107 protein-coding genes, 3 pseudogenes and 1 riboswitch (1 of these 111 only partly in view) are annotated in these 111897 nt (G+C 65.6%); of the genes and pseudogenes, 56 read left to right on the plus strand and 54 right to left on the minus strand.

Going from position 1 to position 111897, the window contains the following annotated elements:
• The 3 genes from thrS to ACIQF4_RS05250 all read right to left on the minus strand — a co-directional run.
• Positions 1 to 738 carry the start of a threonine--tRNA ligase gene (gene thrS, locus ACIQF4_RS05240; protein ID WP_400516107.1) on the minus strand. It extends 1272 nt beyond the left edge of the window, so the window shows 738 of its 2010 coding nt (coding positions 1-738); the start codon lies at positions 736 to 738; its stop codon lies beyond the left edge, outside the window.
• 116 nt (positions 739 to 854) lie between these two features.
• The gene (locus ACIQF4_RS05245; protein WP_400516106.1) at positions 855 to 4343 is read right to left on the minus strand and encodes a DNA polymerase III subunit alpha; all 3489 of its coding nucleotides are present in this window, start codon (positions 4341 to 4343) and stop codon (positions 855 to 857) included.
• A complete protein-coding gene (locus ACIQF4_RS05250; RefSeq protein ID WP_400516105.1) occupies positions 4340 to 4675 on the minus strand; it encodes a DUF6504 family protein in 336 nt (111 codons plus the stop codon). The genes ACIQF4_RS05245 and ACIQF4_RS05250 overlap by 4 nt, the downstream gene beginning before the upstream one ends.
• 161 nt (positions 4676 to 4836) lie before the next feature.
• On the opposite strand from ACIQF4_RS05250, the gene ACIQF4_RS05255 reads away from it, so the two are divergent.
• Positions 4837 to 5226, plus strand: a complete 390-nt coding sequence (locus ACIQF4_RS05255; protein WP_400516104.1) for a hypothetical protein — start codon at positions 4837 to 4839, stop codon at positions 5224 to 5226.
• Positions 5227 to 5248: 22 nt separating this feature from the next.
• Here ACIQF4_RS05255 and ACIQF4_RS05260 read toward each other — a convergent pair whose 3' ends face one another.
• Positions 5249 to 5569: a chorismate mutase gene (locus ACIQF4_RS05260; RefSeq protein ID WP_066276294.1), complete on the minus strand. Its 321-nt coding sequence runs from the start codon at positions 5567 to 5569 to the stop codon at positions 5249 to 5251.
• A 19-nt stretch (positions 5570 to 5588) separates the two neighbouring features.
• Between ACIQF4_RS05260 and ACIQF4_RS05265 the strand changes: the two genes are divergently transcribed.
• A complete protein-coding gene (locus ACIQF4_RS05265) occupies positions 5589 to 6011 on the plus strand; it encodes a VOC family protein (RefSeq protein ID WP_350003096.1) in 423 nt (140 codons plus the stop codon).
• 42 nt (positions 6012 to 6053) lie between these two features.
• On the opposite strand, the gene ACIQF4_RS05270 is transcribed toward ACIQF4_RS05265, so the two are convergent.
• Entirely contained in the window at positions 6054 to 6815 is a 762-nt protein-coding gene (locus tag ACIQF4_RS05270; RefSeq protein WP_400516103.1) for an SOS response-associated peptidase, read from the minus strand.
• A gap of 129 nt (positions 6816 to 6944) precedes the next feature.
• Between ACIQF4_RS05270 and ACIQF4_RS05275 the strand changes: the two genes are divergently transcribed.
• Entirely contained in the window at positions 6945 to 7202 is a 258-nt protein-coding gene (locus ACIQF4_RS05275; protein WP_066276302.1) for a mycoredoxin, read from the plus strand.
• A gap of 126 nt (positions 7203 to 7328) precedes the next feature.
• Here the strand turns inward: ACIQF4_RS05275 and ACIQF4_RS05280 are convergent, their stop codons facing one another.
• The gene (locus ACIQF4_RS05280; RefSeq protein WP_400516102.1) at positions 7329 to 8102 is read right to left on the minus strand and encodes a biotin/lipoate A/B protein ligase family protein; all 774 of its coding nucleotides are present in this window, start codon (positions 8100 to 8102) and stop codon (positions 7329 to 7331) included.
• Between ACIQF4_RS05280 and ACIQF4_RS05285 the strand changes: the two genes are divergently transcribed.
• Entirely contained in the window at positions 8095 to 8487 is a 393-nt protein-coding gene (locus tag ACIQF4_RS05285) for a DUF2177 family protein (protein ID WP_231456878.1), read from the plus strand. The genes ACIQF4_RS05280 and ACIQF4_RS05285 overlap by 8 nt on opposite strands.
• A gap of 62 nt (positions 8488 to 8549) precedes the next feature.
• Here the strand turns inward: ACIQF4_RS05285 and ACIQF4_RS05290 are convergent, their stop codons facing one another.
• Positions 8550 to 10262 (minus strand): ABC1 kinase family protein, encoded by a 1713-nt coding sequence (locus ACIQF4_RS05290; RefSeq protein WP_400516101.1) that lies wholly within the window; start codon positions 10260 to 10262, stop codon positions 8550 to 8552.
• A gap of 5 nt (positions 10263 to 10267) precedes the next feature.
• Positions 10268 to 10807, minus strand: coding sequence for a PadR family transcriptional regulator (locus tag ACIQF4_RS05295; protein WP_400516100.1), 540 nt, complete (start codon positions 10805 to 10807; stop codon positions 10268 to 10270).
• A gap of 368 nt (positions 10808 to 11175) precedes the next feature.
• Between ACIQF4_RS05295 and ACIQF4_RS05300 the strand changes: the two genes are divergently transcribed.
• The 4 genes from ACIQF4_RS05300 (at position 11176) to ACIQF4_RS05315 (ending at position 14607) form a co-directional block, all read left to right on the plus strand.
• A complete protein-coding gene (locus tag ACIQF4_RS05300; protein WP_400579852.1) occupies positions 11176 to 11835 on the plus strand; it encodes a hypothetical protein in 660 nt (219 codons plus the stop codon).
• 2 nt (positions 11836 to 11837) lie between these two features.
• Positions 11838 to 12875: a hypothetical protein gene (locus ACIQF4_RS05305; RefSeq protein WP_400516098.1), complete on the plus strand. Its 1038-nt coding sequence runs from the start codon at positions 11838 to 11840 to the stop codon at positions 12873 to 12875.
• A 65-nt stretch (positions 12876 to 12940) separates the two neighbouring features.
• Positions 12941 to 13537, plus strand: a complete 597-nt coding sequence (locus tag ACIQF4_RS05310; RefSeq protein WP_400516097.1) for an ATP-binding cassette domain-containing protein — start codon at positions 12941 to 12943, stop codon at positions 13535 to 13537.
• Positions 13534 to 14607 (plus strand): hypothetical protein, encoded by a 1074-nt coding sequence (locus ACIQF4_RS05315; RefSeq protein ID WP_400516096.1) that lies wholly within the window; start codon positions 13534 to 13536, stop codon positions 14605 to 14607. Before ACIQF4_RS05310 ends, ACIQF4_RS05315 begins: the two co-directional genes overlap by 4 nt.
• Positions 14608 to 14653: 46 nt before the next feature.
• On the opposite strand, the gene ACIQF4_RS05320 is transcribed toward ACIQF4_RS05315, so the two are convergent.
• Positions 14654 to 15151 (minus strand): DUF5956 family protein, encoded by a 498-nt coding sequence (locus ACIQF4_RS05320; RefSeq protein WP_400579854.1) that lies wholly within the window; start codon positions 15149 to 15151, stop codon positions 14654 to 14656.
• A gap of 528 nt (positions 15152 to 15679) precedes the next feature.
• On the opposite strand from ACIQF4_RS05320, the gene ACIQF4_RS05325 reads away from it, so the two are divergent.
• The gene (locus ACIQF4_RS05325; protein ID WP_400516094.1) at positions 15680 to 15940 is read left to right on the plus strand and encodes a hypothetical protein; all 261 of its coding nucleotides are present in this window, start codon (positions 15680 to 15682) and stop codon (positions 15938 to 15940) included.
• Positions 15941 to 17496: 1556 nt separating this feature from the next.
• Here the strand turns inward: ACIQF4_RS05325 and ACIQF4_RS05330 are convergent.
• Positions 17497 to 18300 (minus strand): thioesterase family protein, encoded by an 804-nt coding sequence (locus ACIQF4_RS05330; protein ID WP_400516093.1) that lies wholly within the window; start codon positions 18298 to 18300, stop codon positions 17497 to 17499.
• Between the two features lie 185 nt (positions 18301 to 18485).
• Here ACIQF4_RS05330 and ACIQF4_RS05335 point away from each other — a divergent pair, with 185 nt between their 5' ends.
• On the plus strand, positions 18486 to 19163 hold the full coding sequence (locus ACIQF4_RS05335) for an endonuclease/exonuclease/phosphatase family protein (RefSeq protein WP_066276355.1): 678 nt from the start codon (positions 18486 to 18488) through the stop codon (positions 19161 to 19163).
• Here ACIQF4_RS05335 and ACIQF4_RS05340 read toward each other — a convergent pair.
• Both ACIQF4_RS05340 and ACIQF4_RS05345 read right to left on the minus strand, forming a co-directional pair.
• A complete protein-coding gene (locus ACIQF4_RS05340; protein WP_400516092.1) occupies positions 19160 to 19663 on the minus strand; it encodes an NUDIX domain-containing protein in 504 nt (167 codons plus the stop codon). The two genes, ACIQF4_RS05335 and ACIQF4_RS05340, sit on opposite strands and share 4 nt — an antisense overlap.
• Before the next feature lie 56 nt (positions 19664 to 19719).
• Positions 19720 to 19917, minus strand: a complete 198-nt coding sequence (locus tag ACIQF4_RS05345; protein WP_066276358.1) for a DUF1918 domain-containing protein — start codon at positions 19915 to 19917, stop codon at positions 19720 to 19722.
• A 135-nt stretch (positions 19918 to 20052) separates the two neighbouring features.
• Between ACIQF4_RS05345 and ACIQF4_RS05350 the strand changes: the two genes are divergently transcribed.
• Together ACIQF4_RS05350 and ACIQF4_RS05355 are read left to right on the plus strand one after the other, a co-directional pair.
• Positions 20053 to 20559, plus strand: a complete 507-nt coding sequence (locus ACIQF4_RS05350) for a metallophosphoesterase family protein (protein WP_400516091.1) — start codon at positions 20053 to 20055, stop codon at positions 20557 to 20559.
• Between the two features lie 89 nt (positions 20560 to 20648).
• On the plus strand, positions 20649 to 21542 hold the full coding sequence (locus tag ACIQF4_RS05355) for a glucose 1-dehydrogenase (RefSeq protein WP_400516090.1): 894 nt from the start codon (positions 20649 to 20651) through the stop codon (positions 21540 to 21542).
• An 83-nt stretch (positions 21543 to 21625) separates the two neighbouring features.
• Here the strand turns inward: ACIQF4_RS05355 and ACIQF4_RS05360 are convergent, their stop codons facing one another.
• The 5 genes from ACIQF4_RS05360 to ACIQF4_RS05380 all read right to left on the minus strand — a co-directional run bounded on the left by ACIQF4_RS05360 (position 21626) and on the right by ACIQF4_RS05380 (position 25418).
• Positions 21626 to 22069, minus strand: a complete 444-nt coding sequence (locus ACIQF4_RS05360) for a DUF1810 domain-containing protein (RefSeq protein ID WP_400516089.1) — start codon at positions 22067 to 22069, stop codon at positions 21626 to 21628.
• The gene (locus ACIQF4_RS05365; RefSeq protein ID WP_400516199.1) at positions 22053 to 22598 is read right to left on the minus strand and encodes a DNA alkylation repair protein; all 546 of its coding nucleotides are present in this window, start codon (positions 22596 to 22598) and stop codon (positions 22053 to 22055) included. Before ACIQF4_RS05365 ends, ACIQF4_RS05360 begins: the two co-directional genes overlap by 17 nt.
• A gap of 20 nt (positions 22599 to 22618) precedes the next feature.
• Entirely contained in the window at positions 22619 to 22978 is a 360-nt protein-coding gene (locus ACIQF4_RS05370; protein WP_400516088.1) for a TraR/DksA family transcriptional regulator, read from the minus strand.
• Positions 22979 to 22997: 19 nt separating this feature from the next.
• Positions 22998 to 24338 (minus strand): lytic transglycosylase domain-containing protein, encoded by a 1341-nt coding sequence (locus tag ACIQF4_RS05375; protein WP_400516087.1) that lies wholly within the window; start codon positions 24336 to 24338, stop codon positions 22998 to 23000.
• A gap of 108 nt (positions 24339 to 24446) precedes the next feature.
• Positions 24447 to 25418, minus strand: a complete 972-nt coding sequence (locus tag ACIQF4_RS05380) for a dienelactone hydrolase family protein (protein ID WP_400516086.1) — start codon at positions 25416 to 25418, stop codon at positions 24447 to 24449.
• A gap of 270 nt (positions 25419 to 25688) precedes the next feature.
• Positions 25689 to 25892, plus strand: a riboswitch (cyclic di-AMP (ydaO/yuaA leader).
• A 3-nt stretch (positions 25893 to 25895) separates the two neighbouring features.
• Here ACIQF4_RS05380 and ACIQF4_RS05385 point away from each other — a divergent pair.
• Positions 25896 to 26747, plus strand: coding sequence for a LysM peptidoglycan-binding domain-containing protein (locus ACIQF4_RS05385; RefSeq protein ID WP_400516085.1), 852 nt, complete (start codon positions 25896 to 25898; stop codon positions 26745 to 26747).
• Between the two features lie 134 nt (positions 26748 to 26881).
• On the opposite strand, the gene ACIQF4_RS05390 is transcribed toward ACIQF4_RS05385, so the two are convergent.
• The 4 genes from ACIQF4_RS05390 to ACIQF4_RS05405 all read right to left on the minus strand — a co-directional run bounded on the left by ACIQF4_RS05390 (position 26882) and on the right by ACIQF4_RS05405 (position 31019).
• Complete coding sequence (locus ACIQF4_RS05390; protein WP_400516084.1) at positions 26882 to 28357, minus strand: YdiU family protein; 1476 nt, start codon at positions 28355 to 28357, stop codon at positions 26882 to 26884.
• Positions 28354 to 29796 (minus strand): APC family permease, encoded by a 1443-nt coding sequence (locus ACIQF4_RS05395; RefSeq protein WP_400516083.1) that lies wholly within the window; start codon positions 29794 to 29796, stop codon positions 28354 to 28356. The genes ACIQF4_RS05390 and ACIQF4_RS05395 overlap by 4 nt, the downstream gene beginning before the upstream one ends.
• Positions 29793 to 30770 (minus strand): ribonuclease Z, encoded by a 978-nt coding sequence (locus tag ACIQF4_RS05400; RefSeq protein WP_400516082.1) that lies wholly within the window; start codon positions 30768 to 30770, stop codon positions 29793 to 29795. The genes ACIQF4_RS05395 and ACIQF4_RS05400 overlap by 4 nt, the downstream gene beginning before the upstream one ends.
• A gap of 66 nt (positions 30771 to 30836) precedes the next feature.
• Positions 30837 to 31019 carry a hypothetical protein gene (locus ACIQF4_RS05405; protein WP_400516081.1) on the minus strand — a complete coding sequence of 61 codons (183 nt, stop codon included), beginning with the start codon at positions 31017 to 31019 and terminating at the stop codon, positions 30837 to 30839.
• Between the two features lie 248 nt (positions 31020 to 31267).
• On the opposite strand from ACIQF4_RS05405, the gene ACIQF4_RS05410 reads away from it, so the two are divergent.
• Complete coding sequence (locus ACIQF4_RS05410; RefSeq protein WP_400516080.1) at positions 31268 to 32464, plus strand: globin domain-containing protein; 1197 nt, start codon at positions 31268 to 31270, stop codon at positions 32462 to 32464.
• A 29-nt stretch (positions 32465 to 32493) separates the two neighbouring features.
• Here the strand turns inward: ACIQF4_RS05410 and ACIQF4_RS05415 are convergent, their stop codons facing one another.
• Both ACIQF4_RS05415 and ACIQF4_RS05420 read right to left on the minus strand, forming a co-directional pair.
• Positions 32494 to 32754 (minus strand): SHOCT domain-containing protein, encoded by a 261-nt coding sequence (locus ACIQF4_RS05415; RefSeq protein WP_400516079.1) that lies wholly within the window; start codon positions 32752 to 32754, stop codon positions 32494 to 32496.
• A gap of 234 nt (positions 32755 to 32988) precedes the next feature.
• Entirely contained in the window at positions 32989 to 33465 is a 477-nt protein-coding gene (locus tag ACIQF4_RS05420) for a hypothetical protein (protein ID WP_350002420.1), read from the minus strand.
• A gap of 189 nt (positions 33466 to 33654) precedes the next feature.
• Between ACIQF4_RS05420 and ACIQF4_RS05425 the strand changes: the two genes are divergently transcribed.
• From ACIQF4_RS05425 to ACIQF4_RS05445, 5 genes and pseudogenes are all read left to right on the plus strand, one after another.
• Positions 33655 to 34521 (plus strand): universal stress protein, encoded by an 867-nt coding sequence (locus ACIQF4_RS05425; RefSeq protein WP_400579861.1) that lies wholly within the window; start codon positions 33655 to 33657, stop codon positions 34519 to 34521.
• Between the two features lie 63 nt (positions 34522 to 34584).
• Positions 34585 to 36281, plus strand: a pseudogene (locus ACIQF4_RS05430) (DUF4389 domain-containing protein).
• 118 nt (positions 36282 to 36399) lie between these two features.
• Positions 36400 to 36858, plus strand: coding sequence for a universal stress protein (locus ACIQF4_RS05435; protein WP_400514368.1), 459 nt, complete (start codon positions 36400 to 36402; stop codon positions 36856 to 36858).
• A 40-nt stretch (positions 36859 to 36898) separates the two neighbouring features.
• The gene (locus tag ACIQF4_RS05440; RefSeq protein ID WP_400514370.1) at positions 36899 to 37918 is read left to right on the plus strand and encodes a polysaccharide deacetylase family protein; all 1020 of its coding nucleotides are present in this window, start codon (positions 36899 to 36901) and stop codon (positions 37916 to 37918) included.
• An 18-nt stretch (positions 37919 to 37936) separates the two neighbouring features.
• Positions 37937 to 40732 carry a cation-translocating P-type ATPase gene (locus ACIQF4_RS05445; protein ID WP_400514373.1) on the plus strand — a complete coding sequence of 932 codons (2796 nt, stop codon included), beginning with the start codon at positions 37937 to 37939 and terminating at the stop codon, positions 40730 to 40732.
• A gap of 157 nt (positions 40733 to 40889) precedes the next feature.
• Here ACIQF4_RS05445 and ACIQF4_RS05450 read toward each other — a convergent pair whose 3' ends face one another.
• Positions 40890 to 41339: a hypothetical protein gene (locus ACIQF4_RS05450; protein ID WP_400514375.1), complete on the minus strand. Its 450-nt coding sequence runs from the start codon at positions 41337 to 41339 to the stop codon at positions 40890 to 40892.
• Positions 41340 to 41596: 257 nt separating this feature from the next.
• On the opposite strand from ACIQF4_RS05450, the gene ACIQF4_RS05455 reads away from it, so the two are divergent.
• Entirely contained in the window at positions 41597 to 42124 is a 528-nt protein-coding gene (locus ACIQF4_RS05455) for a hemerythrin domain-containing protein (protein ID WP_400514376.1), read from the plus strand.
• 11 nt (positions 42125 to 42135) lie between these two features.
• Here the strand turns inward: ACIQF4_RS05455 and ACIQF4_RS05460 are convergent, their stop codons facing one another.
• Positions 42136 to 42597, minus strand: a complete 462-nt coding sequence (locus tag ACIQF4_RS05460) for a universal stress protein (RefSeq protein ID WP_400514379.1) — start codon at positions 42595 to 42597, stop codon at positions 42136 to 42138.
• Positions 42598 to 42912: 315 nt separating this feature from the next.
• Here ACIQF4_RS05460 and ACIQF4_RS05465 point away from each other — a divergent pair, with 315 nt between their 5' ends.
• Positions 42913 to 43536 (plus strand): response regulator, encoded by a 624-nt coding sequence (locus tag ACIQF4_RS05465; RefSeq protein WP_400514381.1) that lies wholly within the window; start codon positions 42913 to 42915, stop codon positions 43534 to 43536.
• Between the two features lie 59 nt (positions 43537 to 43595).
• Here the strand turns inward: ACIQF4_RS05465 and ACIQF4_RS05470 are convergent, their stop codons facing one another.
• On the minus strand, positions 43596 to 45275 hold the full coding sequence (locus tag ACIQF4_RS05470) for a GAF domain-containing protein (RefSeq protein WP_400514383.1): 1680 nt from the start codon (positions 45273 to 45275) through the stop codon (positions 43596 to 43598).
• A gap of 252 nt (positions 45276 to 45527) precedes the next feature.
• On the opposite strand from ACIQF4_RS05470, the gene ACIQF4_RS05475 reads away from it, so the two are divergent.
• The 5 genes from ACIQF4_RS05475 to ACIQF4_RS05495 all read left to right on the plus strand — a co-directional run bounded on the left by ACIQF4_RS05475 (position 45528) and on the right by ACIQF4_RS05495 (position 51008).
• A complete protein-coding gene (locus ACIQF4_RS05475; protein ID WP_400514385.1) occupies positions 45528 to 45989 on the plus strand; it encodes a pyridoxamine 5'-phosphate oxidase family protein in 462 nt (153 codons plus the stop codon).
• Between the two features lie 55 nt (positions 45990 to 46044).
• Positions 46045 to 46920 carry a universal stress protein gene (locus ACIQF4_RS05480; protein WP_400514387.1) on the plus strand — a complete coding sequence of 292 codons (876 nt, stop codon included), beginning with the start codon at positions 46045 to 46047 and terminating at the stop codon, positions 46918 to 46920.
• A 24-nt stretch (positions 46921 to 46944) separates the two neighbouring features.
• Positions 46945 to 49389: an HAD-IC family P-type ATPase gene (locus ACIQF4_RS05485; RefSeq protein ID WP_400514788.1), complete on the plus strand. Its 2445-nt coding sequence runs from the start codon at positions 46945 to 46947 to the stop codon at positions 49387 to 49389.
• A gap of 79 nt (positions 49390 to 49468) precedes the next feature.
• Entirely contained in the window at positions 49469 to 50473 is a 1005-nt protein-coding gene (locus ACIQF4_RS05490; RefSeq protein WP_400514389.1) for a zinc-dependent alcohol dehydrogenase family protein, read from the plus strand.
• A gap of 112 nt (positions 50474 to 50585) precedes the next feature.
• Positions 50586 to 51008, plus strand: coding sequence for an Hsp20/alpha crystallin family protein (locus ACIQF4_RS05495; RefSeq protein ID WP_400514390.1), 423 nt, complete (start codon positions 50586 to 50588; stop codon positions 51006 to 51008).
• A gap of 56 nt (positions 51009 to 51064) precedes the next feature.
• On the opposite strand, the gene ACIQF4_RS05500 is transcribed toward ACIQF4_RS05495, so the two are convergent.
• From ACIQF4_RS05500 to ACIQF4_RS05530, 7 genes are all read right to left on the minus strand, one after another.
• Positions 51065 to 52090: an ATP-dependent 6-phosphofructokinase gene (locus tag ACIQF4_RS05500; RefSeq protein WP_400514391.1), complete on the minus strand. Its 1026-nt coding sequence runs from the start codon at positions 52088 to 52090 to the stop codon at positions 51065 to 51067.
• A complete protein-coding gene (locus tag ACIQF4_RS05505) occupies positions 52087 to 55293 on the minus strand; it encodes an HAD-IA family hydrolase (RefSeq protein WP_400514392.1) in 3207 nt (1068 codons plus the stop codon). Before ACIQF4_RS05505 ends, ACIQF4_RS05500 begins: the two co-directional genes overlap by 4 nt.
• Positions 55294 to 55335: 42 nt before the next feature.
• Positions 55336 to 57750 (minus strand): phosphoenolpyruvate synthase, encoded by a 2415-nt coding sequence (ppsA, locus tag ACIQF4_RS05510; protein ID WP_400514394.1) that lies wholly within the window; start codon positions 57748 to 57750, stop codon positions 55336 to 55338.
• An 81-nt stretch (positions 57751 to 57831) separates the two neighbouring features.
• Positions 57832 to 60384 (minus strand): cation-translocating P-type ATPase, encoded by a 2553-nt coding sequence (locus ACIQF4_RS05515; protein ID WP_400514397.1) that lies wholly within the window; start codon positions 60382 to 60384, stop codon positions 57832 to 57834.
• Positions 60381 to 60845, minus strand: a complete 465-nt coding sequence (locus tag ACIQF4_RS05520) for a universal stress protein (RefSeq protein WP_400514398.1) — start codon at positions 60843 to 60845, stop codon at positions 60381 to 60383. Before ACIQF4_RS05520 ends, ACIQF4_RS05515 begins: the two co-directional genes overlap by 4 nt.
• 66 nt (positions 60846 to 60911) lie before the next feature.
• Positions 60912 to 62897, minus strand: a complete 1986-nt coding sequence (locus ACIQF4_RS05525; RefSeq protein WP_400514400.1) for a heavy metal translocating P-type ATPase — start codon at positions 62895 to 62897, stop codon at positions 60912 to 60914.
• Positions 62869 to 63351, minus strand: a complete 483-nt coding sequence (locus tag ACIQF4_RS05530; RefSeq protein WP_400514403.1) for a pyridoxamine 5'-phosphate oxidase family protein — start codon at positions 63349 to 63351, stop codon at positions 62869 to 62871. Before ACIQF4_RS05530 ends, ACIQF4_RS05525 begins: the two co-directional genes overlap by 29 nt.
• Positions 63352 to 63493: 142 nt before the next feature.
• Here ACIQF4_RS05530 and ACIQF4_RS05535 point away from each other — a divergent pair, with 142 nt between their 5' ends.
• From ACIQF4_RS05535 to ACIQF4_RS05570, 8 genes are all read left to right on the plus strand, one after another.
• The gene (locus ACIQF4_RS05535) at positions 63494 to 63964 is read left to right on the plus strand and encodes a pyridoxamine 5'-phosphate oxidase family protein (RefSeq protein ID WP_400514405.1); all 471 of its coding nucleotides are present in this window, start codon (positions 63494 to 63496) and stop codon (positions 63962 to 63964) included.
• Between the two features lie 14 nt (positions 63965 to 63978).
• Positions 63979 to 64350 carry a DUF5655 domain-containing protein gene (locus ACIQF4_RS05540; RefSeq protein ID WP_400514408.1) on the plus strand — a complete coding sequence of 124 codons (372 nt, stop codon included), beginning with the start codon at positions 63979 to 63981 and terminating at the stop codon, positions 64348 to 64350.
• Between the two features lie 101 nt (positions 64351 to 64451).
• Complete coding sequence (locus tag ACIQF4_RS05545; RefSeq protein ID WP_350002443.1) at positions 64452 to 64922, plus strand: GyrI-like domain-containing protein; 471 nt, start codon at positions 64452 to 64454, stop codon at positions 64920 to 64922.
• Positions 64923 to 64944: 22 nt separating this feature from the next.
• Positions 64945 to 65505 carry a flavodoxin domain-containing protein gene (locus ACIQF4_RS05550; RefSeq protein ID WP_400514411.1) on the plus strand — a complete coding sequence of 187 codons (561 nt, stop codon included), beginning with the start codon at positions 64945 to 64947 and terminating at the stop codon, positions 65503 to 65505.
• Positions 65506 to 65661: 156 nt separating this feature from the next.
• Complete coding sequence (locus ACIQF4_RS05555) at positions 65662 to 65934, plus strand: DUF1508 domain-containing protein (RefSeq protein WP_350002445.1); 273 nt, start codon at positions 65662 to 65664, stop codon at positions 65932 to 65934.
• 15 nt (positions 65935 to 65949) lie between these two features.
• Positions 65950 to 66912, plus strand: a complete 963-nt coding sequence (locus tag ACIQF4_RS05560; RefSeq protein ID WP_400514414.1) for an ABC transporter ATP-binding protein — start codon at positions 65950 to 65952, stop codon at positions 66910 to 66912.
• A gap of 19 nt (positions 66913 to 66931) precedes the next feature.
• On the plus strand, positions 66932 to 68086 hold the full coding sequence (locus ACIQF4_RS05565) for an ABC transporter permease (RefSeq protein WP_350002447.1): 1155 nt from the start codon (positions 66932 to 66934) through the stop codon (positions 68084 to 68086).
• On the plus strand, positions 68083 to 69249 hold the full coding sequence (locus ACIQF4_RS05570) for an ABC transporter permease (protein ID WP_350002448.1): 1167 nt from the start codon (positions 68083 to 68085) through the stop codon (positions 69247 to 69249). Before ACIQF4_RS05565 ends, ACIQF4_RS05570 begins: the two co-directional genes overlap by 4 nt.
• Positions 69250 to 69297: 48 nt before the next feature.
• Here ACIQF4_RS05570 and ACIQF4_RS05575 read toward each other — a convergent pair whose 3' ends face one another.
• Positions 69298 to 70767: a DUF5129 domain-containing protein gene (locus ACIQF4_RS05575; RefSeq protein WP_400514417.1), complete on the minus strand. Its 1470-nt coding sequence runs from the start codon at positions 70765 to 70767 to the stop codon at positions 69298 to 69300.
• A gap of 224 nt (positions 70768 to 70991) precedes the next feature.
• On the opposite strand from ACIQF4_RS05575, the gene ACIQF4_RS05580 reads away from it, so the two are divergent.
• The 6 genes from ACIQF4_RS05580 (at position 70992) to ACIQF4_RS05605 (ending at position 75280) form a co-directional block, all read left to right on the plus strand.
• Positions 70992 to 71864: a universal stress protein gene (locus tag ACIQF4_RS05580; RefSeq protein ID WP_400514419.1), complete on the plus strand. Its 873-nt coding sequence runs from the start codon at positions 70992 to 70994 to the stop codon at positions 71862 to 71864.
• Between the two features lie 41 nt (positions 71865 to 71905).
• The gene (locus ACIQF4_RS05585; RefSeq protein WP_400514422.1) at positions 71906 to 72343 is read left to right on the plus strand and encodes a VOC family protein; all 438 of its coding nucleotides are present in this window, start codon (positions 71906 to 71908) and stop codon (positions 72341 to 72343) included.
• 127 nt (positions 72344 to 72470) lie between these two features.
• Positions 72471 to 73526, plus strand: coding sequence for a zinc-dependent alcohol dehydrogenase family protein (locus ACIQF4_RS05590; RefSeq protein ID WP_400514424.1), 1056 nt, complete (start codon positions 72471 to 72473; stop codon positions 73524 to 73526).
• An 88-nt stretch (positions 73527 to 73614) separates the two neighbouring features.
• Complete coding sequence (locus tag ACIQF4_RS05595) at positions 73615 to 74145, plus strand: hypothetical protein (protein ID WP_400514427.1); 531 nt, start codon at positions 73615 to 73617, stop codon at positions 74143 to 74145.
• Entirely contained in the window at positions 74142 to 74336 is a 195-nt protein-coding gene (locus ACIQF4_RS05600) for a hypothetical protein (RefSeq protein ID WP_188729425.1), read from the plus strand. The genes ACIQF4_RS05595 and ACIQF4_RS05600 overlap by 4 nt, the downstream gene beginning before the upstream one ends.
• 56 nt (positions 74337 to 74392) lie before the next feature.
• Entirely contained in the window at positions 74393 to 75280 is an 888-nt protein-coding gene (locus tag ACIQF4_RS05605) for a restriction endonuclease (RefSeq protein WP_400514429.1), read from the plus strand.
• Here ACIQF4_RS05605 and ACIQF4_RS05610 read toward each other — a convergent pair.
• Entirely contained in the window at positions 75277 to 75996 is a 720-nt protein-coding gene (locus tag ACIQF4_RS05610) for a Pr6Pr family membrane protein (protein WP_400514432.1), read from the minus strand. The two genes, ACIQF4_RS05605 and ACIQF4_RS05610, sit on opposite strands and share 4 nt — an antisense overlap.
• A gap of 54 nt (positions 75997 to 76050) precedes the next feature.
• The gene (locus tag ACIQF4_RS05615; protein WP_400514433.1) at positions 76051 to 76554 is read right to left on the minus strand and encodes a hypothetical protein; all 504 of its coding nucleotides are present in this window, start codon (positions 76552 to 76554) and stop codon (positions 76051 to 76053) included.
• A gap of 238 nt (positions 76555 to 76792) precedes the next feature.
• On the opposite strand from ACIQF4_RS05615, the gene ACIQF4_RS05620 reads away from it, so the two are divergent.
• The 5 genes from ACIQF4_RS05620 (at position 76793) to ACIQF4_RS05640 (ending at position 82737) form a co-directional block, all read left to right on the plus strand.
• Positions 76793 to 77815, plus strand: coding sequence for a LacI family DNA-binding transcriptional regulator (locus ACIQF4_RS05620; RefSeq protein ID WP_400514436.1), 1023 nt, complete (start codon positions 76793 to 76795; stop codon positions 77813 to 77815).
• A 137-nt stretch (positions 77816 to 77952) separates the two neighbouring features.
• Positions 77953 to 79245: an ABC transporter substrate-binding protein gene (locus tag ACIQF4_RS05625; RefSeq protein ID WP_400514438.1), complete on the plus strand. Its 1293-nt coding sequence runs from the start codon at positions 77953 to 77955 to the stop codon at positions 79243 to 79245.
• A 72-nt stretch (positions 79246 to 79317) separates the two neighbouring features.
• Positions 79318 to 80295, plus strand: coding sequence for a carbohydrate ABC transporter permease (locus ACIQF4_RS05630; protein ID WP_400514440.1), 978 nt, complete (start codon positions 79318 to 79320; stop codon positions 80293 to 80295).
• 1 nt (position 80296) lies between these two features.
• Positions 80297 to 81175 (plus strand): carbohydrate ABC transporter permease, encoded by an 879-nt coding sequence (locus ACIQF4_RS05635; RefSeq protein ID WP_400514442.1) that lies wholly within the window; start codon positions 80297 to 80299, stop codon positions 81173 to 81175.
• Positions 81176 to 81177: 2 nt separating this feature from the next.
• The gene (locus ACIQF4_RS05640; protein ID WP_400514444.1) at positions 81178 to 82737 is read left to right on the plus strand and encodes a glycoside hydrolase family 32 protein; all 1560 of its coding nucleotides are present in this window, start codon (positions 81178 to 81180) and stop codon (positions 82735 to 82737) included.
• Between the two features lie 38 nt (positions 82738 to 82775).
• Here ACIQF4_RS05640 and ACIQF4_RS05645 read toward each other — a convergent pair whose 3' ends face one another.
• From ACIQF4_RS05645 to ACIQF4_RS05665, 5 genes are all read right to left on the minus strand, one after another.
• Positions 82776 to 83936 (minus strand): alpha/beta fold hydrolase, encoded by a 1161-nt coding sequence (locus ACIQF4_RS05645; protein WP_400514446.1) that lies wholly within the window; start codon positions 83934 to 83936, stop codon positions 82776 to 82778.
• Positions 83936 to 84208: a hypothetical protein gene (locus ACIQF4_RS05650; RefSeq protein WP_066276524.1), complete on the minus strand. Its 273-nt coding sequence runs from the start codon at positions 84206 to 84208 to the stop codon at positions 83936 to 83938. Before ACIQF4_RS05650 ends, ACIQF4_RS05645 begins: the two co-directional genes overlap by 1 nt.
• Before the next feature lie 72 nt (positions 84209 to 84280).
• Positions 84281 to 84769, minus strand: a complete 489-nt coding sequence (locus ACIQF4_RS05655) for a hypothetical protein (RefSeq protein ID WP_400579856.1) — start codon at positions 84767 to 84769, stop codon at positions 84281 to 84283.
• 180 nt (positions 84770 to 84949) lie between these two features.
• Positions 84950 to 85771, minus strand: coding sequence for a nuclease-related domain-containing protein (locus tag ACIQF4_RS05660; RefSeq protein ID WP_400514450.1), 822 nt, complete (start codon positions 85769 to 85771; stop codon positions 84950 to 84952).
• A gap of 168 nt (positions 85772 to 85939) precedes the next feature.
• The gene (locus tag ACIQF4_RS05665; protein ID WP_400514452.1) at positions 85940 to 86761 is read right to left on the minus strand and encodes a hypothetical protein; all 822 of its coding nucleotides are present in this window, start codon (positions 86759 to 86761) and stop codon (positions 85940 to 85942) included.
• Positions 86762 to 87334: 573 nt separating this feature from the next.
• Here ACIQF4_RS05665 and ACIQF4_RS05670 point away from each other — a divergent pair.
• Positions 87335 to 87907, plus strand: a complete 573-nt coding sequence (locus ACIQF4_RS05670; RefSeq protein ID WP_400514453.1) for a hypothetical protein — start codon at positions 87335 to 87337, stop codon at positions 87905 to 87907.
• Here the strand turns inward: ACIQF4_RS05670 and ACIQF4_RS05675 are convergent.
• Entirely contained in the window at positions 87900 to 88766 is an 867-nt protein-coding gene (locus tag ACIQF4_RS05675; RefSeq protein WP_400514455.1) for a hypothetical protein, read from the minus strand. The two genes, ACIQF4_RS05670 and ACIQF4_RS05675, sit on opposite strands and share 8 nt — an antisense overlap.
• A complete protein-coding gene (locus ACIQF4_RS05680; RefSeq protein ID WP_400514457.1) occupies positions 88750 to 90516 on the minus strand; it encodes an FAD-dependent oxidoreductase in 1767 nt (588 codons plus the stop codon). The genes ACIQF4_RS05675 and ACIQF4_RS05680 overlap by 17 nt, the downstream gene beginning before the upstream one ends.
• A 244-nt stretch (positions 90517 to 90760) precedes the next feature.
• Here ACIQF4_RS05680 and ACIQF4_RS05685 point away from each other — a divergent pair.
• The 3 genes and pseudogenes from ACIQF4_RS05685 (at position 90761) to ACIQF4_RS05695 (ending at position 93044) form a co-directional block, all read left to right on the plus strand.
• Positions 90761 to 91122 (plus strand): annotated as a pseudogene (locus tag ACIQF4_RS05685) (UBP-type zinc finger domain-containing protein).
• A 143-nt stretch (positions 91123 to 91265) separates the two neighbouring features.
• Complete coding sequence (locus ACIQF4_RS05690; protein WP_400514459.1) at positions 91266 to 92432, plus strand: cytochrome P450; 1167 nt, start codon at positions 91266 to 91268, stop codon at positions 92430 to 92432.
• Between the two features lie 141 nt (positions 92433 to 92573).
• Entirely contained in the window at positions 92574 to 93044 is a 471-nt protein-coding gene (locus ACIQF4_RS05695) for a hypothetical protein (protein ID WP_400514461.1), read from the plus strand.
• Positions 93045 to 93055: 11 nt separating this feature from the next.
• Here ACIQF4_RS05695 and ACIQF4_RS05700 read toward each other — a convergent pair whose 3' ends face one another.
• Positions 93056 to 93217, minus strand: a complete 162-nt coding sequence (locus ACIQF4_RS05700) for a hypothetical protein (protein WP_400514463.1) — start codon at positions 93215 to 93217, stop codon at positions 93056 to 93058.
• Between the two features lie 286 nt (positions 93218 to 93503).
• On the opposite strand from ACIQF4_RS05700, the gene ACIQF4_RS05705 reads away from it, so the two are divergent.
• From ACIQF4_RS05705 to ACIQF4_RS05720, 4 genes are all read left to right on the plus strand, one after another.
• The gene (locus tag ACIQF4_RS05705) at positions 93504 to 94025 is read left to right on the plus strand and encodes a hypothetical protein (protein WP_400514465.1); all 522 of its coding nucleotides are present in this window, start codon (positions 93504 to 93506) and stop codon (positions 94023 to 94025) included.
• A 72-nt stretch (positions 94026 to 94097) separates the two neighbouring features.
• Complete coding sequence (locus tag ACIQF4_RS05710; protein ID WP_400514467.1) at positions 94098 to 94790, plus strand: histidine phosphatase family protein; 693 nt, start codon at positions 94098 to 94100, stop codon at positions 94788 to 94790.
• Positions 94791 to 94814: 24 nt separating this feature from the next.
• Positions 94815 to 95369: a DUF3090 domain-containing protein gene (locus tag ACIQF4_RS05715; protein ID WP_400514468.1), complete on the plus strand. Its 555-nt coding sequence runs from the start codon at positions 94815 to 94817 to the stop codon at positions 95367 to 95369.
• The gene (locus ACIQF4_RS05720) at positions 95369 to 96136 is read left to right on the plus strand and encodes an SCO1664 family protein (RefSeq protein WP_400514471.1); all 768 of its coding nucleotides are present in this window, start codon (positions 95369 to 95371) and stop codon (positions 96134 to 96136) included. Before ACIQF4_RS05715 ends, ACIQF4_RS05720 begins: the two co-directional genes overlap by 1 nt.
• Positions 96137 to 96244: 108 nt before the next feature.
• Here ACIQF4_RS05720 and nrdF read toward each other — a convergent pair whose 3' ends face one another.
• The 4 genes from nrdF to nrdH form a co-directional block, all read right to left on the minus strand.
• Positions 96245 to 97219 (minus strand): class 1b ribonucleoside-diphosphate reductase subunit beta, encoded by a 975-nt coding sequence (gene nrdF / locus ACIQF4_RS05725; protein ID WP_066276547.1) that lies wholly within the window; start codon positions 97217 to 97219, stop codon positions 96245 to 96247.
• A gap of 92 nt (positions 97220 to 97311) precedes the next feature.
• Positions 97312 to 99432, minus strand: coding sequence for a class 1b ribonucleoside-diphosphate reductase subunit alpha (nrdE, locus tag ACIQF4_RS05730; RefSeq protein ID WP_188808735.1), 2121 nt, complete (start codon positions 99430 to 99432; stop codon positions 97312 to 97314).
• Positions 99433 to 99452: 20 nt separating this feature from the next.
• Complete coding sequence (gene nrdI / locus ACIQF4_RS05735) at positions 99453 to 99923, minus strand: class Ib ribonucleoside-diphosphate reductase assembly flavoprotein NrdI (protein ID WP_400514790.1); 471 nt, start codon at positions 99921 to 99923, stop codon at positions 99453 to 99455.
• Between the two features lie 76 nt (positions 99924 to 99999).
• Positions 100000 to 100245 carry a glutaredoxin-like protein NrdH gene (gene nrdH / locus ACIQF4_RS05740; protein WP_066276552.1) on the minus strand — a complete coding sequence of 82 codons (246 nt, stop codon included), beginning with the start codon at positions 100243 to 100245 and terminating at the stop codon, positions 100000 to 100002.
• A gap of 462 nt (positions 100246 to 100707) precedes the next feature.
• On the opposite strand from nrdH, the gene ACIQF4_RS05745 reads away from it, so the two are divergent.
• Positions 100708 to 101256, plus strand: coding sequence for a TspO/MBR family protein (locus tag ACIQF4_RS05745; protein ID WP_400514474.1), 549 nt, complete (start codon positions 100708 to 100710; stop codon positions 101254 to 101256).
• 15 nt (positions 101257 to 101271) lie between these two features.
• Here the strand turns inward: ACIQF4_RS05745 and ACIQF4_RS05750 are convergent.
• The 4 genes and pseudogenes from ACIQF4_RS05750 to ACIQF4_RS05765 all read right to left on the minus strand — a co-directional run bounded on the left by ACIQF4_RS05750 (position 101272) and on the right by ACIQF4_RS05765 (position 106662).
• A pseudogene (locus tag ACIQF4_RS05750) lies at positions 101272 to 102989 on the minus strand (long-chain-fatty-acid--CoA ligase).
• Positions 102990 to 103151: 162 nt separating this feature from the next.
• Positions 103152 to 104537 carry a class I SAM-dependent methyltransferase gene (locus tag ACIQF4_RS05755; protein ID WP_400514477.1) on the minus strand — a complete coding sequence of 462 codons (1386 nt, stop codon included), beginning with the start codon at positions 104535 to 104537 and terminating at the stop codon, positions 103152 to 103154.
• A complete protein-coding gene (locus ACIQF4_RS05760) occupies positions 104534 to 105265 on the minus strand; it encodes a DUF1365 domain-containing protein (RefSeq protein ID WP_400514479.1) in 732 nt (243 codons plus the stop codon). The genes ACIQF4_RS05755 and ACIQF4_RS05760 overlap by 4 nt, the downstream gene beginning before the upstream one ends.
• On the minus strand, positions 105262 to 106662 hold the full coding sequence (locus ACIQF4_RS05765; protein ID WP_400514480.1) for an NAD(P)/FAD-dependent oxidoreductase: 1401 nt from the start codon (positions 106660 to 106662) through the stop codon (positions 105262 to 105264). Before ACIQF4_RS05765 ends, ACIQF4_RS05760 begins: the two co-directional genes overlap by 4 nt.
• Positions 106663 to 106782: 120 nt before the next feature.
• Between ACIQF4_RS05765 and ACIQF4_RS05770 the strand changes: the two genes are divergently transcribed.
• Positions 106783 to 107700 carry a LysR family transcriptional regulator gene (locus ACIQF4_RS05770; protein ID WP_400514482.1) on the plus strand — a complete coding sequence of 306 codons (918 nt, stop codon included), beginning with the start codon at positions 106783 to 106785 and terminating at the stop codon, positions 107698 to 107700.
• Positions 107701 to 107745: 45 nt separating this feature from the next.
• Positions 107746 to 108252: a DUF2004 domain-containing protein gene (locus ACIQF4_RS05775; protein WP_350002480.1), complete on the plus strand. Its 507-nt coding sequence runs from the start codon at positions 107746 to 107748 to the stop codon at positions 108250 to 108252.
• Between the two features lie 80 nt (positions 108253 to 108332).
• On the opposite strand, the gene metE is transcribed toward ACIQF4_RS05775, so the two are convergent.
• Positions 108333 to 110678: a 5-methyltetrahydropteroyltriglutamate--homocysteine S-methyltransferase gene (metE, locus tag ACIQF4_RS05780; protein ID WP_400514484.1), complete on the minus strand. Its 2346-nt coding sequence runs from the start codon at positions 110676 to 110678 to the stop codon at positions 108333 to 108335.
• Positions 110679 to 110756: 78 nt separating this feature from the next.
• A complete protein-coding gene (locus ACIQF4_RS05785) occupies positions 110757 to 111719 on the minus strand; it encodes a methylenetetrahydrofolate reductase (RefSeq protein WP_400514487.1) in 963 nt (320 codons plus the stop codon).
• Between the last annotated feature and the right edge of the window lie 178 nt (positions 111720 to 111897).

Below are 111897 nucleotides of genomic sequence, written 5' to 3' on the forward strand. Positions count from 1 at the left end.
GAGGGCGTCCTTGGTGGGCCAGGCCGTGCCGTAGATGCGCTGCAGCTGCTGGTTCTTCTGGTTGCCCAGCCAGTAAGCGGAGGACGAGCGGGTGAGGGCAAAGGCGTTGGAGATGAGCTTGGTGTTGGGCAGGTGCGGGCCGCGGCAGAGATCGCACCAAACGGTGGTCCCTTCCTTGCGCTCAACGTTGTCGTAAATAGTGATATCGCCTGCGCCGACCTCGACGTTCACGCCCTCGCCTGCCTCGGCGGCCTCGTTTTTCTTGCCCAGCAGTTCGAGCTTGTAGGGCTCGTTCTTCATGGCTTCACGGGCTTCGTCCTCGCTCACGACGCGGCGGACGAACTTCTGGTTCTGGTTGATGATCTTCTGCATCATCTTTTCGAGGGTCTTGAGGTCCTCGGGAGTGAACGGTTCTGCCACATCGAAGTCGAAGTAGAACCCGTCAGTAATGTACGGGCCGATGCCCAGCTTGGCGTCGGGGCGCAACTGCTGGACAGCCTGGGCCATGACGTGGGCGGTGGAGTGGCGGAGGACGTTAAGGCCGTCGGGAGAGTCAATGGTGACGCCTTGGACGTCGGCGCCTTCCGGCAGCTCCTGGTCAAGGTCCTTCAGCTCGCCGTTGACGCGGGCTACAACAACATCACGGCGCTCAAAGAAGAGTTCCGCACCGGTTGTCCCGGTAGTCACCTTGGTCTCTTCGCCATCGACGAGAAGGGTGATCTGCTGGGCATCTGACACGGGTGTCTCCTATTCAAAGTTAAGGCTTCATAGCTTGTGGCATACGGGGACCACAGCCAGCCATCGTCAATGCTATCGGTTCCGCTGAGGCCCGACCAACGCGGCGCACGGAAGGGTCAGCCGCTGAATCCCGTTATGGCGAGGCTCCTGCTGATTCCATCCAGCGGATGCGGGGCTTCCGGTTCCTGCGGACTGGAATCCGGGAAGGGCAGGGTCTCTGTCCTGCCAAGGTCCCAGGCCATGCTTGCACTTAGGCTGATCCCACGAGGCCCGGTCCGCCGGGTTGTCCCGCGGATCAGCAGCAGTCTGGTCCCAAAGAGGAGCATTCCGGCTTTTTCCTGGGCTTCGTGGAAAAAGACCGAATCGATGCAGCCGGTGCCGTCGTCGATACTGATGAAGACCACGCGCCTCCCGCCCCTCATGGGCGGCGTCTGTGTTGCCACCCGCACTCCGGCCACCAATACCTCCGTTCCGTTGCGCAGGCCCAGGAGTTTGTCCGCCGTGGTGACACCAAGCCTGTCCAGCATGGGCCGGTGGCTGTCCATCAGGTGGCTGCTGACGTCCACGGCCATCAGGTCCAGTTCAGCCCGCACGTTTTCCACAATTGTTGGCGACGGGAGCCCCGGCTTAACATTGCGCAGTTCAACATCCCCCAAGGGCAGGGACAGCTGGCCCTCAAGGACTTCCACGCCTTTCCGCCCACTGCTGGACCCCTGGATCTGCTGCAGGTGGTGGACGAGGTCGGCCCGGTTTGCCGTGCCGCCCGCCTCACGGTGAAGCGAATCAAAAGCCCCCAACTGGGCCAACCGCTTGATGTTGGGTTTGCTGACCCGTGACCGCGCCCTCAAGTCCGCTAGGGAGTCATAGGGCTGGCCCGCGACGATGCGTTTGAGTTCTGTTATAGAAAGCCCGTAGATGCCGTTCAGGCTGAGCCTGATACCCAGTTTTCCTGCGTCCTTGCCTTCTTCGATCCGTTCCACCCGGTACTCGGCCTTGCTGCGGTTAATGTCCAGGGGAAGGATGGGAATCCCGAGCCGCCGGGCTTCCGCCACCAGGAGCCTCTTGGGGTACATGCCGGGATCGTGCTCCCACAGGCCGGCAAGGAACGCTTCTGGATGATGGGCCTTCAGCCAGGCCGACTGGTAGGTGGGAACGGCAAAGGCGGCGCCGTGTGCTTTGCAGAATCCAAAACTTCCAAAGGCCTTCAGCGTCCCCCAGACGTTGTCCACCACCTCAGGCTGGTAACCCTTGATCCTGGCAGCTTTGCGGAAGAATTCCTCCACCCCCAGTTCGAGTGCCTCATTTCCCAGGGCCCGGCGGAACTCGTCAGCGCGGGCCAGGCCGCATCCGGTCATGACATCAAAGGTCCGCAGTATCTGTTCATGGAAGACGGTAACGCCATGGGTTTCCGCCAGCACTGGTTTAAGGTCCGGATGCGGATAGACCTCGGGGGCGAAGCCGTGCCGGTGTTCCAGGAAGGGCCGGACCATGTCCGACTTCATGGGGCCGGGACGGAACAGCGAAATATCGATGATGAGATCGTTGAACTCCCGGGGCGCCATCTTGCCGATCAGTTCCCGCTGGCCGGGCGATTCAATCTGGAAACAGCCCAGGGTGTGGGTGCTTCTGATGAGATCAAAGGTGGCTTCGTCATCAAGGGGAACTGCGTTGAGGTTGATGTGGCCATTGTCAGCAATGTAGTCGGGCCCTGTGCCGTCAGGTCCGGACGGATGCCTTCCGGCGGCCACCACTTCCTGTTTGGACGGGTGGATGCGGATGACTTCACGGACGGCAAACGCCATGGCGCTCTGCATCCGGACTCCCAGGACGTCAAGCTTGAGCATGCCCATGGGATCCATGTCGTGCTTATCGAACTGGCTCATGGGCAGGCCCAGCCCGCTGGGCTGCACAGGGGTGCGGTCCAGGAGGGTAGCGTCGCCAAGGATGACGCCACAGGGGTGCATGGAAATGTGGCGGGGCAGCCGGTCCAGGCGTTCCGTCAGGTCAACCAGCAGGTCAAGCTGCTGGTTCCCGTCCTGGTCGCGCTGCTCCACCCGGCCGGCGAATTCCCGGAGTTCAGGTTTTTCCTGCAGTGCCTCACGGAATTTCCGCGCAGAAAAACGCCACAGCTGCTTGGCGATCTCCCCCACCTCGTCGTCGTCCATACCCAGCGCCATTCCCGCGTCCCGCACCGCACCCCTGGCCCGGTATCCGTTCTGCATGCTCATCAGGGTGACCCGCTCGGAACCGAATCTCTTGAAAATGCGGTGGTAGACGTTGTGCCGCTCCGCGCTTTCAACGTCAATATCGATGTCCGGAAGGGTGGCACGGTCCTGTGAAAGGAACCGTTCAAAGATTAGGTCGTGCTGCAAGGGGTTCACCTGGCTGACGTCAATCAGGTAGTTGACCAGGCTTGAGGCGCCTGATCCCCGGGCAGCCGCCCGCACTCCCATCTCCTGGATCATGCGTGATACCTCAGCGACGGTCAGGAAGTAAGAGGAAAACCCGAGGTTGCGGATGATGCCCAGCTCATGGTCGAGCCGGGAGAGCATCCTGTCTCCGGCAGCGCCAGCAATTCCCGGAAAGCGCCGGCTGATACCGGCCTGGCACCGCTGGACCAGTTCAACGTGGGGATCCTGGCTGATGCCTATGACTGAGGCTTCGGGCACAACCGGCTGCTTCCAGCCCATGTCAGTGACCGGATCCATCCGGCAGCGGTCGGCGAGCGCCTCTGTTTGCGCCATCAGCTGTTTCAGGTCCGCGGCACCGTATCCTGCCGCTGAAATTATCTCTTTGCCCAGCCGGAGCATTTCCGGTGAAGACTTCAGCCATCCCTGGCCGGTTGGCTGAAGCAGCGGTTCATCCGCGAGTTCAGGCAGGGATTTCAGGGTGCGGGCTGAGTCGAGAACATCGGCGGTGGGGGCACCGTCGGCTGCGCAGTACCTGACGGCGTTGGTCAGGACAGCAGGAACATGATGCTCTTCGGCAAGCCTGAGCATCCGGACGGCGTGGGCTGTGCTCAACGGCTTTCCCGGTGCGCTGAGCTGGGACACGATCTCGGCCACCAGCGAGCCTGCGGGCATGGCCTCCAGCCACTGTTTGAAAAGGGTGCGCGGGCGAAGGTAGCGGCGCCCTCCCATGGCCCGTCCGACGTCGGAATCAGGCCCGATCAGGACCGTCAACACCGGTTTGAGGGTTTGGGGATCAAGGGTGCGGGAAGCCAGCTCAGCCCGGGTGACGGCCACGGGGACTGCTCCCCCGGCTTTCCCCGTGGTGCGGGCGTGGGCGTCGGAAATCAGTCTGCAGAGGGCACGGTAGCCTGCCCCGTTGTTGTGTCCCCTGGCCAGCACCACAACCCTTCCAGCCAGCTGCGTGCGGTGGTCGCCGTCGTCGTCGAAAACGGCAAGGTCAACCCCAACGATGGGGTCGATGCCTGCTGCCATGCATGCCTTGAGGTGTTTGATGGTTCCGTACAGACCGTCCCTGTCCGTGCAGGCGAGCGCGGTTGCGCCGTCAGCGGCCGCGGCCTGCGCCAGTTCCTCGGGCCACGAGACGCCGTAATGGGCACTGAAAGCGGTGGAGACGTGAAGATGGGTGAAACTCATGCTGTCCTGGGCCGGAGTGCGTCATGGATGCGCAGGAGCCGCCAGCGGCCGCTGCGGATATGCCTGGTGAGGTCAAGGGTCAGGGGTTCTTCCGGCGCTTCAGAACCTCGCCCCGGATTGGATGGAAGGACTTGGACGCGCCAGATCTCATGGTCCACCACTCCGGGTCCGCTGCCCAGCGGCGCGCGGCTTTCTTCGGCCCACCATTGCCTGCGTTCGTACCAGCGCACGGGTTCAGTGCAGACGGTATAGGACCGGCCTGCCCACAGCAGGCTGCTTGGTTCGCCGTCCGCAGCGCACTGGACATCCACGGATTCGCTGAACATACCCATGGCGCCTCCCCGGCTGGATAGAACTGGAAATTTTCGAACACATATTCGAATAACATCAGTCTACCCCTGCCCGGAACGGGAGCATAGATGGGCCACGGGAGTGACAAGAAGATTGGCCGGCAAGGGTGGACGGACCGATCGCCAGGGAGCAGGATTGTGCCATGAAAACCCAAGACGCACTTCTGAAGCAGGCAAGCATCACAACCCAGGACTCCACGGTGGTGGCCACGTTCGATATAGACGGCTCCATCCCGGATTCCGGTGCTTACGTGGTGGGGCTGGTGGGGGCTACGCCCGACTATTCCTCGGAGCGGAGGCTGTGTATTGAGTTCATGAACGGGAAGGCCATTGCCTTCTATTCCTTCAACCGGGAACAGGGGGTCGAGGAAGACTACGACCTCTCGGGTGTGAGCCATTCAGGGAACAGCATCACCGGGAGCTTTCCCCTTGCTGCCCTGAACGGGCTGGGCAAGGGACACCTCATGTCAGCCTTCAGCGAGGCGGAGGGCAGGGAGTACCAGCACGGGGTCCCCGTGGAGGAAAACCTGTAAGCAGGGCCTGAACCGCGGCAGATCAGCTGTTCTCTTTGTGGACCTTCAGTTCCAGTTCAATAAAGCCGGAGATCATGGCCCGGTACGTGGACTCAACGATGTCCGGGTCAATGTCCTTCTTTTCCGCGGCTGAGCGGACATGCTCAATGATCCGCTCCACCCGGCCGGGCGCACGGACCTCGGCGTCGTCGCCCTTGAGCGTCCCGGCAATACGGATCAGCCGTTCGCGGCGGGCGATGAGGGTGACGATCTGTTCATCCACTTCGTCAACAGCAACCCGGACGGCAGCGAGCTGTTCCTTGTCGGCCAAAGCATCTCTATCGTTTCCTTGAATTGTCGCCATCGTCTGACAGTATCGAAGCATGCAGCCAAGAGTCGACTTCATTTCGCTGGGCGTCCGCAGTGTTGCCGCGTCCCGGGCCTTCTACGTTGACGGGCTTGGCTGGCCCGTCCACCGCGAGGTTCCCGGTGACGTGGTGTTCATCCAGGTGAATCACGGGCTGGTGCTGTCGCTGTGGGACGTGCGCCAGATGCAGGCAGATGCCGGCGTCACGGCATCCGGAGCTGTCCCCTGCATCACGTTGAGCCACAATCTTCCCGGTACTGAGGACGTGGACCGCGTTATGGAGGAGGCCGCCGCCGCTGGGGCGGAGATCATCTCCGAGCCCATCACCCAGCCCTGGGGCGGTTACAGCGGCTACTTCGCGGACCCGGACGGATTCCGCTGGGAGGTGGCCTACAACCCCACCTGGGCAGTGGACGACGACGGTGCGGTCACCGTTTAGTCGCTTCGCCCGGCTTGGTCCGGGCTGCTTGAGGGCCTGCTGCTAGAAAAGGGCTTCCACGGGTTGAATCAGTTCGGGCCCGTTGTTCCTGACGTTGCCGATTTCTTTCCCTACGGATTCCACGTGCCAGTCAGCGGCCACGTCCTTGACCCCCGCCCGTACCAGGTCCACAAGTCCTGCCGGATCATCGGCCTGGGGGTCAAGCCAGGCCTGCATGGTGGCTTTGTCCATGGGCAGGGGGACCCGGTCATGGAGTGCCGTTAGTTTTCCAAACACGGTGGACTCACTGCCAGGCGGGGGCGTGTCAGTGGTCAGGATGGACGTTGAGAGCAGCCACCCGCCAGGCTCCCCTGCCGGCCAGGAGGGATCCTTCCACCACTCATAGAGCCCCGCGAACGCCAGGCCGTGGCCAGCGGCCGGGTGCACGTAGTAGGGCTGCTTGGACTTACCCGGGCCCTGCTTCCACTCGTAGTAGCCGTCTGCCGGGACAGCGCAGCGGCGGGACTGGATGGCTTTCCGGAACGCCGGCTTTTCAAGGACGGACTCGCTGCGGGCATTGATCATCCGGGAGCCGATGCCGGGGTCCTTGGCCCATGACGGGACCAGCCCCCAGCGGGCCACATGGAGCTGGCGGACGTGCCTGTTTCCGGATTCGCCGTCCACCAGGCGTTCAAGGACGATCGGGACGTCGTCTGTCGGTGCCACATTCCACGACGGCGGGATGCTGACTTCGTCCTCAAGCTCGGCGTCGAACTCGGCAAGGAGGTCCCCCACGGCGCGTGCCATTACGTAACGTCCACACATGGATCCAGCATGCCATCGCAGGCAGGAGCTGTCATCCGAGGGAGCCGGCAGGGCTCGGAAGTGGGGAATAGCGGACTGCACGCTACCGTTACAGGAACGAAACCGTTATCAAGCACAGAGGAGAGCTCCGTGGACTTCACTCCCGAATCCGGCACCATCACCATGTTTTCGACCACCTGGTGCGGCTACTGCAACCGCCTGAAGAAGCAGCTTGACGCCCAGGGCATTGGCTACACCGAGATCAACATCGAGGAAGTGGAAGGCACCGCCGAACTCGTGGAGCAGCTGAACGGCGGAAACCAGACCGTCCCCACCGTCCTCTTCCCGGACGGCACCGCCGCAACGAACCCTTCCGCTGCCGAGGTCAAGCAGCGCCTCGCAGCCTAGCCGGTACCCCACCCCGGCCGGCACACCCGGCACACGAACCGGGGCTCCGGGCCTGGGACGAACGGAGCGGGACCAACATTTCCCAATGTTGGTCCCGTTTGCTGTGCCCGGCAGCAACCAGCCGGGTCATGCCCCCAGGCTGCTGAACGAAGCGGTTCTCAGTGGCGCATGGCCGGCATAAACGGAAAGCAGGGCTTCCTCCACCGCTGCGACGTCCACGCCAGGCACCAAATCGTCCACCGCCCCTGCCGTGGCAGGATCCCAGTCAAGCCCCAGGGCAGCGTAGCTGTCGGTCAACACTTTGCGGATCGGCGCCGAGTTTTCCACCACGATCACCGAACTGAACAGCCACCCGCCGGCCACCACCCGCTGCGCGGTGCCCACGAGTTTGATCCGATGGGCGCCGTCAGAGGGATCCGTACCGTGCACACTGAACTCGCCGGGGCAGTATTCCCCGGGAATCTCGCCCACAGCCGCCCGCACGCCCACCCGGCGCAGGGCGTCCGCAAACAGTTCCCCGAAATATCCGAACCTGGTCTTGGAGCCGGCGATGGCGTCCGCGTCCGGTTCAATATGGTCCACCACCAGGGTTCCCTCGTGATACGCGGCCGCCCGCCCTCCTGCCCGGCGGACCAAGGGTTCGAAGCCATGGGCACGGCAGGCCCGGGCGGCGGCCTCGAATCCCGGCAGGCGGGTGTCACGCTGGCCGAACGCCACCGTGGGGGCGGGCCGGTACAGCCGCAGCGTGGGGCCAATGTCTCCGCTTTTGGCCCTGGCCAGCAGTTCCAGGCCGAACTCCAGGTCCCGGCCGGCGCCCAGCGTCTGTTCCTGCCGCACCACCGTCAGCGCGCGGGGCCGCGGACCGCCGTCGTTCATATTGCTAAGCTCCCTTATGGTCATACTGCAATTCCTCGTTGTCGCCGCCGCCTTCGCCGCGATCGACGCCGTCTGGCTCAAACTGATGAACCCCTTTTACCGCAGCCATATTGGCGAGCTGCTGGCGGACAAACCACACTTAGGTTACGCCGTGGCGTTCTACGTCATTTACATCGCCGGGATTGTGTTCTTTGCACTGCGGCCCGCGCTCGACGGCGGCAGCTGGCTCACGGCCCTGGGCTATGGTGCGGCCCTGGGCGCCTTCGCCTACGCCACCTACGACCTCACCAACGCGGCCACCCTGAAGGTATGGCCGCTGCAGCTGATCGTCGTGGACATGCTGTGGGGCGCTGTGCTGACCGGCCTGTCAACACTTGCAGGCTGGCTGGTTTTCCACACCCGGACCTAACGCTGGCGCCAAGGCCGCCCCGGCAGTGCCCAGGCAGCGGCTGCACCCGGGGCACTGCCGCTTCAGAGCCCGCGGCGGCCTGCCCACATCCCGTGCAGCAGCGGGACCGCAGAACCTGCCATGAGGATGCCGCCGAGGACGGCGTCGTCAGCCCGCACGATGGCGCCGGCGATGAGCAGGGCGGCAAACACCAGGGCAGAAGCAGAGCGCCGGTTGGTGCGGTCCAGCCGGGCGATCTGCCGTTCAAGACGGGGGTTGGCAACAGCGAGGGAGCCTTCCTCAAGCCGTCCGGCCAGTGCGTCCAGCCGCTTAGGCAGGCGCAGCGCGGTCGCTGCGGCGTCGAGGGCCTGCTGGGCCACGTCCTCCACAATGTTGCCGCGCTCGTCGCGCAGAAGCCTGGCCGCGTACGGTTCCACGGAATCCCACAGGTTGAAGCGCTCATCGAGCGAGCTGCACACCCCGGAGGTCAGCGACATCGCCCGGATGATGAGCAGGAAATTCTCCGGAAGCTGGAACGGCAGCGAGCGGACCACGTCGCCGAACTCCACCGCGAAGTCGCGGAACTCCCTCGGATCCACTTCCCGGAGCTCGGCGAACCCCATGCCGCCGAAGCGGGCGAAAAGGTGCGTCATGGCTCGCTCCATCTCCACGGTGTCGGCTGACGGCGCCAGCACGCCGACGTCGTCGATCGCCGCCACCAGGCCCCTGCCGTCGCGCGCGGCGGCCGCTATCAGCAGCTTCCTGAGTCCAGCTCGGGTGGAGGAGGTAATTTCGCCCATCATGCCGAAATCGATGAATGTCAGCTTCCAGGGGCGGTCCCCCGCCGCTGCGGCCACGGGTGTGACGAAGATGTTTCCCGGGTGCGGGTCGGCGTGGAAGAAGCCGTTGGTGAACATCTGGTCGAACATGACCGAGGCGAACACCGGGGCCACCTCGGCCGGATCAATGCCGGCTGCCCGGAGCGCCCCGGCCTCCGTGATCTTGATGGCCGTAACGTCTTCGAGGGTGAGCACGCGGCGGGTGCTCCGCTCCCAGGCAACGCCCGGCACGCTGACCCTTCCGTCGCCGGAAAAGTCGACGGCGAAGCGTTCCGAATTTGCGGCCTCGTGCAGGTAGTCGATCTCCTCGAAGCTTGTCTGCGCAAATTCCTCCACCAGGGCCGGCATATTGGCGCGGCTGGACACCAGCCGGATCCGGCTGAGCCAGCTGCCCACCTTCCGCAGGGCGGCAAGGTCGACGTCGACAATCGCGTCGATGCCCGGACGCTGCACCTTGAGCACCACGTCGGAGAACCCGGTGTCGCCCGCATCAGTGGAACGAAGGCGTGCCCGGTGCGCCTGGCCCAGTGACGCGGCGGCGATCGGCGCCTCCTCCACGAACGCGAACACCTGTTCAAGCGGAGCGCCCAGCTCCTCCTCTGCCAAGGCGCGGATCGAAGGAAACGGAACCGGCGGCACCTCGTCCTGGAGCCCCTCGAGCTCTTTGGTGATCTCGGGCGGCAAAATATCGAGCCGCGAGGAAAGGAACTGGCCTACCTTGATCATCAGTCCGCCGAGTTCCACGGCCAGTCCATGGAAGCGCCGGGTGAAGCGCTGCATCCGCCGCGACCGCGTCCGTTCCGCGATCCGGGCAAGACCGATCCGCGGGAGGACCAGTTCAAACCACCACGTCACCGCCAGGTTCCAGGCGGCAAAACGCAAGATGCGGCGGTAGCGGGCACGGATGTCTCCGGCGCCCGGGGCCGAGGCGGCCTGCGCGAGGCGGACAGATGCCACCCGGGTCAGTCCTGGGCGAGGATCGCGTAGATTCGGCGCCGTGCGTCGTCAAGCACTGCCACGGCCTGCTGCACCTGTTCGGCTGAGCCCGTGCGGCCAACCTGGGCTGCAGCCTGCGCGAGTTCCACCCCTGCCTTGGGCAGGGATCCAAACCCGCCGGCATGGGAACCGGGTGAGTCCCAGGGCGTTGCCCCGTGGTCCTGCGCAACTTCTTCACGGCCGGCCTCGGTGAGCGAATAGATCTTGCGGCCGTTGGACTCCTCGGCGCTGACGGTCCCCTCGTCCGCGAGCAGCTGCAAGGTCGGGTAGACGGAGCCGGCGCTGGGCTTCCAACTGCCGCCGCTGCGCTCCTCGATCTCGCGGATGATCTGGTAGCCGTGCATCGGCCGCTCAGCGAGGAGCGCCAGCACCGCGGACCGCACCTCACCCTTGCCGGCGCGGGTTCCCGCGCGTTTTTCAAACCGTGACCGCAACTCCTCAACGGCCTGCCACATGCCGTCGATGTTGCTTCCGCCGAATCCGGCTGCCGGGTATGAACCACGCATGATGCTCTCCTTTGAAAACCGCCAACGATATACAACGATACTCAACGATACATCCACCGGGCCCGGCGGTTGCTGCCGCTGTGGCATTCTGGAATCGCGCCAAGTGGTGCTTCGCATCAGGGCCCGGAGTCTGCTCGGGTGCCGCTACGTCTCGTATCCCTAGGGTTTCGAGGCGCAAAGGTTTTGAGACACCCAGATTGGGAACCCTAAACGGTCACGCCTAGGGTTCGGCGCGGGTAACCGGCAAGGTGCGTTTTACTAGGGGGACATCGGTAGCGCTACGGTTGTGAGATGGGGGAATTAGCAACGCGGGGACAAAGACAAATACCGGTGCTGGACGCACTGTTCTGTGTTCCTGAGGTTGGACGGTGAAATTGTCCACGAACTTCCGATCTCTTGTATCCGCGTTCCTTATTGCCTCTGTGCTCCCAATGATCGCTGCCTGCTCGGGCAGCGATCAAGGGAACTCGGAGCGTCGAGTTATCGCCGAAAATTTCAGTGAGCTTGTCAGCACTGCACTTGGTGACCCCAACCTTCAAGAATTCGACAGAGAGGTCCTCGAACGGGCTGAGCGTACGGGACGTATCGAGCAGGCTGACTACGACGAGGCCTACAGTCGTTTCGCCCAGTGCATGGAAACGTCGGGAGAGCCGGTAAACCTGACCAAACTCAGTAATGGTCTGTACCGGGTGGAGAACGCTCCTCTTTCGGATGGCGAGACGATCGAGTCTGCAATGTCGACCGTGACTACGTGTTCGGAAGGGACAATCAGCCGGTTGGGTGAGCTGTACAGCATTCAGCAGGGAAACCCTGAGTTGCTCGCTAATCCTTATGAGATCGCGTACAAGTGCCTTGAGTCCAAAGGCCTTGTTGATTCTGACCTTCCTCTTGAGGAGTTCCAAAAGGCATTCCGCTCCGAAGGGGATGGGGAAAGTTCCCTCGAGGAGCGCATGCCCTTTGACCCCTATGGCGATGAGGCGCAGGCCTGTTTCGCCGGGGCCAACATGAGCATCGGCAAGGCATCCTGAGGATGGCCAAGACCTCCTGGTTGCCGTACACGCTCGTCGGGGCTGCCAGCGCGGCGGCAGCTGCACTGGCGGTGCTCGGGGCGACCGCGCTAGTTCCGCCCGCCACGCTGAGCGAAGCCGCTGAAGCGAGATCCGCAGCGGTTACCCTCACGCAATTCCGGGACGAGCGCATAGCCGCCGCAGAGATCGAGGCCGCGCAGCCCGTCGCGGCAACCCTGGGCATCTCCGGTACGGTCACCGCCTCGGAGTGTGTCCCGGGCGCCGAGATCGCATCGGGCAAAATTGTGGCTTCCGTTAGTGGCCGGCCGGTGCTCGGGTTGCATATTGATGTGCCGTTCTACCGAGACATCGGACCCGGAACAGAAGGACCCGACGTCAACGCGCTCCGCGCACAGCTCTCGGCAATGAAATACGAGGTGGCCGGGGAAGGTGCTTACGCCGCAGACCTCAGGGCTGCGATCCTCAAGCTGCAGTCGGACTTGGCGCTAGAGAACCGCGACGGTGTCCTTCATCAGGAAGACATACTCTGGCTTCCCGATAACAGCGTTCGTGTTCAATCATGCGATGCGCTCCTGGGGTCCCAGTACTCTGCCGGATCAACATTCATCACCACTGCCGGCACGCTGCAAAGCCTGCGTGTGGTGTTCCCCACCAGTCAGGCGCCGGCCCCTGGGGAACGGCAGGTCCTGTTTGGGAACGTGTCCGCTCCGGTGGCAGCGGATGGTCTCGTCACTGACGCGAAGTTCCTGGCCGAGGTCTCCCGCAGTCCGGACTTTGCAGCTGCCCAATCAAGCAGCAGTCCTAAACCGATGAGCCTCAAGACGGCGCTGACTTCGCCCCTGGAAGTGGCCAAGGTCCCTGTCTCCGGGGTGTTCGGAGCCCGCGGCAATGCCGCCTGCGTCAAGTCTCCGGACGGTACGACCCATCGCGTCACCACGGCGGGGTCGAGCGCAGGATCCGTTCTGGCCACGTTCGAGAACGAGGTGCCCAAAGAGATCCTTCTCGGCACCGCTATCGGGTCCACCGAATGCCAAAACTAGAGACAGCCTCAGCCCCAGATACAGTCCAGCCAGCTGCATCCGCACGTTCGCTTTATCTGCGGGGCGTGGGGCACAGCTTCGTTGATGATCATTTCCTGTTCCGCGGCTTGGACGCAGCGTTCACCGCCGGCGCGGTATGGGGTCTCCGCGGCCCCTCGGGCTCCGGAAAATCCACCCTGTTGTCCATCCTCTCCGGTTGGGAATCCCCCACAGAAGGGTCCGTGGAACGGGCCGGTATCTCCACGGTCCGCTGGGTGTTTCAGAACCCCCTCGGCGTGGCCCAGCGAACCGCTCTTGATCACGTCGCTCTGCCCTACCTGGCAACAGGGCTCTCCCGGGACCACAGCGAGGAACTGGCCCTTGAACGACTTGCCGACTTCGGGCTGGAGAACAGCGCCGACAAGCGCTTCTCGCTGCTGTCGGGCGGGGTAGCCCAGCGTCTGATGCTTGCCCGGGCAGTCGCCGGAAACCCGGATCTCATCCTGGTCGATGAGCCAACCGCCCAGCTCGACAGATCCACAGCCGCTACCGTCAATGCCGTGCTGAGCAGATTGGCCCGAAGCGGCGCCGTCGTCATCGTTGCCAGCCATGACCAGCACACACTGGAGGCCTGCACTGAAGTCCTTGACCTGACGAAGTACGGGCAAGGTAGTACGACGTGATGCGCCCGCACGAGGTCCTTCGCGAGGCCTGGCGCAATATACAGAGCGGGGCAGCAAAGGCGGGCTGGCTCTCGGCCGCGCTCATACTGCTGGTCACACTATTGTCGGTGGCTGAAATCTCCACGATCGCAGCACTCGACCAGCGGGCCCGGACCTATCACGACGCCGGCGGCTCAGTAAGGGCCCTAAAAGTTGAAGCCGGCATTGATCCGCAACGATGTGATGCCCTTCCGACGACGACAGGGATCCTCGCGTCCGGGGCAGTGCGAACGGTTGCCCCCATCGGCATCACAAGCCTGGCGGGAATCACAACCCCCACGTTCGAGACGACACTAGGCTTCCAGAGCATCCTCGGACTGGAGCCAACCCTGGACTCCGGCGTACTGATTTCCGAACCCCTCTCCAAACGCTGGCAAATCCATGCCGGGGACACGCTGGAAACTGACCAAGGGCCCATGCCCGTTGCGGCCATATTCCCCTACCCGGAGGACGACGGACGCGACACCCGCCTCGCCAACGCCGTTCTGATCCCCACACTCGGACAAGGGACGTTTGACGAATGCTGGGCCGACGTCTGGCCCTCCACAGCAGCTTTCGACCCTCTCATCCGCGCCTCCCAAGCCACCAGCACAGGAGAGGCAGCCGCATCCATCGCTACCCTTAACCCCACCCTCGGCCAGGTATTCACCGGAGCTGACGAATATCAGGACCGCATCACACGGTTCACCCCCGCCGCTGCAGCTGCCATAGGACTTGCCATCGGATTCGTCGGTGGGGCACCTCGACGGCTCGAATACGCGTCCTCGCTCCACGCCGGAGTATCTGCCCGCCACCTCAGCCTCATCACCCTCGTAGAGGCAACTGTTTGGGCGGGAATCTCGGCCCTCGTCGCCACGGCAGGGGCAGCCTTCATCGCACGATTTGGCACCCCCTGGGTCGCTGAGGCCCTGTACGGGCATTTGCTTGTCATGGGTGGAGCAGGGGCCATCGGCGCAATCACCGGAAGCCTGCTCGTAGCAGCGTCCAGCCGCGAGGCCCGGCTGTTCAAGTACTTCAAAGAACGGAGTTAAGCGTTGCCGTCCGTAAGGCCTAGTGGGATGCTTCGCCCGAACCTGATCAGTCCGTATAAAGGTTTGCGAGTACTCGTTCAAACACGGGACGTACTTGGGCTGGGTGTCCGCCAGCATTTTCCTCAGCCAGGGCAGCGTTTAGGACAACGCTTAGTTCGTCAAATGACGTGATTCCATTAGGCAACCACAAGTACCAGTCATAGCCCCTCGGGCGAGGCTCAAACCCCGCTGCCACAAGATACTCATCCAGGAAATCGTCGATTATCTCTTGGTCCTGGTCGGTGAAGGGGACTTTCTTGGCCGTTGTGGAACCTGCAGTTGTCGTAACAACGGAGATCTCCTGCTGAACGCTGCGCTTGGGATAACGGGCACCATGGCCTGGGCCAGCGACGGCAAGTACGAGCGCTTCCCACCCATTCTCAGGAAGTAAGACGAAGCCGGCCTGCGGGGGCTTGGTCGAAAACTCATTCCACACGTGCACATCCCTGGGGTTGGTTGGATGAAGACAAAGACCCAGATCCAACGTACCTGGGAGATGGCACACTCAGCTGTTCAAACCCTGTCAGCATCCGGTCCCGGCTGTTGGCGGGAAGACCTATCTAGGAACGCCTACTGGGACCAATCCTTTCAGAGCACTCTCACGGCTAGGATCAAAGCACAACGGGGGCAGCCCCCGAATTGGGGGAGTTATGAAGCTCATCATTCTTGCAATCGCGGCTTGGGTCCTTACTGGCCTTATCGCAGTTTTGGGAGTTACTGCTGGCGCCACTATCTGGGCCTATATGGAGCCTGTAGTAGATACAGTGCCTAAGCCAGCGAGCTACTTCGTAGCCGCAACTGTCGGGTTCCTGGCTTTGTTCCTTAGTTTGATTGTCAGCGTCGCCATCACTGTCCATGCAGCTCAATGCAATGCGGGCCGTAACGCCCTCTGACCGGCATCAGCGACGTCTAGTTCGGCGAACCTTGAAGGGGACCAGGAGCACGAATCGGTCCACAACTAAATAATTCACGGATGGGGGCGGCGGCCTAGCCATATCCTGTACATATTCCAAGCGCCTAAAAGTGGGGAAAGATGGACGCAGACTGGAGTTTCAATATCGGCGACAGCAACGCGCGCTATACGGTGCCACCGGATGAAGTGAGGCTGCCCGTTCAGCATGCGGCGAATGAACTGCGCGAGGCCATGGAAGCCTGCAAAAGGGCTGCGGTCGATCTTGGCGCCGCTATCCGTACTTCCAGCCAAGCCGGCTATGGGACGAGCTGGATCCTAGAGACAGCAGGCCTGAACAGTGCAGATCTGGAAAGGGTCCTTCGCGGAGAGGAACTCTTCTGACGAGTCGCTAGCTAGTCTTCCGTTTGCCGAAACCTTCTACGAGACATTTCGGCAGGCTGGCTAGGGTCCACCCATCAGGCCGCAGCCGAAAGCCTTCTCACTAGTTTGTACGACGATGAAGACTCTGGCTTCAGTAGAAGGCGGCTGCGCAAATATCTCGGCCCCTCCTGCTGTCCTACCTTGGGAGGTCAGCTCCTTCGTGTCGTGCTCGGCAGGCCTCGGATCGGGACCACAGTTATATTCACGTCCAGCGAATTGCACTTTGGAAGGGACTTCCCTTGGTGAAAGGGCCCAGTCCGACGTCTGTTGATGGACGCTCCATAACCTCACGCCGGTAAGAACTCCTGCGAGCACTAACACGGAAACTATCAGTGACAATGCCGTTCGCGTCCCCCGGCTCATGGGGCAACACTCCACGAATAAGCCGCCAACGTCAACGAAGGGGATAAGTCAGCACCCACCTATAGGCGAGGGAAACCCATACGGGTTCTCGTTGGCATCTTTGCCAGGGGCGTAGGCTCGGATTAGGGCAGTCAGGAAGAAGCCTCAAAAAAGCCGGTGCATCGAGTACCTCCCGCACCGAATTGGCTGTATCCCGGGCTCACAATTCTTCTGGCCCTTCTAGGCGTGGCTGAACTTGGGCTTGCCATCGTTTCCTCCAGTGCCGGCGAGTTCAATATCTGGACACTTATGGCGGCCATATTAGGGTTCTTCACATGTGCTGTTTGCGCCTGGATGCGGCGGCAGCAAATTCTCAATGCACGTGACAACCAGCGACAACACTAGAACATCAAGGTTTTGGGCATCCCGGAAGAGGCCCACCCGCAAGCCGTGCCGTTAGCCGGTCGATGGAAGGGCGCAACCCCTCGGATTCTCGTCTCGGTGAGGCCTGGTGTCAGGGAGCCCGTATGACCTGCCCGATTTATCACTCAGTGAAGGTCCCCCGACTGGAGCCAGCAAACCGTCTCATAACCCTTGGGAAACGAGACGTCTCAACGAGCTAACAGTCGTCTGACCTGCACGGTCACAGATTTTCTGCGGAATCTTGGACGCGCGATGGCATTGGCGATTCTCGTAACTATGTCTCATAACCTTTTGGCAAACATCGAGTACTTGTCCTTAGTTATGAGACACCTCGAAGCAGCCCGTGACGAAACTGATTTGCTACCCAGAAGCCCGGCCCGGCAGCGCCCCACTAATCGAGAACAGGCGGACCTTCTGGCCTCCGGCGTCCGCCGCTTATGACCACTACGTTGAGTACGGCATCTCTGGAGCGAGAGCTTCACGCCCCTATGTCGTCCGGCCCTCGAGGCGCTGATCGCATGAATACCCTGGCCATCTCAACCCTGGACAGACTCGGGCAATCCATCCAGGGCATGCCCGTCTTCGACGACGAACCCGGCAACGCAGACTGCGATCCCGAAGCGCAAGGTGCCCGCGAGCCCGGCATGTACCGAGCAATCCTCTGCAGGCGGTCACAAGCATCCATGAACAAGCCAGTTAGCGGCGCCAAAAGACCGGCGATCCGCCTCCGTGCTCCGCACCCGGCAGTCCCGTCAGGTCTTACGGAGCGTGAGAATCTGCTCCGCGCGTCCGAACGGCCCCTGGAGGTCGTGCAGAACGGTGGATGTCAGGCCTATGCCGTCCCCGCCGAACGAGACCGCGTTGTCCAGCCCCAACCACTCCCCTTCCGGGCGGCGGTACATGTGGATCTGCAGGTCAAGGTTGGGGAACGAGTAGCTGTCCTTGCCGGGCGGGACCCTGGCCGCGATGCCGTTGGCCGTGTCCACCATGCCCATGAGCCGGGCCAGGGCACCGCTGTCCCCTCGGTCGGTCAAGGGATGTTCAGTGCGCAGCCAAACCTTTCCGGCCCCGGGGCGGTGCCCTTCCGCCACGCGCATTTCCAGCGAGCGGATGTAGCCGCCGGGCCACACGGACGCGCCGTCGTACGGCTTGCAGTCTTCCGGGCCGGGGATGGGAGTGTCCTCTATTGCGGCCACCGGCGTTGTATCGCTGGTAGCCAGCCGCCAGGCGGTGGCACGGATGGCGGTGCGACCGCCCGCCACCAGCTCGGCCTGCAGGAGCTCGATGGTTTTTCCCGGCCGAAGGGTGCTGGCTGCGATGTGGAATTCGCCGCCAGGGATGAGTCCGAGGATCTCGTAGCTGATCCGGCCCATCCGCATGTCCGGCCGCGGGTCATGGCGTTCCAGGCTGTCCGCGAGCAGGCCGGACGCAGGCGCCATGTGCTGCTCATGAACGTTCCAGGCACCCTGGGCATGGATGGTGGAACGGAAACGGCCTCCCCCCAGGTTCAGGTAGTAGAAGTTTCCCTCAGCCAGTTCAGGCAGCTCTGCGGTCAACGGTGGCCCCTTCGGAGTTCCAGTGAATCGGCCTTAACTCTAGCTGCGCCGGGCGTCGCGGCTGTCCCGGACCCGCGGCCCGGCATCCCACCGGAAGGGACGCGGCGAAATGTTGGCCCGTGGCGGGATCCATCCGGCTAGACTCAGGAACTGGTCCTGTCAGCAACCCTCTGAAGAGGTGTTCCATGCGCGTCATCAGCTACAACCTCCGCAAGCACAAAGCCAGCGGCGAACTCCTCGCCCTGGCGCGGAACCATGACATCGATGCGCTCTGCCTCCAGGAGGTGGATTCCAGCGATCTTCCTGAAACCCTGGGGCCGCTGCACCTCGCGGACGCCACCAAGGGCAACCGCCTGGGGCTGGCCATCTACTACCGCACCAGCCGGTTCACCGCCCTGGACACCCAGTCCTTCGCGCTGAAGAAGTCGATGCATGACCGTGTCCTGGCCCCGGCCCATGAGCGGCTGATCGGCACCCGGGTCATGGACAACGAAACTCAGCATGAACTGGTGATCGGTTCGTTTCACGCAGCACCGCTCACCGCGTCCAACTCACTGCGGCGCAAGCAGATCCACGCGGCCCACGCTGAGCTGCTGAGCATGGGCAAGGGCCTGATGACCCTGATGGTGGGCGATTTCAACTACCCGTTCTTCACCAAGAACCTTGACCTGCACATGAAAAACTCGGGCTACGCACTGTCCCTGAGCAACAGGCGCACCTACACCCGGTACAAGGTGTTCAAGGGCCACTTCGATTTCGCGACGTCGCTGGGCCTGGACATCGAAAGCGTGGAGACCCTGCCGCGCGGCAATTCAGACCACCTTCCCATCCTGGTTACGGCGGAGTACGGCCCGGACTACTAGGACTCGAGCCTTGCACGGAGGTCCGGCCAGGACGCTTCGAACCCGGGGTGAAGCTCCAGCCCGGCCACCTCGGGCAGCGGGACCCACCGGAGTTCCAGGCTTTCGGGATCGCTGATCACCGGGTCAAAAGGCTCCCTCACCAGCACCACAACCGTGGTGTACGTCCAGTAGCCCACGTCCAGCAGGGACGTAAAAAGCACCTCAACGTTGCCGGCGGGCACGGCGGCTTCCTCATAGGCCTCCCGCAGCGCACCGGTGACGGGCTCCTCCCCCTCATGGAGTGCGCCGCCGGGCAGCCCCCACGTTCCGCCGTTATCGCTCCACACGGCACGGTGCTGCAGGAGCACCCCCTTGCCGGGATCGTAGGCCAGCACTCCGGCCGCGCCAAAGCGGCCCCAGAAACGGCCGCGCTTCCCTTCGACCCAGGCATCGCCGGGGTCCCTCGGGCCAGTACGGACGGGAGGGGCGGAGGACGCGGTGGACGCCGAAAAGTGATCCATCGCTCCAGTCTGACAGGTGCAGCGGGTGGGCTGCACCCGCCAGTCCGCCGCCCCGGTCAGGCCTGGTTCGCGGTGCCGCGCTCGACGGCGAAATCACCGCCGGGGTACATGATGGTCTCGTGCCCGTCATCAAAGCGGACGCGATAGGGCGGCGTTCCGCCCTGGCCGCGCACCTCGAGAATCACTCCGTGCCGGTCTGCGGCACCCACCGTCCTGCCATGCACGATGATGCGGTCGCCCTGCGTTGCCTCCATGGCAATCACCTCCGAGCCCAGAGTACGACCGGCTGCCTTCAGGCAAAAGGGCGAATGGGAACACCGGCCGGAAAGGCGCGCTGGAGAAGGTCCAGGCGGTCCGCGGCAACCCGGCGGGCATGGCAGGATTTCCCCATGCCGCTGAACCTCGTCCTCGTCGCCGATACCCATGTCCCCAAGCGCGCCCGGGACCTTCCTGCGCAGGTGTGGTCGGCCGTCGAAAGCGCTGATGTGGTGTTTCACGCGGGCGACTGGGTATCGGAGTCCCATCTGGAGGAGTTCCAGCGGCGGAGCCGCCTGCTGGTGGGCGTCCATGGAAACAATGACGGCCCTGAGCTGCGCCGCAAGCTTCCGGAAACGGCGGAGATCACGCTGGAGGGCGTCCGCTTTGCCTTGGTTCACGAGACCGGGCAGGCCAAAGGGCGCGAGGCCCGGTGCGAGGCGCTGTACCCGGAGGCGGATGTTCTGGTTTTCGGCCACAGCCACATCCCGTGGGACACCATCACCCCGCGCGGGCTGCGGCTTCTGAACCCGGGTTCCCCCACTGACCGCCGCCGGCAGCCGGCCTGCACGTTCATGACGGCCACGGTGGATGCCGGAACGCTGGGGGACGTCCTGCTTCACGAGGTAATCAGGGATTGACCCGGGTTGGCAAGGGAGGCATCAGGTGCCTAGGCTTGGAACGGTAAGCATACTTAGCTTTTTGTTACCCGAGCACCAGGAGGACTGCAATGACAGACCAGTACACCTTCCGCAATCCGGTCACCGCGTACGAAAAGATCTCCCCGCCAAAGCAGCACCAGCCCGAACCGGGACTGGACGCGGAGCTGGCACCCAAGGCCGACCTGGGTGAGGAAACCTACCGCGGTACCGGCCGGCTGGAAGGCCGCAAGGCGATCGTCACCGGTGCGGACTCCGGCATCGGCGCGGCAACGGCCATCGCCTTCGCCCGGGAGGGGGCCGACGTCGTCCTGTCCTATCTTCCGGAAGAGGAGGAGGACGCCGCGCGCATTGCCGGCATCATCGAGGCCGCCGGGCGCAAGGCCGTCAAGGTCCCGGGCGACCTCAAGGACGCGTCCGTGTGCCGCGACGTGGTGGACACTGCCGTGGCGGTGCTGGGCAGCATCGACATCCTGGTCAACAACGCCGGGAAGCAGGTAGCGCAGGAGGACCTCGCCGACATCACCGATGAGCAGTTCGACCACACCGTGAAGACCAATGTGTACGCGATGTTCTGGCTGACCAAGGCAGCGCTCCCCCACATGCCGGCCGGATCCACCATCATCAACACCACGTCGATCCAGGCTTACAACCCGTCCCCGACGCTGGTGGATTACGCCACCACCAAGGCCAGCATCAACAACTTCACGAAGGGCCTGGCCCAGCAGCTCGCACCTAAGGGCATCCGCGTCAATGCGGTGGCGCCGGGTCCCATCTGGACCCCGCTGCAGGTCAGCAGCGGCCAGCCGAAGGAGGAGCTGCCGGAGTTTGGGCAGTCGACGCCGCTGGGCCGGGCCGGCCAGCCGGCGGAGCTCGCCCCCGCCTACGTCTTCCTCGCCTCGCCGGAGTCCAGCTATGTTGTGGGCGAGACCCTGAACGTCAATGGCGGCAGCCCCACACCATAGCCGCAGGCTCAAAGAACAGCGGCCGACGGCGGTGCCTTGCGCGTGGTGCGCGAGGCACCGCCGTCGGCCTTATCTCCTGCGTCCTATTTTTCGTCCGTCCCGGCCAGCAGGTCGTCGGTGGCGGCGTCGGGCTGGCCGTCGAAGAACTGGGCCAGGACGGTCTTGAACACCGTTTCCCCGGGGGCTGCACGGAGGAACAATGTCATTGACGAGTGCAGCTTTCGGGCGTCTATGCCGCCAAGGATGTCCTCCGCCGGGACGCCTGAGTGGTTGGTGACGGCAAGGGCGGACTCGAGCAGCCTTGGGCCCAGCACCGGGTGGTCCAGGTACTCCCGCGCTTCAGCAAGGGAGCTGATGGCGTACCGGCGGGACATCTCGCTGTGCCCCAGGCCTGCGATCTGCGGAAAGATGAACCACATCCAGTGGCCTGACTTCCTGCCCAGCTGAAGTTCTGACAGGGCCTGATCGTAAGCGCCGCCGCTCTCCTGGGCAGCAACGAACCGGTCGAGGTTATAGGGATCGCTCATGGGTGTCTCCTTGTGGTGGGGCTTCGGGGGCGGCTTGCTGGTGGATGTAGGCGGCGGCGGTGCGCAGCTGGCTGTCGGAGTCCGTCCGCCATCGGGCCAGGACAACATCTGCGCGCTGCCGGTCCCGCCCGCCGAGCCGCGCCAGGAACGGCGCCACGACGTCGGCCAGCAGCGGTTCGGTCAGTTCCCGGGTCCCGGCGGACCGCAGGAACCCCTCAATGCGGGTCAGGTCCGAGTGGCGAAGGAGTGACACCCTGGACTGCAGCAGCACAACGGCGGCGAGCCGGCGTTCAAAAACCGGCCTGGAACCGGGCCGGGGCTGGCCCCACAGGGCAGATGCCAGCTGGACGACGGCGTCGTGGTCGAGGTCCTTGAACTTCCGCAGGGCGTCGCGGACGGTTCCGCGGACCGCGCCCACCGAAGAGCCGTAGGAGGAGAGCCGGCCGCCCAGCCTGCCTTCGACGTCGTCCGCCCGGTACCACGCGCCCTCATTTTGCAGCGTGCTGTCAATGAATCCTGCGGCAGCCATCACGGGGCCGGCGTCGCTGCTCACTGGTTGCGGCCCGCCGATGCATGGAGGATGCAGAACGGGGTCCAGGGGCGTGCCTCCAGCCTGCCTTCGGCGATGGCTTCCCCGCAGACGGCGCAGGTCCCGTACGTGCCGGCAGCGATCCTGGCCAGGGCTGCGTCAACCTGGTCCAGCCCCGCACTGCTTTGCTTCAGCAGGGCTGACGCCTGGGACAGCTCGAATGCGATAGTGGAGCCTTCGGGGTCGTGTTCGTCGTCCACGTTCGAATCCTGGCGTGCCGAGTTGGCGGCGGCGATGTCCGCGCGGAGCGCCGGAAGCAGGGCCACCTTCCGTTCCCGCTCCTCCTCGAGCATCATCCGGAAGCGTTCATAGTCGGGCATGGGAAAAGCCTACGCGGGGTCAGTACCAGTTCTTTGCCATGGAGTGGTTCCAGGCGGCGCAGGGCGAGCCGTAACGCTCCCGGATGTAGCCCAGTCCCCAGTCGATCTGTGTCCGGTAACTGGTCAGCCAGTCGGCGCCGGCACTTGAATACTTGCCCGGCGGGAGGGCCTGGGCGATTCCGTAGGCGCCGGAATAGGGGTTGGTGGCGGTGGTCAGCCAGTTCGATTCCTTGGTCCACAGCTGGGCGAGGCAAAGGAACTGGTCCTGGCCCCAGCCGTGCGCGCCCAGCCTGCCGGAGGCGTAGTTTTTGGCTCCTGCCGGGTCATTGACCGCGCCGCCGGGAAGGGAAGGCACGACGACGGGCGGCGGGCTGGGCGGGGCGGGCGCCGGGACTGCAGGGGAAGGAAGTGCCGGGGCAGGGTTTGCCGGAGCCGGAGCGGGAGCGGGATCAACCGGGGCGGGACCAGCCGGGGCGGGCGCAGGACCAGCAGGCGCGGGGCGGGCGGCGGGCATCGCCGGCCTGTTTGCCGCTTCGGCCTGCCGGCGGGACTGCTCTTCGGCGGCGGCCCGTTTGGCCGCCTGGGATGCCTCGTAGGCGGCGCGCGCCGCCTCGCCTTGCCGGTACGCGTTCTCCACCTCCGCCGTCGTACCTTTGAGCGACGCCAACTGCGCTGTCAGCTGCGCGCCCCGCTCCTTTTCGTCCGCCGACTTGCGGGCCAGGCCGTCCTGGGCCGAGCGGGCCGCTCCGAGCCTCGCTTCCGCTTCAAGGGCCAGCCGTCCGCGCTCATCCTTTGCGGCCTGTTCCTGGGCAGCCAGTGCAGCAGAAATTTCCCCTGCGGCCCGCGCCTTATGCACGAGCGCGGCGGTCTTGTCCCCCACGATCTGCACCACGTTGAGCCCGTGCACGGTGTTGGCCTGTACAGCGTCCAGGGCAACAAAGAACCCCATGTTCGTGCCGCCGGTCTTGTATGACTGGGCCGCCAGCGCACCAAGTTCCTTCCTGTACTGGACCGACTCCGAGTCAGCGTGTACTGCCTGCGCCGCAAGGGCCTCCACCCTGGCAGCGGCGGCCTGCAATGCCGCGTCGGTGGCTGCATACTCCGCCGCCGCCTGCACCGCTGCGGAGCCGGCGGCCTCGGATTGCTCCTGGAGGCCGGAGAGCAGGCCATCAATCTTGGCGATTTCCGCGGCCTTCCCGGCCTCGCTGTCCTTCGCGTCCTGCACCTCCTCCCAGGACGGGTAATCCCCGGGACTGCTGTCCGCGGCGGCTGCCGGCACCAGCCACAGGCTTCCTGCCAGGGCACACGAAAGAAGCGCCACGGGCAGGGGCGCCCTGGATTTGGTGACGAACCGGGACATAGTCCGGAAGCCTACCGCCTTGATCCGCAGGTTGAAGGAGGGCGTTTCTACATCGTTATGGAGCGGAGGAAGTTCGGTTTCGCGGAACAGGGCCGGGACGCCCGTTTCTTAGAGATGTTCCTTGAACCAGGCAAGGGTGTCGTTCCACGCCGCCGTAGCCTGGGCTTCGTTGTAGCGGTCCCCGGTGTCGTTGTGGAAGGCATGGTCCACCCCGGGGTAGACCGTGAGCTGGTGGACAACGCCGGATGCTGCCAGTGCATCCTTGAGTGCGGGCATGGGGCCGGTGATGCGCTGGTCGAGTTCAGCGTAGACGCCAAAAACGGCTGCCCTGATGTCCGGCACCTTTGCCAGGTCCGGTGCGGGCCCGTAAAACGCCGCGGTAGCTTTCAGCCCGTCCAGTTCCGCTGCCGCCTGCCAGGTGATGCCGCCACCGAAACAGTAGCCGGTCATGGCGATGCGTCCGCCCTCCACGAAGTCCTGGGCACGCAGGTACTCCAACGCCGCTGCGAAGTCGGCGACGTGCCGCTGGGCGCCTGCCTGGGTGAGCGCACCGGGAACAGCATCGCGGTCCATGCCTGCCGTCCCGCCTTCACGGCTGAGCAGGTCCAGGGCGAGGGAGGCGTATCCCTCCTTCGCGAAGCGGCGGGCCACGTCTTCGATGTGGGGCGTCAGCCCGCGGTTCTCGTGGCAGATCAGCACGGCAGGACTGCGCCCTTCCCGCTCCGGCCTGGCCAGGTACCCACTGACGGAGGCGCTGCCGGACGGAAACTGGATGGACGCCGTCGTCAATCCTGGCTCCCCCTCCGGAACGGAGAGCGGGCTCTTTGCCCCGGGCACCGCTCCCGATCCCGCCGTACCGGCAGCGGACGTCGGGGACGGCTCCGGGGTGGGCATGGGGTCGGTGCTCCGCGGCACCTCGCTGGGGGTACACCCCACCAGCAGCATCGCCGCCGCTGCAGCCGCCATGCTGCCGGTAATGAACGCAACGCGCCGGGTAAAGGTGCGCTGACTCAGCGCACCGGACTTGTAATCGTCGAAGAATTCCTCAATCAGGTATCTCTCATACTTGCCAAGCTGCATCACAGTGCCTCCTCGGGGTGCCGAACATACTCCTCCCCCGGGAACGTGAGAACAAGCTCCCATGGCGGGTGCGGCGCTTCCTTTACTACTTTGTGACAAATCCCACGTTTCAAAAACCCGGCGCGCCTGCCTGGCTGGACTGGATCGCCATGAGATGGCGAAATCCACTTGATTGCGTAATTGAGAGCCGCGCCTCGCATGTTATCCAAATGTGACAATGGGTGGTAAGTCGGGTTATGGTCTTCAGGTGTCCCTCTCAGACGGGACATTCCCATCAGTATGCCGAGCCCTGCCACTGACCCGGGAACCAATCGCTTTCCAGCTGGCAGGGACGGGGGAACCAAGTTTCCGCGGCCTTTTTGAAGGCCTTGGGGTTAAGTCGATAGCGCCTCCGTTCCTTTCGGAGTAGCTACCGGCCGGGTATCTCCAACCCGAACCCGACAGCTCACCCCGCAGGCATGGGAGAGGCGATCAACTGTGTCAAAAAATTCCACCACCGCCCGTCACCGCGCAACCCCGGCCCGCTCCCTCGTGATCGAGGGACTGTCTGTTTCGGCCAAGTCCCTGGGCCGTCCGGCTCTCGCCGTGGCAGCAGCCTCCGGCATTGCCTTCGGCGTCGGAGCCCCGGCTCACGCCGGTGTGAACGGTCCGGACACCACCGAGACCGCTAGCGTCCAGGCTTACGCCGCCCCTGCTCCGGCAGCCGCGGCCCCCGCCGCAGCAGCCGGCAACACCCACACGGTTGTATCGGGCGACACCCTTGGTGCCATTGCCACCGCTTACGGCGTCAGCCTGAATGACGTCCTGTCGGCCAACGGGCTTTCTGTCTCCACGATCATCTACCCCGGTGACCAGATCCAGATTCCCGCCGCCGGAACCGCTGCTGCCGCCCCGGCCGCAGCCTACGTTGCACCGGCTGCAGCACCGGCACCGGCTCCGGTCCAGACCGCTGCTGTTACTACCCCGGCGAACACCGGCATGAACATGTCCTACGCGTCCGCACCGGTTGCAGCGACCGGCAGCGGCGCCGGAGCAGCCATCCTGGCCAACGCCTACGGCCAGCTGGGCCAGATCCAGGACTGCACCGCGATGGTGGAGAAGGCCCTGCGCACGGTCGGTAAGTCCGTCGGCGACCTTGCCCCCGGCCAGTTCTACCAGTACGGCACCACCGTGGGCACCCCCGCCCCCGGCGACCTGGTGATCACCGCCGGCCACGTGGGCGTTTACGCCGGCGACGGCCAGGTTGTCAGCGGCGGCGTGAACGGCAACCAGACCGAGGTTCACTCCATCAGCTGGCTCAGCGGCGCTTCCTTCGTCCGCGTGGCATAGTCACCACGGACACAGGCGCAGCTGGCCCGTAAGGGCCAGGCCACTCCAGACAAGGGCGGCAGCCGGGTTCTCCCGGCTGCCGCCCTTGTTCTGTCTCCCCGGGACTTCCTCCGCGCGGTTCTCCCGTGCCCGCCTCAGGTACCGCAGAAGGTCCGGTAGGTGCCGAAGTCTTCCGGCGGACCTTCGGTATAGCGTTCCAGCCCCTCGCGTTCCTCGAACGGGGACCTCACCACCTCCAGGAGGCGGCTGAAGGGGCCCATGTCCCCCTCCGTTGCTGCTGCCAGCGCTTCCTCCACCAGATGGTTCCGGGGAATGTACACCGGGTTAACGCTGTCCATCAGACCGGCGTCGGGCTTGAGGCGGGCCCAGCGCTCAGCCCAAGCATCAAAGGCGGCGAGGTCCAGGACCATGCCGCGCGCCGGCCTGGTGTTTCCCCTGGCTGCCTGGCCAAGGCTCCGGAAGAACTGTGTGTAATCGACAGGTCCGTCCTTGAGCAGGCCGATGACCCCGTCCACCAGTTCCGATGCCTCGTCGCCTTCCTTGCTTCCGGCCGGGCCGGCGGCGATGCCCAGCTTTGCCTTCATGCCGTCGAACCAGGCGTCGCTGTACTGGCCGCGGAACTTCCCCAGCGCCTCCACTGCGGGCGCGACCGCCTGTTCCTGGTCCTCGTGGAAGAGCGGCAGCATCGCCTCCGCCAGCCGCGCCAGGTTCCACTCGGCCACCACCGGCTGGTTGGCGTAGGCGTAGCGCCCGCCGACGTCGATGGAGCTGTACACGGCACCGGGGTTGAAAGCGTCCATGAAGGCGCAGGGCCCATAGTCGATGGTTTCGCCCGAAATGGTCATGTTGTCCGTGTTCATGACGCCGTGCACAAACCCCACCAGCATCCACCGGGCCACCAGCCGGGCCTGGGCGGCAACCACCGAGGCGAACAGTTCCAGGTAGGGGTTTTCAGACTGGGCTGCGGCCGGGTAGTGCCTGCTGATGGCGTGGTCCGCGAGCCGGCGCAGGAGCTCCATGTTGTCTGTGGCCCGGGCGTATTGGAAGCTGCCCACCCGGAGATGGCTGCTGGCCACACGTGCCAGAACGGCGCCGGGCAGCATGGTGTCCCGCCGCACCGGGCGTCCTGTGGCCACAACCGCCAAGGCCCGTGTGGTGGGAATGTTCAGGGCGTGCATTGCCTCGCTCACCAGGTATTCGCGCAGCATGGGGCCGACGACGGCGCGGCCGTCGCCTGCCCGGGCAAAAGGTGTCCGGCCGGAGCCTTTGAGGTGCACGTCGCGCAGGCGGCCGCCGGCGTCCGGAAGTTCGCCGAGCAGGAGCGCCCTTCCGTCGCCGAGCAGCGGCGAGTAACCGCCGAACTGGTGCCCGGCGTAGGCCTGGGCGACGGGCGTGGCGCCCGCCGGGACGTGGTTGCCCAAAAGGAGCCGGACGCCTTCGGTGGTCCGCAGGTATTCGGGAGCCAGCCCCAGCTCGCCGGCCAGGACTTCGTTAAGGACCAGGAGCGTGGGTTCTGGCGCTTCCTCTGCCTGCCAGGGCACGGCGAGTTCCGGCAGGTCGCGGGCAAAAAAGCCTTCGAAGGTGACAGTTGATTCTGCTGCTGCAGTCATGGATTAACCCTATCGCCGTCATTGGTGCGCCGGTTGATCAGCCAGGTGATGAGCCACAGGATGACTCCAATGGCCATCAGTCCGCCGGCAATCTGGTACTGGATGATGTTCCTGCCAACCCACGGGCCGGCCAGGAAGGCGCAGAGCAGCGCGGCCACGAGCGGCAGAGGGCCCGGGGATGTGAAAAACACCTTGCGGTGGGGATCCCGTTTGCGGCGCAGCACGAGGCAGGCCACGTTGACCACCGTGAAAACGCACAGCAGCAGGAAGGCGGTGGTGCCGGACAGGTTGGCCACGATGTTGCTTTCGGGATCACTGGTGACGTAGAGGATGAGGCCCAAAGCCAGGACTGTGGAGAAGGCGATTCCTGCCCACGGGGTGCGCCGGACGGGAAGGACCTTCCCCAAGGCGCCGGGCAGGACGTGCTGGCGGGCCATGCCGTAAATCAGCCGGCTGGCCATGAGCATGTTGATGAGAGCCGTGTTGGCGACGGCGAAGACGGCCAGGAAGGGGAAGACCCTGTCGATCGGGAAGTCCGGCGAGCCTTTGTGGACCACTTCCAGCAGGGCAGCGCCTTCGGCTTCCCGGATTCCCTCGAGCTCCGTAGGCGAGAGGACGCTTACCACGGACACAGCAACCAGCATGTACAGCAGTACTGCTATGCCCAGGCCGGTGAGCATGGTGCGGGGAAAGATCTTTTCGGGGTTCTGGGTCTCTTCCACCATGTTGACCGAATCCTCGAAGCCCACCATGGCGAAGAACGCGATGGACGTCGCTGCGGTCACGGCGAGGAAGAGCCCCTTGTCCTGGGAGTCGTTGAAGACGAAGATTTCGCCCGGGTTTCCCGTCCCCTGGGCCATGACAAAGAACCCGACACCGATCACGATGCACAGTGCTGCCATTTCCACCACTGTGAGCACAACATTGAACTTGACGCTCTCCCCCACGCCACGCAGGTTGATGGCAGCCAGGACAAGCATGAATCCAAGGGCCACCGCGGTAATCACTCCCTGCCCGGGCTCCCCCATCCAGCCATTGATCTCAAGGCCGCCGAAAAAGTTCTGCGCCAGGACGTTCGCAGACGTGGACGCGCTGGTGATTCCCGAGCAGACCACGGCAAATGCCACCAGGAAGGTGACGAAGTGGATCCCGAACGCCTTGTGCGTGTACAGCGCGGCGCCCGCCGCCTGCGGATACTGCGTGACCAGCTCGAGGTAGGAGAAGGCGGTGAGCGTTGCCACCACGAAGGCCAGCAGGAACGGCAGCCAGACGATTCCCCCTACGGTGCCGGCCATGGTCCCGGTTACCGCGTAGACGCCGGCGCCGAGGATGTCGCCCACAATGAACAGCAGCAGGAGCTTGGGTCCCAGCACCCGTTTGAGCGTGGGCTCCTTGCCGTGGGCAGTAACATCCGACACTTCTTCTGAAGCTGCGCTCATGAGTGGCCTCCAAGGCTGGCTGGGCTGGATGAGGGACGTGGCTTTGTTGCAACGGCTGGCCCGGGGCGCAGTGCGGGGCCGTGGGATAAGCGCCGCCGCTGGGGGAAGGGGATGCGCTGCAGGTCCTCAGCCGCGATGACTGCAGCAGAACCCGCGCGGGCACCGGCCTGGGCCAGGAGCAGTGAGGCGTCGTCGCCGTACCGTGAGGAGAAGTGCGTGAGCACCAGGGTGCGGGCGCCGGAACGTGCCGCCAGCTCTCCCGCCTGCCCGGCTGTGAGGTGGCGGTACTGGCCGGCCAGCCCGGCGTCGTCGTCAGCGAAGGTCGACTCGGCGACGAGGAGGTCGACGCCGTCGGCAAGTTCCTCTGCGCCCGGACAGGGCGCGGTGTCCATCACGAAGGCGAATCGCTGGCCCGTCCGGGCGACGCTGACGTCTTCAAGCTGCACGCCGCCCAGGCTCCCTTGGCGCTGCAGCCGCCCTGCGTCCGGCCCGGATATCCCTGCCGCGTGCAGGCGTTCCGGCAGAAGGGTCCGGCCGTCCGGTTCGGCCAGGCGGTAGCCGTAGGTTTCTATCCGGTGTTTGAGGGGCCGGACTTCCAGTCCTTCTGCCACCGCTCCGGCTTCGCCGTGCGGGTGCAGCCTGAGGTCGATACCCGGTGTGCTGACGGATACAAGGGCGCGGACCACGTCCCCGCCGGTGGATGGATAGTGGAGATGGACCGGATGGGGCACGGCATCGAGGGCCATGCGCGAAAGCACCCCCGGCAGCCCGAAGCAGTGGTCGCCGTGAACGTGGGTGAGGCAGATGCGGGTGATCATGTTCGTTGAGACCCCGGCGTGGATCATTTGGCGCTGCGTTCCCTCGCCGGGGTCGAACAGCAGGCCCTCGCCGTCCCAGCGCAGGAGGTAGCCGTTATGGTTCCGGGTCCGGGTGGGGACCTGGGAGGCGGTGCCGAGGACAACGAGCTCGCGCATGGCTTTAAGGACCAAAAAGCAGGTGCCGGAGAATCCGGTACCTGCTTTTGTGGATGCGGCGGCGGCTTAGCGCCGCCGGAGCATTCCCATGATCCTGCCGGCCACGCCGCCCGGCCTGGCACCTGCGGCACCCGTTGTGCCGGGCGTCCGGCGGGCTGCATTCAGCCCGGTTCCGCGGGTAGTCCCGCCGGTCCCGGTCCTGCCTGCGAATCGTCCAGCGGCATTTTTGATCATGCTTCCCAAGTTCATGTGAAACTCCTTCAGTAGTGATCCTGCCAACCGATATTCATCAGCCTGCTTATGATTTTAGCGCAGTTTGGGCCCACGTCGAGGGGACAGGCCGAACATCCCCGCTGCCGCTTGCTTCCTGGGGGCGCGGCCTGGGTGCTCGGGAATAGGGGCGGTTGCCCCTACCGGCGTGCCGGGGCGGCTGCTAAATTTGCACGCCTCAGGCCCCCTCCCCCGCCAGGGAACCCGCTACCCGGAAGGTAACCAACATGCTTTCAGACACCTCCCTCCCCGTGATCAAGGCAACGCTGCCTGTGGTCGGCGAAAACATCCAAGAGATCGCCAAACGGTTCTACCAGCACATGTTTGACGCACGGCCGGACCTGCTGGACGGCCTGTTCAACCGGGGCAACCAGGCTGACGGGCGGCAGCAACAGGCGCTGGCCGGATCCATCGCAGCGTTTGCCCGGTACCTCGTGGAAAAGCCCGACCAGTTGCCTGACCACCTGCTGTCCAGGGTTGCGCACAAGCACGTCTCCCTGGGCCTGAGCCCGGACCAGTACGAGATTGTCCACGAGCACCTGTTCTGGGCCATCGTCGATGTGCTCGGCGAGGCCGTTACCCCCGAGGTAGCCGCTGCCTGGGATGAGGTCTACTGGCTGATGGGCAACATGCTGATCAACCAGGAACGGGGGCTGTACAACGCTGTGCACTTGTCTCCCGAGACCATCTGGCGCACCTGGCGGGTGGCTGAACGCATCCAGGAGACGGACGACGTCGTCACTTTCGTTGTGGAGCGCGTCGACGAGAGGGAGGTGAAGCCTTCCCTGCCGGGACAGTACGTGACCATCAAGATGCTCATGAAGGACGGCGTCCACCAGCCGCGGCAATACAGCCTCACCCGCGCAGACGACGGCAGGCACCGCCACTTCGCCGTCAAGCGGGTGCACGGGCAGGGAACGCCCGACGGCGAAATGTCCAACCTCCTGCACAACGACGTCAGGGTAGGCGATGAGGTGGTGCTTTCAGCCCCCTTCGGGGATGTAGTGCTGGAGTACACGGACAGGCCGGTAGTGATGGCCAGTGCGGGGATCGGGGTGACGCCGATGGCCGGCATGCTCTCGCACCTGGTCAAAGCCGGCAGCCAGCGCCAAGTGGTGCTCCTTCATGCCGATGACAGCCCCGGATCGTTTCCGCTGCGCCGGCAAGTCACCGAGGACCTGGCGTTGCTGTCCGACGGCTCCATGCACACCTGGTTCCTCAACCAGGACTCCGACGCCTCCGGCTTCGCCGGGTTCATGGACGTGAACGCCGTCGAGCTCCCGCTGGACGCCGAGTATTATCTCTGCGGCCCGCTGCCCTTCCTCCAGTCCGTGCGAAGCAGCCTCGTCTCCAAGGGCGTTCCGCCGAAGGACATCCAGTACGAAGTGTTCGGTCCGGACCTCTGGCAGGCCGACTTCCAGTAGGGGACTCCGCTGCCCGCGGAACCCGATGCTCAGGCTCCGCGGGCACGGCGCAGGGCCGCCAACCTGGCCGTGTATTCAGTCTCGTCAATGTCGCCGCGGGCGAAGCGTTCGGCCAAGAGGTCCTCCGCAGCGCTTCTACCGGGCCCATTGCCGGTACGCCCGCGGTTACCCGGGGACATGGACCGGGCAAAAAGGACAATGGCCGCGATGATTGCTCCCCAGAACAGGACGAAGCTCACCACCATCAGGACGTAGACCCAGGCGCCCATGTTCCCGTCCCAGTACATCATCGCTGCTCCTCCTGCCCTGCTGCCGAACCCTGATTGACTGTCCCGGCAAAGGGACGTCTAACGCCAGAGTCTTTCGTCCCGTGGATTCACCGGCGAACTCACGGCGGTGGCAGCATGGCAGATGCCGATTTTCCGGCAACCCTAAAACAGAAACTGCCCCCCGAACACCGGAACGGTTTCCCGGTCCGGCGTTCGGGGAGCAGTGGGCCCCTCTGCGGCGTGTCCTTTTGTTCCTTAACGTTCCAGGTCGTCGGGTTCGAATTCGCTCAGCGGCGAACCGCCGAAGTTTTCCTCGTCGTCGCTGGCATCAGCTTCCAGCCCTGTGGGTTCTTCGCCGAAGTCGACGTCGGCAACCGCCTCCCCCAGGGTGGGCGTAGCGGAGGCGGCCTGTCCCTCAGCCTCCAAGCGGGACTGCGCCGATTCATCCCGGAAAGTCTGTTCGCTGATGAAGTCCTCTTCCTCTCCCGAAACCGCCTCATCCTGGATCAACGGATCCTCCTGCCAGCGGTCCGGATTGTCCTCGGCCGCGCCCGGGTAGCTGTCCGGCTCGCCATTCACAGGGTCAAGCTCAAGGGAGGAAGCCGCACCCGGAGTCTCATCAAGGAGCACGTCGTCATCCTGGACAACCTCGAGCCCCTCATCGGGAAGGTTCTGTTCCGTCATGGTGATGCCTTTCTCTTCGAACAGCTGGAGTAAAACAATAGTAAGCATACTGACGACCCTGCGGCGTTGCTAACGTCTCCGCACTGATCCGCCAGAACCGGGCCGGCTCTTCGACGAGGTCCGCGGCGGGGCCCGTCCCAACCTGTATCTTGCCGTGACCTTTGGCCCTATGTCCCGCGTGGTTGCGGGGCCAGTGTTATAGGAGACCCACGCCCGTGCGAATGAGGAGAGCCGGTTATTACAACTCGTAAACCAGTCGCCGCCGCCACCAACGACTCACCGCAAAGCCAGGCGGCGGTGCTGTGGGCGGCGCGCCGGGCGGAGCGCCACGGTGTGCCCCTGGTGATCGTCCATGTTGTGGACGACAGGTGGGTGGCGGAACCGTATCCCTGGATCGGCGTTATGGAAGAGGCCGGTGACCGTCTCCTGCAGACTGCGGCAGGACGGGTCCGGGACGCGTTCCCCACCACCATCACCACCCGGCTCCTCACCGGAAGCGTAGGACGTTCGCTGGCGAAGTATTCCGCCAAGGCGTCCATGGTGGTCATCGGCTCCGGCACCGGCCACCTGGGCGGTTCACTGGCCGACCGGGCGCTCCAGGTGGCAGCCTCTTCGAAGGTTCCGGTGGCCGTGGTGGGAACGCAGGACCTGGAGGGCCGCTCCGGCGTGGTGGTAGGCGTTGACGGTTCCAAGGAAGCGACGCAGGCCGTGGCTTTCGCCGCAGCTGAGGCAGACCGGGAAGGTGACGAACTGACAGTTGTGTACGCCATCATCGCCCCCGACCGTGTGGTGGATGCCGGCCTGACATCCACCAGCCTCGCCGAGCTTATTGCCGAAGAGGAGCGCCTTGTCCTGGCGGAAACGGTGGCCGGACTGAAGGAAGACTATCCAAGCCTCCAGGTGCACCAGGTGCTGGAAACCGAGCGGAGCCCGGTCGATGCGCTGGTGGATGCCGCGAGGAACGCCAGGATGCTCGTGGTGGGAAGCCGCGGCCGCGGCGGGATTCAACGGCTCCTGCTGGGATCCACGGCCCACGGCGTCCTGCGGCACCTGCCCTGCCCCACTGTTATTACCCGCATCCAGGCCACCAAGAACAAGAACTAGGCCAGCCCCGGCCTGCTGCTTCTCCCCATAGCTGTAACCACCTCCTACGTTCGGGTTGGCGTCATGAAGAAGACTGCTTCAGCAATAATGCTCATCCTCGGGATCCTCATCTCGATGGTTGGCCTCGCCACTCTCGCCGGAGGGGCGGCGGCCTCAGTGGTCGGATCCGCGCAGGGAGATGGCTACCTCACGTCAGGCACTGCCCGCCTGGCCGTCGGATCCCACGCCCTGACCTCGCCCAGGCTTGATGCCGTGGGCGAGGGCGTCCCGCCGCGCCTGCCTTTCGACGTCGGGACGCTGAGGCTGCGGGCCACGTCCGCGGAACCGGGCAAGGAGATCTTCATAGGGGTTGCCCCGCAGGAGGACGTTGAGCGCTACCTTTCGGGCGTGCACCATTCCGAACTGCTCGAAGTGGACAGCCGGCCCTTCCGGGCCGAATACCGTGACATTCAGGCACCGGCACACCTGAACCTCCGGCCGAGCAAACGTTCTGGAGCACGTCCGCCTCCGGGCCCGGCGAACAGGAGCTCACCTGGGACCTGGCCGCCGGCAGCTGGGAAATCGTCATCATGAACGCCGACGGCAGCCTTGGCGTGGATGCCGAGGTACAGGCGGGATTCCGTTCGGACCTGATCATGCCGGCTGCCACAGGCCTGCTGGTGGGAGGGGCAATTGCGCTGGCACTGGGGATCCCCTTGCTGATCCTGGGAGCCGTGGGCCTCGGCCGGCACGCGAGGCAGCATCCCCGGGGGCCTGCCGCACCACCACCTGGATACGGGCCGCCGCCGGGGTATGGAACACAGCCCGGGTACGCGCCGGGGTACGGAACACAGCCCGGCTATGCGGCTGGCTACGGTCCATCGACCGGTTATGGGCCGCCTGCCGGGCCTGCCGGAGCAGTGCCCGGAACACCAGTCCCCGGACCCCTTGGAGCACCGGGTGCGCCAGGAGCCGGAGCATCACCTGTGCCGGGAGCCGGAGCCCCTGGTATCCCAGCGGTGCCGCACCCCGGGGCTGCGGACCGGGCAGACCAGGCTCCCTATCCCGCCCGGCTTTTCGGTGACCTTGATCCGGCCCTGTCCCGGGCGATGTGGCTGGTCAAGTGGTTCCTTGCCATTCCGCATTTCATCGTGCTGGTCTTCCTGTGGTTCGCGTTCCTCGTGACCACGATTGTGGCAGGCTTCGCCATCCTGTTCACCGGCCGCTACCCCCGCCCCCTGTTCGACTTCAACGTGGGAGTCCTGCGCTGGAACTGGCGGGTGGCTTTTTACGCCTACGCAGCTGCGGGCACGGACCGCTACCCGCCCTTCACCCTGGCACGCACCGATTATCCGGCGGACTTCGAAGTGGACTACCCGGAGAAGCTGTCCCGCGGGCTGGTTCTGGTGAAGTGGTGGCTCCTGTCCCTTCCGCATTTGCTGATTGTCGCCGCCCTGTCCGGAGCCACCTGGACGTGGGAAACAGAAGCCGGTGACCTGGGAACGACCTATGAGCGCGCAACAGGCCCGTCCCTGCTGGGCTTGCTCGTCCTGGTGGCCGTGGTGGCCCTGCTGTTCACCGGGCGGTACCAGCGGCCGCTGTTCGATTTCATCCTCGGCATCAACCGCTGGATCTACCGCGTCCTGGCCTACACGGCCCTCATGCGCGATGAATACCCGCCGTTCCGGCTTGACCAGGGACCCGCTGACGTCCTGCCGACGGCACAGGAACCACCACGCCGTGAACCGCCTGCGCAAGAGCCGCCGTCGGCTCTCCCGTAACCTGCCGGTGGCCACTGCAACTTGCCGGCGGCCCCTGCCGTGACTTTCGGCCCTACCTCCCGTTGTCCCGCCGGGACATCATGTACCAAGGACCGCCCGGGTCACCTGAGGAGCTGAGATGAGTACTGCTGGAACACCATTTGCCCGGATCCTTGTGGGTGTCGACGGCTCGGAACCGTCCATCGAGGCGCTGCGGCAGGCCCAGCGCCTGGCAACGCCGCTGGGTGCCAAGGTCCTGGCCAACGCGTACTGGGATTACCCGCAGGTCTACGCCGGCTACGTGATGATGGGTATCGAAGGCTTCGAGGAGCGTGCCGGGGAGATCCTCGACGACGCGGTCAGGAAGGCTTTCGGCGGCGAGACGCCGTCGAACGTTCTTCCCAACCTGATCCGCGGCCACCCGCGGGACTCGCTGATCGACGCCAGCCGTGATGCGGACATGGTGGTGGTGGGACGCCGCGGGCACGGCGGTTTTGGCGGGCTGCTCCTCGGCTCGGTCAGCTCAGCCCTGGTGGCCCACGCCCACTGTCCGGTGCTGGTGGTCCACACGCCGGAAGATCGCCCGGGGGCACCCTGAAGGAGGTCCACGTGGCCGGGACTACGGCAGGCGCAGTCCGTTGACGGAGCCGCTGCGGGGTGACGCACGACGACGGATGGCGGCTGCCGCCGTCGTGCTCGCCCTGATTGTCCTGGCCATCGTTCTTGCCGTACTGCTGCGGTCACCGGCGGGAACTTCTCTACAGCCGGCCGCACCTTCCTCTCCCGGCGCCTCCACCAGCCCAGGCCCGGGGGCCTCCAGCGCCCCTCCCGCCACAACACGGCCATCCACAGCAGACCCCTCCGCATCCCAGCCTGTGGAGGCATCGACGGAAACACCGGAGGCAGGGCAGAACCCTGTCCAGCCTCCCGCCACTGTGCCTCCCGTCCCGGTCCCGCCCCCCGCAACGGACGGCGGGCCCGGCCCTGAACCGGATCCTGTCCCGCCGGCAGCGCCGTTCCCCTCCCGGCTGATCAGCCAGGACCTCACCGTCATTCCGGACGCGGGGCGCGTGGTGGCGCTGACGTTCGATGCCGGAGCCAATGCGGCAGGACTGCCGAAGATCCTGTCCACCCTGTCCGCCAAGGGGGTCACGGGCACGTTCTTCCTCACCGGTAACTGGGTGGATGCCAACCCCGGCGGGGTGAAGCAGATCGTTTCTGCGGGGCATCGGGTGGCCAACCACTCCATGACCCATCCTGGTTTCACCGGCCTGGACGACGGGCAGATTGCCCAACAGGTCCGGGGAGCGGAACAAACAATCCTGGCAGCCGGGGCCGACCCCCGTCCGCTGTTCCGTTTCCCGTTCGGCGAAAGGGATGCCCGCACTATTGCCGCTGTCAACAGCCTCGGCTACGTTGCCGTCCGGTGGACCGTGGACACCCTGGGATGGAAAGGTACCAGTGGCGGCGTCAACGCCCAGGCCGTCGCAGACCGCACGCTGGCCGCCCTGCAGCCCGGCGAAATTATCCTTATGCACATCGGTTCCAATCCCGACGACGGCTCCACCCTTGACGCCGACGCCCTGCCTGACATCATCGACCGCATCAGCGCCGCCGGGTACGGCTTCGCCACCCTTGACGCGCTGCTGGCCCCCTAACAGAAGGAAGGGCCGCTAATGGAGAAGACCAGGCAGGCAAAAGCCACCGGCAGGCGTCCTGCTCCGGCATCGAACGGAACGGCCGATCCCGCACACCACGGGCTTCCCCTGCATGAGGTGGTCCTGCTGCTCGGGACGGACCACGTGCAGGGCCTCGCTTCCACGGAGGTGGCACGCCGCCAGGCCCAGTTCGGAACCAACGTGCTGCCGCGCTCACGCGGCGGGGGGATCTTCCGGAAACTGGCCCGGCAGTTCAACAATCCGCTGGTGTACGTGCTGCTGGCCGCGGCGGCCGTCACGCTGTTCCTGGGTGAATATCTGGACTCGGGCGTCATCCTCGCCGTCGTCCTGGTGAACACATTGATCGGCTTTGTCCAGGAAGTCCGGGCGGAGGCTGCCCTCGATGCGCTGCATTCCCTGGTCCGCACGCGCGCTGTGGTGGTCAGGGACGGGCAACGGGAAGAGGTCCCCTCGGAGGACCTCGTCCCCGGAGACCTAGTAATCCTCGAGGCCGGCGACAAAGTCCCGGCGGACCTGCGGCTGGTCCGGCTGTCCGGCCTGCGTGCCGATGAATCCGCCCTGACGGGCGAGTCCGAGGCAGTAGAGAAGAACGAGGTGGTCCTTCCCCCGACCACACCGGTGGCGGACCGCCGGAACATGGTCTACAGCGGCACCCTGGTGACGGCCGGCACCGGCGCGGGGGTCGTCGTCGCCATCGGTGGCGAGACGGAACTCGGTGAGATCCACCGGCTGATGGGCTCGGTGCAGCAGGTGGCCACCCCGCTGACACAAAAGCTGGCGCACTTCAGCATGACGCTGACGGTGGCCATCCTGGCACTTGCCGCCGTGACTTTCCTTGCAGGCGTGGCACGCGGCCAGCAGCCGGCACAAATGTTTACCGCCGCCGTCGCGCTCGCGGTGGGGGCAATCCCCGAAGGCCTTCCCGCGGCAGTCACGGTTACGCTCGCCATCGGTGTCCGCCGGATGGCCCGGCGCCGCGCAGTGGTGCGCAGGCTGCCGGTTGTTGAGACGCTGGGCAGCACCACGGTCATCTGTTCGGACAAGACCGGCACCTTCACTGAAAACCAGATGACGGTGCGGGCACTGTGGACTTCATCCGGCGCTTACGACGTGACAGGCTCCGGCTATGGCCCGGAGGGGCGCGTCCTTCCGGCACGTCCTGGTGTCCAGGGCGCCGCGGAAGGGGCTGAAGGAACGGCGAAGGCGGCGCAGGACGACGCGCTGCACTGGTCCCTGCTGGCTGGCGGCGCCTGCAATGACGCCAGGGTGGTGAGGGAGGGCGACGCCTGGCGCGTCCAGGGGGATCCCACGGAGGCTGCGATGCTGGTGGCTGCCGGGAAGGGCGGAGTGGATACCGCGCAGTTCCTCGCCTCCACTCCGCGGCGCGCCGCCCTGCCTTTTACCTCGGAGCGCCAGTACATGGCCACGGTCCACTCCCCCCGGTTCCCGGACGCCAGTGGCACAGGGCAGGACACCGTCCTGGTCAAGGGAGCCGTGGAAAGGGTGCTGGAGCTGTGTGCCTGGCAGATGGACGGCCCCGGTGACTACGGGCGCCTCAACAGGCAGGCGGTCCTGGAGGTTGCGCACCGGTTTGCCGGCACCGGCCTGAGGGTCCTGGCCACGGCCATAATGCACCTGCCCGCCGGCACCTCCCTTGCCGAGGCAAACCTGCGCGGACAGCTGACGCTGACGGGGCTCCAGGCGATGTTCGATCCGCCGCGGGAGGCAGCGGCGGCAGCAGTGCGTGCCTGCCACCAGGCGGGGGTAGCCGTCAAGATGATCACCGGGGACCATGTTGGTACTGCAGCCACGATCGCCAGGGCAGTGGGCATCACTGCGGACCGGACAGACGGGACCGCGCTGACGGGAACGGAGCTGGACGCGATCCCCGAGGACCAGCTGCCCGATGCGGTGGAGCGCGCAACGGTCTTCGCACGGGTGTCGCCCGAGCAGAAGCTCCGCCTCATCGGTGCGCTCCAGTCCCGGGGGCACGTGGCTGCCATGACGGGCGACGGCGTCAACGACGCGCCGGCACTGCGCCAGGCGAACGTAGGGATCGCCATGGGACGGTCTGGAACGGAAGTGGCAAAGGAGGCCTCGGACATCGTCCTGACAGATGACGACTTCGCCACCATCGAGGCGGCTGTCGAGGAAGGCCGGAACGTCTTTGACAACCTGACCAAATTCATCGTCTGGACCCTGCCCACCAATATGGGGGAAGGCCTGGTGATCCTCGTGGCGATCCTGGCCGGAGCGACCCTTCCCGTCCTGCCCACGCAGATTCTGTGGATCAACATGACCACAGCGGTGGCCCTGGGGCTGATGCTGGCGTTCGAGCCGAAGGAGCCCGGCCTCATGTCCCGGCCTCCCCGGACACCCGGCCGCCCACTCCTGACCTGGACCCTTACCCTCCGGATCCTGCTGGTCTCCACGCTCCTTGTGGCAGGCACCTGGTGGATTTTCGAACTCGAACTGGCCGGTGGTGCGTCGCTTGCCGAAGCCCGGACCGCTGCAGTCAACCTCTTCGTGGCGGTGGAGACGTTCTACCTCTTCAGCTGCCGTTCCCTCACCCGGTCCGTGTGGCGGATCGGCTTCTTCAGTAACCGCTGGGTGGTTCTCGGTGTCCTGGTCCAGGCGGCCGGCCAGCTGGCCATCACCTACTCCCCCGTAATGAACGAACTCTTCCACACAGCCCCCCTCGGCGCGGAGACCTGGCTGCGGATCCTGGGCATCGCAGTGCTGGCTTCACTCGTCGTCGCCGTGGACAAGCGCTTCAGGCGCCACTCGTTCTAGCCAGGTCCCGCCGTTCCAGGTACTGCAGGAGCGGGCCTCATGGCTTTGGCAGGAGCCGGACCAGCACCAGTCCGGTCACTGCGGCCATGGCCACCGCCATCAGGACCGCCGCCCCTATTCCAATGGTGGCTGTCAGCCACAAGTCCTGGCCGGGCTGCTACAGCGGAGTCGCAACGGCCATGAAAACGCCCAGTCCCACGGCCCAGGCGGCGGCGCTTCCGGCGATCCACCGCCAGGCCCTGGGGACATGACGGCGCAGTTCGAACCATTGCGCCAGGCCGATCGAGACCAGGAGCACCAGTGCGGCCCCGGTTCCCGTAACTATTTGGGCTGCTGCCGGCCACCCCTGCCAGGACTCGCTGCTGAAGGACAACAGGCCCACCGTCCAGGCAAGAGCAGCCGCCGCTGCTGTAAGCAGGACCCAGCGCCGTACGGACACGGCGGGAAGCCTGGTCCTAAGAACACGCACCTGGAACCACCCCAGGACGGCACCCTCTACAAAGCCGGCAAGCACCAGCAACGGAACCCCGGCTACCGGCCAGAAGACAACCGAAACGAGCTGGGCCGCCGCAGGGGCAAGGAAGCCGAGGCTCTCGCCCGCGCTCACCCACGCCACCCAGCGGACAAGAAAGGCGGTCCTGCGCGGCGAATCAGCTAAGTCAGCACACACCAGGCACAGCCCTCCCTTCATGCTTCTTCCAAGGTAGGGGACCAACGGCTCTGCCACGCGCCCGGCCCCACTGCCCATAGTTAACGCCAGGAACGGGTGGGACGCTGCCGGCAGTTTGCAGGCACAGGCCCGCGGCACCCCTGAAGGGGACGGTTGGGAAGGGACGGTTGGGAAAAGACGATGAGGAAGGGACCATGAACCAGGACAAGGACGCTGCCGCCGAGGCAGAAGCACTCCAGGCGGTTGAAAGACACCACGCACACATGCTCAAGCATCTGAACGGACTCGTTGCCCTCCTGATGAAAGCAGTGGAGGCACGTGATGCCTCCGCCGAAGAAACAGCGCAGGCAACACTCCTGGACTGGTGCGACAGCAACCTCATCCCCCATGCCCTGGCCGAGGAGGGTCCCCTGTACGGCGGACCGCACGCTACCTCCGAGGGAAGGCTCCTGGTGGAGGGGATGCTGGCCGAACACCGCGTCATTGTGGACCTCGTGGAGGAACTGCGAACCTCCAACGGACTAGCCGCCGCGGTGGCAGCTTCTGCCATCCAGCGGTTGTTTGCCCTGCACCTGGACAAGGAAAACCGCCTCCTGATGCCCTTCATCGTCGAGTCCCCGGACATGTCCCTCGCCGCGTCCGTGCAGGGGCTTCACGAACTGACCGGAGAAGGCACGGGCCGCCACGCCGGGACGCACGACGACGGCACGCAGCATCGCTGATGACACGTCTCTTATTGCCCGCCGCGGCTTTTCCGGTGCGCTGCTTCCACCGGGGCGTGGACCACCAGGACCGGGCAGTGGGCGTGGCTGACGCACGCCGAACTCACCGAGCCCAGCACCAGGCTGCCATGACCGCGCCGCCCCACGATGAGGAGGGACGAGTTCCGGCTCCCCTCAATCAATTGCTCACTGGCTTTGCCCCGTACCAGCCGCGGGTGGACAAATGCCGGCAGCTCCGGGCCGAAAGCGTCCGCAAGGGCCTGCTCCAGTGACTGACTGGCGGCGTATTCGAAGCCTTCGATGCCCACCACAAGGTAGAGCCCATAGCCCGGAGGAACGTCCCAGCATGCCCACGCTTCCACTGTTGCGCCTAGGGGCCCGGCCAGGTCCACGGCTGTGCGAAGGGCCGCGATCGAGGCGTCGGATCCGTCCACGCCAACAACAATCCTGGGGTGCTCCTCGGGGGCGTCCATGTGGCTCCGATCTGTTTGGTCTGCTCCCAGACTGTACAGGGTCCGGGAAGCGGGATAGGGCCGAAAGTCACCGCCGGGTGCGGGCAGAGGTTCCCCCACGGGCAGACGCCGGCGAGGGGCGACGGTTGTATGATCAGGATTCGCGACTTTGGTCCCTTCCTGCAGGTCCGCACAGGCGGAAAGATGGGACCAGGCCCCTGGCACGGGCTGCCTGCACAGCCGTGCAGGCATAGTCCTTAAGACAATAGGGAGCATAGGGTGCAAAGGCATGAGTCGGGCCCGGAAGGGGCTGCAGGTCCCCAGGAGCCCCTGCGCGTGTTCATTCTCGATGACCACGAACTTGTCAGGCAGGGGCTGAAGGACCTCCTTGAGGGCGAAGGGTTCGAGGTAGTCGGTGAGAGCGGATCCGCGGCGGAGGCCACGCGCCGCATTCCCGCGCTGCAGCCGGATATCGCGATCCTGGACGGACGGCTCCCCGACGGCACCGGCATCGAGGTATGCCGGGATGTGCGCTCGCTGGACCCCCGCCTGCACTGCCTCATCCTGACAAGCTATGACGACGAGCAGGCCATCCGCGGCGCCGTCCTGGCAGGAGCATCGGGATACATCCTCAAGCAGATCAGGAGCGATGACCTCCTCGCCGGTATCCGCAAGGCGGCCGCGGGACAGTCCCTCTTCGAGCCCGGCGTACGGGAGCGGATCATCGCCGGACTTTCCAAGGCCCCAACGGACCCGCGGCTGGATGCACTCAGTGCCCAGGAGAAGAAGGTCCTGACACTCATCGGGCAGGGCATGACCAACCGCCAGATCGGCGAGGAACTCTTCCTGGCCGAGAAAACAGTCAAGAACTACGTGTCATCCATTTTGGCGAAGCTGGGCTTCGAGCGGAGGACACAGGCTGCCGTGTACGTCACGCGCAACACCACGGACGGGCAATAACCTGTCCCCAGGATCCGCGGCTGGCGGGCGGCGCCAGGGCCGGCAGCTGTCCGGTTCCGTCACAGACGCTGGGCGGTCCACGTGATCCGGGTGCCTTCCCCTGGCGCGCTCCGGATGGTGCAGCTGCCGCCCAGCATCTCTGCCCGGTGCCGCATATTGGCCAGGCCGCTCACCCGTGCGGGTTCTTCGAAACCGCACCCGTTGTCCTGGATCACCAGCTCAACCTGCCGCTGGGTCACGGACACCGCAACCCGTATCTCCTTGGCACCTGAGTGGCGGGCAGCATTGCTCAGTCCTTCCGAAAGCACGGAAAGCACATGGCCGGCAACGTTTTCCCGGACGGTGTCCACGGGACCGGAAAAAGCCACTTCTGGTTCAACGGCATAGCTGCGGGAGTTGTCCTGGACCACCCCCAGGATGCGGTTTGTCAGCGGTTCAAGGTTTTCCTCCCCCGTCCGAAGCGAGTAGATGGTGTCCCGCAGCTTCCGGATGGTGTCGTCCAGTTCGGACGTGACCGTGGCAATGCGTTCGTGCGCTATGGGATCCAGGGTGTAGCGGCGGAGGCTCTGGATACTCAGTCCGGAGGCGAAAAGCCGTTGGATGACAAGATCGTGCAGGTCGCGGGCAATCCGTTCCCGGTCCGTGAACAGGAGGTTCTGCTCACGGAGCGCATGGACACGGGCAAGGTCGAGTGCCAGCCCGATCCTGCTCCCGAAAATCGAACTGGACTCCCCTTCGGCCTGGCTGTAGGCAGTTGAGCCCTGTGGACGGGCGAGCAGCAAAACGCCGTTCTCGCTGTTGCTGTGGCCGATGGCGCAGACCAGCACCGAACCCAGTTTTTCTGCCACCTCATCGCCGAAGACCCGCTGGGGATCACGCACCACGTGGGACTCCCCCGTCTCGATGACCGTGGAGACGGCGTCCGAAGCACCAATCTCCTGCCCCGCCTGCAGGCCCTGGACGCCCAGGGAGGACCTGCACCTGAGGACCCCGTCACCAGCAGGAACAGCAATCACGGCCAGCGCGGACTCTGACACCCGCAAGGCTGTTTCAGCCACCAGGTCAAGGTTGTCCGAGTCGCCGGGGTGCGGTGCCATGATCAGCCGGCTGCTCAGTTCCATCCCTGCCTCCAGCCATTTCTGGCGCCGCTTGCTGTCCTCAAACAGGCGGGCATTCTGGATGGCCACACCGGCGGCAGCGGCCAGGGCCACGGCAAGGTCTTCATCCTCCGGCGTGAAGTCCTGTCCGCCGTCCTTTTCCGTCAGGTAGAGGTTTCCGAACACTTCGTCCCGGACACGGACCGGAACTCCCAAAAAGGTACTCATGGGGGGATGGTTGGGCGGAAAGCCTGAGGCCATCGGGTGCTGGCCGAGATCGTGCAGCCTCAATGGCTGCGGCTCCCGGATCAGGTGGCCAAGGACGCCGTGCCCCGTAGGCAGGTCCCCAATGGACCTGATGTCTTCCTCATCCACTCCCACCGTGATGAAGTGGCTCAGGCTGCGGTCTTCCGCGATCACGCCCATCGCCCCGTACTTCGCGCCCACAAGTTCACACGCGGACCGGACCAGGCGGTCCAGCACGGCTTCAAGGCTCAGGTCCTGGGCCAATGCGACGACGGCGGCAAGCAGGCCGTTCATGCGTTCCTGGGTTTGCAGCAGCTCATCTGCACGGGCAACAAAGTCCCGAAGGAGATCCTCGGCCCGTTCCTTCATGGGAGAGCTCCACGGCTCAGTGCTCATGTCCGACCTCCTGTGGAAAGTGCCTGCGTCGTTGCGGGCCCTCAGCGGTGTTGCACGCGTCCGGGAGGTAGGTTCCCCCGGGCAACGCCGCTTCCGCCTCATTCGAAGCGGCGTCCGGCACCAGTCTAGGAGAGTAAGTCAAGGTCTGAAATGCCCCAATTACGGAAGGACGGACGGCAGCAGCCGCCTGCACCCGGCGCATCAGGACCTTCTTCCCTAGCCCCGCCCCGCTCCGGGTCCTAGGCTACGGCCATGGACACAGCTGCAACAGAACCGGAACCCGAAAACCTTGGCGTGCATGACTGCTGGAGATACCTGCGGTCAACGTCCGTTTGCAGGATGGCCTTCACCCGCGGCGACACGGTGGAGATCTTCCCGGTCAACTTCGTGCCCAGCAACGGCACCCTGCTGATCCGCACCGGCCCGGGCACCAAAATGGACGCAGTGGCCGGCCGCAAAGCAGTGTCCCTGGAGGCCGACGGCCTGAACCAGTACGGCACCATTGCCTGGAGCGTGGTGGTGAAGGGGCACGCGGCCGTTGTGGACGACACCGAAGACTTCCAGGATGCCTCCGACGCAGGTTTGTCTCCCTGGCAGGCTGGCCCCAAGGACAGCCTCATCCGGGTAACACCGGAGGAGATCACCGGGAGGAGATTCTTCATCACCCCGCCCACCCGGTGGTGGGCCCCGCAGGAACCGGTCGACAGGGCCTGAAGCCCTTTCCGGCACTAAGACTCTCAACCACCAGCAGCACCACGGAAGGTACCCCATGGACGCACACAAGCCAGTCGCCGTCGGCATCGCCGACTCCGCCCCTTCCAAGGCGGCCCTGCTGTGGGCAGCGGCCCGCGCACGGCGGCAAAAGGTTCCGCTGGCAATCCTGCATGTCCTCGACGACCGCTGGATGGCAGGCGAAAGGATCGAAGCGCTCCCCTACATCGACGTCCTGCGCCAGTCCGCGATGGACATGCTGAAGGAAGCCGACGAAACGGTGAGCAGCGCCGAACCGGACCTTCAGGTGTCGCAGGAACTGCTGGAGGGAAGCGTCGGGGCTTCACTCGGGAAGTACTCGAAGGACGCCTCGATGCTGGTCCTGGGCAGCAGCGGCCACTCCCGCGGCGCACTGACCGACCGGGCACTCCAGGCAGCCGCCACGGCTGAATGCCCGGTAGCGGTGATCGGGACAGGCCAAAGCAGCGGGCAGGGTGTTGTGGTGGGTGTTGACGGGTCGGAAGAGTCCACCCAGGCCGTGGCCTTCGCGGCGGCCGAGGCTGATGCACTGGGTGAGGAACTCACCGTCCTGTATGCGTTCACCGGCCCCAACCGCTGGATCAAAGCGGGCCTCCCGTCCAGCAGCTTTGCGGGGCATGTGGTGGAAGAGGAACAGATAGTCCTGTCCGAGACAGTCGCCGGGCTCCGCCAGGACTACCCCGGCCTGGTGGTACACGGAATCCTGGAAACCGTCATGGAACCGGCCGACGCCCTGGTCCGGGCAGCCGCGGACGCCCGGTTGCTGGTCCTGGGCAGCCGGGGCAGGGGCAGCTTCGGCAGGCTCCTGCTCGGATCGACGGCGCACGGTGTCCTCACCCAGCCTCCCTGCCCCACGGTCATCACCCGGTTGAAGAAGTCCCGGCATGACACATGACGGGTGGGCTCTGCGCTCCACATGATGTTTGAAAAAGGGGAAAGCACCGGAGGCCACGTGGGGTCCGGTGCGCCGGCGGGACAGCCAGCGGTGGACGGACTCTCCTCCGACGAGGTCCTGGCCCGGACCAGGGCCGGACGGATCAACAGCATCCCCGTGGCAACAAGCCGCAGTGTGTGGGACATTGTCCGGGCGAATGTCCTGACACTCTTCAACGCCATCGTGGCTGGCTGCTTTGTCCTGCTGCTGGTGCTGGACCAGTGGCGGGACGCGCTGTTTGGTTTCTCAGCACTGGGGAATTCCCTGATCGGAATCATCCAGGAATACCGCGCCAAGCAGTCCCTGGACAGGCTGGCCATTCTCCACGCGGCACAGGTAAGGGTGGTCCGGGCCGGCAGCCCACGGTTGGTCCCGGCGGAGGCCCTGGTCCCGGATGACATTGTCCTGCTCAGCGCCGGCGAACAGGTGGCCGCTGACGTGCGGCTCCTGGACGGCGGGTACGTGGAGGCAGACGAATCCTTTTTGACCGGGGAGTCGGCGCCGGTTCCCAAGCGTCCGGGAGCAGTGCTCCTCTCCGGGTCGCTGATCATGGCCGGAAGCGGACGGGCGGCGGTGGTCCGGGTGGGACCCCAGACGTTCGCCTATAAACTGACTGCCGAAGCCAGGCGGTTCGCCCTGGTCACGTCCGAGATACGCTCCGGCCTGGACAAGGTGCTTCGCGTGATCACCTGGCTGCTCCTGCCTACTGCGGTCCTGGTCACCCATGCCCAGGTCCAAAACGCCGGCGGCTGGGCGGCTGCCTTCAGTTCCGGGCAGTGGATACCCGCGGCAGTGGGACTGGTGGCCAGCATCATGTCCATGATTCCCCTTGGCCTGGTCCTGCTGACCAGCGTGGCCTTCGCGGTGGGCGGGGTACGCCTGGCCGGCCATATGGTCCTGGTCCAGGAAATTGCGGCCGTGGAAGTACTGGCAAGGGTGGATGTCCTGTGCCTGGACAAGACCGGCACCTTGTCTTCCGGCGCCATGGCGTTCAACGCAGTGCACGACGCCGGCGTGCCCGCGGCCGAGGGATGGCGGAAGGCCCTTGAATGGTTCGGCGCCAAGGAGGAAGCAAGCACCACCGCCAAGTCCATCGGTGACGCGTTTCCCGCGGCCGACGTCCTGCCGGAAACGTCATCCGTGCCCTTCACCTCCGCCCTGAAATGGAGTTCGGTGACGTTCCCGCCGGGCTCGCCGGCCGCCGGAACATGGGTTCTTGGGGCGCCGGATTTTGTCCTGGCGGACTCGTCCTCCAGTGCCCACGCCCGCCGGAGCGCCGCAGCGCTGGCTTCTACCGGCCTGCGGACGCTGGCGCTCGCCCACATGCCCGGGGGCCTTCCCGTGTCCGCGAAAGGCGGAGCACTGCCCACTGGACTCGTTCCGGTGGTACTGCTGACCTTCCGCGAGGATATCCGGAAGGAAGCGCCAGGAACCCTCGCCTACTTCCGGCAGCAGGGCGTGGGCCTGAAAATCATTTCCGGGGACGACCCCCGCACCGTGGCAGTGCTCGCACGCGCAGTGGGCATCGGGACGGGCAAAGCCTACGACGCCAGGAACCTGCCCACGGACCCGTTGCTGCTTGAAGAAGCAGTGGAGAACCACCACGTTTTCGGAAGCGTGTCCCCGTCCCAGAAGCGGGACATGGTCCAGGCGCTGAAGCGGCGCGGGCATACGGTTGCCATGACAGGCGACGGGGTCAACGACGTGCTGGCACTCAAGGAAGCCGATCTGGGCATTGCCATGGACACTGCGTCACCGGCCACCAAGGCAGTAGCCCGGCTTATCCTCCTGGACGGGCGCTTCGACAGGTTGCCCGCGGTCGTTGCCGAAGGCCGGCGGGCCATCAGCAACATCGAGCGGGTCTCCATGGTGTTCCTCAGCAAGACCGTCTACATCACGGTCATTTCGTTGACGTTTGCCCTGCTCCTGTGGCCCTTTCCGTTCCTTCCGCGCCAGATGTCCGTCCTCGACGGGCTGACGATCGGCCTGCCGGCATTCTTCCTGGCTCTGCAACCCGGCGCGCAGCGGTATGAGCCCGGATTCCTGAAGCGCTCGCTGGCCTTCTCGGTACCGGCCGGACTGTGTGGCGCCCTGTGTGTGCTCGCTGTCAGCATGTACGCGCACTTCGCCGCACCCGGCAGTGCCGAAGCCACGCAGTCGGCCGCCGTCATCACCTTGGCCCTGGTGGCCTCCTGGATCCTCGTGACGGCATCCCGGCCGCTCAACTGGACGAAGACCCTGATCCTGGCGGGCATGTACGGGGGCCTGGGGCTCCTGTTCACCGTGCCCCCGGCAAAAGGATTCTTCCGGCTGGACTGGCCGCCCACGGATCTTTTGGCCGCGTCCGTCACCGTGGCCGTGGCCGGCAGCCTGGTCATCGAAGCCATCCGGTACTTCCAGCGGCGCCTCGCCGGACGCCCGGAGGACTGATGGCATTGGTGACCTTCGGCTCTGGCATGCGCATCGCGGCCCCGGCCATTGTTGACTAAGGCGGCGGAAGGAGGACAGCGTGCTCGCATGGTGGGTGGGCCGGCCCGGCCCCATATCTGCACGTCCCCTGGTCAAGGGCACCCGAGAGGACCCCTTGCCCGCGGCCAATGAACTTCTGGTGGACGTCAGCGTCTGCGGAATCTGCCGGACCGACCTCCACTTGGCCGAAGGGGACCTGCAACCGCGCCGCCCCGGAGTTGTCCCGGGCCATGAGGCGGTAGGCGTGGTGGTGGAAACAGGACCGGAGGCCTCCCGGTTCGCGCCGGGCGACAGGGTGGGCGTAGCGTGGCTGGGCGGTGTCTGCGGGAGGTGTGCGTACTGCCGCCGCGGGGACGAAAACCTGTGCTCGGCGCCCGTCTTCACGGGCTGGGACAAGGACGGCGGCTACGCCCAAAAACTCACCGTCTCCGAGGACTTCACGTACCTCATTCCGGACGTCTTCACCGATGAACAGGCTGCGCCGCTGCTGTGCTCGGGCATTATCGGCTACCGCGCATTGAAACGCGCCAACCTCCCGGCCGGAGGGCGCCTTGGCATCTACGGGTTCGGCAGCTCCGCCCACCTGACCGCGCAGATGGCCGTGTACCAGGGGGCATCCGTTTTTGTCATGACCCGCTCTGAGGAGGCCCGTGCCCTTGCCCTGGAGCTGGGTGCCGAATATGCCGGCGACGCCTATGACACTCCTCCGGTGCCGCTTGACTCGGCCATTCTGTTCGCCCCTGTGGGCGGCCTGGTGCCGGCCGCGCTCGCTGCCCTTGACCGCGGCGGGACGCTGGCGGTTGCTGGTATACACCTCACCGACATCCCGCCACTGAACTATGAGGCCCACCTGTTCTACGAGCGCCAGGTCCGCAGCGTTACGGCCAATACACGGGCTGACGGGAAGGAGTTCCTGGCCCTCGCGGCCAGGATTCCACTGACACCAACCACCACCTCCTACCCGTTCGATGCCGCGGACACGGCCCTCGAGGATCTCGCTGCGGACAGGATTACCGGCTCGGCCGTCCTCCGGGTCCGCCCATAAACACCGCGGGGCCACGGTGGGACCTTGGACTCTGGAACAGCACCCGCAGGGGGCGGATGGTGTTAATGCCGGGCAATGCGTCGGCCCGGCTCACAATGAGCAGGAGGCAACAATGACTGACCTGATGAAGTGGTTTGATTCCCGCCGCTCCCCCATGGATGTGATCGAAAGACTGTTCGAAGGAGAGATGGGGTCGTCCGCCATCCGGGTGGAGGAAGTGGTGGACGGCAACACCCTGGTGGTGCGCGCGGAGCTGCCCGGGATCGACCCCGAAAAAGACGTGGACGTGACAGTGACCGACGGTGTCCTGTCCATCAGGGCCGAGCGGCAGGAGAAAACGGAACACAAGGACAAGGACAGCTACCGTTCCGAATTCCGCTACGGTTCCTTCGTCCGGCGGCTCCCCCTTCCCAGCGGGGTGCGGCAGGCTGACGTCACCGCGTCGTACAGGGACGGCGTCCTGGAAGTCCGCGCTCCCCTTCCGGACCAGCAAGAGGTGGCCTCGGCGTCGAAGATCCCGATCAGCAGGGGCTGAGGTTTGGTGCCTGGTCCCTCCGGGGCCAGGCACGGTCACGCCATCCGCGCGTTTTGTCACCCGAACAGGACTGCCGCTTCCTTGTACCGTTCCTCGGGAACCACCTTCAGGCGTCCTAGGGCAAGCTCCAGGCCTACGGTGACGACGTCCGTCCCACGGAGGGACACCATGGTCCCCCATGAACCGCCGGCCGCTGCCTCGACGGCGGCAAGGCCCAGCCGGGTGGCAAGGACACGGTCGTAAGCGGTGGGTTCTCCGCCACGCTGGATGTGGCCCAGGACCGTGGCCCGGGTCTCTATTCCGGTAGTGTGCTGCAGCTGCTGCTCCAACAGCCGGCCGATGCCGCCAAGACGCGGCCGGCCAAAGGTATCCAGCCCGCGCGGCGCGTAGGGCGTTCCTTGCCCCTCCGGCACGAAGGCTTCAGCCACCACCACCAGGGGCGCCCGCCCCCGGTCCCGTGCTGACAGGACCCACGCGGAGATCTGGTCCAGGGACACCGGATGCTCCGGTATGAGGATCGCGTGGGCACCCGAGGCCATTCCGGAGTGCAGCGCGATCCAGCCGGCATTGCGGCCCATGACCTCCGCGATCATGCACCGGTGGTGGGACTCCCCGGTGGTCCTCAGCCTGTCAATGGCTTCAGTGGCCGTCTGGACGGCGGAATCGAACCCAAACGTATAGTCCGTGGCACCAAGATCGTTATCGATCGTCTTGGGCACCCCGACCACGTTGATGCCCTGGTCGCACAGTTCCTTCGCCGCGGCCAGTGTTCCCTCGCCGCCAATGGCGATCAGCCCCATCAGGCCATTGCGCCGCAGGCTGTCCCGCACCGCCTCGGCTCCGCCGCCCTCCAGCGGATTGGTGCGGGATGTCCCAAGGATGGTCCCGCCGAGCCGGGATATTCCGCGGACACTGCGCCGGGGCAAGGGAACCACATCCTGTTCCAGGACTCCCCGCCACCCGTCACGGAACCCCACAAATCCATAGCCGTGGACAACCTCACCGCCCAGCACTGCCCCGCGGATGACTGCGTTGACGCCGGGGCAGTCCCCGCCGCTTGTCAGGATCCCGAGTTTCTTCATGGTGCAGCCGATCCTTCCACCGATACGGGAAGCCGGAATGTCCTGGCCTGGCCGGCCGCGAGCGCCGCCTTCCTGCCGTTGACGCGCACGCTGATGGGTTCGGCGTCCCCGGCCGCCGATGCAATCCTCATGCGCCCGTCCTTGAGTTCGACGTTCAGGTGATGCCCCCGGTACCGGACCCTGAAGGCGACGGACCGCAGGCCGGTGGGCAGGTTGGGGGCAAAGGCGATCGCGTCGCCGCTCAGCCTCAGCCCGGCGAAACTGCGCTGGATGACATCGATGCTTCCAGCCATGGCGCCCAAGTGAATGCCCGTCCGTGTGGTGCCGTGCTGGGTATCGTCGAGGTCGGCGTCGAGCGCTTCGCGGAAGCTGTCCCAGGCACGGTCGGCGTCCAGCGCCGCCAGCACGGACGCGTGGGCCACCCGGCTCAAGGTGGACCCGTGGGCAGTCCGAGCGAGGTAATACTCGACGGTCCGGTTCAACAGGTCTCCCGTGAACGCATATCCCAGTTCCTGGAGGAGGGCGATCACACCCTCATGGCCCAGCAGGTACGGCAGCATCAGGACATCGGCCTGCTTGGCAAGCTTGTACCGGTTGGTTTCATCCCCCTCGGCTTCCAGGATCAGGTCGAGCCGCTCTATGCTGTCGTAGGTCTCCCGGTACCGTTCCCAGTCGAGTTCGTCGAGTTCCTCGTATCCGGCAAACTGGCTGATCACGCCGTCCGTGTGGAAAGGGATGAACATGGCCCGGCCCACCTGCTCCCAGCCGGCGGCCTCCTCGCTGGTGACGCCAAGCCTCTCCATCAGGCCGGAGAGTTCGTTCCCGTGGAAGATGCCCATGATCTCCGCGGCCCGGAGGCAAGCCCAGGCAGCCATGGCGTTGGTGTAGGCGTTGTCGTCCAGCCCGGGATCGGGGCGGCCCGGATATCCCGTGTGGTACTCATCGGGCCCCACGACGCCGCGGACGTGGTAGCGCCCGGTGTCCTGGCTGTACCCGGCCCGTGCTGCGAAGAACCGGGCAACGTCGATCACCAGTTCGGCACCCTTGCGGAGCAGCCAGGCTTTGTCGCTGGTGGCCTGGAAGTACTGCCAGACGTTGAAGGCAACGGCGAGTCCGGAGTGCAGTTGCAGGTGCGAGTGGTCCTTCACCCACCTGCCGGACCTGTGGTTGTAGAGCCACTTGGGGGTTTCCTCCGTACCGTCACTCCCGCTTTGCCAGGGAAACTGTGCCCCCGGGAGGCCCTGGAGTGCTGCCGCGTGTCGGGCTGCCGGAAGCCTGCGCCACCTGTATTCGATGAGGGAGCGGGCCACATCCGGCGTCCTGGTGGTCAGGAGCGGCAGGACAAACAACTCGTCCCAGAAGACGTGGCCCCGGTATCCCTCGCCATGGAGCCCCCGGGCCGTAACCCCGGCGTCGAGTTCTGCCGTGTGGCGGGTGAGGGTCTGCAGCAGGTGGAAGATGTGCAGGTTGAGGACCAGGCGCACCTGCACCGGCGCCTCGATGTCCACGAGGAACGGATGGTGTTCGTGCCGCCACGCATCCTGGTGTGCGGCCAGCAGGGCGTCAAAGTCCCCGCCGGCCCGGGCCAGCACTGTCACGGCGGCGGAGGCCGGCGAGGCGATGGCCCGGTCACGGGATGTCGCCACCGCCACGATCTTGCAGATTCTTGCTGCAGCCCCGTCAGCGAGTGCCACCTGGAATGTCCGGAAGTGGAACGGGCCGACTCTGCCGGGCTGCCCTTTGCCATGTACGCCGCTGGCTGCTGCCCCCGACGCACTGGTGCGGTATGCCACGGCTATCCGGACCAGGCTTTGGGTTGTCTCAGCCTCGACGACGGAAACGTCATCCGGAGCCGGTTGCTTGAAGCCGCCGCCGTTCATGGTCCGGTCAACAAGGTGGATCCCGGGGCTGGAGACCGGTTCGGGAACATTCGAGTTGGTGACGCCCATGTTCACGCCGCTGCGCACTTCCACGGCTCCGCTCCAGCCCAGCGGCGTGATCTTCGTTTCGAGTCCCAGCAGGTGGGGCTCCGCCATGGAGACGAACCTCGTCTGGACGATTTCCATGCGCCGCCTGTCCCCGGTTTCCAGCAGGAGCCGCCGTTCCAGGACCGCGCGCTGGAGATCCAGCGTGCGGCGCTCGCGGACAGCCACCAGGCCTCCCTCCGACCACCACTGCCCGTCCGCCAGCCGCAGGTCCAGGGGAAGGCAGTCCGGGGCGTTGACCATGTGTTCTTCCACGAGCACCTCGCCGGCGACTTCGGCGGCCAGGCGGTTGAAGACTCCAGCCAGGTACATGCCGGCGTACCGGGCGCTGCCGCCGCCTTCGGGGGATGCGCCGCGGATGGCGAGGTAGCCGTTGCCAAGGGTGGTCAGCGCTTCCCGGTGGCCCTCGTGTCCGGCGTCGAAGCCCTCGTAGACGAGCTGCCAGGGATCACCAAGGACGAGTCCCAGGTCCAGTTCACTGACGTCGTTGAGGACTGTGGTGGCACCGGAGGCTTCGAGCTCCCGCCGGGTTCCGCTGCGGTCGATGCCCACCACGAGGCCGAACCCGCCCTTGTGCGCTGCCAGGACCCCTGCCACCGAGTCTTCGATGACCACGGCGTGGGATGGTGATACCCCGAGGCGGAAGGCGGCCGCCAGGAAGACGTCGGGAGCGGGCTTCCCCCGCAGGCCGAGGTTGGCGGCAGCAGTCCCGTCCAGGATGACGCCGAAAAGATCCGGAAGCCCGGCGGCGTCCAGGACCGAGGACGCATTGCGGCTGGACGTGACCACTCCGGTGGGGACCCCGGCGTCGGAAAGCCGTTGCAGCAGCTGCACCGTTCCCGGATAGCTCTGGACGCCGTCGCGCTTGAGCCGCTCCTGGAACAGCCGGTTCTTCAGTGCACCAAGGCCGAACGCGCTCCAGGTGCCGGGCTCATCGCTCTCCGACCCCTTCTCGACTTTCACCCCCCTTGACGCGAGGAACTTCAACACGCCTTCCTCCCGGGGAAGGCCATCAATGTAGGTTCGGTAGTCGGTTTTGGAAAGGGGTGCGCGGCTGGCGGTGGCCGGCACCCGCGGGTCCTGCAGGATGTGTTCGAACGCGTCCCTCCAGGCGGCCTGATGGACCAGCGCCGTATTGGTCACCACCCCGTCCAGATCGAAAATGACGGCGTCGAAGGGTGGCTTGGCGGCTGCGGCAGTGGGTGACGACGCGGTCATATGACAGGGATATCAGCAGGCCGTCCTTCGTTGACAGTGCCGTTAGGCCCCTCTGCCCAGCTGCTGCTCCGCCGCTGCGATGACGGGGACGGTTTTCACGTAAGTGTCAGGGTTCAGCGAAATTGAATCTATGCCGCGGCCAATCAGGAACTCGGCAAGATCGGGGTGGTTGCTTGGCCCCTGCCCGCAGATTCCAATCTTGATGCCGGCGGCGTGGGCTTTTTCGATCGCCTGGGCAATCATGGCGCTGACAGCAGGGTCCCTTTCGTCGAACAGCCCGGCAAGCTGTTCGGAGTCGCGGTCCACGCCCAGGACCAGTTGGGTAAGGTCGTTGGAGCCGATGGAGAACCCGTCGAAGCGCTCGGCGAACTGCTCGGCAAGTACCACGTTGGAGGGTATTTCACACATCATGTAGAGCTCCAGCCCGGCACTGCCCCGCACCAGTCCCTGCCCGGCCATCGCTTCGATGACCAGGTCCGCTTCCCGGACGGTCCGGCAGAACGGGACCATAACGATGATGTTGGAAAAGCCGATTTCTTCGCGTACCCGTTTGAGGGCTTTGCATTCGAGGGCGAAGCCTTCCCGGTAGTGGTCGCTGTAGTAGCGGGAGGCGCCGCGGAAACCCAGCATGGGGTTCTCTTCCGGGCGTTCGAAGAACCCGCCGCCGATCAGGTGGCTGTACTCGTTGCTCTTGAAGTCGCTGAGCCGCACGATCACCGGCTTGGGGTGGAAAGGCGCCGCTATCTTGGCGATCCCGGTGGCCAGCACGTCAACAAAGTACTCCGTGGGATCGCTGTAGCCGCTGGTGAGCTTCCGGATGAGCGCGGCTTCCTCCGGATCCGTCACTCTGTCAGGGTGGACCAGGGCCATGGGATGGATGCGGATGAGGTTGTTGATGATGAATTCCATCCGTGCCAGGCCAACGCCCGCCGCCGGCAGACGCCACCACTTGAAGGCGGCGGCAGGGCTGCCGATGTTGACCATCACGTCGGTCCGGGTGGCGGGAAGGGCCTCCAGGTCCACCTCTTCCACGCTGAACTCCAGCAGCCCCTCGTAGACGCGGCCTTCCTCCCCTTCGGCGCAGGACAGGGTGATGGGGGCACCGTCGGGGACGGCTTCGGTGGCGTTCCGGGTTCCGACGACGGCGGGCACGCCGAGTTCCCGGCTGACGATCGCTGCGTGGCTGGTAGGGCCGCCGTGGTCAGTGACGATGCCGGCGGCCCGCTTCATGACCGGGACCCAGTCCGGGTCCGTCATCCTGGTCACCAGCACTGAACCGTCCACGAACGATTCGATGTCCTTCGCGTCCCGGATGACGCAGGCCTGACCGCCGGCGATGGCATCGCCAATGGCCGCCCCCGCGGTCAGCAACCGGCCCTGCTGCCGGAGGTGGTACGTCCTGAAGGACGTGCTGCTGCGCTGGGCCTGCACTGTCTCCGGCCTTGCCTGCACCATGAACAGCTCGCCCGTCACGCCGTCTTTGGCCCATTCCATGTCCATGGGCCGCCCGTAATGGTCTTCCACGGCCTTGGCCCAGCGTGCCAGCAGGACCACTTCCTGGTCGGACAGCACCAGGGAACCCTGCTCCCGTTCGGTGGTTTCCACCATTTGGGTCCGCGCGTTGCCTCCGTGGCTGTAGACCATTTTGCGTTCCTTCGCGCCCAGTTCCCTCTCGATCACGGGGCTGAAGCGCCCGTCGGAGAGCAGTGGCTTGAACACCTGGTATTTGTCAGGGTTGATGGTCCCCTGGACTACGGTCTCACCGAGGCCCCACGCCGCGCTGATGAGCACGGCCTGCGGAAAACCGGACTCGGTGTCGATGGAGAACATGACCCCTGAAGCGCCCACATCCGAACGGACCATGCGCTGGACCCCCACGGACAGGGCGACGTCGAGGTGGTCGTAGCCCTTCATTTCGCGGTAGCTGATGGCGCGGTCGGTGAACAGCGAGGCGTAGCAGTTCCGGCACGCATCCAGGACGGCACGGCCGCCGGCGACGTTGAGGAATGTCTCCTGCTGGCCAGCGAAACTTGCATCCGGGAGGTCCTCGGCCGTGGCGCTGCTGCGGACTGCAACCGACACCTCGTGCTGGCCTGCCCGCCGGGAAAGGAGCCGGTAGCGCTCCTGGATCGCCTCGCCGATGCTGTCCGGGAACGTTGCCGACAAAAACAGCTCCCGGATGGCCGCTCCGGCCTGGCGCAGCGTTGCGCGTCCGGCACGGTACTCCTCGATGTACGTCCTGATGCGCGGCTCCAGGGAGTTCGCTGCCAGGAAAGCGCGGTAGGCGCCGGCGGTGGTGGCAAACCCGTCGGGGACCCTCACGCCGGCGGACTGCAGGGAGCGGGTCAGCTCGCCCAGCGAAGCGTTCTTTCCTCCCACGGACGCAATGTCCCCGATCCCGGTGTCCTCAAACCATATGACGTGAACATCGGCCGGGGACGTTGCGGGAGCAGTCATGCCTTGATTCTGGGCCGTGCCCCGGAGGCAATGCAGAGTCTTTGGTCCCGAGCACCGGCCGGGGGGGTTACTGGCGGCTGCTCAGCGGGCGCCGCTGCCCCTGAATCCCTTGTACGACCAGTCTGCCGCCAGGACCGCCGGTACGGCCAGGGTGGCCAGGAGCAGCCCGGCCGCCGGCGGCGGGGCCTGGCCCAGCAGGGCGGCGAGCTGCGGCAGGTACAGGCAGGTTGCAAGCACGGCCAGTTCGGCCAGGACGGCCCACGCCAGGAGCTTGTTCGAGCCCCACCCCAGCCTCCACGGCGGCACGGTGGCACTCCGGCAGGCGTAGGCGTTGGCCAGCTGGCCCAGTACCACCGCAGTGAAGGCCGCCCCGGACGCGGCCATGAGAAGCCCGGGTTCCGGCGGTTCGCCCCTGGTCCAGCCGCCGCCAAAGAGCACCACGGAAAAAGCGGACATTTCAACCAGGGCCTCCACCGGGCCCAGCACGCAAAAGACCCGCACCATCAGCTGCCGGTCCATCAGGTGCCGCCGCTCCGGCGGCCGGGACAGCACCCGCTTGCCGGGCGGCTCGGCGCCCAGGGCCAGGGCAGGCAGCAGGTCTGTACCAATGTCCAGGGCAAGGATCTGCAGGACCCCCAGGGCCAACGGGAATTGGCCGCCCGAGAGGGCCCAGACCACAAAGGGGGTCAATTCCGCCACGTTGTCGGTGAGGTGGTAGGTCAGGAAGCGGTGGATGTTCGAGTAGGTGGCCCTGCCCTGCTCGATGGCTGCCACAATCGTCGCGAAGTGGTCGTCTAGGAGCACCAGGTCCGCAGCTTCGCGCGCAACGTCGGTGCCGCTCAGGCCCATCGCCACCCCGATGTCGGCCTCACGGAGGGCCGGGCCGTCATTGACGCCGTCGCCTGTCATGGCCACCACGTGGCCTCGGGACTGCAGGGCCTTGGCAACCCGGAGCTTTTGCTCCGGGGAAACCCGGCTCACCACTACCCCGTCCCGATCCAGGAGCGCCCCCAGCAGTTGCTCGTCGTCGGGAAGATCCGAGCCCTCCAGGATGCACTCCGGCGCCCCCATCAGCCCGATCTCGCGGGCAATCGCCGCTGCGGTCGCAGGATGGTCGCCGGTGATCATGGCCAGTTTGAGCCCTGCCGTGCGGGCAGTCCGGATGACGTCGGCCACGTCCGGCCGCGGCGGATCGTGGAGCCCGATCAGCCCCAGCAGCTCCATGCCGCGTTCGATGTCCCCGGGAGGACGGGATGCCCAGGCTTCGGATGGCCCATCGAGCCGCCTGCGCGCCACGGCGATGACACGGAGTCCGCGGGAGGCCATGAGCTGGACCTGGCCTGCAACCTGGCCGTCGGCGCCGCTGCACAGCGGAAGGACGGCCTCCGGTGCGCCCTTGCAGAAGAGGTCGTGCCCCACGATCGCCGACTCCCGCCGTCGTGAAGGATCAAAGGCGAACCGGCGCGAAGGCGCTGTCCGGTTCTCTGCCGCCCCGTCCAAACGCCGCGCCAGCACGTCGATTGCCGCTTCCATGGGGTCGCCAAAGGCCCGCCACTGCCCGTCGTGGAGTTCGGCCCGGCCCTGCGAGGCGGCGAGCGCCGCGAGGGCCGTTTCCGCTGCCTTCTCCTGCCCGTCTCCCTGGACAGCGCCCTCCGGGTTGTAGCCTTCGCCCGCGATGCTGACCGATCCGCCGGAGGTGAAAACCTCGACGGCGTTCATCCGGTTCTGCGTGAGCGTCCCTGTCTTGTCGGTGCAAATGAAGGTGGTGGAACCGAGGGTTTCCACAGCCTCAAGGTTGCGGACCAGGGCGTTGCGGGAGGCCATGCGCTGCGCGCCCATCGCCAGCGACAGCGTCACCGTGGGCAGCAGGCCTTCCGGGACAAGCGCGACGGCAACCCCGATAGCGAACAGGAAGGAATCGCGCCATTCGATCCCCACCAGCAGGGAGACCAGGAAAAACAGGGCGGCGATCGCCAGGGCAAGGGATGCCACCACCCGGACTATCCGGCGCAGTTCCAGGGACAGCGGCGTGGGTGGCGGAACCGCGCCGCTGGTGAGGGCAGAAATCCCCGCCAGCCGGGTCCCGGCACCGGTGGCTTTTACGGTGGCTTCGGCGTCACCGTTAACCAGGAACGTTCCGCCCCAGGCGGGGTCACCGCCCGTTTTGGGCACCGGGTCGCTTTCGCCGGTCAGCATCGACTCGTCCACGGCGCAGGCTTGTGCCGTAACAAGGATGACGTCTGCGGGGATGCGGTCGCCTGCCGCCAGGAGCACGGCGTCGTTGACCACCAGTTCACTGGCGTGGACTTTGCGGACGTGCCCGTCCCGCCGCACCATGACGTCCGCGGGCAGCAGCCCCCGCAACCTCGCCGCGGCGTGCTGGGCGCGTTCCTGCTGGATGTGGGCAAAGAGTCCGTTGACAAGGACGACGACGATGATCGCCACACCCAGCTGCGGCAGGTCCGCGAGGAAGGCCAGGGCTGCCGCGCACCACAGCATGAGGGCGAAGAAGTGTGTCAGCTCCCCCCAGAGTTTCCGCCACTGGGATACGGACTTCTCCGCAGGGAGGACGTTGGGCCCTGCCTTCTCCAGGAGTTCCGCAGCCTGGCCCGAGGTCAGGCCCGCCGCTGTCATGGCACGTCGTCCGCCTCCTGGCCCACCAGGAGCACCGGGCACAGGGAGTGTGCTGCGCAGGCCTTGCTGACCGAGCCCATGGATGTGCCCAGGAATCCGCCCTCACCGTGCCGCCCGACAACCAGCAGCTGCGCCCGCCGGCTCTCGTCCACGAGGACTTTTCCGGGCGGGCCGAACCTGACCGTGACGTCGATGTTCTGCGGCCGCCCCCCGGTGAATGCCCGTCCCAAGGCTTCCTCCACCAGGCGGGTGGCGGTTTCTTCCAGCCGCGCAGTCAAGGGGTGCTCGCCGCCTTCGAGGTGTGCCACCACCAGGTAATCGGGCATGCCGATGCAGGTGATGACCTCCAGCCGCGCACCAAGGCGCGCGGCGAGGGATCCGGCGTACCGCAGGGCGGCGGAGGAATACTCGGAACCGTCAACGCCGACAATCACAGGCTTGGACACTGTTTCTGCGTTCATACCCACCACCTTCGCCACTCCCGGCGGACGGCGGAAGGGCCGAAGGTCATGCCGGGCCCTTCAGGCTCAGCCCCGGCCTGCGGGATTCCGCGGCCGGGCCGGGCGCAGCGCCCTCAGCCCATTGAGGATCGTGGCAAGGTCCACGAGTTCCTGCAGGAGGGCGCCGGTGACCGCTGGAATGTAGCCCGTCATGGCCACAGCCATCAGGCCGACGCTCAGGCCTATTCCTGTCCAGATGCTCACCATAGCCACCGCCACTGTGCGCTTGCCGATTTCGACCGCCACGGCCACCCTGGACAGATCGTCGAGCATGATCACAACGTCCGCCGATTCGCTTGCGGCGGTTGCGCCTTTTGCCCCCATGGCGATGCCCACGTCAGCGGCGGCCAGGACGGGGGCGTCATTGACGCCGTCGCCCACCATGATGACGGGCCGTTCCCGCACGGCTGCCACGGCATTCACCTTGTCCTCCGGCAGGCAGTCAGCCTGGACATGGCGGATGCCCGCTTCCTCGGCGATGTGGGCCGCAGTCCCGTGGGCGTCTCCGGTCAGCAGCATGGTGTGCCGGACTCCCAGCCGGTGCAGCCGGGCCAGGGTGTCCCCGGCGTCGCCGCGCAACGGGTCCTTCATGATCAGGGCCCCGGTATACCTGCCATTGACGGCGACGTAAATGGCCAGCTGTCCGCTGTGGAGGACAGCTTCCCGGAAGCCCTCCGACGCGTCCCGGACCAGCCCCGCCTTGCCCACCACCACGGTGTCCCCGCCACAGACGGCTTCGACGCCCTGGGTGGCATGTTCCGTAGCACGGGTGACGGGAAGGAGCTCAAGGTTGCGCTCGGCGGCGGCCTCGATCACCGAGGCCGCCAGGACGTGCGAGGAGTACTGCTCGGCTGAGGCGGCGAGCTGCAGGATCCGCTCCGCGCTCATCGCCGCACCGGCGGATGGTCCGTGGTCCTGTGCAACCTGGACCATGTCCAGGACCGGGCGGCCTGAGGTCAGCGTTCCGGTCTTGTCGAAGACGGCGGTCCTGGCTTTGGCCAGCTGCTCCAGGGTTCCGGTGTTCTTGATGATGATGCCCCGGTGGGCCGCCTGGCTCGTGCCGGCGAGGAACGCCACCGGCGCCGCGATCAGGAGCGGGCAGGGCGTTGCCACCACCAGGACCTGGGCGATGCGCACGGGATCCCCTGAAAGGGCCCAGGCTGTTCCGGCCATGAGGATCGCCAGCGCGGTAAAGGGAACGGCGTACCGGTCCGCAAGGCGGACCACCGGGGCCCGGCTGGACGCCGCTTCCTCCACCAGGGCGATGATGCGGCTGTACTGTGAATCCTTGGCCGTGGCGGCCGCCCGCATCCTGATGGCCGTCTCGCCGTTGACGGAGCCGCTGAGCAGGAGTTCCCCCCGGGTCCGTTCAACGGGCAGGCTCTCCCCCGTCAGTGAGGATTCATCCATGCTTGCGGCGTCGGACAGGAGCTCACCGTCAACCGGGACCAGCTCGGAGGGGCGCACCACCAGCACGTCGCCGGGAACCACTTCGCCCACGGGTGTTTCTTCCAGGACTGATCCGGCGGCTTCCCGGTGGGCGAAGCGGGGCGCCCTTGCCAGCAGGGACTTCAGTTCGCGTGCTGCCCGTCCCTGGGCGAAGGTTTCCAGCGCTTCCCCGCCGGAGAGCATGAGGATCACCACGAGGGCAGCGAGGTACTCGCCCACCCAGACGGTGCTGGCAATGGCCATCAGCGCCAGGACGTCGATGCCCCAGCGGCCCTCGCGGAGCGAGCGGAACATCGCTGCGGCACGGATGGCGGCGACGACGGCGGCATAGGCGGACGCGCCGAGCCTGGCGGGCTGTTCCAGTCCGGACTGCAGCAGCATTCCGGTGACGGCGAGCACCAGGCACGTCAGCGCCACCAGGGGGTACTGACGGATCAGCGCCGAGGCCCGGCCCGGGAGCGACTGGCCGGGCTCCTCTTCGGGGCCGGCTGCCTGCCGCGGTACGGGGGTGCCGGGCGGGGCGGCCGGCTTTCCCTCAGGCAAGGCCCGCCCGCGCCGGATCATCCAGGTGGCTCCACCAGGTCAGGGGGGAGGTTACGGTGAACCGCCTGCCGCTTACCGTCGTCGGAACAATCCGCACAAAGTGGTCCTTGTGGCCTGCCTGCCAGGGAAAGAGGGTGAGGCCAACGCCAGTCATCAGCTCCGGTGAGGGCTCCAGGACCTCGGCATGGCCCTTCACCTGGACGCTCCAGGCGGTCCGTTTGTCCTGGTCAGTGCCGTCCGCTTCGAGTGCGACGGCGGAGGGCCGGGCCGCGGCGTGGAGCTTTGTCCCTTCTCCGGTGCGGAAGACCACCGATCCGTGATCCACCTTGTAGTTCACGGGGAAGATCTCCGGATGGCCGTCAACCAGGACTGCCAGGTGGCCGACCGACACCCCGCGCAGGAGGTCCCAGCAGGCGTTCGCGTCCAGGACTTCCACTGCGGATGAGGCATTCCGGTCCGGTGTGTTGTTACGCATACAGCTGAAAGTACTGCTGGCCGGCCAGAACCGCTAGGGCATTTAGGCCCGGGCCGGCCACTGGCGAAGGGGTGGGCCCGGCAAGCAGGTCAAAGGTCTTTGGGCCCTGTCAGGGATGTGGCGCGCGCCTTAGGATCTGGGCATGACCGACAAGAAAATCGCTCCTGAAGCTGAAATCCTCGACTCCGACGAGTGCTGGAGACTGCTGGAACAAACGAGTATCGGACGGCTTGGCGTCATCGTCGACGGACAGCCGGACGTCTTCCCGGTAAGTTTTAAGCGCGACGGCGAAGGCCTGGTCTTCCGGACGGGCAGCGGAACAAAGCTGCAGGCCATTGAGGCGAACTCAATGGTCGCCCTGGAAGCGGACAGCGTGAGTGCAGAGTTCGGCCTGGCCTGGAGTGTTGTGGTCAAGGGTACGGCTGTCGAGGATGACGCCGCCTCACCCGCCCTGAATGAGACACGGCGGGGGCTTTTCCCCTGGCAGGGCGTTGGGCAGGACCACCTCATCCGGATCATTCCGCAGTCCGTGACGGGCCGGAGGTTCACGCTGACAGCCACCGGCACCTGGCAGACCCCGTTGAACGAAGCCACCCGCGCAGGCCTCGAGTAGCCACAGCCGTCCCGGTGGAAGGCACGGAACCCTGGACTGTTGACCGTTTTTTTGAAGGTTCCGGCGCTGCCCGTGCCATCTACGGGGCGGCGGAACGCATGGCGTCCGGCATAGGCCCCATGACCGTCCGCGTGTCAAAGAGCCAGGTTTCGTTCCGCCGCCGGCGGGGCTTTGCGTTCGTTTGGCGGCCGGGTATGTACATCAAGTCAGACGTTCCTGTTGTGCTGTCGCTGGCGCTTCCCCACGAGATCCCCTCCCCCCGGTTCAAGGAAACAGCGCACCCTGTCCCGGGGATCTGGATGCATCACCTTGAGCTTTTGGACAGCAGCCAGCTGGACGGCGAGGTGGAGCAATGGATGCGCCAGGCCTATGAGGCTGCCGGCTGAATCCAGCCGTCCGAACCTGCCTGTGGGCGGCACGGGGACCGGCACCGTTTAGAGTCCTAAGGCCCTGTCACGCCCGGTGCCCGGGCGCGCAGGCTGGAGCCATGAGTGACTCCGGCCCGCACCCCAGGAAAGTCCATCTCGCGGAGCAGCCGGTCGCCGTCGTCCGTGAACGGGTCCGGATGGACGCGCTGACGGAGTTTTTTGGCCGGGCCTTCGGAACCGTGATGGCAGCAGCCCAGAAGCAGGGCACGGCCCCTGCCGGGCCTCCCTTTGCGTTGTACCGGGGCATCCCCGGGGAGACCGTTGATGTGGAAGCCGGCTTTCCCATGGCCGGTAACTTCAGGGACGCTGACGGGGTGGCCGCCGGAACCTTGCCGGAAACTGATGCCCTCGAAGCCCTGCACATCGGCCCCTACGACACCCTGGAAAACACGTACAACGCGGTCCTCGGGCACATGCGGGCGGAAGGCCTCACCCCGGCGGACATCATGTGGGAGTACTACCTGAGCGACCCCGAAACGGAACCCGACCCCGCAAAGTGGCAGACGCGGGTCATCTGGCCCTTCGCGTGACTGCCGGGCCCCAGGAGGTCCTGTGAGAATCCTCGTTGCCTATGCAACCCGCCATGGTGCGACGGCCGGCATCGCCGAACGCATCGCCTCCTGCCTTGCTGCGGACGGTATCCCGGCCGAGGCCCACCCGGTAGCAGACGTGGACGACGTGGGCTTGTACGACGCCGTGGTGCTTGGCGGCGCCGCCTACATGGGGCATTGGTTGAAGGACGCCACATCATTCGCCAAGCGGCACCAGCGGGAGCTGCAGGCCCGGAAGGTCTGGCTCTTCAGCAGCGGCCCGCTCGGAAACGACGCTGTGGATCAAGACGGCGGGGATGTCCTGCACAGTGCGCGGCCCAAGGAATTCGCGGAACTGCAGGCGCTGCTCCAGCCCAGGGGTGAAGAAGTGTTTTTCGGGTCGTGGAACCCGGAGTCTCCTCCCATCGGCATCGGCGAGCGCCTGGTCCGGCTCGCTCCGGCGGCCAAGGATGCATTGCCGGCAGGTGACTTCCGTGATTGGGATGCCATCGACGCCTGGGCGGACCGCATAGCTGCCGACGTAAAAACGGGCAGCGGACCAGGGTCTGCCCAGGCTGACTGAATGGGTACAACTAGCTCCCGCCGCCGTCCCCCTGGCCCGCCGGCACGGTAGGCCCCGGCAGGCAGCCATAACGGGACCTTGGCCCCTAATGGATTGGCCCGTCCTCTGGCACGGTGGACGGAGGCCAGCTGCACAACCATCGAGGAGAGCACATCTATGGCGGGAACGTTCGAGCTGTTTGCCGATGAGGATTCGCGGATCAGGTTCAGGCTTGTTGCACCGGATGGAACCGTGCTGGCGTTGTCCGGACAGTACCGGGACAAGGACCAGGCTGCCGCCGCCATCAGGGATGTCCGCGAGTGCGCCGGCACGGGCTTGATCCGTGACCTCGCTCCTGCGCCCGGCCCGGCGAAGGCCAGGGCTTCCAGGCGCCCGCACCAGGTCCGCCCTTTCATGCCAAACAAGGAAAAGTCGTTCGGTGCCGCGTAGAAGTCCGTGGAGCCCGTGACGGCTGACGTCCAGACGCACCGTGCCCAGGTCCTGGGCGTCAAAGGCCTGGTCAAGCGCTATGGCGCCCACACCGTCGTCGACGATGTCTCCTTCCACATCGGGGCCGGTGAAACGTACGGGCTGCTGGGCCCCAACGGCGCGGGCAAGACCACCATCATTTCCATGGTGGCCGGGCTGATTCCGGCAGCCTCGGGTTCCATCGAGCTGGCAGGCTCGGTGATGACGCCGGTGAGTACGCGGGTCAAGGGGCACATTGGCCTGGTCCCGCAGGAACTTGCCATCTACCCGGACCTGACGGCGAAGGAAAACCTCCGGTTCTTCGGCCGGCTCCAGGGCCTTCACGGCCAGGAGCTGAAGCGCCGCACCGGGGAGGTCCTGGACCTCATCGGCCTTGCGGACCGGGCGGGCGAGCAGACCAAGAAGTTCTCCGGCGGGATGAAACGCCGGCTCAATATCGGCATCGGGCTGCTGCACCGGCCAACCCTGCTGATCCTGGATGAACCAACCCTGGGCGTGGACCCCCAGTCCCGGAACTCCATTCTGGAATCGGTTGAAGGGCTTGCAACGGAGGGGATGGCCGTCCTCTACACCACCCATTACATGGAAGAAGCGGAACGGCTGTGCGACCGGATCGCCATCATCGACGAAGGACGGATCCAGGCAGAGGGCACCAGGAGCGAACTGGTGGAGCTGACCGGCGGAGTGGACCGCATCGACCTGCACGGCAGCGGAAACACCGGTGCCGCTGCCACAGCACTGCGGCGGCTTGCAGGGGTGCAGCATGTCGACGGCGGTGCGGCGGGTCTGACGCTGACGGTGCACAACGGCCCCGGCCTTCTCGCCCCCATTGTCGCTGAGGCGGGCGGAGCCGGCATGGCGCTGACGTCCGTGGAGATCGTCCGGCCGGACCTTGAATCCGTCTTCCTGCACCTGACCGGCAAAGCACTGCGGGACTGACGTGCGCGGACTCTGGACAATGGTCGCCAACGACCTCCGGCAGCGTATCCGCGACAAGTCAGTCCTGATCTTCTCCCTCCTTGTTCCCTTGGCACTCATGGGAGTCCTGAATCTGTCATTCGGCGGCTTCGACAGCGGTAGCGCCACCCTGAAGCCCGCCGTCGTCATTGCAAACTCGGAAGACAGCGGGCCGCTTGGCAGCGCACTTCTGGAAGCGGTGGACTCGCTGCCCACCATGGACGTGACCATCCAACGGGCCGCGGCCGGCGATGTCCGGCAGGAAACAAAGGATACGGGGGCCGACCTGGGCATCATCCTGCCGGCGGACTTCACGACGGCCCTGTCCACCGGACGGGCGCTCTCGGTCCAGATCATCGAAGGGGATGCGGCGGGCCTGGAAACCGGTGTCCTGGTCTCCGTGGTGGACGGGCTCCTGCAGCAGTTCTCGGCGGGCACCGTGACAGCCACGGCCGGGGACGTCGCCGGACTCCCCCACGGGGTCCTCGGCGGGCTTGCACAGCAGGCTGCAGCAGGCACGCCTGCCCTGACATTGTCAGAAGGCCAGGCGTCCGCCGAGCAGCTCTCACTCAAGGGAACGCTCGTGGCGGGCCAGACCGGCCTCTTCCTGCTCTTCACGGTCGGGTTCGGGGTCCTGGGGCTGCTGGCCGAGCGGGAGGAGGGCACGCTCGCCAGGCTGCAGTCAACCCCGGTGGCCGCCGGGACAATCATCTCGGCCAAAGCCCTGGTGGGATTCATCCTCGGCGTAGCGGCAACAACCGTCCTGCTCACGGCGGGCAGTGTGCTGTTCGGCGTCTCGTTCGGCTCACCGGCGGTGGTGGCGCTCCTGGTCCTGGCTGTGGCCTCGGCCGCCACGAGCCTGACGTTCATCGTTGCCCGCCTTGTCCGCAGCGCCGAACAGGCCAATATTGCCCAGTCCATCGTTGCCATGCTCCTGGGAATCGCCGGCGGCGCGTTCTTCCCCGTCGAAGCCTCGGGCTTTCTGGCCACGCTCATGGACCTCAACCCCATCGCGGCCTTCATACGCGGCCTGGGCATCACCGCGGGAGGAGGCGGAGTGCCGGACATCGCCACCCCCCTCGCCATCATGCTGGGCTTCGCCGCCGCGGCCACCGTGGCGTCCCGGCTGCTTCCGGACAGGGGTGTCCGGGCATGAGGAGCATCATCGGAATCGCTGCGGTGGAAGTCCGGCTCTTCCTGCGGGACAGGTCCAACATTTTCTTTGTTTTTGTTTTCCCCCTCCTGCTGATCCTGCTGCTGGGCTCGCAGTTCGGCGCCAACAGCGCCCAGGCACGCGTGGCACTGTCCGGCGCGCCGGGGACGGAACTCGCGGAGGCCCTGTCCGGGCAGCTGGAAGAGGACGGCCTTGAGGTGTCCCCAGCCGGAGCCGCATCAGTACGGGACCAGCTGAGCCGCGGAAGGACCGACGTCGGGATCTTCATCAGCGACGACGACGCCGCGGCCTTCGCAGCCGGCCGGCCGGCGGACATCGAAGTGGTGACAGCTTCGCAGTCAGCCGCGCAGGCTGTGCTCCAGGAGGTGCGCGCCTCCATCCAGGCCGTCAGCACGGAACGGCGGCAACAGTCCCTGCTCGAATCAGCAGGAGTGGGCGCACCGGAGGCGGCTGCGGCGCTGAAGCAGGCGAAGGAATCGGTGCAACAGCCCCGGGTGGAGCTGGTGGACACCAACGACGTCACGCAGGTCTTCCAGGGACTGGGCCGGTTCGACCTTGGGGCCACCCAACAGCTCCTCCTGTTCGTCTTCCTGAGTTCCCTCACCGGTGCCGCCACCCTGATCAAGGCCCGGCGGCTGGGGGTCATAGCCCGCGTCATGGCGGCGCCCGTTTCAAGCTGGCAGGCGCTCGCGGGCCAGGCGCTGGGCCGGTTCGGCATCGCGGCGGTCCAGGGCGGGTACATCATGGCTGGCACGGCCCTGCTGTTCGGCGTCGATTGGGGGGATCCCCTGCTGGCGGGCTTGGTTCTGGCATTCTTTTGCGCAGTCTCGGCCGCGGCAGCAATGGTGGTTGGCGCGCTGATGGATAACGACGCCGCCGCGGCCGGTGTGGGGGTGGGACTGGGTTTGGTGCTGGCAGGGTTGGGCGGTTCCATGGTGCCGCCGGAATTCTTCTCCGAGGCGCTGCAGGCAGTGTCCCGCGCGACGCCGCACCGCTGGGCGTATGACGCTTTTGCGGATATCCAGCGGCATGACGGCACCCTAGTGGACATCCTTCCGCAGCTCGGGGTCCTGGCCGCCATGGCACTGGCGCTGCTGGCGCTGGGGTCATTCCTGCTGCGCCGGAGTCTCAGCCGGGCGCTGTAGTTCCGGTTTGACCGGCCCGGCCCGCCGCTCCTGGAGCCGGGCCGGAATTTAGAAACTGGACGAGCTGCCGGACCCGGAGAAGCTCCCGCCGCTGCTTCCATAACCGGTGGTGCTGCCGCCTCCGCCCCGGGCGGAACTGACGCTGCTGACTCCCGTGTTCAGCCCGGAATTGAAGGTGGCCACGGAGAAGAAGTGGTAGGACGGGTATACGGTGCCCAGGATGCTTGGCTCGTAGCTGCGCCGGCGCTTGTGGTTGAGTCCGTCCTGGGCCGCCTCCATCTCCTTTCGCATCAGCTGCGCTTCGCGTTCGTTCTTCGCGAATCCCCCAATGACTGTCTGGGCATGGTTTTCCAGGAGCACGGCGAGCCTGGACCGGGCATCGTAGAGGTGGTCCAGCGCCTTTTCCGGACTGATTTTCTCCTCGGCAAGCTCCGCCGTCCACCGTTCGATTTCACGCAGGCTCTGGTCGCGGAAGGACCGCAGCGCCGCCGCCGTCGCCGAATCCCCCTGCCCGTGGCGCTTGGTGAGGAGTTGCTCCAGGCCCGCTAGGTCCTTGCGGAAGGGGGCGAGCTGACGGTCCCACGCGGTAGGCCACGTGCCGGCCTTGTTGAGGAGGGCGTTGGTGTCGGCGATGACATCGTCCAGCGCGTCGAGCTCGGATGCCGCATCCGCGTACTCCCGGGCGAGCTTCAGGTGCCTGCGGCGGCCCAGCTCCCGTTTGGACAACGCATGCACCCTGTTTGAGAGCTGGCTGGCGGTGTTGTACCGGTTCAGGAACGTGCGGTGCTTCTCCAGGACGTGGCCTCCGTACCGCGACGATTCCGGAATGGTGCCCGCGTTCAGCTCTGTCACCTCAAGGTCCATGCTAACGTTGGCGTAGCTTTGGTCACCGCGCTCAATCTCCTTCCGGCTGGAGGACCTGGTCACGGCCCGCACGATGAGCCAGGCGGCGGCACCCAGTGCCGCTGTTCCTGCCGTCACCCAAGCCGTGACCAGGAAAGCGGCGGACCGGTACCACGGCTGGTTGATGAGCCCGGCCGCACGGCGTACCCCGGCGATGGTTCCGTCCGTCCACTGCGCGTCACGGAGGAGCTCTTTGGCCGCGTCCTGGATGTCGTTCCGCTGCTCCAGGGACACCTTCCGGTCCTCGCCCATGTACGTTCCAACGTGGCGGCCCACCGGATCAAGGGCGAAAATGAAGAGCCCGTCGGCCCACTTCTGCCCGTCCGCGCTGATCCACTCCGGATGCCCGCTCCGGGCAAACCTCAGGACCTCTTCATTAAGGTTGTCCCCGGGGCTGCCGTTGTAGGTGTAGATGGCAACCCGCGTGGGCGCATAGAAGTCAATGCCCTCCAAAGCCGGGACCAGCTTGTTCCGGTCCAGGACGCCGGCGGTGTCCTCCACCCATACAGAAACCGGCGGATCAGCGAAGGCAACGGCTGCTCCGCCCGGCAGCAGCGCTGCCAGGACCAGCAGCAGGCCCACAAGCCTGTGCACTGCGGTGTTTATCTGCGCCACCCGGCTGCTCCCCTGCGCGCGGCCTTGCCCGCGACCCGGCCCGGCGTGATGTGTTCCTGCCGCGCAGCCATGGGCGCTCCTCAATCCTCAGCACGTGTTGCTTCCCGCTGCTGTGTGGTGCTCTGCTTGGATCAGCGGTTACACAGGAACCCCCGCCATCATCATGGAGCCTCAGGAGAAACCACCACAGGGCCGAAGGTCCCCCGACCAGGAGCGCAGGAGCTATGCAGGATTCGAGATCTATCGTTGCCGGCTATGACGGTTCGGCTGAAGCTGCAGCGGCCATCCAGTGGGCGGCGGAACAGGCGCGCCTGCGCAGCCGCCCCCTACTTGTGGTGCACTGCTCCATCTGGCCGCTGCTGACCAGGAACCTGGGCCCGGTTCCGGGAGTTGCGGACAGCGGGCTGGAGCGGGCAGCGCAGGAAATTCTGGAAGAGGGCATCAGCCGTGCCCAAGCGGCGGCACCCGGGCTGAAGGTTGAAGGCACCCTGCTGCACGGACTGCCGGCGTCGTACCTCGCCGAAATTTCTTCCGGCGAGGAGATGATCGTCGTCGGCAGCCGGGGTTTGGGCGGGTTCCTGGGCCTGCTGGTGGGATCCGTGAGCCTGGAACTGGCAGCCACGGCGGCATGCCCGGTAGCCGTGATCCGGCCTGATCTTCACCCTGGCGGGCCCGTCGTCGTCGCGGTGGACGGACTGGGGTCCCCCACCGCGCTGGAAGACGCCTGTGCACTCGCCTCCGCCTGGGAAACGGGCCTCACCCTCGTCCATGTCCGCCACACGCCGCCGGGATACGGGCACCGGGAAATGCCCGACGCCGATGCTGCCGCCGGGGAGGTCCTCAGTTCTGCCCTGGACCGTGCCCGGACCCTGGCCCCCGCAGTCCCTGCCGAGGGAAAGGTGCTCACCGATACCTCGGTGGCCCATGCCATCCTCAGGGCTTCGGAAGGTGCACGGATGCTGGTTGTGGGAACCAAAGGCCAGGGGTTCTTCCGGGAGACAATAGGTTCCACGGCCCACGCTGTCCTGCACCATGCCCACGGTCCGGTCCTCATCTCCCGCCGCGGCACGGCCGCCCGCATCAGGGGAGAACAATAAAACCACTGGAGCTGATGGTTCCGCCTTGGTAGCTTCAACGCATGGCCATCAAATTCGAGAATGTCGGCATCGCCGTCCGCGACCTTGAAGCAGCAATCGCCTTCTTTACCGACCTCGGGCTCACCGTGGTTGGCCGCGACACGGTCAGCGGCGAGTGGACGGAAACTGCCGTAGGACTGGATGGCAACCACGCCAAGATTGCGATGCTCCTGACGCCAGACGGCCAGGGTCAACTTGAGCTCTTTGAATACATCCACCCCGAAGCGAATGAAACGGCCCCAACCCGCCCCAACGACATTGGCATGCACCGCATTGCCTTCTCTGTCGACAACCTGGACACAGCCCTTGAAGTGGCCGCGAAGCACGGATGCCATCCACTGCGCGGCGTGGCGACCTACGGCGACGCCTATAAGCTCACATACCTCCGCGGCCCCAGCGGAATACTCGTGATGCTCGCCGAAAAACTGCAGGAAGGCTGACACCCGCGAACGGCACGATCCCGGCCCCGGGACCTAGGACCCTTATGGATCTTGGGCCCCTCCTCCATCCTTGAGGTTGACGCAGCATCCAGGAACGACCGGATCGGGCAACCAGCAAGGAGCAGCCATGAAAGCCATTGTCTACGGCGGACCCGGGAAGAAATCCTGGACGGATGTGCCGGATCCGTCGATCGTCAATCCCAGCGACGCCATCGTCAAGGTGGACACCACCACCATCTGCGGAACGGACCTGCACATCCTCAAGGGCGATGTGCCGGCAGTGCAGGAGGGACGGATCCTGGGCCACGAGGGCGTGGGAACCATCACGGAAGTGGGGTCCTCCGTGACCACCCTGAAACCAGGCGACAGGGTCATCATTTCCTGCATCAAATCCTGCGGCCACTGCGCCAACTGTAAGACCGGGCTCTATTCCCATTGCCTGGGGGACGAAGGCGCATCGGGAATCGGCTGGGTCTTCGGCCACCTCATCGACGGCACCCAGGCCGAATATGTCCGTGTTCCCTATGCGGAAAACTCCCTTCACCTCCTCCCGGAGGGAGTCACCGACGAACAGGCCGTCATGCTCTCGGACATCCTCCCCACCGGCTTCGAAATCGGCGTCCAGTACGGCCGCGTCAAGCCCGGGGACGTGGTGGCGGTAGTGGGAGCCGGCCCGGTGGGACTGGCTGCGATTGCAACGGCGGGGCTCTATGGGGCGGCCACCATCATCGCCATAGACCTTGACCGGAACCGCCTGGAGCAATCCCGCGCGTTCGGGGCCACCCACGTTGTGCTGTCCGGTGATTCCGACTGGAAGGAGCAGGTGCTGTCCCGTACGGACGGGCAGGGCGTGGACGTTGCCATTGAGGCCGTAGGCATTCCGGCCACCTTTGGCATATGCACCGAAATCGTCCGGCCCGGTGGCACGGTTGCCAACGTTGGCGTGCACGGCAAACCGGTGGAACTGCACCTGGAGAACCTCTGGATCCAGAACATCAACATCAGCATGGGACTGGTTAACGCCAACACCACGCCGATGCTCCTGAAACTCGTTGCGCAGAAGAAGCTGCCCGCGGAAAAGTTCGCCACGCACCATTTCCGCTTTGAGCAGTTCATGGACGCGTACGACACCTTCGCCCGGGCCGCGGAGACGAACGCACTGAAGGTCGTCATCACCGCCTGACGGGCGCTTCCTGATGGGCACGTCCTGATAGCCACGGCGCGGGGGCGTCCGCCCGGCTGGCAGCCACACCGCGGCCTATGCTGGTCCAGTGACCGCTGCCCCCTCCCCAAGCCCGCTCGACGTCGTCGTCCATTCCGGACCGGCTGACTGGTGGGTCATCCTTGCCGGGCTGGGTCCCCTGGCCGTCCTCATCGCTGCCCTGCTGGCGTTCTACATCAATTGGCGAACGCTCAAGCAGCGCACTGCTGCCGATGCCACTGCGCTGGAGCAGAAGCGGGAAGCGGACGCCCATGCCCTGCTGCAAAAAACCGAGGCGGACAGCCGCGCGGAATGGTGGCGCCGGACGCAGTGGGCACTGGACCGGGCACTGGACCAGGACGAGGGGACGAAGGCCCTGGGACTGGCAACCCTGGAAGTCCTGGCGCGCAGCGAACTGGCCCGCAACGAAGAGCTTGAGTTGTTCGACATCGCCTGGAAGAGCGTGTGGGGCGATGAGAACGCGGACGACGACGGGCAGGGCACCGGGGCGGACCAGGAGACGGCGTTCGTGGACGCCGGTGGCAACTTAGGCGAGAATGGAACCACGGGTGAAGACAATTCCAAGGAGGTTGGACCATGAGCGCGGCATCGTCTGAACACCGGTTCGTCCATACTCCACGGAGCGCCGCCGCCAAGCCGGCCCCGAAGAAAGCCACGCCTGCCGAGCATCGCGTCCAGGTGGCTGCCGCCAGGCTGCGCGTCACGCTCGACCAGCGGCTCGGCCGCGAAACCCCCGCCCGGACCAAGGCGCTGGCCAAGGAACCCATCTAGGTTCCGTTCTGCAGGCTGTGAAGGCCAACGCACGTGTGTGCCGGATTGGGTGAGTAGTGGCTGCAGTAATTCTTGGATGGAACCCCACCGGGTCCGGACACTGGGACTACCGTGCCGCCGTCGACCTGGTGACGCAGTCCGGAAGGTTTCTGCACCGCTGGAGCGGTGACCAGCCACTCAACGCCACCGCAGGAAGTGAAGCCTGGCTGTTCGTCCAGGGAAGCACCGACGCCGGCACCGGGCTGATCGGCCACGGGGTGGTCATGTCGGAGCCGTACCAGAGCCTGCCCGGCGACAGCGCCGCGGAGTGGCACGTCAGCATCCTGTTCGACGCGCTGCTTCCCCTCGGTGAGCAGGTCCGCCAGGATGCCCTCCGCGCAGCAGCCCCCGGGATTCCCTGGGGTGAGGCGGTGAACCGCCCGGGCGTTGCCGTTCCTGGCCCTGCGGAGCCGGGCCTTCGCCGTCTGTGGCGGGACCTCGGGCCCGCGGCGACCGGCTATCCGCACGTTGTTCCGGGGACCTGCCCGCCGGACACTGTCAGCACGCTCGACGTGAACCGCTATGAGCGGAACCCTGACGCACGCCGGGTGTGCCTGGCGTTCCATGGCACCTCCTGCGCCGCCTGCGGGTTTTCCTTCGAGGCCTTTTATGGCGGCGCCGGCTCCTGGTCGATTGATGTACACCACGTGGTGCCGCCGGAGCTGCTTGGGAGCGGGTACCAGCTGGATCCCGTTGCCGACCTCGTGCCGCTGTGCCCCAACTGCCACTCCCTGGCACACTGCAGTGCCGGCCCGCCGCGCACCGTGTCTGAGCTCCGGCACATCATTTCCGCCTCGGGCCACCTGAGGGGCCAGGTGGTCAGCGACCTTGCCCTCCAAGCCCAGGACGATGCGCGGAGGATTCTTGAAGGACCGCCGGTTCACCGGCAGGAGCCCCGGGGTTAGGTTGCCAGGCCTTCGCCCCGGAGGCGTCCGAGGGCGAGTGCGGCGCGCGCGTTGCCGGCAAGATGAACCAGGGCCGCGATCACCAGGAAGGCAACCAGGACCCGCGCTACGGATGCCAGGGCAGCAGGCCACCCGCCATCGAAGGTGGGATCGAGGAAGTCGTAGACGTACCAGCCGTCCAGAGAGCCCCGCACCCAGGAAAAGATGAGGAAGGCCACCGGGTAGGCGAGCCACGCCAGGGGCCGCCACCAAGGACCGCGCACCGTCCTCGTGACCAGGAGCCAATCGAGGAGGACATACAGCGGAGCCAGCCGGTGGTGGGCCATCTGCGGCCAGTACAGGTCCCAGCTCCACCAGGGTTCACCCGGTGGCGCCACGAGGACAATGTAGATGAGTCCCGTCATCACCAGGTACAGGACAAACGCGCCGAAGACGTGGTCCCACCAGCGCGGAAGCCTGGCCGCCGGCCATGCCGACGATGCCATCAGCAGGAGCCCAAGGCCGAGGTTCGCCTGGACGGTGAATTCCGAGTACAGCTGGAAGACGTCGACGTCGTTGCCCGGCAGGGTTGCATCGTAGGTCTTCTGCACGAGGGCGGCGAGCACGAACCCGCCCACCAGCAGCCGGACCGCCCTGACCCACGGGCTGTCCGGGTGCAGGGCGCTGCCCGGGCGGTGATGCTCCTCCAGGGGAACCAACTTGCGTGGGCTGCTCATCCGCAAAGTGTTGCACGCCAGGGACGTCCCTGCGCAGGGCACAAAGACCATCTGTCAGCGGCTTTCAACCGCTTCAACCGTCATGTCCCGCATTCCGCTGTAGGCCGTGGCGGCCCCCGCCAGGAATATGAGGACCGCAAGGTAAACCGGGCCCAGGTGTCCCAGCGTTGCCAGGCCCCACGGGTAGTGCGCCGGGAGGGACACCGCGAGGCTGACGGCCGTGATGGTGACGGTTGCGGCGAAGGCCCACCGTTCCCCCCGCCGCACCCCGAACCAGGACAACGCTGCGATAGCCAGCCCGGTGGCAGCGATGAAGCCGCTGAGCGCAATGTGCAGGTGGCTGATGTAGTGATACAGCTGAGGGCTGAACGCCAGGACCTCCGCCCTGCCTTTGTCCACCTGTTCCGGACCGATGCCCAGTTCCAGGAACGCGCCCTGGAAGTTGAGAGCCAGGAACACTGCGGCGTACCCCACGAAGGCCAGTCCGGCGAGCGCCATCAGGGCCGCTCCGGCCCGGAGCCGGGACTGTTTGGCGGAAGTAGTTTGGATGGCCGGCACAGCCGCCACCCCCTCTCTGATCCACGTCCTTCTTTGATGAGAGTCCCCTGTTCTGTGCCTGTCAAGGGAAATTTTCCGGGAAGACGCGGGCTGGCTTACCCCGGGGAAAAGGGCTTTTGGTCCCCGTCTGCGCGAAGTAACCCGCAGCGGAATCCGCCAGAAAGCTTGACGGTTGCAAAACGTTTTGCATATAGTGATGCAAGCAACATACAAAACGTTTTGCAAAGGAACGAAGTCAATGGCGACAAAGGTAAACATCCGGGACGTGGCGAAAGCCGCAGGCGTCTCCGTAACAACTGTGTCGCATGCCCTGAGCGAAGCGCACAGCTCCCGGGTCAACGCCCGGACCGTGGAGCACATTAAAGCTGTGGCCGGCGATCTCGGCTACGCCCCCAACCGGATGGCAAGCGGGCTGCGCAACCAGCGCTCCCAGATCCTTGGCCTTGTCAGCGACGAAATCACCACCACCCCTTTTGCCGGCGCCATGATCCAGGGTGCGCAGGACGCCGCGTCCGAACACGGGCACCTGCTGATGGTGGTCAACTCCGGCCTGGACAACGAACTCGAGCGCCAGGAGATCCGGGCACTGCAGCAGCACCAGGTGGACGGCATCATCTTCGCGCGCATGTTCAACCAGCAGGTATCCGTTCCGGAGGAGCTCCGGGCAGTGCCCACCATCGTGCTGGATGCCACCTCGGACAACCCCGGGCTGTCCTCCGTGGTGCCGGACGAGTTTGGCGCCGGCGATTGTGCCGCCGAGCTGCTGGTGACGGCGGGGCACCGCAAGATCGCCATGATCAACAACGAGGACGATATTCCTGCCGCCCACGGGCGGCTCGCAGGATTCCGGGCCGGCCTGGACCGGCACGGGCTTCGGCTGCCCGAGGAGTTCCTCGTTGCGGGCCACCCCAGCACAGCGGGCGGCCGGGAGGCGGCGCTGGACCTGCTGTCAAGGAAGGAGCGTCCCACCGCGCTGTTCTGCTTCAACGACCCGATGGCCATGGGCACGTACCAGGCCGCCGGCCACCTGGGCCTTCGCGTCCCGGAGGATGTTTCGGTGGTTGGCGTGGACAACCTTGAGCTCATCGCCGATGGGCTCTGGCCCGGCCTGTCCACCATGGCACTCCCCCACTACGAGATGGGCCGGTGGGCAGTCCTGAAGCTCCTCAACGAACTCGAAAACCCCGAAGCGCCCCGGACCCACGAAAAAATCCCGTGCCCCCTGGTTGAGCGGCAGTCCGTCGCTCCGCCCAAGGGCTGACCGGCACAGCCGGTCCAGCTACTGGCACCGCCACTCTCCACATCCCCCACAAAAACGGGAACGCAGCCGTTGCAGCGGCCGCGTTCCCTGCAGGACCCCGCATCAATCCCCCGCTGTCCAAGCAGAAAGACCGACCCATGAACAAGAAGCTCACCAGGATCCTGGCGACCAGCATAGCCGCTGCCGCCCTCACCGCCACCCTCGCCGGCTGCGGCAAAGGCAGCGCCTCCTCTTCCACGGAAGGATCCGGCGAAATTGCCCTCTGGACCCACAACGCCGGCAACCCGGAGGAGCTGGCCGCGGTGCAGGGAATCGTCGATTCCTACAACAGCAGCCAGGACAAAGTGAAGGTCAAAGTCCAGGCCTTCCCCCAGGACTCCTACAACGACTCCGTGGTCTCCGCGGCCGCCGCCGGCAACCTCCCCTGCATTGTGGACATCGACGGCCCGAACGTGCCCAACTGGGCCTGGGCCGGGTACCTGGAACCCCTCGAACTGGGCACGGACCTGTCCAAGCACCTGCCCAGCACCGTGGCTGAATGGGATGGCAAGCCCTACGCCGTGGGCTACTACGACGTCGCCCTGGCCATGATGGCCCGCGCCTCAGACCTGGAGGCGGCAGGTGTCCGGGTTGCCACAATTGAACAGCCCTGGACCAAGGAAGAGTTCCAGGACGCCCTCACCAAGCTCAAGGCCCTGGGCAAGTGGGAGCACCCGCTGGACCTCGGCACGGCCGGCACCGGTGAATGGCTCCCCTACGCCTACTCCCCCTTCCTGCAGTCTTTCGGCGGCGACCTGGTGAACCGCGACGGTTTCCAGAGTGCCGAGGGTGAGCTGAACGGTGACGAAGCAGTGGAGTGGGCCAACTGGTTCCACGGGCTTGCCGACGAAGGGTTCATGGCCAAGAAGAGCGGCAAGGATTCCACCCAGGACTTCCTGAACAACAAGAGCGCCATCGTGTACACCGGCTCATGGGCTGCGGACAAGGCCAAGGAGACCCTCGGTGACGACCTTGTGGTCATGCCGCCGGTGGACCTCGGCCAGGGCCCGAAGATCGGCGGCGCATCCTGGCAGTGGGGCGTCACCAGCGGCTGCACCGATACCGGCGCAGCCATGGACTATCTGGCGTACTCGCTGAAGCCGGAAAACATCGCCGCGGTGGCCAAGGCCACCGGCGCCATTCCGGCCAGCGAAGCGGCTGCGGCCCAGATTCCCAGCTTTGCCGAGGGCGGTGCCAACCGGATCTTCATGGACTTCTCCCGGGAATACGCCGTCATGCGTCCTGAAACACCCGCCTACCCCTTCATTGCCACCGAGTTCGGCAAGGCCACCCAGGACATCCTGAACGGGGCCGACCCCCAGTCCACGCTGGACAGCGCCGTGAAGGCGATCGACGCCAACATCAAGTCCAACGGCGGCTACAAGAACTAGCCGGAGCACGCCGGATGGTGCGGCGCCGCAACGCGCCGCAAACACCCGGCAGCCCGATCTACGGAGACCCCCATGGCAACTGCTTCCCTTCCCACACGCCCAAGTCCAGCCACGCCGGAAACTGCCCCGCCGCCGTCGAACGCGAAAGGCAAGGCCCCCAAGGCCCACAGCCGCCCCGGCTTCCGCCGCGAGCAGCTCAGCGGGTGGGGCATGATCGCTCCGGCGGCAGTTCTGCTGCTGGCCTTCATCTTCATCCCGGCCATCCTCGGCTTCGGCCTGGCCTTCACCAACGCACGCCTCATCTCGCCCCGTCCGGTCGAGTTCGTGGGCGTGGACAACTTCGCCCGCCTCTTCTCGGACCCCACGTTCTACCGGGCCCTGCTCAACGTCGCCTACTTCACCGTCGTGATTGTGCCGGTGCAGTCCGGCCTGGCCCTGGTGATGGCGCTGCTGATCAACAAGAAGTTCCGGGGCGTCAATTTCTTCCGAACCGTGTACTTCGTCCCCGTGGTCACCTCCATGGTGGTGGTGTCGCTGCTGTGGCTGTTCATGTACCGCAAGGACGGCCTGATCAACGAGATCCTCTCCGCGGTCAGCTTCGGCCTGATCGACGGCCCGGACTGGCTCGGGGACCCGAACACGGCAATGCCGGCCATCATCATCCTGTCCATCTGGCAGGCAGCCGGCTTCCACATGATCATCTGGCTGGCCGGACTCCAGGGCATCTCCGGCGAACTGTACGAGGCCTCGCAGCTGGACGGCACCAGCCGCTGGCAGCAGTTCCGCTATGTCACCTGGCCCGGGCTGTTCCACACCCGCAGCCTGGTCCTCGTGACCATCACCATCCAGGCCCTTGGCCTCTTCGACCAGATCAGCGTGATGACCCAAGGCGGTCCGATGGACTCGACCACCACCATCATTTACGAGGCTGTCCAGTCCGGCTACCGGCAGCAGGAAACCTCCTACGCCTCGGCGATTTCGCTGGTGTTCTTCGTCCTCGTCCTGACCGTCTCCGCGGTGCAGCGCCACCTCACGCGGGAGAAAGACTGACATGAAAAACCAAGTACTCCTCAAAAGTGCCGGCACCATGCTGGTGCGCATCCTCTTCGCGGTGGTCGCAGCGTTCCCCATCGTCTTTATGCTGGTGTCCTCGCTGAAGCCGGACCAGCAGATCTTCGGCGACATGTCCTCCCTGGCAGCGTTCCTGCCGGTGGGCAACATCTCCCTCGACAACTACACAGCCGTCTTCGACCGCGTCCCGGCAGCCCGGTTCCTGCTCAACTCTGTGGGCGTCTCAGCCGTCACCGTCATCCTGGGGATCTTCGTCAACAGCCTCTGCGCCTTCGCCCTGTCCCGGATGCAGGTCCGTGGAAAGAAGATCGTTTTCACTGCGATCCTGGCCACGCTGATCGTGCCCTTCCAGACCCTCGCCCTGCCGCTCGTGTGGTGGGTCAACCAGCTCCCCTACTTCGAACTGAACGGCTTCAGCCTGGAATTCTCCAAGGGCTGGCTGGACACCTACCAGGTCCAGATCATCCCGTTCATCGCCAACGCCTTCTCCATCTACCTGTTCCACCAGTACTTCGAGTCCATCCCCAAGGAACTGGACGAGGCCGCACGCATCGACGGCGCCGGCTGGTTCAAGATCTACCGCCAGGTGGTCATGCCGCTCTCCGGACCGGCCACCGCCACCGTGGCCATCCTGACGTTCCTCCCGGCCTGGAACTCCTACCTCTGGCCCCTCATGGTGGTTCAGTCCGAGGAGCTGCGCCCGGTGATGATCGGCATCCAGTACTTCTTCCAGCTGAACGTCTCGTGGGGCGAGGTCATGGCGTACGCGTCCCTCATCACGGTTCCGGTGGTGGTGCTCTTCATCGCCTTCCAGCGATCGTTCGTCAACAGCATCGCCTCCAGCGGCGTGAAGGGCTGAGCATGGAGGTATTGACGACGACGGCCGGGGCACCGTCCGCTTCCGCCACAGGGACCGCCGGTCCCGCCACTCCAGCCAGTTCCGCCGCGGACCCGTTCCGGCCCGAGTGGCACTTCACCTCAGAACGGAACTGGCTGAACGATCCCAACGGGCTGGTGTACCTGAACGGCACGTACCACCTCTTCTACCAGCACAACCCGTTCGGCCCGGACTGGGGCAACATGTCCTGGGGCCACGCAACCTCCCGCGACCTGCTCTCTTGGGAAGAGAGGCAGGTGGCCATCCCGTGCGACGAGCGTGAGGCCATCTTCTCCGGCTCGGCCGTGTTTGACGAGCACAACACCAGCGGGCTGGGCACTGCCGGCAATCCTCCGCTGGTGGCCATTTACACCAGCGCCTACAGTGGCTCCTCGCCGCTGGCCGGCCGCCAGGCGCACTCGCTGGCGTACAGCCTCGACGAGGGCGCCACCTGGACCAAGTACTCCGGCAATCCCGTCCTGGACCGGGCGTCCGCTGACTTCCGGGACCCGAAGGTTTTCCGGTACGACGGCGGTGCCGGCAGTTACTGGGTCATGGTCGCCGTTGAGGCGGTGGAGCGCCAGGTGGTCCTGTACAAGTCGGCGAACCTTAAGAACTGGGAGCACCTCAGCACGTTCGGACCTGCCAACGCCACCGGCGGGGTCTGGGAGTGCCCGGACCTCTTCGAACTGCCCGTGGACGGGAATCCGGCGGACAGCCGGTGGGTCCTTATTGTGAACATCAACCCTGGCGGCATCGCCGGCGGCTCGGCGGGGCAGTACTTCCTGGGAGAGTTCGACGGCGTGGCGTTCCGTTCCGAATCCACCGTCACCGAGGGCCTCCAACAGGACGGCAGCCTCATGCGGGAGTACGGCTGGCTGGACTGGGGCCGCGACTACTACGCTGCGGTCTCCTTCAGCGGGATCGCTGACGGCCGGCGGATCATGATCGGCTGGATGAACAACTGGGACTATGCCGGCTCCACACCCACCGGCGGCTGGCGAAGCGCGATGTCGCTGCCGCGGGAAGTCTCGCTGGCCAGGCTGGACGGAAAAGTGGTGCTGCGCCAGGCTGCCATCGATCCTTTCGAAGGGGCGATATCACCCGGCGTCCGCTGCGGCCCGCGGCCCTTGCCTCCTGGTGTCCTCGAGCTTCCGGCCTCAGCAGCCGTTGCCCGTATTGACGTCGAATTCGAGCCGGGCACAGCAAACAGCGTGGGGCTGCTGGTCCGGGCTGGCGGAGCGGAACGCACCGTCCTCAGCTACGACGTGGAGGAGGGCTTGCTCCGCCTGGACCGGCGGGAGTCGGGACAGGCCGGCTTCCACCACACCTTCCCTTCCGTCGAAGCCGTCGCGGTGCCGCTGCACGATGGCCGCCTCCGCCTGAGGATCCATCTGGACCGCTGCTCAGTGGAGGTCTTCGCCCAGGACGGGCTCGCCACCATCACGGACCTTGTGTTCCCTGCAGAGGCGAGCACGGCCCTGGCGGTCTTCGCGGAAGGTGAGGGCGCGCACCTCGTGGCGCTCGACGTCGTCGGACGCTGAAACGGGGAGGTGGTCCCGGTGTTCGGGACCGCCTGTCCTCAGGCTGGGGACGTTTCGGCTGAGCTCGTGTCAACGGCCCGCAGCCAGGTGGTCAGGACCCCGCAGGCGAGCTCGAGGTTTCCCATCTGGCAGTGCTGGTCGGCGTGCTCGGCCCGGGTGAAGGTGCGCGTGGTGACGCTTCGGGCAGCCACCAGCGCCTTCGCCTGCGCCCGGGCCAGCGCCGGCGGCTGGAAGGCGTCATGTTCGCCGCACATCAGCAGCACGTCCTGGCTCACCCGGCCGCTGCCCAAGTGCTCCTTGTTCATTCCCAGGAACCACTCGGCGACGTCCGCCGGATCGTCGCTGTCCAGCATGTACAGCACCTGGTCCACCACTGCACGGAGGGTTGGAAACAGCCGGGCACGGGTGCGTACGCTCCACCGCATGAAGCCGCGGCGCCGCACCATGGCACGGATCGGGCCGCGCGCCACGCGCGGCACCCTGTAAAGCCAGTCATATACCGGCGGCCAGGCCACGACGCGTTGGATGCGGGGCTCGCGTCCTGCGGCACGCAATGCCCAGTACCCGCCCATCGAGATGCCCACCAGGGCAGCCTGGCCGAGCCGGAAGTGGTCCAATACCGCCCCCACCGGCTTTTCCCAGTCGTGGTCGAAGGTGAGCCCGTTCAGTGTCCGGGCACCGCCTTGGCCCGGCCCTTCGAAGGCAATCACGTGGAATCCGGCGGCCGCGATCCGCTGGCAGATGGGGAAGAATTCCTCGATCAGGGAGTCGAACCCGCCGTGCAGCAGCACCGTGCCGCCGGTTCGTGTGCCGGATGCCGGAAGCGCATAGGCCGGCAGCGACGCCCCGCCGTAGGGGATGCTGTGCCGTGTCAGTCTGGCACCGAATGCCGTGTCAAAGAGCTGCAGGTAGCGGCGGTAGCGGTCCGCTTTCTCCACTGACCGTGGCGGCGTGAAGAACTCCGCGATCCTGGCGTAACCTGCTGCCTGCCGGTGCCGGTCCTCGGCTGCGGCCCGATTGGACAAGCCCTCGAACACGGCGGCACAGTCCTCCATCCGCCGTATGGATGTGGCAGCGCCGAGCAGCTCATCCCGGTCCGCAAAGCCCAGGGCATGGGCACGGTTGAGTTGGTAGTTGATGAAGTCCCGCCGGTGGAACCGTTCGAATCCCACCGGCAAGACCACAAGCTCTGGGCTCATCACTGCCCAGCTTGTGTGGTTCCAAACATCAGGGTCCGCCGCCGCACATCGTAGTAGACGGTGTCTGACCGTTTCAGGAGGCCATGGAGGACCTCGGCATCTTCGGCGTCGAGCGTGAGCACTTCTTCCCAGGCCCCTTGGTCGAGGACCAGCTGAAGGGTCCACGTACCAGGCTTTCCTGCGTCTCCGGCCACCCAGCTGAACTGGTAATGGTTGACCTGCCGGACTTGGATGCTGTCATCTGTGATCGGTTGTTTTGGCGTGGGGCTCATGGTCCCCTCCTCGTTTCGCTGTGGCGGGCCCGCTGCATAAGCCAAGCACCAATCTAGACCTGGTGTACCTCATCATCCAGAGCCGATTGATTCAGCCCGGTCGCGGAGGTTCAGCAGCATTTTGCGCATCATCCAGAAGTCGCCGAACTCAAGCAAGAGGGAGAAAGCGATAGTGGGCGAGAGCCACCGGTACCGCGAACGCACACGGCTGATCAACCGCGTTGAGCCGTCCGAAATAGGGTCGAGCTGCCATGTCCAGGTGGTGTCTCCCGGGGTACCCCAGACCATGGACCTTGGAGCTTCAATCGCTTGGACTGGCATGCCGTGCTTGCCGTCGGGACTCATCGGCACGATGTCGCCCACGGCGAGCTTCTGGAGTTCGGGAATGATGCGGCGCGCGCTTGGACGGCCCAGGTTGTCGAGGATGTCGTAGCTGTACCAACCGGCCCGGGTAAGTCCGGCCTGGACCAGCCACGGCCAGATCTGCTCCGGTGGCGCGCCGACCGTGATGGCCCGCGTGGCGTTGAACGTTGGCCTCAGCACGAGGTCATCTCCGGGCAAAGCTCGCGAGACTTCTTCCGGCGTCGCACCCCAGTGGAGCTGCCAGGGACGCACAAACCGGGCGTAAGCGGCTATCGTAGCAGCGGATATGAGCACAACGCTCCAACGCAGGTGGGCTTGCATCACCCCAGTCTGTGCGGCACTCCCCTGCCGCATCCAGAGGCCAACGTCCCGGCTGGTTCAGGGTCCGCCGAGGCCCTGGAGGATTGCGGCGCCCCACTGTGCGCTGTTAGCCAGCATCACAAACCCGATGGCCGGAACGCCTAACGCCCAGGCTGCCTGCCGTTGTCGTGCCTGGTCCACAAGCAGCCGGAGGGCAGTGAAGCTGCGCTGAAGGGCCGGCAGATCGGTGGTGGCAGGAGGCTGCCGGCACCAGGTCCCCGGCCGGACGGCCGCCTCCGCGATTTGTGCCACCTGCTCCGCGCCCAGCACGGGCGGCAACTGGCGCAGCCAGGCAAGGAGCCGTGCATCCCTCACGACAGCCAAGCGCTCGGGCCGCGCTTTGATGGTTAGCTTCTTCGGGTTGACGATGACGACGACGCCGGTCACCTCGATAGGGAAGCCAGCCGCCGCGCTCAGAAGCTTTGCTGCCCGGGCGGCTTCGTGCGCAGAGCAAAGAAGGTGCCGTGTCCTCTTGCCCGCAACCAGGAGCGCCCGCCCCGCCACCCACACGGGCCGGCCGGAGTGGTTCTTGGTGTTCAAGGTAAAGACTCCCGCCGGCCCCACCAGCACGTGGTCTATATCCGCGGAGCCTGTGCCCACCGGCACTGCATGCAGGACCAGCCACTCGGGACCGAGCCCCTCAAGGATCTGCCCGACGGCGATCTCGCCGAGCGCTCCTTTGTACCACGTGATGGTTTCCGGTCTGAGCGGGCTGGCACCAAAGACCCGCTGCAGCCAGTTGCGGGGCGGAACGCGGCTTTGGAGCGCCATCAGCTCTTCAAGCACTGCCTGCCCGGGAACCCGCTCGCCCAACAGCAGTGGTGTGGCATCAGCGCCCATGGCCGTCTCCCAAACTTTCGGATGCTGGACAGCGTAGATCCGGAAGGGTTCGAAAAACAGCGGCTGACGGCCCGGTTCCTGAATGCTTCCGGAATATTGACAGGACGTTGAGCACTTCTTGCGGAAGCGTGAATTATCAACGCTTCGCAGCCTCCCGCCACGTCCCTTCTAGGGCAGCCCGTCCGCCGCGCCGAGCCCGCGCCTGGCCACAACGTACCCCCACAGCAACAGCGCGTGTGGACGCGTTCCCCGCCAGCTTAAGGGGACAGAAAAGCCGTCCCGCTCCACAACAGTGGCCGACCAACGGCGGCGTACCAGCCCGGGCCGGCGGAGCCGGAGATTGCCGAGGTAGGCATACGGGATCCACCGCCCTGCGTGTTGCTTGGCAAGCCTGACAGCACGCGCCGGCGTCACGGTGGCGCGCTGAAAGCGGGGATTCTCGCCCTGGTCCAACGGACCGTGCGGGATGGTTCCAGCGGGCAGGATAAGGATGCCGTTCATGTTGACCCACACTTGAACCCGCCGGCCACCGCTGGCGGCGTCCCCGCAAACCAGCCGGCACAGGTCATCATCCTCTTCAGGTTCCACCGGCTGCGGCGGATGGGACATAGTTGCTGAGATGTCCGGGGTGGCGCCGCCTCCGGCCGGGACATCCAGCTGCTCCGCGACAGAGGGATCATGCGCCCTGGCGTTGGCAGCTGCGACAGCCTGCATCACGGCTGCGCGCAGTCCATCAGCGCACAACCGGGGCGCGTCAACGGCGAACACCTCCCGATCGAGCTGGACGACCGAGCGGACGCCGGCCTGCCCGCCCAGGAGTTCGGCCAGATCGTCGTGGTCGGGGCGGACAAGCAGGCCAACTTCATCGCCCAGGCCCACCTGCCAGGTGTGACCGGCAATCTCGGGTTCGGCCTCGAGCTCCACATCGATCCAGTTCGCCAGCTCCGCCGCACCAACCGGACTGAGATCCTCCCCTGCAATGCACGGCACGAGGAGTCCCAAACGGTGCAGAACATCAGTGGTGTGGGCAGTACAGTCATGCTTGTTCAGTCGGTGCTGCACCATCAGGCTCCCCCAGGATTAGTTCGGGCCAGGACCTGGACCGCCCCCAACGGCTGGTTCCCGGTTCGCTTCCTGGGTCCGCATCGAGATGTCATCGAATAAGCCGGTTTCGACGTGAGTTCGATAGTAAGCCATCTCACCTGGGACGATGCGGTTCCCGGACCAAAAGTTCTAATCCGGCACCTGGGCACGGTGCCGTGGTGCATCTGCGCCGTGGCAGCCGCGTCCGTTCCAAAGGGACCTTGGGCTCTGGGTTCCGGGCCGGCCGGGCCGTAGTCTCCGTGGCGGTGTCCACCGTTTCCGTAGGGTCCCCGGACGCCACTTACCGTAGGAGACAGGAAGATGCTTCCACTTCCAACCCCGGACCACCGCAGAACGGCGCGCACTCCGGGGCGCTGGATTCCGGGAACCGTGGGGACTGCTGCAGCTGCCGGTGTCCTTACGCACGGCGTGCTGCCCCGTATTTTAGGCAAGTGGGGTGCTGCCGGGTCAGAAGTAAGTATGCCCCTTCCAGGCGATCACCTGATCCCTGAACCCGGCTCCGTGCAGACGATGGCCGTGACCATCGCCGCGCCGCCCGGGCAGGTCTGGCCGTGGCTGGTGCAGATGGGGGTTGACCGGGCTGGACTGTACTCGTACACGTGGGTTGAGAACGGGCTGCTGCATTTGGGCGTCACCAACGCAGACCGGATCCACCCGGAGTGGCAGGACCTCGCAGTAGGCGACATTATTGCCTTCACGCCCGCGCGTTACCCCGGAGGGCGTATGGGGCCCCGGGTGGTGGAGTTGGAGAGGGAGCGGCACCTCGTTCTCGACGCAAGCCCGGGCGCCCCGGCAGGCACGGTAACCGGCACGTGGCAGTTTATCCTCCACGCTGCCGACGACGGCGGGACGCGGCTGCTGCTGCGCACACGCTGCGGTCCGGACCGGCCCGCAGTGCTGCACTTCCTGGATTTCCTGCTTCAGCCGGCCTACCTGGTCATGGACCGCGCGATGCTGTTGGGCATCAAGCAGCGCGCTGAGCAGGGGACGCAAAAGAAGGAGCAAGCCGGGGCGGGAAGCCTGCTCACCTAACTCCTGCCCGGACCCGCGGCGAACGGGACAGAGCGAGTGCCCATCCACCGGCCACCCCAATGGCAAGCAGTACCGCGACAAAGCCGATCGCCTGCGCGCTCGTCCATGCCAGGGCACCTCCATACCGCAGCAGGGCAAGCGCCTGCAGAATGACGAAGGCAACCGAGGTCAGTGCCACGGGGCGGACAGTGCGGAGGTCGCCGCTGAGCTGGCCCTGCGCGGCGGACCACCCAAGGCCGACCAGCCACGCCCCAACCGCCCTCGCTGTGAGCTCGGACAGTGTCCACGGCCACCAAGCCGCAGCATAGGCGGGTACTGCCAGGAGCGCCACGCCATAGATCAGCAGAACCCCGGCAATTGCCACCATGAGCAGGCGGAGCGCAGGGGGCAGTACCGGCCGTCCCGCCGTCACGGACCCTGGGACGCTACGCAGGGCGCGGATCTGAATCCAGCTGACCACCAGCATGGCCACGGGCACGATTGCATAGATTGCCAGCCACGCCCAGGTGGCTACCTGCGCAAGGGGACCACTGTCCGGCGACAGGTGGAAGCGGTCAAGGTGCAGCAGGGTGACTCCGAGAGTAAGCGTGGTAAAGACGAACACGGGCCAGACTGCCAGCCTCGCTGAGTCCCAACTCGCTGACCGGGCACCCGTCACCTCCAGGCCGGCGGCGGACCAGTATGCCGCCCCAAGGAAGACTGCGGTCATGGGCGGATTGACTGTCCACGCGAACCATTCCGCCGTCCGCAGCGGAAACACGAACAGCACCAGTCCGGCAAGAAAGACCAGGAATGCGGCGGCGTAGAGCAGCCGCCGCATTGCCGGAATCAACGGTGTGGCCTCAGCTGAAGCGGACATCACCAGGCAACTCCTCGTGTACGGCTTCCCCAGCAGGAGCAGCCGGCGAAGCGGGAAGGGGGTGCTCGGCCAGATAAGTGTGGAGCATCGAGACCACGGTGGCGCCATCTCCCACGGCGGTGGCTACCCTTTTGATCGAACCGGCCCGCACGTCCCCGATCGCGAATATGCCGGGCATGCTGGTTTCCAGCGCCAGCGGAGGCCTGTCCGGCCTGACGGACCCGGTGGCAATGGCATCCCGGTTGGTCCCCGTGCGCAGAAAACCGGCCGGGTCGCGCTCCACTGTGTCGGGCAGCCAGGAGGTCCGAGGCACCGATCCGATGAGAACGAACAAGCCGCCCGCTTCGATCTCCTCGGCCGGGAATGCGTCGGGGGCTCCGGCTGCCCCCACTTTGACAGCGGCAAGGAATCCGTCCCGATCACGGGCCCCCGCTATCACGGCCCCATAGCGGATCGCCACGTTTCGGGTGGCCTCAAGCTGGGAGATGAGGTATTCGGACATACTGACCGACAGAGTGGGTCCGCGAACCAGCAGCGTCACCTTCTTCGCGAACTTTGCGAGGTGCAGGACCGCCTGTCCGGCCGAGTTGCCGCCACCCACAACGCAGACGTTTTTTCCGGCCATCGACGGCGCCTCCGAGACTGTGGCTCCGTAAAAGACGCCCCTGCCCACCAGATCCTCGAGCTGGGGTATGCCAAGGCGGCGGTAGTCCACGCCGGTGGCAACCACCACTGTGCGGCACCGCACCACGCTGCCGTCGGAGATCGACACAGCGTACAGGGCACCATCCGCGTCCAGACCTTCCACCTTCCGTAAGAACAGGAAGTCCGTGCCCAAAGTCCAGGCCTGGTGGAACGAGCGGTAGGCCAGGTGGGCGCCACTCACACCGCGGGAGAAGCCAGGGTAGTTGCGGATCAACGAGCTGGTGCCGGCCTGGCCGCCCACTGCTTCCCCCTCCACCACCAGGGTGGCGAGGCCCTCGGAGGAGGCATATACGGCGGTGGCAAGGCCGGAAGGACCGGCGCCCACAACCACCACATCGAAGATCTTGTCCGCCGGTGGCGGTCGCGTCACCCCCATCGCTTCGGCGATCTCCAGGTCACTGGGATTCTGGAGGACAATTGGTGACGCGGTGAACTCCAGCACCAGGACCGGCAGCACCGGGTCGCGGAGGCCCAGGCTCTCCAGTGTCCGTTCCGCGGTCTCGGAGCCGGCAGGGTGGAAGCCCACGGGGATGTGGTTTCGGCTCAGCGAGTCGCGCAGCGCATGGGTTCTTTCGTCGCCTATCCCCCCGATCAGCCGGACCGCCTCGAACCCAACCCCTTGGGCCAGGTGCCAGTCGTCCAGGGCGTCGGTGATCGCCCCGTGGAATTCTTCGTCGCGCGGGCGTTCGGGACGGATGATCAGCAGTTCGGCATACCCCTGCCCGATCGCCCGGAAGACGGTGGGGGCGCTGGCGAAGTCACCCCAGGTCACCACAACCGCGCGCTTGGCGGCCGGATGAAAGCCGTAAGCACGGCGCAGGAAATCGAGGCCGCCGCGGTCGGCGGGTCCGTAGCACCCGAGGATGAGGGCCACCGGGCGGTTCCAGCGCCGAAGCCCCTCGAGCACAGCCCGCCCGTGGGCGTGGCCGGCGCAGGCCACCACCTCGTAGTCGGCACCGTAGCGCCGGCGTAATTCGTCTCCAAGAATGCGCCGGGTATCCGTGTCCGGGGTAGCAATCAGCATGATCGGAACCGAGTCATCCATGGCGGCCGTCTTTCCGGTTCAATGGTTCGGTGGCGCTCACGATACTCGCGGCGGGACACCAGGGACAAGGGGTCCTGCACGCCTCCGGGAAGGTCCTTCTCTACCGGGGCCGGGGTTGTATCGAACCCCGCCGGCGGCCAAGATTCCCTCATTCCAAAGATGCGGAGATTCTGCCAGAATGGCCTCGACGACGGGCTGGGAGGATGACCTGAACAGGACCGGAGCGATGGAAGTGGAGAACCCCATGGAGGACCGCCCTATCCCGGGAATCAGCCTTACCGCCGCACCCAGTGGAACAGGGTGCCTGGAGTGCCTCAGCGGTGACGGCCCAGGATGGTGGCTGCACCTTCGCCGCTGCGCCCATGCGGCCATATCGGATGCTGCGATTCGTCACCGTCACAGCATGCCAGTGCCCACGCGGGCACCTCCGGTCACCCCGTGATGAGGTCCTTTGAACCCGGGGAGGCCTGGTTCTACGAGCACACCACAAAGAAGTTCTTCCGCGGACCAAGGCTTCCGGATCCCCAATCCAGGCCACCCGAGCAGCCGGCACCTGCACCGGCAGACAAGGTACCGGCAGACTGGCGGGAGCGCCTGCACCAGTAGGCAGCGATACGGATTGAACCGGGCCACTGCGTGCTAATGACCCGGAAGCAGGCAGTGGCTAAAATCAAGGTTCAACGCTCCAACCGGTTGAGGCACGGGCGGCCGTGGAGCCGAAGAGTTCCAGGCGAGCAGAGAGGCCAGCCATGGATTTGACCGCGTCCCCCGAATATCAGCTCGACCCTTTCCCCTACTACGAACGCATGCGGGAAACTGCCCCCGTCTATTTCGACGAACAGTCGGGGAGTTGGCACGTATTCCGGTACGACGACGTTCAGCGGACACTGTCCGAATATGCAACGTTCTCGTCCCACATGGGCGGTGACGATGCTTCGGGGACGGGCCAATTGTTCGCCTCAAGCCTGATCGCTACAGACCCCCCAAGGCACAGGCAGCTGCGTTCCCTCGTCACGCAGGCGTTCACGCCCAAAGCGGTGGACGCTCTGGCGCCCCGCATTGCCGGGCTCACGGACGAGCTTCTGGAGGGAATCGCGGCCCGGGGCAGCGCCGACCTAATTGAGGAGTTGGCCTACCCGTTGCCGGTCATAGTGATTTCCGAACTCATGGGCATCCCCGCCCAGGACCGTGAGCGCTTCAAACAGTGGTCCGATATGATTATCAGCCAAACGCGGAGCGGGTCGGCCAGCGAGAACCATATTGCCGCAAACATGGAGATGACGCAGTACTTCCTGGCCCTGATCGACGAACGCAGGAGCCGGCCGGGACATGACCTGATCAGCACCCTGCTGGCAGCGGAGATTGACGGCCAAAAACTGACGGTGCCGGAACTGCTCGGGTTTTGCGCTTTGTTGCTCGTCGCAGGCAATGAAACCACAACCAATCTGATCGGCAACGCCGTTTTGTGCCTCATTGAGAACCCGGGCACCCTGGACCGCCTGCTGGGCGAACCCGCCCTGCTCCCCCAGGCCATCGAAGAGGTTCTGCGTTTTCGATCGCCGGTCCAGTCCATGTATCGGATGACTGTCGCGGAGGCAGACATGGGAGAAGTAGTGATTCCCGCCGGCGCACCGGTCGTGGCTTGGATAGGCTCCGCCAACCGCGACGAGCGGCAGTTCCAGCGGCCTGCCGAGTTCGATATAGACCGCGGCCAGAACCGCCATCTGGCATTCGGCCACGGCATTCACTTTTGCCTCGGTGCGCCCCTTGCCCGGCTCGAAGCCAGGATCGCGCTGGAGGCCCTGCTGTCCCGTTTGCCAGGACTCTCTCTGGATCAGGAAGCTCGCCTGGAACGAATGGAGAGCACGATCGTCTACGGACTGAAGGCACTCCCGGTGAGTTGGCAGACGGCCTGACCGGCAGGACCTGGTACGACCATGGGAGCGAGGGACAGGCGGCAGCTGGTTGCGCTTGCCGCGTGCTCGCTGCTCACTCTGGCGGGGTGCTCTTATGACTACCCTGAGCCGGGGTATCCGCCACCAGGTGGCACTGATTCATTGAACAAGCCAACCACTGCCCCTGATGCGTCGGCTGCGTCCCCGCCGGTTTATGTCGACCCGCTGGTCCTGGAGCGGGAGGTCAAGAACTATGGTGAGCTGGACCGGCTGCTCAAGGCAGTGCCGGGACCCGCCATCCTTTTTGAGGAAGGGCCACTGGATGGGCCGGTCAGGGGCTTTGGAGCAATGGAGAAGGTGCCGGCGGCCGGGGAGTACACCGTGACAGCTGCCTGTGTTGGTGCAACAAGGGCCAAGGTTTCCGTTGGCCAGGAGCACCCTGGCGCGCCCTTTCAGCCTCTGGAGCTCGCACTGGATTGTGCTGGGGCCGCTTCGAAAGTCATTGAACTCGAGCAGGGCTACGTTTTCGCGCACCTGGTCCTTCCCGGGCCCGGTGATACTCCGTGGACGGGGGCCGTTGGCGGGGTCCGTGTGACAGGCCCCGTCCCGGCAGCAGATGAAGGCGGACGGTAAAGTCCCACTGCTCACTCCGGCTGGTCCTCAAGGGAGGCGATGATACTGCCGCAGCCCTGGAAGAACATTCGGCGGCCAAGACCGCCGTCAGCCCAGATCCAGACAATTGAGTAGTCGCCCGCCATGGCATCCACGACGCCCGTGCCGGAAAGGCCGGCGTCCAGAAAGCTCACCCTCTCCCCTACTGTGAACCGGGGATGCCGGATCCTCTTCCGGCGCAGCCTCGTGTGGGAAGTTCCGGCTACCACGGGAAGACGCCTGCTGGCCGGGAGGTGAACACGTTCATGAAATTCCTTGGGTCGCGGGCGGTTCTGCCAGCTCATTACAACCCTGCCCGCTGCTCCCAGGTCACGCATACACGTGGTTGAATCACCATAACCGCATCTGTGGGACGCTGCACCGGGAACGCTTGTTTTTCGAATGTGACCGGCGAACACCTTCCAGCAATAGACTGCATCCATGAAAACGGGTTGGGGGATCCGGGTCGCCGCGCTGATTGCGCTCACGCTGCCGGCCGCCGGCTGCAGTACGGCGTGTCCCGCCATTGGCTACGTCAGCACCCTCGAAGTGACCGTTGAAGGCGGTGCGGAGGGGGTTGACGACGTCCAGCTGTGCACGGACGAGGGGTGCTCGGCGCCGGAACCCACTGCGGCCCCAGCCCCTTCCATCGCGGTCACTGACCATTGGGTACAGCTGCCCGGTGGAGAATTCTCCCCCGCACCCGGGCCAAGTGTCCCGCCGCCCACCTACCCCGACACCCGTTACATCGGCAGCAGGCAGGGCGAGGACACCTGGCGGTTTACCTTCATCCTTGGTCCGGTCCCAAGCCGTATCACCCTGCGCGCCCTCGCTGAGGACGGCCCGGTGCTTGCCGAGCAGGTGAACGATCTGGAGTGGACCAGGGAAGACCCCTTCAGTCCTTGCCCCGGCCCGGTCACTACTCCCCCGGTGGTCTTCTTGGTGGGTGCACTATCACCGTGAGCAAGCTGTGACCGGCAGATTTTGATGGGTCCGGGTGGGCGCTGCCATCGAGCGGGTGGATAGGCTGGGTCAATGGCGACAGTAATCCTCGTGCGGCACGGCCGCACCACAGCCAATGCCACTGGACTGCTGGCCGGCCGGGCTGCCGGCGTCAGCCTTGACCAGACTGGCCGCGAGCAGGCGGTTCTTACCGGAGAGCGGCTCGCGGCAGTGCCCTTGGCAGGGGTGGTATCGAGCCCCCTCGAGCGTTGTCAGCAAACCGCCCAGCTCATCCTCGACCGCCAGGCCGGCACTCCTTACGCACCGTTGGAACCCGATCTTACCGAGTGCGATTACGGCCAGTGGCAGGGCCGCACGCTCACTGATCTCGCAACCGAAGATCTGTGGGCTGCTGTGCAATCGCAGCCGTCCGCCGTCATCTTTCCCGGCGGTGAGTCCATGGCCGGGATGCAGGCTCGGGCGGTGGCAGCCATTCGACGCCACGATGCAGCCTTCGAAGCCGAGTACGGGCCAGGAGCCGTATGGGTCGCGGTCAGTCACGGTGACGTCATCAAATCAATCCTTGCCGACGCGCTGGGCATGCACCTCGACCTGTTCCAGCGCATCAACGTGAGCCCTGCCTCCGTATCGATCGTGCGCTACAGCGGCACCCGGCCAAGCGTTTACGCGACCAACACCGAGGCCGGGGACCTGTCGTGGCTGTCGAACGGCGTCCTCTCTGCCGACGCGCCGGTGGGCGGCGGTGCAGGGCAACAGGCGCCGTGAGGCGCCTGTGCCTAAAATGCTCTTATGCCTACACGTGTTCATGAGTTCGACTGGCCTGACCGGGTCGTCGTCGGCACCATTGGCCTTCCGGGCGCACGGACGTTCTACCTCCAGGTGCGGGCGGGGAACCAGATCGTCAGTATCGCCATGGAGAAGCAGCAGTCGGCCCTGCTCGCGGAGAAGATCGACGAAATCCTCGACCAGCTTCTCACCGTCGAGGGCAACCCTCACAGCGTTCCCACCGGTACTCCCATCGAACTGGTTGACAATGACGGGCTGGAGGCCGTTGAGGAGCAGTTTCGGACCGGCGCCATGGGCTTAGGGTGGGACCCTACGACGGCGCAGGTCGTGATCGAGGCCTACCCGATCACCGATGTCGATGCTGATAGTGACGACGAATCGCCAGATGAGGATGACGCCGAGGTGCCCGAAATGCTGCTGGTGCGGATGCCCGTGGGGACCGCCCGCGCATTTGCCAAGCGCACGCGGGAGGTTGTGGGCGCCGGGCGCCCCGCGTGCCCGCTCTGCGGTTACCCCGTAGACGCCGACGGGCACGTCTGCACTTTGCCCGAGGCCTGATGCCGGCGCCGGACCTGGTGGCGGCCGAGCTGACGCTCACCGGGCGCATTACGACGGCGTCGAACGCCACTTTCGTGGGCAGCATCGGCGACACCATGGTTGTCTATAAGCCGATAGCCGGGGAAAAACCGCTGTGGGATTTTCCTGACGGCGTCCTTGCCCACCGGGAGGTTGCCGCCTACCTGGTCTCGGAGGTCCTCGGCTGGAACGTGGTGCCCCGCACCTGGCTGCGGGATGGTCCGCTAGGCGAAGGGATGGTGCAGCTCTGGCAGGAGAGAGACCCCGACCAAAACGCTGTGGACCTCGTCGCGTCGGACGACGTACCGGAGACCGGCTGGAAACACGTCCTCGAGGGCCAGGATGAGACCGGACGGATGGTCGCGCTCATCCACGAGGATTCTGGGGCGCTCAGACGCATGGCGGTGTTCGACGTCGTCGTAAACAATGCCGACCGCAAGGGCGACCACATCCTTGCCATGCCAGACGGGCGCCGCCACGGCGTGGACCACGGGCTTACCTTTCACCGCGACAACAAGCTGCGTACGGTGCTGTGGGGCTGGCTGGGAGACGCCCTGACCATCGAGGAGCTTGAGGGCATCGACCGGGTCAGCGCAGGACTGGACGGTGAGCTGGGCCGAAACCTGGCAGACCTGATCAGCGCCGAAGAAATTGCGTCGCTCGCCGCGCGCTGCACCCGATTGCGCGCGGCGGGCCGGTTCCCCGCTCCAGGCGGTCAGATGTCGGCGGTGCCCTGGCCGCTGTTCTGAGCAGGAACCGCTGCTTCTGCAAAACGAGGCACAAAAGAGGCCCGAACCCGCGGATGCCGCGGGTCCGGGCCTTGACCAGCCCTTCGGACGGGCCTCAGACGGAAACTCTTAGAAGTCCCAGTCCTCATCTTCGGTGTTGACAGCCTTGCCGATCACGTAGGAAGAACCTGACCCGCTAAAGAAGTCGTGGTTCTCGTCAGCATTCGGAGATAGCGCCGAGAGGATGGCCGGGTTCACATCGGTGACGGACGCCGGGAACATGGCCTCGTAGCCCAGGTTCATCAGGGCCTTGTTGGCGTTGTAGTGCAGGAACTTCTTGACGTCCTCGGCCAGGCCAACACCGTCGTAGAGATCATGCGTGTACTGGACTTCGTTTTCGTACAGCTCAAAGAGCAGCTCGAACGTGTAGTCCTTGATTTCCTGGCGACGCTCCGGGGACACAGCCTCCAGGCCACGCTGGAACTTGTAGCCGATGTAGTAGCCGTGCACTGCCTCGTCGCGGATGATCAGGCGGATCAGGTCAGCCGTGTTCGTCAGCTTGGCGCGTGAGGACCAGTACATGGGCAGGTAGAAGCCCGAGTAGAACAGGAAGCTCTCCAGCAGGGTGGAGGCCACCTTCCGCTTCAGGGGGTCGTCGCCTTGGTAGTAATCCATGACGATCTGGGCCTTCTTCTGAAGGTTCTCATTCTCGGTGGACCAGCGGAACGCCTCGTCGATCTCCTTGGTTGAGGCCAGCGTGGAGAAGATGGAGGAGTAGCTCTTGGCGTGCACCGACTCCATGAACGCGATGTTCGTGTAGACGGCTTCCTCGTGCGGGGTGAGCGCATCCGGAATCAGGGAGACGGCGCCGACAGTTGCCTGCACAGTGTCCAGCAGGGTGAGGCCCGTGAACACGCGCATGGTGAGCTGCTGCTCGGCGGGCGTCAGCGTGTTCCATGACTGGACGTCGTTGGACAGCGGCACCTTCTCCGGCAGCCAGAAGTTGTTGACCAGTCGGTTCCAGACGTCCACGTCCTTGTCGTCCTGGATCCGGTTCCAGTTGATGGCCTCGACGTGGCTAAGCAGCTTGACCTTCTCGGTCATGTCATCCCCTAAGCGTTGGGTGGGTTTCTCTAAGTTAAAGCGTACGACGGCGGGCGGGCACCCGCCGTCGTACTGGCACATTTAGTTGAAGATTAAAGCATGCAGGAAACGCAGCCCTCAACCTCAGTCCCTTCCAGCGCAAGCTGGCGGAGACGGATGTAGTAGATGGTCTTGATGCCCTTCTTCCAGGCGTAGATCTGGGCCTTGTTGATGTCCCGAGTGGTGGCGGTGTCCTTGAAGAACAGCGTCAGGGACAGGCCCTGGTCCACGTGCTGGGTGGCAGCGGCGTAGGTGTCGATCACCTTCTCGTAGCCGATCTCGTACGCGTCCTGGTAGTACTCCAGGTTGTCGTTGGTGAGGTACGGCGCCGGGTAGTACACGCGGCCCAGCTTGCCTTCCTTGCGGATCTCGATCTTGGACGCCACCGGGTGGATCGAGGAGGTGGAGTTGTTGATGTAGGAGATCGAGCCCGTGGGCGGAACAGCCTGCAGGTTCTGGTTGTAGATGCCGTGCTCCATGACCGAAGCCTTCAGCGCCAGCCAGTCAGCCTGCGTGGGGATGTGCACGTTCTTGAACAGCTCCGCAACCTTCTCGGTCTGCGGAACCCATTCCTGCTCCGTGTACTTGTCGAAGAACTCGCCGGAGGCGTACTTGGACTTCTCGAAGCCGCCGAAGGTCTGGCCGGTCTCGATGGCCAGCAGGTTGGAGGCGCGGACCGCGTGGTACACCACGGAGTAGAAGTAGATGTTGGTGAAGTCCAGGCCCTCTTCGGAACCGTAGTGGACCCGCTCCCGCGCCAGGTAGCCGTGGAGGTTCATCTGGCCCAGGCCGATGGCGTGGCTCTGGTCGTTGCCCTTGGCGATGGACGGCACCGAGGTGATGTTGGACATGTCCGACACCGCCGAGAGCGAGCGGATGGCCGTCTCGATGGTCAGCCCGAAGTCCGGCGAGTCCATGGTCTTGGCGATGTTCAGCGAGCCCAGGTTGCAGGAGATGTCCTTGCCGGTGTCGTCGTAGGACAGGTCATCGTTGTACGTGGTGGGCTGGGAGACCTGGAGGATCTCGGAGCACAGGTTGGACATGATGATCTTGCCGTCAATCGGGTTGGCCCGGTTCACGGTGTCCTCGAACATGATGTACGGGTAGCCGGACTCGAACTGGATCTCGGCGAGGGTCTGGAAGAACTCGCGCGCCTTGATCTTGGTCTTCTTGATCCGGGAATCGTCCACCATCTCGTAGTACTTCTCGGTGACCGAGACGTCGGAGAACGGCATGCCGTAGACGCGTTCGACGTCGTACGGGGAGAACAGGTACATGTCCTCGTCACGCTTGGCCAGCTCGAACGTGATGTCCGGGATCACGACGCCCAGCGAGAGGGTCTTGATGCGGATCTTCTCGTCCGCGTTCTCGCGCTTGGTGTCCAGGAACCGGTAGATGTCCGGGTGGTGCGCGTGCAGGTACACGGCGCCGGCACCCTGGCGGGCACCGAGCTGGTTGGCGTAGGAGAAGCTGTCTTCGAGGAGCTTCATCACGGGGATGACGCCGGAGGACTGGTTCTCGATCTGCTTGATGGGTGCGCCCACCTCGCGGATGTTGGTCAGCGCGAAGGCCACGCCGCCGCCGCGCTTGGACAGCTGCAGGGCGGAGTTGATGGAGCGGCCGATCGACTCCATGTTGTCTTCGATGCGGAGCAGGAAGCAGGAGACCAGCTCGCCGCGCTGCTTCTTGCCGGCATTCAGGAACGTGGGCGTGGCCGGCTGGAAGCGGCCTTCGATGATCTCGTCCACCATCTGCAGGGCAAGCTGCTCGTTGCCGCGGGCCAGGTGCAGGGCAACCATGCAGACGCGGTCCTCATAGCGCTCCAGGAAACGCTTGCCGTCGAACGTCTTCAGCGTGTAGGACGTGTAGAACTTGAACGCGCCCAGGAAGGTCTCGAAGCGGAACTTCTTCTTGTATGCGCGGTTAAACAGCTCACGGATGAAGTTCATCGTGTACTGGTCCAGCGTTTCGCGCTCGTAGTAGTCGTTCTTGACCAGGTACTCGAGCTTCTCTTCCAGGTCGTGGAAGAACACGGTGTTGTTGTTGACGTGCTGCAGGAAGTACTGGTGCGCAGCCTCACGGTCGGCCTCGAACTGGATCTCGCCATTGGGGCCGTACAGGTTCAGCATCGCGTTGAGCTCGTGGTAGCCCAGGCCCTTGTACGCTGCGGGCATCTCGGGCTTCTCGGCCCTGGTTACTTCTGTGTCTGCGACAGTCGTGTCCAAAACGTGTCCAATCCATTGTTTACGCGGGCCACGTCTTCTGGCGTGCCCATTAATTCGAAGCGGTAGAGGTGCGGTACTCCGCACTTGGCGGCGATGATGTCCCCCGCCATGCAGTAGTTGTCCCCGAAGTTGGTGTTGCCGGCCCCAATAACACCCCGCAGAAGCTCCCTGTTCTGCGGGGTGTTCAGGAACCGGATGACCTGCTTGGGAACGGAACCCTCTCCCCCGGTGCCGCCATAGGTGGGCACCACCAGCACGAACGGCCGGGTGGCGAGGAGGGGTGCGTCCTTGGCTAAGAGTGGGATGCGGGCCACCTCACGGCCAAGCTTCGAGACAAAGCGGCTGGTGTTCTCGGATGCCGAGGAAAAGTAGATGAGCCGGCTGCCGGTGACTACCGGCGGGACCGGCACTGAAGGATCCACACGCTGAGCCGCGTGGATGTCCTGGACTGCTGGTGTTGCCGTTGAAGTCACCTCGGCTGGTTGCTGGCTGCCGGAAGCCGCCAGGGAAAGGGTCTTATGCCACAGAGGAAACGGCTGAGAGTGCCAGTTCCTCGATCTTGTCCGGGCGGAAACCTGACCAGTGGTCCTGGTCCGTGACCACAACGGGAGCCTGCATGTAGCCCAGGGACTTCAGGCGCTCGAGGGCCTCGGCGTCCTGGGAGATGTCAACGCTCTGGTAGGTGATGCCCTTTTTGTCGAGCGCCCGGTAGGTGGCGTTGCACTGAACACAAGCAGGCTTTGTGTAAACCGTTACGGTCATGGTTCCTGTCCCCTTTTCTGGAAAACTTGCTGGTCCGGTGTCCCCGCCCAAGCTGTACCTAGATACTACATCTAGTGCAGACGCCTCTTTGGAACCCCAAGATGATGTATTACAAGTATGTCATTTAATGCACTTTTAATCCACAGGCAGGTGCCCCCAAAATGTCCGGAATCCCGCTGTTTTTGTGGACGAAGTCCACACCCTGTGGAGTACTTAGCCACATTTTTCGCCCAGCGTGTCGGGGAAAAGACGGCGTGTCGGATGGTGCCGGCTCCTGCCAAGGAAGAGTCCAGAATCACTGCATGTAGTGATCCATTCGGCCCAGGACGGCCGGCTGCCGGAGCCGTAGCATCAAAGGTGCAGGAGCAGCTTTCCCGGGCAGCGCACGGGCCGGTCGCGGCCCCAGCGGCGGGATCCAATAGGACTGGCAGGGCAATCAGGACCGATAGAGAGGGCTCAACGATGAAACTCACCACATTGGCATGGAGCACGGCCGCAACCGCAGCAGCCGCTGCTGCGGGCGGAGCAGCGACAGACCCGAACAGCAGCTGGTACCGTCGGCTGCGGAAGCCCGGGCGGCAGCCGCCGGCGCTTGCCTTCCCTGTCGTGTGGACGGCCTTGTACGCGGATCTCGCAGTGAGTTCCGCCGTCGCCCTGGACAGCGCCGCCACAAAAGATGCTGCGGCCGGGCGGAACAGCACCGCAGCCGGGACTACCTCGACAAACAGCAAGGGCAACCGACCGGAGGTCCGCGCCTACCAGGGCGCCCTCGCGGCCAACCTAGTCCTCAATGCCACCTGGAGCTGGCTGTTCTGGCGCTCCCGCCGGCCCTGGCTCGCCGCAGCGGAAGCGGCATTGCTGGCGGCCAGCAGCGCGGACCTGGTGCGGCGCACGTACCGGTTGAACCCCCGGGCCGGAGCAGCCCTCGCCCCCTACGCCGCGTGGTGCGGCTTCGCTACCGTCCTGTCCGCGTCAATTGCCCGGCTCAATTCCGGCAGCGGCAGCCGTTGACAGCAGTACGCCGGTTCAGCCCCGCGCCAGGAGGTTGTCCCGGATCTCCCGGCGCAGGACCTTGCCAATGAGTGAGCGCGGCAGCGAGTCCAGAATGACCACCCGGCGCGGCACCTTGTAGGCGGTGAGGTGTTCCCGTGCAAAAGACAGGAGTGCGTCGGGATCGACGGTGGTGCCCGGAACCGGAACCACCGCGGCCACCACATCCTCGCCGCCTCCGCCGCGCGGCAGCCCCACCACCGAGACCTCCGCAACATCCGCAAAGGTGGCGAGGACCTCCTCCACCTCGCTCGGCGAAACGTTGAAGCCGCCGGTGATGATCAGTTCCTTGATCCGGTCCCGGATGGTGACGAAGTGGTCGTGGTCCACGGAGACGATGTCGCCGGTACGGAACCAGCCGCCCTCGAGCAGGGCGTCCTCGGTCTCCTCTGGCCTGTTCCAGTACCCGTTGAACACCTGCGGGCCGCGGATCAGGAGCTCCCCCTCCTCACCCGGGGCACGGTCCAGCGCCACGTTGCGGGGGTCCACCACCCGGATGTCGGTCAGCGGAAACGGTACTCCCACGGTGCCCGGTTTACGGGTGGGACCGAACGGGTTGCCGATGGCGATGGGAGAGGTTTCGGTCAGCCCGTAGCCCTCGATCAGGTAGCCGCCGGTGGCTTTCTCCCACGTCTCTACCGTCGCCGCCGGCAGGTTCATGGCCCCGGAGATCGAAAAACGAATGCTTTCCAGCCCGATGCCCCGTTCCGCTGCCGCGGCGGCAATCCGGTCGTAGATCGGCGGCACCGCCGGCAGGAACGTCGCCGGGGACTTCCTGAACGCCTTGAGTACAAGGTCCACGTCGAATTTGGGGAACAGGACCAGCTTCGCCCCGATACTCAGCGCGAAGGTCATGCACAGCGTCAGTCCGTATGCGTGGAACAGCGGCAGCACTGCGTAGACGGTTTCCCGGCCTTTGTTGAGCCCGGGCACCCAGGCCCGGCCCTGCGCAGCGTTGGCCTGCAGGTTGGCGTGACTCAGCATGGCGCCTTTCGGCGAACCGGTGGTCCCGGAGGTGTACTGCACGACGGCGGGTCCGCCGCCGCCGGGCGCGGATGCTTCTTCCGGAGAGCGCCGTTTTCAAGGAGCTGCCGCCATGACAGCACGTGCCGCAGGGCAGGAGCGGCGCTGCCTTTCGCGTGGTCCCTGCCAACGGTCAGGGCGGCACGGGCTTTGCGGGCAGCGGGAACCGGGAGCCGCAGCGCCAGCCGCTGCAGCAACGGCATTGCGGGGATAAGCTCCACGGAGACGATAGTGCGGAGCCCGACGTCCGCCGGCAGCTGGCGGACCCGCTCCACGGCCTTGTCCCATACGATTGCGACGACGGCCGCGTGGTCTTCGAACAGGTGACGCAGTTCGCGGTCCGTGTAAAGGGGGTTGTGCTCGACCACCACGGCGCCGAGGCGCAGCACCGCATGGAACGCAATGACGTGCTGGGGGCAGTTCGGCATGACCAGGGCAACCCTGTCACCCGGCTTGACACCCAGCTTCTTCAGGCCCGCCGCGGCCCGGCTGATGAGTGTTCCGAGCTCGCGGTAGCTGGTCCGGGCTCCAAAGAATTCCAGGGCTGTCTTGTTCCCGTACCTGCGCACCGACTGATCCACGAGGTCCACCAGCGAATCCTCCGGGAGCACCGGAGCGGCGGGCACCCCTGGCCCATATGAAGCAGTCCAGGGGCGTTCACCCCAGGGCATCCCTGGCTGGGGAGCCGCTGCGTTTCCGGTGGCGCCGGACGCCTTCCGCGTGGCCTTCATCGTCATACCATCCTTGCCGCTGGAACCGCCAGTTAGCGGGCCTGGCGGCACGCCGCAAAGAATCCTACCCGTGCAGGAGCGGCAGGACACGCGGCACCGCTGCTACAGCTGCGCCTCTCGGCGGTCCAGCACAACCTGCTGGACGTCCAGGTACCCGGACTGGAATCCTGCCCGGGAGTAGCACAGATAGAACAGCCACATCCGCTGGAACACCGCGTCGAAGCCCAGCTCGCCCACCTCGCGGGAGCGCTCCAGAAACCGTTCCTCCCACAGCCGCAGCGTGGCGGCGTAGTGGTCCCCCATGCCCATCCGTTCGCGCACCCGCAGCGTGGTGTGCTGCTGGGTGATGCCCTCGATGGCGCGGACGGAGGGCAGGAAGCCGCCGGGGAAAATGTACTTGTGCACCCAGGTGTAGGCGTTCCGGGTGGCGAGCATACGGCCGTGCGGCATGGTGATCGCCTGGATGGCCACCTTGCCGCCGGGCGCAAGCACCCGGTCGATGGTCTGGAAGTAGATGGGCCAGTACTCGTAGCCCACGGCCTCGATCATCTCCACGGAGACAACGGCGTCGTATTCGCCCTCAACAGCCCGGTAGTCCTGCAGCGCCACGGTCACCTTGTCCGCATAGCCGGCAGCCGCGATGCGTTCCTGCGCGAGGGCCTGCTGTTCACTGGACAGGGTGACGCTGTAGACAGTGGCGCCGCGGGCCGCTGCCCGCAGCGCGAGCTCACCCCAGCCGGTGCCAATCTCCAGGAGCCGGGTGCCGGCCCCGACGCCGGCTTTGTCCAGCAGCCTGTCGATTTTCGCCTGCTGCGCTTCCGCCAGCGCCTCCCAACCAACAGAAACCAGCGGTCCCGCGGCGAGCGGAAACAGCGCCGACGAGTAGCTCATGGTGGAGTCGAGGAAGTTGGAGAACAGCTCGTTGGAGAGGTCGTAGTGCCGCGAGATGTTGCTGCGGGTGTTCTGCTCTGCGTTCCGCTCCTGCCGGGGCGTGCGTGGCAGGTACAGCGCGCGCAGCTTCTGCAGCGGCGCGGGAATGAGCGTGTCCACCGAGGCTGCGAAAACCTCCAGCACTCCTGCCAGGTCGCTGGCTTCCCAGTCCCCCGCCATGAAGGACTCGCCCAGCCCGATCAGACCGTTGTCGCCGATCCGCGCTTCAAACGCGTCCGGCCGGACCATGGTCATCACCGGCGCGTCCGGGCCGCCCGTGCCCAGCACGGTGCCGTCGGGGTACTCCACGCGCAGGGGCAGCCGCTTCACGGCCCCCTTGAAAAGGAGGCCGGCAGCTTTTCCGGCCACGGCTGCTTTTGCGCCCGACGGCGGCTGCGCAACTTCCGGCCACAGCTCCGGATCGATGGTGGCGGGCGACGCCGGCACCCCGGTTGCGGTCCAGGTTGCGGCATACGGCGTGGCGGCATCCTCCAGCGTCTTGCGCTGCGCCTTGCCTCCGGTGGATGCAGTTGCCTGGTTGTCGTCCGTCATTGTCATTGAACTGCCTCCTGTGAGGGGTGGTGGGGTCGGGCGACGACCGGCAGGCGTCTTGCCCAGAGTGTAATGCCCTGCACCCGGATGAGTGCGGAAACCAGCAGTGGCGCGGCGGGCACGGCCACCGCCGCCGCCAGGATGTTCCGGACCGTGGCGGGCCGGCGGACTCCATCCATGGATGCCACGAATGGCCGGTGGCCCTCGCGCTCCAGCACGATGGACACCCCCAGCCGCTCTCCCGGCGCGGGCAGCTTCATGCGGTACTGCCCGTCCACCTCGTTGAACGGCGAAACGTAGAACGCCTTCGGCACCGAGGCGCGGCCTGCCGCGTCCGTCTGCAGCAGGTAGCAGTGTCGCTCCCCGTACGTGTTGTGGACTTCGGCCACCACGCACTCAAGCTCGCCGCTGGTCCGGTAGCACCAGAACAGTGTCAGAGGGTTGAAAACGTAGCCGAAGACCCTGGCGCTGGTCAGCATGTGGATCGCGCCGCCGTCGGGCTCTATGCCCTGGGTGCGCAGGAACCGCTCCACGTTGCTCCGAATGCTGGCGCGCGCATCCCCCAGGTGGTCGCCGGAGCGGAACACGGCAAGCGGGCGGAGCAGGAACGGAAGGCGTGGCAGCCGGTCCACGTCAACAAACCAGGAGTAGCTGCGGTAGGTGAAGGCGTTCTTCAGAGGTGTGCGGCGCACGTGTGAGATCGCTGTGCGGTAGATCGCTGCCTCAGTTGTCATGCCGGCTCAGCCGCGGAAAGCAGCTCCCGTTCCCCGCCGTCCTGCGAATCCACCGGATCGGCAGCCCGGGCCACCGGCCACATGCGGCCCAACGACTCAGCCGCCCGCACGCCGGAGAGTGCGCCGTCCTCGTGGAAGCCCCAGCCCAGGTAGGCGCCGGCGTAGGCAATCCTGTTGTCGCTGAGCCCGGCGATCGCCTGCTGGGCGCGCAGCGATTCGGGCGTGTACTGCGGGTGCTCGTACACCATCCGTTCCAGGACCCGGTCACCGGCGATCAGCTCCGACTCCCCCAGGCTCACCAGGTATGGCTTGCCATCCGCCGGGCTGAGCCGCTGCAGCCGGGTGAGGTCATAACTGACAAGGACTTTGTCCGGCCGGGCGTCGCAGGAGGGAAGGCGGTAGTTCCAGGACGCCCTGGCGTTGTCCGCGGAGGGCAGGACGGCCGGGTCCTGGTGGAAAACAGTGTGGTTGACCGAGTACGGCATCCCGCCCAGCGCCTCCTTCTCCCCAGGAGTGGCATCGGCAAGGAATCCCAGCGCCTGGGCGGGGTGGGTGGCAATGACGACGGCGGCGAAGTCTTCCGTCCCGTGATCAGTGGTGACCTCCACGCCGTCGGGATGGCGCCGGATGGCGGTCACGGGCGTTTTCAGCCGGACGTCCGCCAGCGTGGCAGCAAGCTTCTCGACGTACCTGGCTGAACCGCCGCTGACCGTCCGCCACTGCGGGGATCCCTTCACGCCCAGCAGGCCGTGGTGGCCAAGGAAGGTGAAGAGGTAGCGGGCCGGGTAGGCCAGGGCTGTGGTGGGGTCGCAGGACCACACGGCGCTGACCACGGGGGTCATGAAGTGCGAAACGAAGTAGGGGCTGAACTTCTCGCGCTCCAGGAACTCGCCCAGGGTGGGTTCAGGAACGTCCAGGTCCGGGTTCACCGAGGAAACCGGTGCCGTGGCCAGGAGCGCCCGCGCCTTGCGGTAGAAGCGGGTCACTTCCAGCAGCATCAGCAGGTAGCGGCCGCGCAGCAGGCTTGAGGGCCGGGCGATGATGCCGCGTCCACCCTCGCGGGCTCCTGCGTACTCCAGCCCGCAGCCGTCACACCGGATGGACATGCTCATCTCGGAGTCCTGCGTCTCCACCCCGAGCTCCGCGAAAAGCCGCAGCAGCGTGGGATAGGTCCGCGTGTTGTGCACAATGAAGCCGGTATCAACGCCGATGGTGGAGCCGTCCGCCTGCGGCATGTCATGCGTGTGGGCGTGCCCTCCCAGCCGGGAATCCGCTTCGAACAGCGTCACGTCGTCCTGCCTGTTGAGGACGTAGGCCGCGGTCAGGCCGGCCACGCCGCTGCCGACAACGGCCACCCGCCGCCGCCCGCCTCCGGTTACTGCTGGGTCAGGTGACAATGCATGCTCCTCTGCTGGACATTTGCCAATGCTAGAGGGCAATTCGGCACCGTCGCGCCAGCGGATGGGTGCGGCGCCGGGCAACTTCTTCAGCGCCGGGCGGCGGAGTACTGTGGGCAGGTGGTAAACCCGGTACACCTGAAGACCCTCCTGGAGGTCACGCGGCTCGGCTCCTTTGCGGCCGCGGCCGCCACGTTGGGCTATACGGCCTCAGCCGTCTCCCAGCAGATGACCGCCTTGGAACGGGACACCGGCGTCGTCCTGTTCCAGCGCTCGGCACGCAGCGTGGTGCCCACGGAAGCCGCCGTCGTCATGACCCGGCACGCCGCCAAAGTGCTTACGGACATCGAAGCCCTCATGGCAGCCGCCTCCAGGATCCAGGACTCGGCCAACCAGGAACTGCGGCTGGGGATCTTCCCCAGCCTGGCCACGTACGTCCTGCCGCGGATCCTGAAGAACCCGGCGTGGAAGAAACTCGGCATCGACCTCCAGGTGTCCGTGGCTGAACCCGGGCAGACCATCCAGGGGCTGCGCACCGGCGGCGAACTGGACCTCGCCGTGGTGTTCCAGGTGGGGCAGACAGGCTTCGCGTGGCCCAATACCATCAACCGGCAATGGATCGGCGACGACGACTTCCGGGTGGTGCTGCCTGCCGGCTGGGGCTTCCGCAGCGACGCAAAAGTCGCCGCCGACCACCTTTCCGGGATGCCCTGGATCATGCACCATCCGGGAACCAGCGACGCCATGGTGATCGAGCGGCTCTTCGCCGGCTGCAACCTGCATCCGCGCGTGGTGGCCCACAGCGACGACTTCCACGCCAGCCTTGAGATGGCGGCCGCAGGCCTGGGGGCGGCGCTGGTTCCGGAACTGGCGCTGCGGAACAAGCCCGCCGGCGTCGTGGTGCTGGACGTTCCGGAGATCCGGCTCGCCAGGAACGTCTTTGCCCTCATCATCAACGACAGGAAAACCGCACGGGTCCAGCTCTTCGTGGACCTCCTGGCCGAGACTCTCGCCGGAATGCGCACCGCCGTGAATTAGGCCTGAACGCTGGAATGAGCCGCTGTTCAGGTCTATGTTGAAACTATGAGCAAGGTAGCGAGCCGGCACTTTGGAGAGATCGAACTCAACCACGGCAAGGATCATTTCGTGGCCGCGAAGCACGAGCTGCGCGGGCATCCGCTGGAACTCGACCTCAACATCACGGCACACGACCACTTCGATGAGGCCGCCCTCCGGAAGGTGGACTACCGCCTGAGGTTCCTGCCCGAGCTCGTGGACGAGGTCCGGGACATGATCGCCGAGGAGCTGGAGCAGGAAGGCACCAGCCCCCAGGAGTACCTGCACTTCCACTGCAACGCCCTCAAGGACGAGCACCTGCAAAAGGTCTTCGGCGTCTCCGACCGCAGCCAGCTCACCAACGAAGTCTTCCTCAAAGCCCTGAAGCTGGGGCACGTGGGCATCTATCCCGGCCAGCCCGAGCGCTACTTCGTCCTGGACTTCACCCTGGGCGAGCACTTCACCGATGAGGTGCTGGTGGCCTCGGCCGATGAAGACGGCGTGGTGGACGACGAGATCGTCTGGGAGTCCTGAGCAGGATGATTTAAAGAACGACGGCGGCTGCCCACCTGAGGTGGGCAGCCGCCGCTTCTGCTTAATGCTGGCTTGCGCTGCTACTGCTTGGCTGCCTCCAGCAGACCGGCGCGTACCGCCTGGGTTGCCTTGACCAGGTTCCGTAGGGAATCCTCGGTCTCGGCGTAGCCGCGGGTCTTCAGGCCGCAGTCCGGGTTGACCCAGAGCTGGCGGGACGGAACGTGCTTGACGGCGGTGGCCAGCAGCTCGGTCACCTCAGCTTCGCCCGGCACACGCGGTGAATGGATGTCGTAGACGCCCGGGCCAACGCCGCGGCCGAAGCCGTGGGACTCGAGGTCGTGGACAACCTCCATGCGGGACCGTGCGGCCTCGATGGACGTGACGTCCGCATCCAGTCCGTCGATCGCGTCGATGATCACGCCGAACTCGGAGTAGCAGAGGTGGGTGTGGATCTGCGTGGCGTCGCCAGCACCGGCGGTGGCCAGGCGGAAGGAGTCCACGGACCACTTCAGGTAGTCGGCGTGGTCTGCCTTGCGCAGCGGAAGGAGTTCGCGCAGTGCGGGCTCGTCCACCTGGATGACCTTGATGCCGGCAGCTTCGAGGTCCGCGATTTCGTCACGGAGGGCCAGGCCAACCTGGTTGGCGGTCTCGGCCAGGGGCTGGTCGTCGCGGACGAAGGACCAGGCCAGGATGGTGACCGGGCCGGTGAGCATGCCCTTCATCGGCTTGTTGGTCAGGGACTGTGCGTACTTGGCCCATTCAACCGTGATCGGGGCACTGCGGGTGACGTCGCCCCACAGGATGGACGGACGGGTGCAGCGTGAGCCGTAGGACTGGACCCAGCCGTGGACCGTGACGTCGAAGCCTTCGAGGTTCTCGGCGAAGTACTGGACCATGTCGTTGCGCTCGGGCTCGCCGTGCACCAGGACGTCGTAGCCGAGTTCCTCCTGGAGCTCAACGACGCGCCGGATCTCGTCCTTCATGAGCTTTTCGTACTGCCCGTCGGTGAGGTCGCCCTTGTTGTTGCGTGCGCGGGCCGAACGGATCTCGGAGGTCTGCGGGAAGGAGCCGATGGTGGTGGTGGGCAGCGGCGGCAGGTGCAGCGCCTCTTCCTGCGCGGCCTCGCGGACTTCGTAGGCTGAGCGGGTGAAGTCAGCAGCGGCCAGCGCTTCGGTACGGGCACGGACGTCGGAGCGGCGCACGCCTTCTGCGGTGGCGCGGGACGCGATCACGGCTGTTGCTTCATCGATGGCCGCCCGGGCGGAAGCGGGATCCGCCAGGTAGGACGCGAGGGTCTTCACCTCCACGGCCTTCTGGTCCGAGAACGCCAGCCAGCTGCGGAGCTGTTCGGAAAGCTGCACCTCCTCGGCAACGTCATGCGGGACGTGCTGGGTGGAGGTGGAGGTGGAGACGGCGACCTTGCCGGCAGCTGCCTTCAGTGCATCCAGCTTGGCGGCGGAAGCGGCGAGGTCATTGCGCCAGATGTTGTGGCCGTCCACGACGCCGGCAACGAGGGTCTTGCTGCCCAGGCCGGCAAGTGCCGCGGCGGAGGGAACACTGCCCTTGAAGACATCGATGTGGAGGGCGTCGATGTTGGTGGCAGCGAGGGTGCCGAGCTGGCCGTCCAGTGAGCCGTACGGAGTGGAGGCGAGGATCTGCGGGCGGTTGGCTGCGGAGGTGAGGACCTCGTAGGCGCGGGCCACGGCGGCCTCGATCTCGCCGGCCGGGGTGTCCTGGTCCACCACCAGGGCAGGCTCGTCGAGCTGGACCCAGCTGGCGCCGGCGGCGGCGAGCTTCTCCAGGAGCTGGACGTAGACGGGCAGGATGTCCTCGAGTCGGGACAGCGGCGCGAAACCGGCGGGTGCGCCGTCTGAAGCCTTGGACAGGAGCAGGTACGTGACAGGACCCACGATGTAGGGGCGGGTCTCGATGCCGTTGGCCAGTGCGAAGGCGAACTCGTCAACCTTGGCGGTGGAGGCGGGGGTGAACTCGGTCTCCGGGCCGATCTCCGGGACCAGGTAGTGGTAGTTGGTGTCGAACCACTTGGTCATTTCCAGCGGCTGCTGGTCCTTGGTGCCGCGGGCCAGGGTGAAGTAGCCGTCGATGTCCAGCTGCCCCTGGCCGTTGAGGAGCTTGCCGAACCGGGCGGGCACGGCGCCCAGGTGGGCGGTGGTGTCCAGGACCTGGTCGTAGTAGGAGAAGGTGCCCGGCACTGCGGCCGGTTCGGTGAGCCCGAGTTCCTGCAGGCGGTTGGCGATGGTCAGTTGGATGTCCTTGGCGGCGGCATCCAGGGCGGCGGCGTCGATCCTTCCCGCCCAGTAGGCTTCGACGGCCTTCTTGAGCTCGCGGCGGCGGCCGATGCGGGGGTAGCCCAGGAGGGACGCGGCGGGGAACGGAGTGCGGTTGGGCGTGTTGTTTTCAGACATGGCAAATCCTAAGAGTTGGGTACAGGTCCGCGGTGGCGCGGAGAAGGCAGTGCAGGAGGAGGCAGTGCAGTACGAGGTTCAGCTGGCGAGCTGGCGGGCAACTGCGTCCGGGCGGATGCCGGAATGGGTGCGCCGCGGAAGGGCCAGTTTGTCCAGCAGCTCCAGGGCGCTCTGGTGTTCATTGAAGGTGTAGATGTGGATGCCGGGCGCACCGGCCTGCAGGGCTGCGTTGGCAAGGTCCACGGTAGCGTCGACACCAATGCGGAGCCGTTCAAGGTCGTTGTCCGCTGATGCCAGGCGCTCCAGCAGTTCAGGAGCAGGCTCCACTCCGGTGAGTTCGCCGAGGCGCCGGACGCGCCGGAGGCTGGTGAGGGGCATGACCCCTGGAATGATCGGGATGGTGACCCCGGCACGGCGGGCCCTGGTGAGGAGGTCCGCGTACTGCACGGTGTGGAAGAAGACCTGCGTGATGGCGAAGTCCGCGCCGGAACGCTGCTTGGCGAGCAGCACCTCGACGTCGTGCGCCTCGCTGGGCGACTCCGGGTGTCGGGTGGGATAGGCCGCCACGCCAACCGCGATCTTTCCTGCGCAGAGCAGTGCCGAACGGCGCTGCTCAACGCGGCGGATCAGCTCGATCAGGTCCTGGGCGTATCGGAGCGAGCCGGCAACCGGCTCCGCGCCGTCCTTGGGAAGGTCGCCGCGGAGCGCCAGGATCCCCCGTACACCGGTGTCCAGCAGCTCACCGATGATGCCCGCCAGCTCCTGGGGCGTGTTGCCCACGCAGGTCAGGTGGGCCAGCGGCCGGAGGGTGGTTTCCAGCAGGAGCCGGTTGATGAGTTCGACGGCGGTGTCCCGGTTTGAGCCGCTGGCACCGTAAGTGACGGAGACGTAGTCCGGAGCGGTGGTTTCCAGTTCCCGGATGGTGGTCCAGAGGGTTTCCGCGGCTGCCGGCGATCGGGGCGGAAACAGCTCGTAGGAGAGCGCCACCGGAGCGGTGTCGGAGAGGTTCGGGTGTGTGTCAATAAGGCTTGGTGGAGACATTTGCATCCTTGGCTTTGGGCCATTGGGGGCAGTCGTCGAATACGACGGCAGACCGGCAATGAATTTGAGTTTGGGGAACACGGAAGAACTCCACAGGACGCAGCCGCGACTGTTACGCCTGGATTGAAGTTGTCCGTGAGCAAATGTCAGGCCCACATGGGGGCACCCACACCCTCCA

Source organism: Pseudarthrobacter sp. NPDC092202, assembly GCF_044755505.1.
In the GTDB taxonomy this organism is placed as follows: Bacteria; Actinomycetota; Actinomycetes; order Actinomycetales; family Micrococcaceae; genus Arthrobacter.

Excerpts from the sequence above, each read along its gene's own strand:
- ACIQF4_RS05245 (WP_400516106.1), bottom strand. The coding sequence starts at position 4,343 with ATGAGTTTCACCCATCTTCACGTCTCCACCGCTTTCAGTGCCCATTAC.
- ACIQF4_RS05250 (WP_400516105.1), bottom strand. The coding sequence starts at position 4,675 with ATGGGTATGTTCAGCGAATCCGTGGATGTCCAGTGCGCTGCGGACGGC.
- ACIQF4_RS05255 (WP_400516104.1), top strand. The coding sequence starts at position 4,837 with ATGAAAACCCAAGACGCACTTCTGAAGCAGGCAAGCATCACAACCCAG.
- ACIQF4_RS05260 (WP_066276294.1), bottom strand. The coding sequence starts at position 5,569 with ATGGCGACAATTCAAGGAAACGATAGAGATGCTTTGGCCGACAAGGAA.
- ACIQF4_RS05265 (WP_350003096.1), top strand. The coding sequence starts at position 5,589 with ATGCAGCCAAGAGTCGACTTCATTTCGCTGGGCGTCCGCAGTGTTGCC.
- ACIQF4_RS05270 (WP_400516103.1), bottom strand. The coding sequence starts at position 6,815 with ATGTGTGGACGTTACGTAATGGCACGCGCCGTGGGGGACCTCCTTGCC.
- ACIQF4_RS05285 (WP_231456878.1), top strand. The coding sequence starts at position 8,095 with ATGGTCATACTGCAATTCCTCGTTGTCGCCGCCGCCTTCGCCGCGATC.
- ACIQF4_RS05280 (WP_400516102.1), bottom strand. The coding sequence starts at position 8,102 with ATGACCATAAGGGAGCTTAGCAATATGAACGACGGCGGTCCGCGGCCC.
- ACIQF4_RS05295 (WP_400516100.1), bottom strand. The coding sequence starts at position 10,807 with ATGCGTGGTTCATACCCGGCAGCCGGATTCGGCGGAAGCAACATCGAC.
- ACIQF4_RS05305 (WP_400516098.1), top strand. The coding sequence starts at position 11,838 with ATGGCCAAGACCTCCTGGTTGCCGTACACGCTCGTCGGGGCTGCCAGC.
- ACIQF4_RS05325 (WP_400516094.1), top strand. The coding sequence starts at position 15,680 with ATGGACGCAGACTGGAGTTTCAATATCGGCGACAGCAACGCGCGCTAT.
- ACIQF4_RS05335 (WP_066276355.1), top strand. The coding sequence starts at position 18,486 with ATGCGCGTCATCAGCTACAACCTCCGCAAGCACAAAGCCAGCGGCGAA.
- ACIQF4_RS05340 (WP_400516092.1), bottom strand. The coding sequence starts at position 19,663 with ATGGATCACTTTTCGGCGTCCACCGCGTCCTCCGCCCCTCCCGTCCGT.
- ACIQF4_RS05345 (WP_066276358.1), bottom strand. The coding sequence starts at position 19,917 with ATGGAGGCAACGCAGGGCGACCGCATCATCGTGCATGGCAGGACGGTG.
- ACIQF4_RS05350 (WP_400516091.1), top strand. The coding sequence starts at position 20,053 with ATGCCGCTGAACCTCGTCCTCGTCGCCGATACCCATGTCCCCAAGCGC.
- ACIQF4_RS05355 (WP_400516090.1), top strand. The coding sequence starts at position 20,649 with ATGACAGACCAGTACACCTTCCGCAATCCGGTCACCGCGTACGAAAAG.
- ACIQF4_RS05360 (WP_400516089.1), bottom strand. The coding sequence starts at position 22,069 with ATGAGCGATCCCTATAACCTCGACCGGTTCGTTGCTGCCCAGGAGAGC.
- ACIQF4_RS05365 (WP_400516199.1), bottom strand. The coding sequence starts at position 22,598 with ATGGCTGCCGCAGGATTCATTGACAGCACGCTGCAAAATGAGGGCGCG.
- ACIQF4_RS05370 (WP_400516088.1), bottom strand. The coding sequence starts at position 22,978 with ATGCCCGACTATGAACGCTTCCGGATGATGCTCGAGGAGGAGCGGGAA.
- ACIQF4_RS05375 (WP_400516087.1), bottom strand. The coding sequence starts at position 24,338 with ATGTCCCGGTTCGTCACCAAATCCAGGGCGCCCCTGCCCGTGGCGCTT.
- ACIQF4_RS05380 (WP_400516086.1), bottom strand. The coding sequence starts at position 25,418 with ATGCAGCTTGGCAAGTATGAGAGATACCTGATTGAGGAATTCTTCGAC.
- ACIQF4_RS05390 (WP_400516084.1), bottom strand. The coding sequence starts at position 28,357 with ATGACTGCAGCAGCAGAATCAACTGTCACCTTCGAAGGCTTTTTTGCC.
- ACIQF4_RS05395 (WP_400516083.1), bottom strand. The coding sequence starts at position 29,796 with ATGAGCGCAGCTTCAGAAGAAGTGTCGGATGTTACTGCCCACGGCAAG.
- ACIQF4_RS05400 (WP_400516082.1), bottom strand. The coding sequence starts at position 30,770 with ATGCGCGAGCTCGTTGTCCTCGGCACCGCCTCCCAGGTCCCCACCCGG.
- ACIQF4_RS05405 (WP_400516081.1), bottom strand. The coding sequence starts at position 31,019 with ATGAACTTGGGAAGCATGATCAAAAATGCCGCTGGACGATTCGCAGGC.
- ACIQF4_RS05410 (WP_400516080.1), top strand. The coding sequence starts at position 31,268 with ATGCTTTCAGACACCTCCCTCCCCGTGATCAAGGCAACGCTGCCTGTG.
- ACIQF4_RS05415 (WP_400516079.1), bottom strand. The coding sequence starts at position 32,754 with ATGATGTACTGGGACGGGAACATGGGCGCCTGGGTCTACGTCCTGATG.
- ACIQF4_RS05420 (WP_350002420.1), bottom strand. The coding sequence starts at position 33,465 with ATGCTTACTATTGTTTTACTCCAGCTGTTCGAAGAGAAAGGCATCACC.
- ACIQF4_RS05435 (WP_400514368.1), top strand. The coding sequence starts at position 36,400 with ATGAGTACTGCTGGAACACCATTTGCCCGGATCCTTGTGGGTGTCGAC.
- ACIQF4_RS05445 (WP_400514373.1), top strand. The coding sequence starts at position 37,937 with ATGGAGAAGACCAGGCAGGCAAAAGCCACCGGCAGGCGTCCTGCTCCG.
- ACIQF4_RS05455 (WP_400514376.1), top strand. The coding sequence starts at position 41,597 with ATGAACCAGGACAAGGACGCTGCCGCCGAGGCAGAAGCACTCCAGGCG.
- ACIQF4_RS05460 (WP_400514379.1), bottom strand. The coding sequence starts at position 42,597 with ATGGACGCCCCCGAGGAGCACCCCAGGATTGTTGTTGGCGTGGACGGA.
- ACIQF4_RS05470 (WP_400514383.1), bottom strand. The coding sequence starts at position 45,275 with ATGAGCACTGAGCCGTGGAGCTCTCCCATGAAGGAACGGGCCGAGGAT.
- ACIQF4_RS05475 (WP_400514385.1), top strand. The coding sequence starts at position 45,528 with ATGGACACAGCTGCAACAGAACCGGAACCCGAAAACCTTGGCGTGCAT.
- ACIQF4_RS05480 (WP_400514387.1), top strand. The coding sequence starts at position 46,045 with ATGGACGCACACAAGCCAGTCGCCGTCGGCATCGCCGACTCCGCCCCT.
- ACIQF4_RS05485 (WP_400514788.1), top strand. The coding sequence starts at position 46,945 with ATGTTTGAAAAAGGGGAAAGCACCGGAGGCCACGTGGGGTCCGGTGCG.
- ACIQF4_RS05495 (WP_400514390.1), top strand. The coding sequence starts at position 50,586 with ATGACTGACCTGATGAAGTGGTTTGATTCCCGCCGCTCCCCCATGGAT.
- ACIQF4_RS05500 (WP_400514391.1), bottom strand. The coding sequence starts at position 52,090 with ATGAAGAAACTCGGGATCCTGACAAGCGGCGGGGACTGCCCCGGCGTC.
- ACIQF4_RS05505 (WP_400514392.1), bottom strand. The coding sequence starts at position 55,293 with ATGACCGCGTCGTCACCCACTGCCGCAGCCGCCAAGCCACCCTTCGAC.
- ppsA (WP_400514394.1), bottom strand. The coding sequence starts at position 57,750 with ATGACTGCTCCCGCAACGTCCCCGGCCGATGTTCACGTCATATGGTTT.
- ACIQF4_RS05515 (WP_400514397.1), bottom strand. The coding sequence starts at position 60,384 with ATGACAGCGGCGGGCCTGACCTCGGGCCAGGCTGCGGAACTCCTGGAG.
- ACIQF4_RS05520 (WP_400514398.1), bottom strand. The coding sequence starts at position 60,845 with ATGAACGCAGAAACAGTGTCCAAGCCTGTGATTGTCGGCGTTGACGGT.
- ACIQF4_RS05525 (WP_400514400.1), bottom strand. The coding sequence starts at position 62,897 with ATGATCCGGCGCGGGCGGGCCTTGCCTGAGGGAAAGCCGGCCGCCCCG.
- ACIQF4_RS05530 (WP_400514403.1), bottom strand. The coding sequence starts at position 63,351 with ATGCGTAACAACACACCGGACCGGAATGCCTCATCCGCAGTGGAAGTC.
- ACIQF4_RS05535 (WP_400514405.1), top strand. The coding sequence starts at position 63,494 with ATGACCGACAAGAAAATCGCTCCTGAAGCTGAAATCCTCGACTCCGAC.
- ACIQF4_RS05545 (WP_350002443.1), top strand. The coding sequence starts at position 64,452 with ATGAGTGACTCCGGCCCGCACCCCAGGAAAGTCCATCTCGCGGAGCAG.
- ACIQF4_RS05555 (WP_350002445.1), top strand. The coding sequence starts at position 65,662 with ATGGCGGGAACGTTCGAGCTGTTTGCCGATGAGGATTCGCGGATCAGG.
- ACIQF4_RS05565 (WP_350002447.1), top strand. The coding sequence starts at position 66,932 with ATGGTCGCCAACGACCTCCGGCAGCGTATCCGCGACAAGTCAGTCCTG.
- ACIQF4_RS05570 (WP_350002448.1), top strand. The coding sequence starts at position 68,083 with ATGAGGAGCATCATCGGAATCGCTGCGGTGGAAGTCCGGCTCTTCCTG.
- ACIQF4_RS05580 (WP_400514419.1), top strand. The coding sequence starts at position 70,992 with ATGCAGGATTCGAGATCTATCGTTGCCGGCTATGACGGTTCGGCTGAA.
- ACIQF4_RS05585 (WP_400514422.1), top strand. The coding sequence starts at position 71,906 with ATGGCCATCAAATTCGAGAATGTCGGCATCGCCGTCCGCGACCTTGAA.
- ACIQF4_RS05590 (WP_400514424.1), top strand. The coding sequence starts at position 72,471 with ATGAAAGCCATTGTCTACGGCGGACCCGGGAAGAAATCCTGGACGGAT.
- ACIQF4_RS05600 (WP_188729425.1), top strand. The coding sequence starts at position 74,142 with ATGAGCGCGGCATCGTCTGAACACCGGTTCGTCCATACTCCACGGAGC.
- ACIQF4_RS05610 (WP_400514432.1), bottom strand. The coding sequence starts at position 75,996 with ATGAGCAGCCCACGCAAGTTGGTTCCCCTGGAGGAGCATCACCGCCCG.
- ACIQF4_RS05620 (WP_400514436.1), top strand. The coding sequence starts at position 76,793 with ATGGCGACAAAGGTAAACATCCGGGACGTGGCGAAAGCCGCAGGCGTC.
- ACIQF4_RS05625 (WP_400514438.1), top strand. The coding sequence starts at position 77,953 with ATGAACAAGAAGCTCACCAGGATCCTGGCGACCAGCATAGCCGCTGCC.
- ACIQF4_RS05630 (WP_400514440.1), top strand. The coding sequence starts at position 79,318 with ATGGCAACTGCTTCCCTTCCCACACGCCCAAGTCCAGCCACGCCGGAA.
- ACIQF4_RS05635 (WP_400514442.1), top strand. The coding sequence starts at position 80,297 with ATGAAAAACCAAGTACTCCTCAAAAGTGCCGGCACCATGCTGGTGCGC.
- ACIQF4_RS05640 (WP_400514444.1), top strand. The coding sequence starts at position 81,178 with ATGGAGGTATTGACGACGACGGCCGGGGCACCGTCCGCTTCCGCCACA.
- ACIQF4_RS05645 (WP_400514446.1), bottom strand. The coding sequence starts at position 83,936 with ATGAGCCCAGAGCTTGTGGTCTTGCCGGTGGGATTCGAACGGTTCCAC.
- ACIQF4_RS05650 (WP_066276524.1), bottom strand. The coding sequence starts at position 84,208 with ATGAGCCCCACGCCAAAACAACCGATCACAGATGACAGCATCCAAGTC.
- ACIQF4_RS05660 (WP_400514450.1), bottom strand. The coding sequence starts at position 85,771 with ATGGGCGCTGATGCCACACCACTGCTGTTGGGCGAGCGGGTTCCCGGG.
- ACIQF4_RS05670 (WP_400514453.1), top strand. The coding sequence starts at position 87,335 with ATGCCCCTTCCAGGCGATCACCTGATCCCTGAACCCGGCTCCGTGCAG.
- ACIQF4_RS05675 (WP_400514455.1), bottom strand. The coding sequence starts at position 88,766 with ATGTCCGCTTCAGCTGAGGCCACACCGTTGATTCCGGCAATGCGGCGG.
- ACIQF4_RS05680 (WP_400514457.1), bottom strand. The coding sequence starts at position 90,516 with ATGGATGACTCGGTTCCGATCATGCTGATTGCTACCCCGGACACGGAT.
- ACIQF4_RS05690 (WP_400514459.1), top strand. The coding sequence starts at position 91,266 with ATGGATTTGACCGCGTCCCCCGAATATCAGCTCGACCCTTTCCCCTAC.
- ACIQF4_RS05705 (WP_400514465.1), top strand. The coding sequence starts at position 93,504 with ATGAAAACGGGTTGGGGGATCCGGGTCGCCGCGCTGATTGCGCTCACG.
- ACIQF4_RS05710 (WP_400514467.1), top strand. The coding sequence starts at position 94,098 with ATGGCGACAGTAATCCTCGTGCGGCACGGCCGCACCACAGCCAATGCC.
- ACIQF4_RS05715 (WP_400514468.1), top strand. The coding sequence starts at position 94,815 with ATGCCTACACGTGTTCATGAGTTCGACTGGCCTGACCGGGTCGTCGTC.
- ACIQF4_RS05720 (WP_400514471.1), top strand. The coding sequence starts at position 95,369 with ATGCCGGCGCCGGACCTGGTGGCGGCCGAGCTGACGCTCACCGGGCGC.
- nrdF (WP_066276547.1), bottom strand. The coding sequence starts at position 97,219 with ATGACCGAGAAGGTCAAGCTGCTTAGCCACGTCGAGGCCATCAACTGG.
- nrdE (WP_188808735.1), bottom strand. The coding sequence starts at position 99,432 with ATGCCCGCAGCGTACAAGGGCCTGGGCTACCACGAGCTCAACGCGATG.
- nrdH (WP_066276552.1), bottom strand. The coding sequence starts at position 100,245 with ATGACCGTAACGGTTTACACAAAGCCTGCTTGTGTTCAGTGCAACGCC.
- ACIQF4_RS05745 (WP_400514474.1), top strand. The coding sequence starts at position 100,708 with ATGAAACTCACCACATTGGCATGGAGCACGGCCGCAACCGCAGCAGCC.
- ACIQF4_RS05755 (WP_400514477.1), bottom strand. The coding sequence starts at position 104,537 with ATGACAATGACGGACGACAACCAGGCAACTGCATCCACCGGAGGCAAG.
- ACIQF4_RS05760 (WP_400514479.1), bottom strand. The coding sequence starts at position 105,265 with ATGACAACTGAGGCAGCGATCTACCGCACAGCGATCTCACACGTGCGC.
- ACIQF4_RS05775 (WP_350002480.1), top strand. The coding sequence starts at position 107,746 with ATGAGCAAGGTAGCGAGCCGGCACTTTGGAGAGATCGAACTCAACCAC.
- metE (WP_400514484.1), bottom strand. The coding sequence starts at position 110,678 with ATGTCTGAAAACAACACGCCCAACCGCACTCCGTTCCCCGCCGCGTCC.
- ACIQF4_RS05785 (WP_400514487.1), bottom strand. The coding sequence starts at position 111,719 with ATGTCTCCACCAAGCCTTATTGACACACACCCGAACCTCTCCGACACC.